Origin of the sequence: Natrinema pallidum DSM 3751, assembly GCF_000337615.1 — an archaeon.
GTDB lineage: Archaea > Halobacteriota > Halobacteria > Halobacteriales > Natrialbaceae > Natrinema > Natrinema pallidum.
The window spans coordinates 1-110,718 of the sequence record NZ_AOII01000072.1; the positions used below are offsets into that span (position 1 = coordinate 1).

109 protein-coding genes and 2 pseudogenes are annotated in these 110,718 nt (G+C 65.0%); 52 read left to right on the forward strand and 59 right to left on the reverse strand.

Annotated features, from left to right (window positions below; translation table 11 throughout):
* Nucleotides 1-346: 346 nt before the first annotated feature.
* Nucleotides 347-553: a dodecin family protein gene (locus C487_RS11475; protein WP_006185923.1), complete on the reverse strand. Its 207-nt coding sequence runs from the start codon at nt 551-553 to the stop codon at nt 347-349.
* 81 nt (nt 554-634) lie between these two features.
* A complete protein-coding gene (locus C487_RS11480) occupies nt 635-2,065 on the reverse strand; it encodes an MATE family efflux transporter (RefSeq protein WP_006185924.1) in 1,431 nt (476 codons plus the stop codon).
* 109 nt (nt 2,066-2,174) lie between these two features.
* Between C487_RS11480 and C487_RS11485 the strand changes: the two genes are divergently transcribed.
* Complete coding sequence (locus C487_RS11485; RefSeq protein ID WP_006185925.1) at nt 2,175-2,756, forward strand: hypothetical protein; 582 nt, start codon at nt 2,175-2,177, stop codon at nt 2,754-2,756.
* On the opposite strand, the gene C487_RS11490 is transcribed toward C487_RS11485, so the two are convergent.
* The gene (locus C487_RS11490) at nt 2,745-3,830 is read right to left on the reverse strand and encodes a geranylgeranyl reductase family protein (protein ID WP_006185926.1); all 1,086 of its coding nucleotides are present in this window, start codon (nt 3,828-3,830) and stop codon (nt 2,745-2,747) included. The genes C487_RS11485 and C487_RS11490 overlap by 12 nt on opposite strands.
* 113 nt (nt 3,831-3,943) lie before the next feature.
* Here C487_RS11490 and C487_RS21540 point away from each other — a divergent pair, with 113 nt between their 5' ends.
* A complete protein-coding gene (locus C487_RS21540; protein ID WP_241431083.1) occupies nt 3,944-4,036 on the forward strand; it encodes a fumarylacetoacetate hydrolase family protein in 93 nt (30 codons plus the stop codon).
* A gap of 18 nt (nt 4,037-4,054) precedes the next feature.
* On the opposite strand, the gene C487_RS11495 is transcribed toward C487_RS21540, so the two are convergent.
* From C487_RS11495 to C487_RS11520, 6 genes are all read right to left on the reverse strand, one after another.
* Complete coding sequence (locus C487_RS11495; protein WP_006185927.1) at nt 4,055-4,411, reverse strand: hypothetical protein; 357 nt, start codon at nt 4,409-4,411, stop codon at nt 4,055-4,057.
* 82 nt (nt 4,412-4,493) lie between these two features.
* Nucleotides 4,494-5,081, reverse strand: coding sequence for a GTP-dependent dephospho-CoA kinase family protein (locus C487_RS11500; protein WP_006185928.1), 588 nt, complete (start codon nt 5,079-5,081; stop codon nt 4,494-4,496).
* Nucleotides 5,082-5,086: 5 nt separating this feature from the next.
* Nucleotides 5,087-5,284, reverse strand: coding sequence for a transcription elongation factor subunit Spt4 (spt4, locus tag C487_RS11505; protein WP_006185929.1), 198 nt, complete (start codon nt 5,282-5,284; stop codon nt 5,087-5,089).
* Between the two features lie 2 nt (nt 5,285-5,286).
* A complete protein-coding gene (locus C487_RS11510; RefSeq protein ID WP_006185930.1) occupies nt 5,287-5,856 on the reverse strand; it encodes a DNA-directed RNA polymerase in 570 nt (189 codons plus the stop codon).
* A complete protein-coding gene (locus C487_RS11515; protein ID WP_006185932.1) occupies nt 5,857-6,249 on the reverse strand; it encodes a PIN domain-containing protein in 393 nt (130 codons plus the stop codon).
* Between the two features lie 4 nt (nt 6,250-6,253).
* A complete protein-coding gene (locus tag C487_RS11520; protein WP_006185933.1) occupies nt 6,254-7,486 on the reverse strand; it encodes a translation initiation factor IF-2 subunit gamma in 1,233 nt (410 codons plus the stop codon).
* 272 nt (nt 7,487-7,758) lie between these two features.
* On the opposite strand from C487_RS11520, the gene C487_RS11525 reads away from it, so the two are divergent.
* The gene (locus tag C487_RS11525) at nt 7,759-8,757 is read left to right on the forward strand and encodes a DUF5787 family protein (RefSeq protein ID WP_049908108.1); all 999 of its coding nucleotides are present in this window, start codon (nt 7,759-7,761) and stop codon (nt 8,755-8,757) included.
* Nucleotides 8,758-8,791: 34 nt separating this feature from the next.
* Here C487_RS11525 and C487_RS11530 read toward each other — a convergent pair whose 3' ends face one another.
* The 5 genes from C487_RS11530 to C487_RS11550 form a co-directional block, all read right to left on the reverse strand.
* Complete coding sequence (locus C487_RS11530; protein ID WP_006185936.1) at nt 8,792-9,616, reverse strand: MBL fold metallo-hydrolase; 825 nt, start codon at nt 9,614-9,616, stop codon at nt 8,792-8,794.
* A 36-nt stretch (nt 9,617-9,652) separates the two neighbouring features.
* Nucleotides 9,653-9,979, reverse strand: coding sequence for a hypothetical protein (locus C487_RS11535; protein WP_006185937.1), 327 nt, complete (start codon nt 9,977-9,979; stop codon nt 9,653-9,655).
* Nucleotides 9,980-10,035: 56 nt separating this feature from the next.
* Nucleotides 10,036-10,431, reverse strand: coding sequence for a DUF2237 family protein (locus tag C487_RS11540; RefSeq protein WP_006185939.1), 396 nt, complete (start codon nt 10,429-10,431; stop codon nt 10,036-10,038).
* Nucleotides 10,432-10,599: 168 nt separating this feature from the next.
* The gene (locus C487_RS11545; RefSeq protein ID WP_006185940.1) at nt 10,600-10,932 is read right to left on the reverse strand and encodes a DUF4234 domain-containing protein; all 333 of its coding nucleotides are present in this window, start codon (nt 10,930-10,932) and stop codon (nt 10,600-10,602) included.
* A 475-nt stretch (nt 10,933-11,407) separates the two neighbouring features.
* Entirely contained in the window at nt 11,408-12,874 is a 1,467-nt protein-coding gene (locus C487_RS11550; protein ID WP_006185941.1) for an ATP-binding protein, read from the reverse strand.
* 147 nt (nt 12,875-13,021) lie between these two features.
* On the opposite strand from C487_RS11550, the gene C487_RS11555 reads away from it, so the two are divergent.
* A complete protein-coding gene (locus C487_RS11555) occupies nt 13,022-13,393 on the forward strand; it encodes a universal stress protein (protein ID WP_006185942.1) in 372 nt (123 codons plus the stop codon).
* 2 nt (nt 13,394-13,395) lie between these two features.
* Complete coding sequence (locus C487_RS11560; RefSeq protein ID WP_006185943.1) at nt 13,396-13,992, forward strand: GNAT family N-acetyltransferase; 597 nt, start codon at nt 13,396-13,398, stop codon at nt 13,990-13,992.
* Between the two features lie 439 nt (nt 13,993-14,431).
* Here the strand turns inward: C487_RS11560 and C487_RS19600 are convergent, their stop codons facing one another.
* A complete protein-coding gene (locus tag C487_RS19600; protein WP_006185945.1) occupies nt 14,432-14,662 on the reverse strand; it encodes a winged helix-turn-helix transcriptional regulator in 231 nt (76 codons plus the stop codon).
* Nucleotides 14,663-14,998: 336 nt separating this feature from the next.
* On the opposite strand from C487_RS19600, the gene C487_RS11570 reads away from it, so the two are divergent.
* Nucleotides 14,999-15,376 carry a hypothetical protein gene (locus C487_RS11570; protein WP_006185946.1) on the forward strand — a complete coding sequence of 126 codons (378 nt, stop codon included), beginning with the start codon at nt 14,999-15,001 and terminating at the stop codon, nt 15,374-15,376.
* A gap of 188 nt (nt 15,377-15,564) precedes the next feature.
* Here C487_RS11570 and C487_RS11575 read toward each other — a convergent pair whose 3' ends face one another.
* Nucleotides 15,565-16,023: a universal stress protein gene (locus tag C487_RS11575; protein ID WP_006185947.1), complete on the reverse strand. Its 459-nt coding sequence runs from the start codon at nt 16,021-16,023 to the stop codon at nt 15,565-15,567.
* A gap of 116 nt (nt 16,024-16,139) precedes the next feature.
* Between C487_RS11575 and C487_RS11580 the strand changes: the two genes are divergently transcribed.
* Both C487_RS11580 and C487_RS11585 read left to right on the forward strand, forming a co-directional pair.
* On the forward strand, nt 16,140-16,607 hold the full coding sequence (locus tag C487_RS11580) for a universal stress protein (RefSeq protein WP_006185948.1): 468 nt from the start codon (nt 16,140-16,142) through the stop codon (nt 16,605-16,607).
* A gap of 167 nt (nt 16,608-16,774) precedes the next feature.
* Nucleotides 16,775-17,965: a DHH family phosphoesterase gene (locus C487_RS11585; protein ID WP_049908110.1), complete on the forward strand. Its 1,191-nt coding sequence runs from the start codon at nt 16,775-16,777 to the stop codon at nt 17,963-17,965.
* Nucleotides 17,966-17,998: 33 nt separating this feature from the next.
* On the opposite strand, the gene C487_RS11590 is transcribed toward C487_RS11585, so the two are convergent.
* Nucleotides 17,999-18,436 carry a DUF5807 family protein gene (locus C487_RS11590; RefSeq protein ID WP_006185950.1) on the reverse strand — a complete coding sequence of 146 codons (438 nt, stop codon included), beginning with the start codon at nt 18,434-18,436 and terminating at the stop codon, nt 17,999-18,001.
* 298 nt (nt 18,437-18,734) lie between these two features.
* Here C487_RS11590 and C487_RS11595 point away from each other — a divergent pair, with 298 nt between their 5' ends.
* The gene (locus C487_RS11595) at nt 18,735-19,235 is read left to right on the forward strand and encodes a PadR family transcriptional regulator (protein WP_006185951.1); all 501 of its coding nucleotides are present in this window, start codon (nt 18,735-18,737) and stop codon (nt 19,233-19,235) included.
* Nucleotides 19,236-19,241: 6 nt separating this feature from the next.
* Here the strand turns inward: C487_RS11595 and C487_RS11600 are convergent, their stop codons facing one another.
* Entirely contained in the window at nt 19,242-19,679 is a 438-nt protein-coding gene (locus C487_RS11600; RefSeq protein WP_006185952.1) for a DUF7112 family protein, read from the reverse strand.
* Between the two features lie 27 nt (nt 19,680-19,706).
* On the reverse strand, nt 19,707-20,105 hold the full coding sequence (locus C487_RS11605; RefSeq protein WP_006185953.1) for a 30S ribosomal protein S6e: 399 nt from the start codon (nt 20,103-20,105) through the stop codon (nt 19,707-19,709).
* 335 nt (nt 20,106-20,440) lie between these two features.
* On the opposite strand from C487_RS11605, the gene C487_RS11610 reads away from it, so the two are divergent.
* From C487_RS11610 to C487_RS11625, 4 genes are all read left to right on the forward strand, one after another.
* Nucleotides 20,441-20,719, forward strand: coding sequence for a hypothetical protein (locus tag C487_RS11610; protein WP_006185954.1), 279 nt, complete (start codon nt 20,441-20,443; stop codon nt 20,717-20,719).
* A 53-nt stretch (nt 20,720-20,772) separates the two neighbouring features.
* On the forward strand, nt 20,773-21,117 hold the full coding sequence (locus tag C487_RS11615) for a hypothetical protein (protein ID WP_006185955.1): 345 nt from the start codon (nt 20,773-20,775) through the stop codon (nt 21,115-21,117).
* Nucleotides 21,118-21,192: 75 nt separating this feature from the next.
* On the forward strand, nt 21,193-21,609 hold the full coding sequence (locus C487_RS11620; protein ID WP_049908111.1) for a hypothetical protein: 417 nt from the start codon (nt 21,193-21,195) through the stop codon (nt 21,607-21,609).
* A gap of 173 nt (nt 21,610-21,782) precedes the next feature.
* Entirely contained in the window at nt 21,783-23,015 is a 1,233-nt protein-coding gene (locus C487_RS11625; RefSeq protein WP_006185958.1) for an MBL fold metallo-hydrolase, read from the forward strand.
* A gap of 221 nt (nt 23,016-23,236) precedes the next feature.
* On the opposite strand, the gene C487_RS11630 is transcribed toward C487_RS11625, so the two are convergent.
* The 4 genes from C487_RS11630 to C487_RS11645 form a co-directional block, all read right to left on the reverse strand.
* The gene (locus C487_RS11630; protein ID WP_006185959.1) at nt 23,237-24,529 is read right to left on the reverse strand and encodes a DUF5305 domain-containing protein; all 1,293 of its coding nucleotides are present in this window, start codon (nt 24,527-24,529) and stop codon (nt 23,237-23,239) included.
* 23 nt (nt 24,530-24,552) lie between these two features.
* Nucleotides 24,553-25,713, reverse strand: coding sequence for a signal peptidase I (locus tag C487_RS11635; protein ID WP_152422504.1), 1,161 nt, complete (start codon nt 25,711-25,713; stop codon nt 24,553-24,555).
* Nucleotides 25,714-25,953: 240 nt separating this feature from the next.
* Nucleotides 25,954-26,499: a DUF1102 domain-containing protein gene (locus tag C487_RS11640; protein ID WP_006185962.1), complete on the reverse strand. Its 546-nt coding sequence runs from the start codon at nt 26,497-26,499 to the stop codon at nt 25,954-25,956.
* 14 nt (nt 26,500-26,513) lie between these two features.
* On the reverse strand, nt 26,514-27,041 hold the full coding sequence (locus tag C487_RS11645; protein ID WP_006185963.1) for a hypothetical protein: 528 nt from the start codon (nt 27,039-27,041) through the stop codon (nt 26,514-26,516).
* A gap of 519 nt (nt 27,042-27,560) precedes the next feature.
* On the opposite strand from C487_RS11645, the gene C487_RS11650 reads away from it, so the two are divergent.
* On the forward strand, nt 27,561-28,229 hold the full coding sequence (locus C487_RS11650; protein WP_006185964.1) for a DUF7344 domain-containing protein: 669 nt from the start codon (nt 27,561-27,563) through the stop codon (nt 28,227-28,229).
* A gap of 88 nt (nt 28,230-28,317) precedes the next feature.
* The gene (locus C487_RS11655; protein WP_006185965.1) at nt 28,318-28,893 is read left to right on the forward strand and encodes a hypothetical protein; all 576 of its coding nucleotides are present in this window, start codon (nt 28,318-28,320) and stop codon (nt 28,891-28,893) included.
* Between the two features lie 115 nt (nt 28,894-29,008).
* On the opposite strand, the gene C487_RS11660 is transcribed toward C487_RS11655, so the two are convergent.
* Together C487_RS11660 and C487_RS11665 are read right to left on the reverse strand one after the other, a co-directional pair.
* Entirely contained in the window at nt 29,009-29,932 is a 924-nt protein-coding gene (locus tag C487_RS11660; protein ID WP_006185966.1) for a TIGR03571 family LLM class oxidoreductase, read from the reverse strand.
* A gap of 171 nt (nt 29,933-30,103) precedes the next feature.
* Complete coding sequence (locus tag C487_RS11665) at nt 30,104-32,077, reverse strand: aconitate hydratase (protein ID WP_006185967.1); 1,974 nt, start codon at nt 32,075-32,077, stop codon at nt 30,104-30,106.
* A gap of 286 nt (nt 32,078-32,363) precedes the next feature.
* Between C487_RS11665 and C487_RS11670 the strand changes: the two genes are divergently transcribed.
* From C487_RS11670 to C487_RS11700, 7 genes are all read left to right on the forward strand, one after another.
* Entirely contained in the window at nt 32,364-32,846 is a 483-nt protein-coding gene (locus C487_RS11670) for a deoxyuridine 5'-triphosphate nucleotidohydrolase (protein ID WP_006185968.1), read from the forward strand.
* 79 nt (nt 32,847-32,925) lie between these two features.
* Complete coding sequence (locus C487_RS11675; protein ID WP_049908101.1) at nt 32,926-33,480, forward strand: hypothetical protein; 555 nt, start codon at nt 32,926-32,928, stop codon at nt 33,478-33,480.
* Nucleotides 33,481-33,604: 124 nt separating this feature from the next.
* Nucleotides 33,605-34,069, forward strand: coding sequence for a hypothetical protein (locus C487_RS11680; protein WP_006185970.1), 465 nt, complete (start codon nt 33,605-33,607; stop codon nt 34,067-34,069).
* A 95-nt stretch (nt 34,070-34,164) separates the two neighbouring features.
* Entirely contained in the window at nt 34,165-34,602 is a 438-nt protein-coding gene (locus tag C487_RS11685) for a hypothetical protein (RefSeq protein WP_006185971.1), read from the forward strand.
* A gap of 102 nt (nt 34,603-34,704) precedes the next feature.
* The gene (gnd, locus tag C487_RS11690; RefSeq protein WP_006185972.1) at nt 34,705-35,604 is read left to right on the forward strand and encodes a phosphogluconate dehydrogenase (NAD(+)-dependent, decarboxylating); all 900 of its coding nucleotides are present in this window, start codon (nt 34,705-34,707) and stop codon (nt 35,602-35,604) included.
* A 168-nt stretch (nt 35,605-35,772) separates the two neighbouring features.
* Nucleotides 35,773-36,078: a HalOD1 output domain-containing protein gene (locus tag C487_RS11695; protein ID WP_006185973.1), complete on the forward strand. Its 306-nt coding sequence runs from the start codon at nt 35,773-35,775 to the stop codon at nt 36,076-36,078.
* A 591-nt stretch (nt 36,079-36,669) separates the two neighbouring features.
* The gene (locus C487_RS11700) at nt 36,670-37,896 is read left to right on the forward strand and encodes an orc1/cdc6 family replication initiation protein (RefSeq protein WP_006185974.1); all 1,227 of its coding nucleotides are present in this window, start codon (nt 36,670-36,672) and stop codon (nt 37,894-37,896) included.
* Nucleotides 37,897-38,499: 603 nt separating this feature from the next.
* Here the strand turns inward: C487_RS11700 and C487_RS11705 are convergent.
* Nucleotides 38,500-38,865 (reverse strand): 4a-hydroxytetrahydrobiopterin dehydratase, encoded by a 366-nt coding sequence (locus tag C487_RS11705; RefSeq protein ID WP_006185975.1) that lies wholly within the window; start codon nt 38,863-38,865, stop codon nt 38,500-38,502.
* A gap of 83 nt (nt 38,866-38,948) precedes the next feature.
* Between C487_RS11705 and C487_RS11710 the strand changes: the two genes are divergently transcribed.
* Nucleotides 38,949-40,430: an HNH endonuclease gene (locus C487_RS11710; protein WP_006185976.1), complete on the forward strand. Its 1,482-nt coding sequence runs from the start codon at nt 38,949-38,951 to the stop codon at nt 40,428-40,430.
* A 74-nt stretch (nt 40,431-40,504) separates the two neighbouring features.
* Here C487_RS11710 and C487_RS11715 read toward each other — a convergent pair whose 3' ends face one another.
* Nucleotides 40,505-40,948: a hypothetical protein gene (locus C487_RS11715; RefSeq protein WP_006185977.1), complete on the reverse strand. Its 444-nt coding sequence runs from the start codon at nt 40,946-40,948 to the stop codon at nt 40,505-40,507.
* Nucleotides 40,949-41,209: 261 nt separating this feature from the next.
* Between C487_RS11715 and C487_RS11720 the strand changes: the two genes are divergently transcribed.
* Nucleotides 41,210-41,467, forward strand: a complete 258-nt coding sequence (locus tag C487_RS11720; protein ID WP_006185978.1) for a hypothetical protein — start codon at nt 41,210-41,212, stop codon at nt 41,465-41,467.
* Nucleotides 41,468-41,741: 274 nt separating this feature from the next.
* Here C487_RS11720 and C487_RS11725 read toward each other — a convergent pair whose 3' ends face one another.
* Together C487_RS11725 and C487_RS11730 are read right to left on the reverse strand one after the other, a co-directional pair.
* Complete coding sequence (locus C487_RS11725; RefSeq protein ID WP_006185979.1) at nt 41,742-42,251, reverse strand: SHOCT domain-containing protein; 510 nt, start codon at nt 42,249-42,251, stop codon at nt 41,742-41,744.
* Nucleotides 42,252-42,508: 257 nt separating this feature from the next.
* Nucleotides 42,509-43,768 carry a hypothetical protein gene (locus C487_RS11730; protein WP_006185980.1) on the reverse strand — a complete coding sequence of 420 codons (1,260 nt, stop codon included), beginning with the start codon at nt 43,766-43,768 and terminating at the stop codon, nt 42,509-42,511.
* Between the two features lie 122 nt (nt 43,769-43,890).
* On the opposite strand from C487_RS11730, the gene C487_RS11735 reads away from it, so the two are divergent.
* A complete protein-coding gene (locus tag C487_RS11735) occupies nt 43,891-44,190 on the forward strand; it encodes a hypothetical protein (protein ID WP_006185981.1) in 300 nt (99 codons plus the stop codon).
* On the forward strand, nt 44,114-44,647 hold the full coding sequence (locus C487_RS11740) for a TIGR03668 family PPOX class F420-dependent oxidoreductase (protein WP_083864594.1): 534 nt from the start codon (nt 44,114-44,116) through the stop codon (nt 44,645-44,647). The genes C487_RS11735 and C487_RS11740 overlap by 77 nt, the downstream gene beginning before the upstream one ends.
* A 16-nt stretch (nt 44,648-44,663) precedes the next feature.
* Here C487_RS11740 and C487_RS11745 read toward each other — a convergent pair whose 3' ends face one another.
* From C487_RS11745 to C487_RS11760, 5 genes and pseudogenes are all read right to left on the reverse strand, one after another.
* Entirely contained in the window at nt 44,664-47,201 is a 2,538-nt protein-coding gene (locus C487_RS11745) for a heavy metal translocating P-type ATPase (protein ID WP_006185983.1), read from the reverse strand.
* 144 nt (nt 47,202-47,345) lie between these two features.
* Entirely contained in the window at nt 47,346-48,572 is a 1,227-nt protein-coding gene (locus tag C487_RS11750; RefSeq protein ID WP_049908113.1) for a beta propeller repeat protein, read from the reverse strand.
* 283 nt (nt 48,573-48,855) lie between these two features.
* A pseudogene (locus C487_RS19610) lies at nt 48,856-48,960 on the reverse strand (arsenate reductase/protein-tyrosine-phosphatase family protein); the annotation flags it as partial.
* A gap of 17 nt (nt 48,961-48,977) precedes the next feature.
* Nucleotides 48,978-50,141 (reverse strand): ACR3 family arsenite efflux transporter, encoded by a 1,164-nt coding sequence (arsB, locus tag C487_RS11755; RefSeq protein ID WP_049908102.1) that lies wholly within the window; start codon nt 50,139-50,141, stop codon nt 48,978-48,980.
* Nucleotides 50,134-50,532, reverse strand: a complete 399-nt coding sequence (locus tag C487_RS11760; protein WP_006185986.1) for an ArsR/SmtB family transcription factor — start codon at nt 50,530-50,532, stop codon at nt 50,134-50,136. The genes arsB and C487_RS11760 overlap by 8 nt, the downstream gene beginning before the upstream one ends.
* Nucleotides 50,533-50,672: 140 nt before the next feature.
* On the opposite strand from C487_RS11760, the gene C487_RS19615 reads away from it, so the two are divergent.
* Nucleotides 50,673-51,092 carry a RidA family protein gene (locus C487_RS19615; RefSeq protein ID WP_083864596.1) on the forward strand — a complete coding sequence of 140 codons (420 nt, stop codon included), beginning with the start codon at nt 50,673-50,675 and terminating at the stop codon, nt 51,090-51,092.
* Between the two features lie 215 nt (nt 51,093-51,307).
* Here the strand turns inward: C487_RS19615 and C487_RS11765 are convergent, their stop codons facing one another.
* Nucleotides 51,308-51,604, reverse strand: a complete 297-nt coding sequence (locus tag C487_RS11765) for an Hsp20/alpha crystallin family protein (protein WP_006185988.1) — start codon at nt 51,602-51,604, stop codon at nt 51,308-51,310.
* Nucleotides 51,605-51,855: 251 nt separating this feature from the next.
* On the opposite strand from C487_RS11765, the gene C487_RS11770 reads away from it, so the two are divergent.
* Nucleotides 51,856-52,596, forward strand: coding sequence for a hypothetical protein (locus C487_RS11770; protein ID WP_006185989.1), 741 nt, complete (start codon nt 51,856-51,858; stop codon nt 52,594-52,596).
* Between the two features lie 96 nt (nt 52,597-52,692).
* On the opposite strand, the gene C487_RS11775 is transcribed toward C487_RS11770, so the two are convergent.
* A complete protein-coding gene (locus C487_RS11775; protein WP_006185990.1) occupies nt 52,693-54,282 on the reverse strand; it encodes a sulfatase in 1,590 nt (529 codons plus the stop codon).
* A gap of 260 nt (nt 54,283-54,542) precedes the next feature.
* Nucleotides 54,543-55,448 (reverse strand): phosphatase PAP2 family protein, encoded by a 906-nt coding sequence (locus C487_RS11780; protein ID WP_006185991.1) that lies wholly within the window; start codon nt 55,446-55,448, stop codon nt 54,543-54,545.
* A 185-nt stretch (nt 55,449-55,633) separates the two neighbouring features.
* On the opposite strand from C487_RS11780, the gene C487_RS11785 reads away from it, so the two are divergent.
* The 4 genes from C487_RS11785 (at nt 55,634) to trpB (ending at nt 59,960) form a co-directional block, all read left to right on the forward strand.
* On the forward strand, nt 55,634-57,319 hold the full coding sequence (locus tag C487_RS11785; protein ID WP_006185992.1) for an NADH-quinone oxidoreductase subunit D: 1,686 nt from the start codon (nt 55,634-55,636) through the stop codon (nt 57,317-57,319).
* A 179-nt stretch (nt 57,320-57,498) separates the two neighbouring features.
* Entirely contained in the window at nt 57,499-57,642 is a 144-nt protein-coding gene (locus C487_RS21030) for a hypothetical protein (protein WP_006185993.1), read from the forward strand.
* Between the two features lie 3 nt (nt 57,643-57,645).
* Nucleotides 57,646-58,629 carry a YeiH family protein gene (locus C487_RS11790; RefSeq protein WP_006185994.1) on the forward strand — a complete coding sequence of 328 codons (984 nt, stop codon included), beginning with the start codon at nt 57,646-57,648 and terminating at the stop codon, nt 58,627-58,629.
* Between the two features lie 179 nt (nt 58,630-58,808).
* Nucleotides 58,809-59,960 (forward strand): tryptophan synthase subunit beta, encoded by a 1,152-nt coding sequence (trpB, locus tag C487_RS11795; protein ID WP_006185995.1) that lies wholly within the window; start codon nt 58,809-58,811, stop codon nt 59,958-59,960.
* Between the two features lie 51 nt (nt 59,961-60,011).
* Here trpB and C487_RS11800 read toward each other — a convergent pair whose 3' ends face one another.
* Together C487_RS11800 and C487_RS11805 are read right to left on the reverse strand one after the other, a co-directional pair.
* Nucleotides 60,012-60,422 (reverse strand): HIT family protein, encoded by a 411-nt coding sequence (locus C487_RS11800; protein ID WP_006185996.1) that lies wholly within the window; start codon nt 60,420-60,422, stop codon nt 60,012-60,014.
* A gap of 240 nt (nt 60,423-60,662) precedes the next feature.
* Nucleotides 60,663-61,724, reverse strand: coding sequence for a glycosyltransferase family 4 protein (locus C487_RS11805; RefSeq protein WP_049908114.1), 1,062 nt, complete (start codon nt 61,722-61,724; stop codon nt 60,663-60,665).
* A gap of 157 nt (nt 61,725-61,881) precedes the next feature.
* Here C487_RS11805 and C487_RS11810 point away from each other — a divergent pair, with 157 nt between their 5' ends.
* The 3 genes from C487_RS11810 to C487_RS11820 all read left to right on the forward strand — a co-directional run bounded on the left by C487_RS11810 (nt 61,882) and on the right by C487_RS11820 (nt 65,596).
* On the forward strand, nt 61,882-63,693 hold the full coding sequence (locus C487_RS11810) for a S9 family peptidase (RefSeq protein ID WP_006185998.1): 1,812 nt from the start codon (nt 61,882-61,884) through the stop codon (nt 63,691-63,693).
* Between the two features lie 98 nt (nt 63,694-63,791).
* Nucleotides 63,792-64,763, forward strand: a complete 972-nt coding sequence (locus C487_RS11815; RefSeq protein ID WP_006185999.1) for an ABC transporter ATP-binding protein — start codon at nt 63,792-63,794, stop codon at nt 64,761-64,763.
* A complete protein-coding gene (locus C487_RS11820) occupies nt 64,760-65,596 on the forward strand; it encodes an ABC transporter permease (protein ID WP_006186000.1) in 837 nt (278 codons plus the stop codon). The genes C487_RS11815 and C487_RS11820 overlap by 4 nt, the downstream gene beginning before the upstream one ends.
* A gap of 15 nt (nt 65,597-65,611) precedes the next feature.
* Here the strand turns inward: C487_RS11820 and C487_RS11825 are convergent, their stop codons facing one another.
* Nucleotides 65,612-66,673: an NAD(P)-dependent glycerol-1-phosphate dehydrogenase gene (locus C487_RS11825; protein ID WP_006186001.1), complete on the reverse strand. Its 1,062-nt coding sequence runs from the start codon at nt 66,671-66,673 to the stop codon at nt 65,612-65,614.
* Nucleotides 66,674-66,848: 175 nt separating this feature from the next.
* Between C487_RS11825 and C487_RS11830 the strand changes: the two genes are divergently transcribed.
* Nucleotides 66,849-67,925, forward strand: a complete 1,077-nt coding sequence (locus C487_RS11830) for a M48 family metalloprotease (protein WP_049908103.1) — start codon at nt 66,849-66,851, stop codon at nt 67,923-67,925.
* A gap of 7 nt (nt 67,926-67,932) precedes the next feature.
* On the opposite strand, the gene C487_RS11835 is transcribed toward C487_RS11830, so the two are convergent.
* Nucleotides 67,933-68,922, reverse strand: a complete 990-nt coding sequence (locus C487_RS11835) for an NAD-dependent epimerase/dehydratase family protein (protein WP_006186003.1) — start codon at nt 68,920-68,922, stop codon at nt 67,933-67,935.
* Nucleotides 68,923-69,084: 162 nt separating this feature from the next.
* On the opposite strand from C487_RS11835, the gene C487_RS11840 reads away from it, so the two are divergent.
* The 4 genes from C487_RS11840 (at nt 69,085) to C487_RS11855 (ending at nt 72,494) form a co-directional block, all read left to right on the forward strand.
* A complete protein-coding gene (locus tag C487_RS11840) occupies nt 69,085-70,089 on the forward strand; it encodes an RAD55 family ATPase (RefSeq protein WP_006186004.1) in 1,005 nt (334 codons plus the stop codon).
* Nucleotides 70,090-70,353: 264 nt separating this feature from the next.
* Nucleotides 70,354-71,331, forward strand: coding sequence for a hypothetical protein (locus C487_RS21545; RefSeq protein WP_006186005.1), 978 nt, complete (start codon nt 70,354-70,356; stop codon nt 71,329-71,331).
* A 79-nt stretch (nt 71,332-71,410) separates the two neighbouring features.
* Nucleotides 71,411-71,821, forward strand: a complete 411-nt coding sequence (locus C487_RS11850) for a GIY-YIG nuclease family protein (RefSeq protein ID WP_006186006.1) — start codon at nt 71,411-71,413, stop codon at nt 71,819-71,821.
* Between the two features lie 118 nt (nt 71,822-71,939).
* Complete coding sequence (locus C487_RS11855) at nt 71,940-72,494, forward strand: peroxidase-related enzyme (protein ID WP_049908116.1); 555 nt, start codon at nt 71,940-71,942, stop codon at nt 72,492-72,494.
* A gap of 518 nt (nt 72,495-73,012) precedes the next feature.
* Here C487_RS11855 and gltB read toward each other — a convergent pair.
* From gltB to C487_RS11880, 5 genes are all read right to left on the reverse strand, one after another.
* Nucleotides 73,013-77,623 carry a glutamate synthase large subunit gene (gene gltB, locus C487_RS11860; RefSeq protein ID WP_193787931.1) on the reverse strand — a complete coding sequence of 1,537 codons (4,611 nt, stop codon included), beginning with the start codon at nt 77,621-77,623 and terminating at the stop codon, nt 73,013-73,015.
* A 492-nt stretch (nt 77,624-78,115) separates the two neighbouring features.
* Nucleotides 78,116-79,597 carry a proline--tRNA ligase gene (gene proS / locus C487_RS11865; RefSeq protein WP_006186009.1) on the reverse strand — a complete coding sequence of 494 codons (1,482 nt, stop codon included), beginning with the start codon at nt 79,595-79,597 and terminating at the stop codon, nt 78,116-78,118.
* Nucleotides 79,598-79,987: 390 nt separating this feature from the next.
* Nucleotides 79,988-80,509: a type IV pilin gene (locus C487_RS11870; protein ID WP_049908104.1), complete on the reverse strand. Its 522-nt coding sequence runs from the start codon at nt 80,507-80,509 to the stop codon at nt 79,988-79,990.
* A 17-nt stretch (nt 80,510-80,526) separates the two neighbouring features.
* On the reverse strand, nt 80,527-80,979 hold the full coding sequence (locus C487_RS11875) for a type IV pilin (protein ID WP_049908105.1): 453 nt from the start codon (nt 80,977-80,979) through the stop codon (nt 80,527-80,529).
* Between the two features lie 550 nt (nt 80,980-81,529).
* Entirely contained in the window at nt 81,530-82,687 is a 1,158-nt protein-coding gene (locus tag C487_RS11880) for a zinc metalloprotease (RefSeq protein ID WP_006186012.1), read from the reverse strand.
* Between the two features lie 164 nt (nt 82,688-82,851).
* On the opposite strand from C487_RS11880, the gene C487_RS11885 reads away from it, so the two are divergent.
* The 3 genes from C487_RS11885 to C487_RS11895 all read left to right on the forward strand — a co-directional run bounded on the left by C487_RS11885 (nt 82,852) and on the right by C487_RS11895 (nt 89,002).
* Nucleotides 82,852-87,324, forward strand: a complete 4,473-nt coding sequence (locus tag C487_RS11885) for an ATP-dependent helicase (RefSeq protein WP_049908118.1) — start codon at nt 82,852-82,854, stop codon at nt 87,322-87,324.
* 269 nt (nt 87,325-87,593) lie between these two features.
* Nucleotides 87,594-88,448 (forward strand): alpha/beta fold hydrolase, encoded by an 855-nt coding sequence (locus C487_RS11890; RefSeq protein WP_006186014.1) that lies wholly within the window; start codon nt 87,594-87,596, stop codon nt 88,446-88,448.
* A gap of 29 nt (nt 88,449-88,477) precedes the next feature.
* Nucleotides 88,478-89,002 carry an Lrp/AsnC family transcriptional regulator gene (locus C487_RS11895; RefSeq protein ID WP_006186015.1) on the forward strand — a complete coding sequence of 175 codons (525 nt, stop codon included), beginning with the start codon at nt 88,478-88,480 and terminating at the stop codon, nt 89,000-89,002.
* Between the two features lie 88 nt (nt 89,003-89,090).
* On the opposite strand, the gene C487_RS11900 is transcribed toward C487_RS11895, so the two are convergent.
* The 4 genes from C487_RS11900 to C487_RS11915 form a co-directional block, all read right to left on the reverse strand.
* Entirely contained in the window at nt 89,091-89,546 is a 456-nt protein-coding gene (locus C487_RS11900) for a PaaI family thioesterase (RefSeq protein ID WP_006186016.1), read from the reverse strand.
* A gap of 3 nt (nt 89,547-89,549) precedes the next feature.
* Nucleotides 89,550-91,502, reverse strand: a complete 1,953-nt coding sequence (locus C487_RS11905; protein WP_006186018.1) for a 3-hydroxyacyl-CoA dehydrogenase/enoyl-CoA hydratase family protein — start codon at nt 91,500-91,502, stop codon at nt 89,550-89,552.
* Between the two features lie 152 nt (nt 91,503-91,654).
* The gene (locus C487_RS11910) at nt 91,655-91,948 is read right to left on the reverse strand and encodes a HalOD1 output domain-containing protein (protein ID WP_049908106.1); all 294 of its coding nucleotides are present in this window, start codon (nt 91,946-91,948) and stop codon (nt 91,655-91,657) included.
* Nucleotides 91,902-92,081 carry a hypothetical protein gene (locus tag C487_RS11915; protein ID WP_006186020.1) on the reverse strand — a complete coding sequence of 60 codons (180 nt, stop codon included), beginning with the start codon at nt 92,079-92,081 and terminating at the stop codon, nt 91,902-91,904. The genes C487_RS11910 and C487_RS11915 overlap by 47 nt, the downstream gene beginning before the upstream one ends.
* Nucleotides 92,082-93,449: 1,368 nt before the next feature.
* Here C487_RS11915 and C487_RS11920 point away from each other — a divergent pair.
* Nucleotides 93,450-94,441: pseudogene (locus tag C487_RS11920) on the forward strand (transposase).
* Between the two features lie 174 nt (nt 94,442-94,615).
* Here C487_RS11920 and C487_RS11925 read toward each other — a convergent pair.
* From C487_RS11925 to C487_RS11935, 3 genes are all read right to left on the reverse strand, one after another.
* On the reverse strand, nt 94,616-95,677 hold the full coding sequence (locus C487_RS11925) for a phosphotransferase family protein (protein WP_006186022.1): 1,062 nt from the start codon (nt 95,675-95,677) through the stop codon (nt 94,616-94,618).
* A 193-nt stretch (nt 95,678-95,870) separates the two neighbouring features.
* Nucleotides 95,871-96,599: an HAD family hydrolase gene (locus tag C487_RS11930; RefSeq protein ID WP_006186023.1), complete on the reverse strand. Its 729-nt coding sequence runs from the start codon at nt 96,597-96,599 to the stop codon at nt 95,871-95,873.
* Complete coding sequence (locus tag C487_RS11935; RefSeq protein WP_006186024.1) at nt 96,596-96,799, reverse strand: hypothetical protein; 204 nt, start codon at nt 96,797-96,799, stop codon at nt 96,596-96,598. The genes C487_RS11930 and C487_RS11935 overlap by 4 nt, the downstream gene beginning before the upstream one ends.
* Nucleotides 96,800-96,975: 176 nt before the next feature.
* Here C487_RS11935 and C487_RS11940 point away from each other — a divergent pair, with 176 nt between their 5' ends.
* On the forward strand, nt 96,976-97,752 hold the full coding sequence (locus tag C487_RS11940; protein ID WP_006186025.1) for an SDR family NAD(P)-dependent oxidoreductase: 777 nt from the start codon (nt 96,976-96,978) through the stop codon (nt 97,750-97,752).
* Between the two features lie 107 nt (nt 97,753-97,859).
* Here the strand turns inward: C487_RS11940 and C487_RS11945 are convergent, their stop codons facing one another.
* Complete coding sequence (locus C487_RS11945) at nt 97,860-99,017, reverse strand: MFS transporter (protein ID WP_049908107.1); 1,158 nt, start codon at nt 99,015-99,017, stop codon at nt 97,860-97,862.
* A 172-nt stretch (nt 99,018-99,189) separates the two neighbouring features.
* Between C487_RS11945 and C487_RS11950 the strand changes: the two genes are divergently transcribed.
* The gene (locus tag C487_RS11950; RefSeq protein WP_006186027.1) at nt 99,190-100,191 is read left to right on the forward strand and encodes a TIGR04024 family LLM class F420-dependent oxidoreductase; all 1,002 of its coding nucleotides are present in this window, start codon (nt 99,190-99,192) and stop codon (nt 100,189-100,191) included.
* Nucleotides 100,192-100,238: 47 nt separating this feature from the next.
* On the opposite strand, the gene C487_RS11955 is transcribed toward C487_RS11950, so the two are convergent.
* Entirely contained in the window at nt 100,239-101,033 is a 795-nt protein-coding gene (locus C487_RS11955) for an alpha/beta fold hydrolase (RefSeq protein ID WP_006186028.1), read from the reverse strand.
* Nucleotides 101,034-101,163: 130 nt separating this feature from the next.
* Between C487_RS11955 and C487_RS11960 the strand changes: the two genes are divergently transcribed.
* Nucleotides 101,164-101,850, forward strand: coding sequence for a helix-turn-helix domain-containing protein (locus C487_RS11960; protein WP_006186029.1), 687 nt, complete (start codon nt 101,164-101,166; stop codon nt 101,848-101,850).
* Nucleotides 101,851-102,045: 195 nt separating this feature from the next.
* Nucleotides 102,046-103,092 carry an AIR synthase family protein gene (locus C487_RS11965; RefSeq protein ID WP_006186030.1) on the forward strand — a complete coding sequence of 349 codons (1,047 nt, stop codon included), beginning with the start codon at nt 102,046-102,048 and terminating at the stop codon, nt 103,090-103,092.
* Between the two features lie 78 nt (nt 103,093-103,170).
* Here the strand turns inward: C487_RS11965 and C487_RS11970 are convergent, their stop codons facing one another.
* Both C487_RS11970 and C487_RS11980 read right to left on the reverse strand, forming a co-directional pair.
* Nucleotides 103,171-104,013 carry a phosphatase PAP2 family protein gene (locus C487_RS11970; protein WP_006186031.1) on the reverse strand — a complete coding sequence of 281 codons (843 nt, stop codon included), beginning with the start codon at nt 104,011-104,013 and terminating at the stop codon, nt 103,171-103,173.
* A 331-nt stretch (nt 104,014-104,344) separates the two neighbouring features.
* Nucleotides 104,345-107,080 (reverse strand): AAA domain-containing protein, encoded by a 2,736-nt coding sequence (locus tag C487_RS11980; RefSeq protein ID WP_006186033.1) that lies wholly within the window; start codon nt 107,078-107,080, stop codon nt 104,345-104,347.
* Nucleotides 107,081-107,288: 208 nt separating this feature from the next.
* Here C487_RS11980 and C487_RS11985 point away from each other — a divergent pair, with 208 nt between their 5' ends.
* The gene (locus C487_RS11985) at nt 107,289-107,861 is read left to right on the forward strand and encodes an SPW repeat domain-containing protein (RefSeq protein WP_006186034.1); all 573 of its coding nucleotides are present in this window, start codon (nt 107,289-107,291) and stop codon (nt 107,859-107,861) included.
* Here the strand turns inward: C487_RS11985 and C487_RS11990 are convergent.
* A complete protein-coding gene (locus C487_RS11990; RefSeq protein ID WP_006186035.1) occupies nt 107,858-108,112 on the reverse strand; it encodes a hypothetical protein in 255 nt (84 codons plus the stop codon). The two genes, C487_RS11985 and C487_RS11990, sit on opposite strands and share 4 nt — an antisense overlap.
* Before the next feature lie 146 nt (nt 108,113-108,258).
* Here C487_RS11990 and C487_RS11995 point away from each other — a divergent pair, with 146 nt between their 5' ends.
* The 3 genes from C487_RS11995 to C487_RS12005 all read left to right on the forward strand — a co-directional run bounded on the left by C487_RS11995 (nt 108,259) and on the right by C487_RS12005 (nt 109,522).
* Nucleotides 108,259-108,810 (forward strand): hypothetical protein, encoded by a 552-nt coding sequence (locus C487_RS11995; protein ID WP_006186036.1) that lies wholly within the window; start codon nt 108,259-108,261, stop codon nt 108,808-108,810.
* A 92-nt stretch (nt 108,811-108,902) separates the two neighbouring features.
* On the forward strand, nt 108,903-109,304 hold the full coding sequence (locus tag C487_RS12000) for a nuclear transport factor 2 family protein (RefSeq protein ID WP_006186037.1): 402 nt from the start codon (nt 108,903-108,905) through the stop codon (nt 109,302-109,304).
* Nucleotides 109,301-109,522 carry a hypothetical protein gene (locus tag C487_RS12005; protein WP_006186038.1) on the forward strand — a complete coding sequence of 74 codons (222 nt, stop codon included), beginning with the start codon at nt 109,301-109,303 and terminating at the stop codon, nt 109,520-109,522. The genes C487_RS12000 and C487_RS12005 overlap by 4 nt, the downstream gene beginning before the upstream one ends.
* Nucleotides 109,523-109,613: 91 nt before the next feature.
* Here C487_RS12005 and C487_RS12010 read toward each other — a convergent pair whose 3' ends face one another.
* Complete coding sequence (locus tag C487_RS12010; protein WP_006186039.1) at nt 109,614-110,570, reverse strand: zinc-dependent metalloprotease; 957 nt, start codon at nt 110,568-110,570, stop codon at nt 109,614-109,616.
* Nucleotides 110,571-110,718 lie beyond the last annotated feature (148 nt).

The following is a 110,718-nucleotide window of genomic DNA, read 5'->3' on the forward strand; positions in this document are numbered from 1 at the left end:
GCTCAGAGATGTGTATAAGAGACAGGAGGAGATCAGCCCTCACAGCGACGCGGGAGTCACGGTCGAGGTTCAGTACGTCGTTACCCAACAGCGAGGGGGTAACGGCGACCAGCAGGTGGCGGTTCGATCCACGGACGGCCCATGAGGGGGCGTATCAGTGTAGCGCCGCTTCGAGGCCGGCACCGATCGCGATGCCCCTTCCGAGAGGTGTCTCATCGGCGTCGTCTCCCCCCAGTGCAGTCGTCGGATCGTCCGCCCGTTCGACCATGGGTCGCCGAGAACGCCGAGCACTAACGCGGGTTCCGGTTCGGGGACCGGCAGGACGGAATCGGTCCGTCTCGAGAGGCTACCGCTGGAGTCCGAACGAGACGTGAATCGTCGTCGTGTACTCCTGAATCCGGCCGCCCTGTACGTCGGCCGTCTGGGACTCGATTTCGATCCCGCTGCTCCCCTCGAGCGTCTCGTCCGCGTCGTCGAGCGCGGATTGTGCGGCGTCTTCCCACGATTCGGTCGAAGTACCGACCAGTTTGATGACTTTGGCTGTTTCGCTCATGGTGCGCGGGAACGGATGCCGCCGGCGAACATCGTCCTTGGCCGGAGGCATGCCGGCACGGGGTGTCCCACCCAGGGGACGTTAGCCGGGTCCGGAAGACGGCCGGTACCGGCGGCTCACCGCCTTCCAGCGACCGCTCCGGAACAGCCAGTAGTTGATCCCGCCCGGGACGGCGGTCTCGAGGAACAGTGCCAGATAGAGTCCGCCGATGCCAAGCGGCGTGACGAGTCCGAGCGCGGCCGCCGGGAGCGCGAAGGCGTAGCGACCGAGCAGGGAGGCGACGAACGGCCAGCGAGTGTCGCCGGCTCCCAGTAGCGCCCCCGCGGCGGCCCCGTCGATGCCGTAGCCGATCGAACTGAGCGCGCCGACGGCGACGAAGACGGCAGCCTGTGCGACCGCCGCGGGATCGGTGACGAACAGCCCCGCGATCGGCCGCGCGAAGAGCACGACCAGGACGGTCACCGCGGTGTAGATCACCGCCGAGAGCCGAATGATTCCCGCGCCGTACGCTCCCGCCTCGGTTTCCTCGCCGGCACCGAGGTGTTGCCCGACGAGCGAACTCGAGGCGAGCGACAGCCCCCAGTTGACGCTGTTGATCAGGGCCCGAACCCGACGGCCGACCTCGAGGGCCGTGACGACGACCGGGCCGAACGAGGCGGCGATCCAGAGCAGCGGGAAAACGATCGCGCCCTGTGCGAGCCGGCGGCCGATCTCCGGCAGCGAAATCTCGATCAGTTGGCGGAGCAGCGGCGGCTCGAACCAGGGGCCGCCGCGAGCGATCGGGACGGGGCTTGGCTCCATCCCGAGCCGGCCGTACGACCGGCCGACCATCCCCCATGCGAGGACGAGCGTCACGAACCCGCTCGCGAGTGTCGTCCCGATCGCTGCGCCCGCAGCACCGAGTCCGAACCCGAAGATGAGCGCACCGCTGAGGACGATATTGAGGAGCGCGCCGCCGGCACGGGCGACCATTTCGGTGAACGTGTCGCCGACGCCGGTATACGTTCGACTGGCGATGAGGTTGAGGAGTTCGAAGACCACGGCCGGCGCGACGTAGACGAGGTAGGCGCTCCCGTGACGGAGCGCGGCCGGCCCCGCACCGAGCAGGCCGATCAGCGTGTCGGGGACGGCGAGAAAGATCCCCACGATGGGAAGCGCGAAGCCGATCGCGAGCAGGACGCTCTGATTGACCGCCAGCGACGCGCGGGCGGTTTCCTCACCGCCGTAGTTCTGCGAGACGAGCGTCACGGTGCCCCCAGCGAGGCCGAGCCCCAGCAGCGTCACGATCTGCCAGTAGCCGAGCGCGAACGCCAACCCCGCGGACCCCGCCGTCCCGACGGCGATGCCGACCATGGCGAGGTCGGCCGTCTGCTTGGACATGATCGCGAAGCCGGTGACGATCCGGGGCCACGCCAACTCCATCGTCGGGCGAAACCGCTCGGCGTCGATGATCCCGCAGCGCTCGAGCGTGCGTGCGACGAACTCGACCGCGGTCCTGCGCCGCCCAGTCATCCCTCGCCCGTTGCGGCAGGGGCCCCTTCGGTCTGTCGTTCGCCGAACCGACTCACGAATATGGAATAGCGTCTACACTTAACCTGCTTCGATGTGAGGTGCCAGACGTATGCGTCCGCCCTTCACCTCCGGCCGTGCCGTAGCGATGACGCCGCCGTCGATCGCGAGCTACGAGTCATCGGTGCCGGTGGCACTGCACGATTTCGACGACATCGAAACCGTCATCGATGCGGTCGCCGGCTCCCCGTGGTTCGTCCAGTCGACCATCGCCGGGTTGCTCACGCTCGGTATCGGTGGTCTCCTGATCGCGACCGCACCGGCCGGAACGCGACGGCGGACGGACCGGGCGCTCGAGGACCCCCTCACCGCGTTTCTATACGGGTGTCCGATCTTGAGCGGCGTCATCGGCCTGTCGCTGCTGATCGCGATGACGGTAACCGAACGGACGCTCGTCGTTTTCGCGGTCGTCGCGTCGCTCCTCGTGGCAGTGGTCGTCAGCGTGCCCGGCTATCTGGCGATCGGCCGCCTCGTCGCCGACGACTGGCTGCCGGCGCTGGGCGTCGCAGTCGCCGTTTCCGCGGCCGTCGGTGCCGTTCCCACCCTCGGACCCCTGGCCGGGTTTCTGATCAGTAGCTTCGGGATCGGCACGGTCGTCATGGGCCTGGGACACGGCCGCGGCTCAGCGACGTGAAAGCATCGTCTTGAGGTGCTCGAGCGAGACGAGCGACGTCGGTCGATCCATGTGGACGCCGATTTCGCCCGACAACGCCCCCAGCCCGAGCCGCTGGACGGGTTCGGGCAGCGAGTACGCCCGCCGAATCCAGCGGCCGAGTTGCTGTTCGCGCTCGAGATCGGCGCGCCAGGCGCGCTCGTAGGCTGCGAGCGTGGCCGGTCGATCGGGGTCGATCTCGCGGACCGCGTGATCGGCGCTGGTCATGCCGTAGAGGATGCCGCCGCCGGTGAAGGGCTTGGTCTGGGCAGCCGCGTCGCCGATGAGAAAGACCCGACGGGTCGTCACGCGGTCGGGCGGGCCGATCGGGATGGCTCCCGAGCACCGGTGGGCGACGTCGATCTCGTAACCGTCGATCAGGTCCTCGAAATGCTTGGTGACCTGTACGCCCGGCGGGGCCGCCAGCCCGTACTCGACGCCGGCCTCGCCGCGGGGGATTCGCCACGCGAAGAAAGTCGGCGGCGTGAGGTGGACGTCGACGAAGTCCTGGTGGTCGTCCTCCTCGGAGAACGCGAGCACCCCGTGAAGCAACTCCTCGGGCTGGGGAAGGTCGAGTTCGTCCCGGACCCTCGAGCGCGGGCCGTCACAGCCCGCGAGCATCTTCGCCTCGAACTCGTGGGTCCCGTCGGGTCCGCTGGCGACGACCGTGACGCGGTCGCGGTGTTCGGTGACCGAAGTGACCGTGTGTGCCTCGCGAACGTCCGCGCCCGCCTCGCGGGCCATCGTCGCGAGATGACGGTCCAACCCCACGCGGTCGATGACGTTCGACGCGACGTCCGTCTTGTAGAACGGGTAGGCGTCGCTAGTGGGGCCGCCGACGTGGAACCGCGCGCCGTAGATCTCGTTTTGAAACAGGTCCTTGCGAGCGTCTTCGCCCGTGAACTCCCAGATATCCGTACTCACGTGGCCCGAACAGGCCAGCGGCTCGCCGACCCGTCCCTTCTCGAGGGCGAGGACATCGTAGCCCTCCGCGGCGGCTCGACGGGCGAAGCGCGCGCCCGGCGGGCCGACGCCGACGACGAGGAAATCGTACATGCTCGGCACGTTCACGGCGGACGGTAAATAGGTTCTCGAGATACGACCGGTATCACCATGGATGCCGCGTGTCGAGGGCCGCATAAACGAACCGGTACCGCCGGCGGGGCTGCGTGTTGGAGTTCGGGCAGCGGTTCAAGGACGGGGACGCAGTCGCATTCGAGATCGCGGGGATCGGCACGCTCGAGCACACTGTCGTGGAGTAAGCGGTCACCATCGACCGATTACGGTGATCGACGCCCGTCACGCCGATCGCACGCGGCGCTGGCGGTGAGGAGGAAGCCGATCACGCCGAGATAGCCGACGAAGGGGACAACGCCGAGTCCGTCGGTGTCGAAGACCGTCGCGCCGAAGAGACTCGCCCCGACGAGGCCGATCGCGTACCCGATCCTGTCCGGCGTCCGCTCGAACGTGAGCCCCTCGAGCGAGAGCAGGTCGGGCGTCCGGACGGCGAAATACGACCAGCCGGTGTATAGCGCGCTCACGCCGAGACACACGCCCCACGTGGCGTCGGCGAGGAGCGATGCAGCCGTTCCAACGCCGATGCCGATACCGACCGCGATCGGGAGGGCACGATCCATGAGCAAACCGTCACCGCTGTCCCGGATAAGAGCGACGGCCCCGAGCGGCTAGCCCGGCCGCGGTCGACTCGCGGCCGACGCGCTACGCCCCGTCGTCCGCATCCTCGAGGAGCGCCCAGAATCGGTCGGTGTCGCCCTCGAAGCGCTCGAGCAGGTCGCGCATCTCGGCGCGGTGGTCGTCGGCAACTTTCACGTGGACCATCCCCTCGTCGGGCTGGCCGTAGACGACGCTCGCGCCCTCGGGCGCGGCGACGATCGCCGGCAGCGCGACGAGGTCCTCCTCGCCGTCGACCAGAATCGTGGTGGGGTCGTCGGTCGAGAGCGCACGCCGGAGTGCCCGGACGACCGGCGCGCCGAGTTCGGCCGGCGGGTTCCGGGTCTCGATACTCGCGCCCTCGGTGACCGCATCGTGGATCTCCTCGTCGACCGCGCTGCGTTTCGTTCGGCCGTCGACGAGCGCGACGGCGGGACGGTGGCCCGCCTGCAGGAGGTGGTAGGTGACGACATCGCCGACGGCGATGACCGGACCGTCGACGGCCTCGAGGAGCCGTTCGGCGTCGGTCTCGATCGGGCCCATCGGCTCCTTGAGTTCGTGACGGAGGTCGTCCGGCAAAACCAGTAGCTGTTCGTCGGCGGCGAGCGTCGGCGCTTCGTCGTCGTCGCGGGTCACGCGAGTCAGCGAACCTTCAGAGCGTACGCGCCCGGTTCGGTGATCTGCATCTCCGTCGCGATCTGACTCTCTTCGGGGTGGGCGATGATGACGTAGCCCGCCCAGTCTTCGGTCAGCGACGAGGAGTTACAGGCGTCACAGGTCTCGTTATCCGGTTCGTTGACCCGGTGACACTCGCGACAGACGAGACGGTCGGATGCCATGGTTATTCACCTGCGGCCGCTTCGCGTTTTTCGCGTTCGTCCTCGAGCCAGCCGTGCTTGCCGAGCCCGGGCTGTTTCGCGGTGAGCCCGATCTTCGAGTCGCGGGGATTGCGCTCGTCGATGCTCTTGGTGACGATGCGGGCCCGGACGGCGTCCTCGACGCCGAGCGAGCGGGCGGATTCGTTCGAGGCGAGTTGCTGGTTCTCGCCGTCGAAGGCGAGATACTCGTCGCTGATCTGCGAGACGTGCAGCAATCCGTCGACGGGACCGATCCCGACGAAGGCACCGAACTCGACGACTTCGACGACGGTGCCGTCGACGACCTCCTGCATCTGCGGATCGAAGGTGACGGCGTCGAACTCGGCCTCGTAATAGACGCCCGGACGGTTCGGCAACACCGTTCCTTCACCGATATCGTGGACCTCGGTGACGGAGACGATGCTGCCGACCTCTTCGTCCATCCGCCCCTCGAGTTTGTCCTGGAGCAGTCGTTTGACTCGATCCGGCGAAACGTCGCCGAGCTCTTCCGGCGGTACTTCCACTGTGTCCTTCAGTCTAACCCGTTTGTACATCTATGGTTGAGTGATCGCTAACTTGTTTCTCCCGCGTAATGCAATTACCGGTCTGCTCGCTTCGAGCACGCGGTCGCGCAGCGGGCGGTCGTTCGTGACGACGTAGTCGACGGTCCCCTTGCAGGCGAGTTCGACCAGCGCGTCGTCGGCGTACGATGCCTCCGTGTCGACGACGAGACAGCGTTCGGTCGCCAGGTCGTAACCAACGGTCGCGGCCGTCCCCTCCTGGCCGCCCTTTTCGGAGAGCCGCCGAAGTTCCTCGAGGACTGCCTGTGGGATGGTCGGCTCGTAGCTCTCCAAGAGCCGCTCGAGTTCCTCGAACAGCCGCACGTCGAGTTCGACGGGCATCATGAGCGCGCTCGTGTCAATGGCGACCCGCGTCGGCGTGCCCATCGCGTCAATCCGTGAGCGTTCCCAGGCCGATCAGCCGCCAGCGCGCGCCGATACGGCGGTTGATCGCGATTTTCGTACCCGGATCGGCCGCGACGGGCCGCTTGAGTGCGACCTCGCATTCGCCCTCGCGAGCGCTGGTAACCGAGCCGACGGTCGTCGCCGTCCCGACGGTCATCATCAGCGGCTCGCCCGTGCTGATCTCGTCGACCGTCTCGCCGCTCTCCGCCCCGACGACCCGCTCGAGGAGGTCGACGTCCATGGTGAACTCGTTCCACGTCGGCGGGAGCGAGCCCGGCGGACCGGCCATCCGGCCGGCCAGCGCGTCGCCTTTGGTCAGCGAGGGGTCGAGCCCGGTCCCGACGCCGAGCAGCCCGCCCGGCGTGACGGTGTCGACGGCTTCGCCGCCGGCCTGCAGCGATCGAATGGTCGTCTCGATCGGGACGTACTCGGTCTTGCCGCCTTCCTCGACTTCGCGGCCGGGTCGAATCTCGATATCGTCGCCGACCTCGAGTTCGCCTTGCACGAGGCTGCCGCCGAGAACACCGCCGGCGAGGTCCGTCGCGGTCGTCCCGGGTTTGTTGATGTCGAAACTGCGGGCGACGTGCATCCGGGGGTCTGCGTCGGGGTCCCGATCCGGCGTGGGAATCTCCTCTTCGATGGCCTGCATGAGCAGGTCGAGGTTGACCTCCTGGCCCGCGGAGACGGGGACGATCGGGGCGTCTTCCGCGACGGTCCCTTCCACGAACTCCTTGATCTGCTCGTAGTTGTTCCGCGCGGTCTCGCTGTCGACGAGATCCACCTTGTTCTGTGCGATGACGATGTTGTCGATCCCGATGATGTCGAGCGCCATCAGGTGCTCTTCGGTCTGGGGCTGTGGGACGGGTTCGTTGGCGCTGACCACCAACACGGCACCGTCCATCAGCGACGCGCCCGACAGCATCGTCGCCATCAGGGTTTCGTGCCCCGGGGCGTCGACGAACGAAACGGTCCGGAGCGGCTCGCTCGGCGTGCCGTCCGCACACTCCTCTTCGACGGTGTAACACTCGGGTTCGTCCAGTCCCTCGCAGTGACGGAACGTGGCGTCGGCGTAGCCGAGCCTGATCGAGATCCCGCGTTTCATCTCTTCGCTGTGTTGGTCCGTCCACGAGCCGCTGAGCGCTTGCACCAGCGTCGTCTTGCCGTGGTCGACGTGACCGACGAGCCCGATGTTCACCTCCGGTTGTCGATTTCCTACCATAAGACGATGAGTAATCTTGGGTATTGATTCCGCTGTGCGACTGATAAAGGTTGCGAGCTATCGCTTGGCTCGGACGAAACGGTATGCTGACAGTTCCCATCCGACCGAACGCCTCTCACGGGACGGGTCCGGCGGTCGTCCGTAGCGCAGTCGGCCACCAGTGCAGGGGCGGCCGACGATTCGACTCCCTCGAGTGGGGACGCGAATGCGGGCGCAGCGTCGCGGCCCGCCGAACCCGACGACTTATTTCGGTTCCCACACTCCCTGTGACCGTGTCGGAGTTCGCCTTCGAACTCGAGTTGTGCGCCCGCCTCGAGGAGCGACGCGACGGACTCGTCGCTCGCCAGCTCGGCGGCGGCGTCGCCGAACCCGGTGGGCGAATCCTCGATATCGTCCGTGTCGAACCCGGACCCGAATTCGAAGACCGCGTCGCGATCACGAGCGAGACGATCCCGGACGCCGCCATCGAGTCGGCCGTCGGCACCGGGCAGGCGCGCTACTGGAAGGACGCCTTCGACTGTCATCCCGAGCGCGCTCGCAGCGCCACGGAGCGGGCGCTCGAGATCGGCTTCTTCGAACGCGACCACAGCGCCAGCGCGGCCAGCAGCCGCGAGTACGTCCGCCAGGTTGCCCGCTACCCCGAGTGGTACGACCGCATCGTCGGGATCGAGAACAAGCCCGATCTCGGCCGCCCGGGAGATCTCGAGGCCCAACTGCGGACGGACGTGAGCCTCGCGCTGGTCGACGAAGTCGTGCTCGCGACCGAGAGCTACGTGACGCGCGCCCATCTGCACCGGCTCCCCGAGGCGGTCGGCGTCTGGCGGCTCCACCGCGACGGGGCGGACGCGGGTCGCTCGCTCGAGATCGAGGTGCTCCGCGAGCCGACGCCGTTGGCGGTCGACGAGCCCGGGATCGAGCCCCTCGAGTCCCACCCCGGTCGGACGGAGATCGCGCCCGTCTCGCCCGCCGCGAAGGCGCGGGCCCGCCGACGGATCGCCGAACGGGCCTATGGAAAGGGCTGGCGAACGTACGACTTCCCCGAGTGTGCGGCCTGCCGCCCGGACGACGCGAGCGGTGCGACGCTACCGTACTGCGAGTGGAACGGTCGCGTGATCGACGCCGGATCGGAGTGTGGGAGCGCGTGTCCGGGCTACGAGGCGGCGTCGGCGACCGCCGTCGATCTCGAGGCCGAGCGCGATCGGCGAACGTCGTGGGAGGCCGAGCCGAGCGGAAAGCGTCGACGGCAGTCGGGGCTGGATCGGTTCGGCTGACGCTCGCGGCCGCGGCGTCGACGGCAGGTCGCGGTCACAGGACGTACTGTTCGCCGTCGATCGCCAGCGGCTCCTCGAACGCCTCTGCGGCGGGATAGAAGTGAGCTAGATGGACCAGCCGCGTCCGCGTGGCGTCCAGTTCCGCGGCCAGTGCGAGGGCTCCCTCTCGTGTCATGTGTTTCGTGCCGAACGTCCGGGCGACGCCGGTGGCGTCCTCGTGGCGGCCGCCGAGGGGGTGATGGTCGCAGAGGCTCGCCGGGACGATCGCGTCGGCCAGCAGGAGATCCGGATCGGCCAACACTGCGCGGGACTCCTCGGGAACCGCGTAGCTCGTATCGCCAGTAATCGACAGTTTCGCGCCCGTCTCCGGGTCTTCGACGGCGAGTCCGTAACAGATCAGCGGCGGATGCTCGACCGGCACCAGCGTCACGTCGAGCCCGCAGATCCGTTCGGTCTCGAGGGGCGTCGTCGGTACGACAGTAACGCGATCGAGGTAGTGATAGTCGGCGCGAACCGTCTCAGCGACGCTCGCGCCCGTCTCGGGGTCGGTCTCGTCGGCCGCATAGACCGACAGGTCGTCCAATACGCGAAAGACGTTGCCCAACCCGTCGAGGTGGTCGAAGTGGATGTGGGTAATGACGGCGGCATCGGGCAGCGGGACCTCGTCGCGGAGGAACTGATACCGGAAGTCGGGGCTGAAGTCGATAAGCAGCGACTCGTCGGTCCGCTCGTTCTCGACGTGGACGGAGAATCGCGTGCGCTCAACGCCGCGCTCTCGAGCGGCGGTACAGGTGTCACAGTCGCAGCCGACGGTCGGCGTCCCCGTCGTGTCGCCGGTTCCGAGCAGGGTTACCCGCATCGTCACTGCGGCCCTCCGGCCCGCTCGCGTGTGCGATTACACATACGATCGCCCTTCCGCGAACGCCCGCCGGAGCAGCGGATGGTCCTCCCGTTCGTCGACTCGTTCGGCGGGGAGGACGTACGGCGAGAAGACGACGCCGTACTCGGCCCCGACGGTCTTGGCCAGTTGCTCGAGTTGCCGTTCGCGCTCCTCGTCGGCCGCCTCGAGGACGATCAACACCTCGGCCTCGGCGTGGACATCGCGATCGCCCTGGATGGCGTCGCCGAACACGACGAGTTCACGGATCGACTTGCCGTAGTCGGCCCGTGCCCGGGCCGCGAACGCGTCCGCGGCGTCCCCCTGTGGTGGGTCATCGCTCATAGAGGGTGATTGACAGCCGTCGCATAAAGGGTATTCCCCGCGAGACGGGGGAATCCCTACACCGTCCCGTGATCGGCGTCATCGCCGGGGTCGTACTCGTGGTCGCGAAGGAGGTCCGGATCGACGTCGCGCAGGACCGCCTCGTGGGTCGCCTCGAGCACGACCGGTGGCGCGCAGTCGGCTTCCTCGGCCTCGATCCAGCGGCCGAGACAGAGACACCATTGATCGCCGGGTTCGAGTCCCGGAAACTCGAACTCCGGTTTCGGCGTGGTAAGGTCGTTTCCTTGCGCCCGACTGAATCGGAGAAATTCCTCGGTCATCACGGCACAGAGTTCGTGTCGGCCCCGATCGGACTCGACCCGGCGACAGCACCCGTCCCGCAGGAATCCCGTCATCGGATCGGTACAGCAGGGCTCGAGTTCGGTCCCGTATACGTTCCGGTCGTCGGGCATGTGACTCGCAACGGCAGGCGGGTGGAAAAGCGTGGCGTCGAGCGGCCGTCGGGCAGCCGCGCCGCCCTCGAGTCCGAATCCGTCGCGGCGGCGAAAACCGTTCGTGCGACCGTCTCCGGTTCGGAACTCGGGGACGGCAGCGACCCCGTTATCTCGGTGTACGCAGCGTTATTGCTGTGCAACAGCGTTGATCCCGGTCTGGACCCAGTACCAGGAGATGATCGGGAAGAAGATGAAAAGCAGGAAAATCGGCATCGCTCCCTGGTCCGTGACACTCTCTGCTGCGTTGGAAATCTGCCAGAAGACGATAATGTTTACGAACGGAATGATCGCCAGAATCGGGGACAGATCTTGGTTCGTTCCCTGATCGAGCGCCTTTGCAGTCTTGTACGTCCAGTAGATCGGGTACAGTCCAAGTGTGATGATTGTGAGGACAACCTGTTTGACAAGCGATCCGGTTGTGAATGCTGATTTGTCTGTAATTTTTGATGTTTCAGACATATACGAGATATTTTTACTCCGTACATATATGTCTTCTTGAGTATCGCGGCTTTGGGCCCATATAGAAATGAATGTTATATTAAATTTACCATAGAATATCGGCAAACGTGATGCTAATAGCGGATGATAATATACTCACAGGTTTCTGGGACAGGCAAAAAAGCACTCCACTACATTATTCTCCATTACTGACTAAATCCGCTGAATCTCTGGTACATCATTTAAAAATCCCAGTAGAAATATCTACCATACTATGGTAAACACTGAAACGATTCACACACTGATCGCGAAGCCGTCATCTGACCAGGTGTGCGATAACGGTCAGTAGTGACTATATTCTCCGCTGTAATACCACCCCGACAACACGGATTCGCTACTATCGCCACCGGGGACTATCCAATCCGTCGGAGACGACTCGTATACGATGCCGGTGCGAAAACAAGGATAGAAGTCTAATCCAGTTTCGAGTCAGGCGTCAGTGATCGTGGTCGTGATCGTGTGAGTGGCCACCGTCGGCCCCGTGGTCTGACGACGATCGTCTCGCATCGCTTGGCTCACCCCCGTCGCTAGCCTTGTCGATGTCGCCGCCGGCGACGAGCGCGTCGTGGTCCCCCTCCATCATGTCCATGTTCTTCAGCGTGTCCCGTTCCTCGAACTCCTCGACGGCGTTCAAGAGATCCTCCTGGGTCAGCGTCGTTCGGTCCTCGGTCAGCGCCTCGAGCACCGCTTCCCGGAGCACCATCCGGAGGTCGCTGCCGGTCAGCCCTTCCGTGACCTCGGCGATGAGATGCGGATCGAACTCGTCGATGTCCATCGTTCGCGTGATGAGGCCGAGAATGTCGGCCCGCATGCCCGAATCGGGTTTGGGGAAGTTGATGATCTCGTCGAACCGTCGCCAGGCGGCGTCGTCTAACTGGTCGGGATGGTTGGTCGCGCCGATGAGCAAGACATCGTCATCGATGAGCGAGATGTTGTCGATGCTCTTGAGAAGGGTGTTGACCGCGCGCTTGAGCGCGGCGTGTTCGTCGCTGCGGCGGGTCTTGGCGACGAAGTCGAACTCGTCGATAAAGAGGATACAGGGCGACAGTCGTTTCGCGACTTCGAACGTCTTGTCGACGTTTTTCGCCGTTTCGCCCAAATACTGGCTCGTGATCATCGAGAGTTTGACCTCGACGAACGGCAGGTCCATGTCCTGTGCCAGCGCCTGCGCGGTGGACGTCTTCCCGGTTCCTGGCGGCCCGACGAACAGCAGTTTCCCGATCTCTCGCAGCCCGATATCGGCGAGATAATCCCGGTGTTCGATCGCTTTCGAAATCTTGTCGAGTTCGTTCTGCTGATCCTCGGTGAGCACGAGGTCGTCGAGGGACATGTCGACCTCTTCGGGCGCGCGAACTTCCACGAGGTCCAACATCTCCTCGTCGTCCTCCTCGTCGAAGTACTCGTTGAGGAGGCCGTCGATCCAGACGCGATCGGCCTGAATCGGTCGGTTCCGCTCGCGTGCCGCCTCGTGAGTTACGTCGAACTCGTAGTCGTCGTGGGACGCGAAGTGTTTCGCCAGCGTCGGGTTCTCGAGCAATCGGTCCGCGTCGACGCGCTCGGCGAACCATTCCTCGGCCATCCCCTGCTGGGCGAGGGTGATCGTCCCGGAGAACTCGTCGCGTTCGGTGAACATCAGTTCGGAGACCGCCTCCCACGGGCGGTCGACGCCGGTCGCCTCGCGGGCGGTAGTGGTCGTGACCGATAGCGGACGGTCGATGCCGGCGGGTTTTCGAGTGCCCCCGTTGCCGCCCTCGGTGTCGCTCCCGTCATCGTCGGCGACACCACCGGTCCAGTAGACCTGCCGGAACGACGGCGGGAGGTCGTTCTCGTCTAGCGTCCGGTCGTCCGAATACACGCTCGTCGTGAGCAGGAACTCCACGACATCGAGCGCTGCATCACTCATTCGGTGCATGTAGTCACTACACGTTCTTAACAGCGTCGTCCCGTGCAACGTATGTGAGTGAGTTTCACTCCCGGCGGTCGCGCTGGTAGCGTGTCGGCCCCGGACATCGGCACAACCGTTTTCGTGTACGGGCGCACAGTCACCCGTATGAACGTGTTGCTGGGTCTCGGCGGCAGCGACGAGTCAGTGAAGACGCTCCGGCGAACCCTCGATCGAACGCGCGAGGTCGGTGACGAGTTGACGATCGTCGTCGTCGAGAAACCCGAGTCGAAACGCTCACAGGAGGAGATGTACCGACAGGCGGTCGACGCCCTCGAGGAGGCCGGCATCACCGATGTCGAAGTGGAGAAACTCGACGGCGATCCCGGAAGCGCGCTGGTCAACTACGCCGAGCAGGGGGACTACGACCAGCTGGTCATCGGCGGCGGAACCCTGAGCCCGATGGGGAAGATTCAGCTCGGGCCGATCACCGAATTCGTCCTGCTGAACGCCCCGACGACGGTCAAACTGGTGCGATAACGATGGCCGGTACGCGTCAGTATCCCGACGAACCGTCCGGCCCCTTCCCCTCGCCCCCGACGACGGTCGAGGATCGAGACGGACGGTCGATCGAGGTTCGGACAGCCGAGTCGTTCACCGGTGAGACGCTCGACGACGTCGTCGGGATGTACACCGCGTTCGATCCGACCGACCGCGCACAGGGGATCCCGCCGACCGGCGAGGAACGGATCCGGACCTGGCTCGAGACGATCGGTGACGACAGCGTCAACGTCGTCGCGCGCCACGACGGGGACGCGATCGCCCACGCGATGCTCGTTCCCGATACCGACGATCCGGCCGCGGTCGAACACGCATCCGACATCGAGTGGGAACTCGCGATCTTCGTCCTGCAGGCCTACCAGCGGGCCGGGATCGGGACGGTCCTGCTGAAGAACCTCCTGGGCCACGCGATCGATGTCGGCATCGAGCGAGTGTGGCTGACGGTCGAACGCTGGAACAACCCGGCGATCGCGCTCTACGAGCGGGTCGGGTTCGAGTCGACCGGCACCGAGAGCTTCGAACAGGAGATGGCGATCCGCCTCGAGAGCGACGATAACGGCGTGACCGACGGCGGTTGACCGCGTCGGACTCCCATACCAATTGTGTAAATACAGTTTATTTATTTAACGTAATGAGAGAAACAATATGCGATAATATGGCGGCGAACTCAGTAAATATTCTGATGTGGTTGGCACTCGGTGCTGAATAGAGAGGATATGTTCAGCAATGGATTCTACTTTGAGGGGTAGTACGGGTGCAGACGAAGCCTCCCAACGGATTCCGGGAGACCGGCATCCTTCTGGAAGTGCCGAACAACTGCCCCTTGATCCCGAGGTACCACCATTCGTTCAGTATCATCACCATCTCAGGACCCGACGAGTTGTAGATGGTAGAACCAGATATTTGCCCAAGATTCGTCGCGCGTTCGAGTTTGTTAGCGGCCTCTTCGCCCTGATCGTCGTCAGGTACGTTGGTCACCCCATTCGCCGTCATCGTCGAAAGGCGACCCATCGTCCGTCATTCCTCAGCAGACCAGACTAGAGAATTCCCGACTTTCTTCTTTGAGACACGTCCGTTATCCAGAAGACGTCGAAGCCGATAGTCCGCACTCTGGCGCGCAATCCCGAGTTCGTCGGCAACTTCTTTTGTGCCCGCGGGCTCGTGTTTTCGAACCGCATTAAATACTTCCTCATCGGTGTGTTCGGGCTCAAATCGCCCGTCTTCGTTTCTTTCCCGGTCTTCATCCATTAGTCTCTAGGTCGCAAGGTTCTCCCATCAACCTTCTGCTCAAAGGCAGATGGCACAACACTTAATGCGGTATGCTACATAGCAGAAGGTGCGAAGAAAGTCCGGCCTCTCGGGGCGTGACCGTCATAGGAAACGCCTGGGTGTTGGAGCCATCCAGGCCGGGCTTCTGAGGCCAGAAACCCATGAAGATATCCGCCCTCGCCGGACTTCAACCCTCCGGCACGACGGTCGAATCGACTACTGAAGATAACTGTGACGAGTGCGCGAAGTTTGAGGACGGCTTCGCGTGCGCTGATCGCTCATCTTCGGCCGCAAGGACTTCTCGGGTGACTTCTGATGAGCGGTGAGGACGTCGATCCCGAGAAGGCTGAATCCCTCGCTTGTGACTGCCTGGTGGAATATTTCCGGCACCCCGCGGAGTCCACCCGGAGCGATGTCGCCCGACTCGCCGAACTGACTTCGTCCATCAAGGTCGCCCTGGAGCGCGGCGAGACACCCGAAAAGCACAACATCGAAGAGGCTCGCTTCTACATCCGGCAGGTCGAAAAGCGGCTTGACGAAGTGACCGCGCTGTTCGGCTGGAACCCGTGGGATACGGGCGCGACATGGAGCGAACTCACCGACGAACAGCAGGCCGAAATCGAAGAACGTGACCGCCAGCGACTCGGTGACGACATCGACCCGGAGACGGGCATCAAGGAGGAGTGCGAATGATGTACGACAACGTCCGCGTGACGGCCCGTATCGTCCGCACCGACGACGGCAGAACTACACGAGTATCGCGTCGGTGGCGTTTCGTACCTCTCGGCTGAGGGGCCGCGAGACGCGCTGAACACCCACGACATCCACGGCCAGGTGGTCGCCTACGAATAACGAAATCGTATTTGCAACAACTGAGACGGTTAGACCGAGAGGACGGGTTGGCTCGCGTAGGAGAGGACGTACTCGGCGGCTTTCTCGAGGACCTCCGCTTCGGTTTCGGTAACCGGTTCCCGGGGGAGGACGATGAAGTCGGCGTCGATGTCGTCGGCGGTGTCGAGCACGACGTTGCCCGGATGACGCGTCTTCCGCGTTTGCGAGAAGCCCTCGTCGACGGAGGTCGCAAGCGGTACGTCCGCGTCAGCGGCGATGTCGCCGATATCATCGAAAAACCCCTGCGTGTTCTCCGCGACGGCGGTCTCGTCGACCGTACCGGCGTCCAGTCCCCGGACGACGCCGCGTCCGAGGACGAACAGCGCGTGGACGGAGGCGTCGTAGCGGTCGGCGACGGCGACGGCGTATTCGACGGCGGTGGCTGACTCGTCGCTCCCGTCGACCGGTGCGAGAACGGTGTCGACGGTAAACGGCTCGCTGGCGTCCATACGCGGCAGTGGGTGGCCGGTCACAAAAAAGCCACCCCACCACTCCGGCGACGGGTCGGCTGCCACGGCCCGATCGAACGGGGGTCTTTAAGCAACCGTGAGCGTAACCGCTACATATGTTCGATACGGTCGTGGTCGCCACCGACGGCTCCGACAGCGTGAAACGGGCCGTCGACATCGCGCTCGATCTCGCCGACCGGTTCGATGCCGAGGTCCACGCGCTCTCGGTGATCGACGCCAGCGAGGTCGACGCCTCACCCCAGCAGCTCCGGGACGAACTCCGCACCGCGCTCGAGACGACCGCCGACGCCGCGCTCACGACCGTCGAGGAGCGGGCGGATAGGGACGTGACGACGGCTGTCCGCGAGGGACGGCCCGCCGCCGAGATCTGCGACTACGCCCGCGAGGTCGACGCCGACGTGGTCGCGACCGGCACCCGCGGTCGTCACGGCGAGAACCGTCTCCTGCTCGGCAGCGTCGCCGAACGGATCGTTCGCACCTCGCCGGTCCCCGTACTAACGGTGCGGCAACTCGCGCCCGCGGGCGAAGACGACGGGGACGACGGGAACGCGACCGTCGCCTGACCGCCCGTCCCATACGACCGCGCTCGCCGACCGGCGGTGACGATCGACGAGCGCGTCGGAGACGCGTGTCCGGGCTCGGGCGGCGTCGCACGACGACTCGGCGCAGCGACCGAGCGACGAGCCGCGAGACCGGCGATTACTTCCCGGGCGGTCTCCCAGTACGCAGCATGTACGACGAACTCATTCGGAGTGGCGATCTGTCGCTCTCGCGGAAGTCCGTCCTGCCGGGGACCGGTTTCTTCCTGCCCGATGCGCTCGAGGACGACCTCACGGAGCAACGAACCGAGGCCGCACTCGAGGGGGCCGACGCTGCGGTCATCGCCGATCCGGACGCCGACGGGCTGGCCTGTGTCGCGCTCATTCGAGAGGCCTACGACGACGTGCGGAACGTCCCGGAACCGGACGAGATCGAGGGCGACGCGACGGACGCGGCCGGCGAACCGCTCGAGGAGCCCGAGCCGACGCCCCACGGCGTCGCGTTGCTCCCTGCCAGTCCCCACGACGTGGAGGACGCGCTGGCTCGCGTTGCCGAGTACGGCGACAACGGGATCGATATCTTCGTGTGCGATCTCGCGCCCGATCGGTACGAGTACGTCGAGGAGGAACTCGCGGCCGCGCTCGAGATCGCCGACCGTCTCGCGTGGTACGACCACCATCAGTGGGGCGACGACGTCGCACGGGCGGTCCGGGAGGCCGGAGTCGACCTCGTGATCGGCGATTCCGACGAGGAGTGTAGCGCCGACGTGGTCGCTCGCTCGCTCGAGTACGGGTTCGGGCCGATGTACGAAGAACTGGCCGCCGTGACCAGGGACCACGACCTCTGGCTACGCGAGGACCCGCGCAGCGACGACCTCGCGGATTACGCGTACTGGACCGATCCCGGGGAGTACGTCGAGGTCGTCCGCGAGTACGGCGTCGACCTCCCCGAATGGGTCGAGGAGTACATCGCCGAGCGCCGCGTCGAGAAGGAGGCACTCATCGATCAAGCCGTTGGCCGGGCCGAACTCCGCGAGATCGGCGGCTACACGGTCGGGATCACTTACGGTCGCTGTTCGCAAAACGAGGTCGCGGAGGCGATGCGTGAACGCGGTGCCGACGCCTCGATCATCGTCAAGCCCGCCGGTTCAGCCTCGATTCGCGGAACCGACGAGTTCGAACGCTGCCACGAGGTCGCGGGCAAGGTCAACGGCGGCGGCCACCCCAAGGCCGCGGGCTGCAAGCCCGACATCTACGACGACATGCTCGACTACGCGAACCACTGGACGACGCGGGGTGCCGTGACGAAACGCGTCATCCTCGACGCCTTCCGTGACGTCGTTACGGAAGCGGCCGCGGAAGCCGACGACAGCGCGACCTGACCGCTGTACGGAGGCTCCCGACTCGACTCGGGACTACTTGTCGGTCTCGTCGGTCACGTTCCACCGATCCGAAAACGCCGTTCCGCACGTACACTGGGCGTAGGCGTGGACGACGGCACCGTCGGCGTAGATGCCGCCGACCTCCTCGTTTTGATCCTCGGCGAACGCGAAAACGAACTGAACCGCGTGCTCCTCGTCGTCCGCCGCGTCCGGACACCGACCGCCCGCCAGATCGGCCGTGATCTCCCCCTCGTTGCTCATTGCGGACTTGGCGAACTCCATCGCACCGGTTCCCGTCGCCGCCTGAAAGGCGCTCCGGCCGCGCTCGCCGTCGACCACGATCACGATCCCGTCGTCAACGCGATCGCCGAACCGTTCGAGTCGATCGTCCGAGACGTAAGAGTCCGCCAGAAACAGCGCAACGTCCTCGAGGCGGTCGCCCGCCAGAAACTCCTCGCGTGGGTTACTCATGGCCACGGATTGATGCTCGACGTGGAAAAAGGGCGGTATTCGCGTCGCTCCGTTCGGGACCGACACCGGACCAACGGTCACCCGTCCGGGTACAGTCGTGTTAGCAGTTAACATTTGTCGTTTTCAACACGATATCTTAATTTATGAGGTCGGATGACCGTTCGTTTCCCTGCCGCTTAATACGTCACAGTGACACGGGCTCAGTAGTCGTATCTCCATCCCGCGCTCGCTCCCCCGTTGGTCGACCACAGCCGGCGGCCGAGGACGACCATCTCACGACCTCCACCAGTGATCGTCAATGTATGAAAACAGCCGCACCGTCGAATCCGTGCTCGACGAACTCACGAGGAGCATACTCACGGACAGTCAGTCGAACCCGTCCGATCCCGCCCTCGAGTCGACTGAGGACGCACCGAAAGACATCGAACGGCAACTCGACGAACTCATAGAGCAAGTCCACGGAGCGTTCCCGGCCGACGATGTCCAGTTCGACGAGGCCATCGTCAGGGACAATCTGGAGGAACTCCTCCTGGTGCTCATCGCGCTTCACGGGGAGACCCACGGCAAGGAACTCATCTCGGCGTTGACCTCCCTCTTCGAGACACAACTCAGTCCGGGGACCGTCTATCCGACCCTCCACGAGTTAGAGGAAGCGGACGTACTGTCGATGCACGCCAAGGTTCGAACCAAGGAGTACTCGATCGCCGACGAGGCGTACGTGCGTTCGACCGTCGAACGGACGATGGTCCGACACCTCGCCTTCGGGCTCTTGCTGTCCGCCGTCCTCCCGCGACTGTAACTCGGGCTACTCGTCTTCGAGGCTGTCCGCGATCTCGCTCAGGCTCTCGGTTGGCGGCTCGCGTGCGTCGTAGTAGGTCGTCTCGCCGGGCGAGCGGAGACCATAAAGGAACTCGGGTTCGACGACGTCGATCAGGACCGAGCCGCCCGCCGGAACGTCGTGGTCGGCGGTCCACTCGGTGAGTCGGTCGGTCCCGCCGCTGGGGTCTCGAGCCAGGTCCGGCGTGTCGTAGACGCCCGGGATCGACAGGTCGTCGCCGGTCAACGCCCGTTCGACTCGCGCGAACAGTTCCTTGCCGTCGAGGACGACTCGGACGACCTCGTCGGTCGGGAACGCCTCGCGGTCGTCGGCTGGCACCTCGAGTTTGACGCCCGTCGCCGTCTCCGTACACGTCGACCGGACAGTCGGGACCGAGGGATGGTCGCTCGCAACTCTGTCAGTCATTGCAAACGAATGAATGCGGGTGGCGACTTACTCGTCGTCGCCGTCGTCGCCGAGCAGTTCGTCGACGTCGGTACTGCCGCGGTCGACGATCGAGGCGTTGATCTGGGCGACGGCGTCGGACACTTCGCGGCCGCGGACGGTGATCCGGCGTCGCTCGCCGTCACGGGACGGTTTGTAGCCCGTCTGCTCGTCTTTCATCATGACTTCCTTCAGGTTCGGTCCCGCAACCTCGTCGGTGAGCGGGCGGCCGGCCTCGTCGGAGCCGCCGGTGATCTCGAGCGTGTAGCCGTCGAGCCCGACCGCGCTCCCGTCGACTTCCTCGCCGATGGACTTCCCGATAAAGCGGTTCGCGTCCTGTTCCTCGGCCTCGAGCTGGTGGGCCAACCCGGACTCCGGGTCGCCGACAACGACAGTGAAACTTGCCATGCCCGACGGAAGACGGCCGTCGCTCAAAAGATCATCGATCGTCACCCAACTTTTGCGCTGCGGGCCGGCTTCGCCGACCCTCGGCAAAACTTGGATGAAAAGCACTCCTCCCTCCGTTTCGTTCACTGCGTTCACTCCACATCGGTCGTCGGCCCGCTCGCTCCCTGCGGTCGCTCGCGGTCGGATCGAGTGAGCGCCTGCCCTCCCCCGGGTCGGACGGCTCTCGCAACGCTCGAGCCGTCCTCCCGGCCACCGAACTGGACCGCGATCCCTCTACGCCCGTCTCCGCAAGTCCCGCTCGAACAGTCAAGTAGCTGCAACGCCTACCTCGAGCCGTGTTCATCGACTCCGAGCGACTCGAGGGTCGCCTGCGTGAGGAGTTCGGCGGGACGACGGACCAATCGCGGGTCGTCGTCCGGCAAGCCGTCGATCTCGCGGACTCGGGCGCGTACGAATCGGACGTCGGGACCGCCCTGACCAACGAGATCGTCCTCGAGGAGCTGGCCGACGCTCCCGAAGGGACCCCGCCGGAACGGTGGAACTGGTGGATCGGCTCGCTCGAACTTGCATACGGCGGCTACAACCGGTTCGATATTCAGCGCTATCGGGGATAGCGACCCGCAGCGAAGGGCAACACCGATTGTCCTCCGGACCGTAGAGAGCCCCGATGAGCGAACTGTCGCGACCGGTCTGGCCGGCATACCCGCTGTCGGTCCTCGTCGCGGGACTCGGTCACTGTTATCTCGGCCGATGGAAGCGCGGCGGGATCTGGTTCCTCTGTTACGGCCTCGCGCTCGTGTTCCTGAGCGCGCGAACCGTCTCGGGTGCGCTCAGCCTCGAGGAGCCGTTCGTGGTAACCGCACTGCAGTTCGACGCCGTGAGCTACACGGACGTGGCCATCCCACTGACGATCCTCCTGGTCTGTCTGCTCGACGTCTATCTCATCGGGCTTGTCGAACGGACCACGCTCCCGCCGGCCGGCGCGGACGACCGTCGCTCGAACAGTCCCTGACGTTCCCACGTCGGCGACGCCGGGTTCGAGTGGCGGCCCCGCGTGGTTTTTGTGCTCGTCGACCGAACGACGAGTATGGGACGTCTCAGTTCCGTCCTGCTCAAAGGGCTCGGCGCACTCGTCCTCGTGATCGTCGTGCTGAGCGTCGTCGGCACGATCGTCGGCATCGCCCTCTCGGTGATCGCGGCCGTCCTCTCGCTGGTCCTGACGCTGGCCGTCCTGTCGGTGCTCGCGCTGGCGGCCGTTGGACTGCTCTCGCTGTTCGGTTCGGACTCGAGCGCCGGGAACAGCTCGGACACCCCGACCGAAAACCGCCCCGATCCCGAAGAACGCGTTCGCTCCCGGTACGTCGACGGCAACCTCGACGACGAGGCGTTCGAACGGGAACTCGAGCGAGTCCTCGACACCGAGGACCGATCGACCCGACCGGATGTCGACGGGTCGCGGACCCGTGGCCCGGCGAGCGAGCGGGATCGACTTCGAGATCGGTGACGGGCCGGGATGGCTCGACCGCCCCGCAAGGAGATCGAACGCGAGTTCGGCGAGAGTCTTCGGCCGACGATCTGGGTTGGGTTCGAATATCGCCCTCGGTTGTGTGGGCACCCTCTACGGATAACGGCGGGTCGATCGACGAAGAAAAGCAGTTGGCGAGCATACGTCCGGTAATGGACATTCAGTTTCTCGGCGGCGCACGTGAGATCGGCCGAAGCGCCATTCTCGTGGACGATTCTCTCCTACTCGATTTCGGGATGGTGACGGACACACCGCCGCAGTTTCCGGTACAAACACCGACCCCGGATGCAGTCGTTGTTTCGCACGGACATCTCGATCACGTCGGGACGATCCCGTCCCTGCTTTCCGGTGACGCACGGCCGTCGATTCATTGGACCCCCCCGACGTACGAGCTGACGCTGACGCTCGCGCGGGACACACTCAAACTACACGGGGGATCATACAACTGCCCGTTCACCGAGACCGATCTCAAGCGCGTTACACAGGTGTCGAAAACACACGCGTATCGGGACTCCTTCGAAGCGGCTGGCTATGACGTGACGTTCTACAACGCAGGACACATTCCGGGAAGCGCTCACGTGCTCGTTGACGATGGGGAGACACGGCTGCTCTACACGGGCGATTTCCACACTGACGATCAACGTTTGGTTTCGGGGACGACTGCACGACCCGATGCCGACATCGTCATTTGCGAGAGCACATACTCCGACGTGGAGCATGCGGACCGATCCGTGGTGGAGGAGCGATTCGCCGAGAGCGTCGAGACGACGCTCTGGGAAGGGGGGACAGTCGTCGTCCCCGCGTTCGCGATCGGCCGGACACAGGAGATGATGCTCATCTGTGACGCGTACGACATCCCGTGTTACGTCGACGGGATGGGGCAACGGGTGACCGAGATGCTTCAGCAGTATCCCGAGTTCGTTCGCGACGCAGATGCGTTTCAACGAGCGAAATCCCACGCGCGGTTCGTCACCGGACGTAACGGTCAGCGAAAGCGGATTACTGAACAGAAGGCAGCGATCATCACCACCAGCGGAATGCTGTCCGGGGGCCCTGCGATGACCTATATTCCCGAAATTCGGGCGAATCCGACGAACAAGATCGCGATGACCGGCTACCAGGTCGAGGGGACGCCCGGCCGGGATCTGCTCGAGACCGGCAGCGCCGACATCGACGGCCGAACGCTGCCGATCAGCGCGCAGGTCGAGCAGTACGACTTCTCCGCACACGCGGACCGCGACGGGCTCCGGACGTTCCTCGCGGGCTACGAGGACGCACGAATCCTCGTCAATCACGGTGACCGCTGCGAGGCGTTCGCCGCTGCGCTTCGCGAGGATGGCCTCGACGCCGCCGCGCCGGCACTCGGCGACCGCCTCGAGTGGTGACGAGCGGACCGGACGGTCGCCCGGCCCAGTCCAGCACGTTCACCGTCGGCCGTTGTCATCCACGTTGGCGTCGTGATTTCGATCGCCGATTCGGACATCAGCGATCAGTCGACGCGGGCAGAGCGACGGTGGCCGACGGGCTCGATCACGTGACCGCGTCCACCAGACACGACGGGTCCGCGACCGTACTCGAGACGGTGCGGAGCGAGGCCGACTGTCGCTCAGTCCTCCTCGCCGGGTTCGCCCGCTGTCGGCGCATCCGCGCCGGTCGGTCGCGTGTGATTCCGGCGCTCGCTCGGAGCCGGGCCCCCGTCACCGGCCGCGTCCGCTTCGGACCCGGTCTCGGAACTCGAGTCCGGCCGGTCACTGATGTCGTCGTCGACCGCAATCGACGGCGGTCGCGGCGGTTCGAAGACGGCCACGAAGTCGTCACGGCGAACGGCGTATACCGACCGGTCCGGGTCGAAGACGATCGCGGTGTCGACGTCGATACCGTACGCGGCCAGCGCCGCCAGGGTGTCCACGTGCGCCTGAGGCCCCTCGAGCGCCGCGTCGGGAAGCAGTAGGACCGTGATGACCTCGTCGAACTGCTCGCGGTCGTCGCGGTACGCGAGCCACTCGCGGTCGGCCGCCGTCGGTTCCCCGAACCGACGCGAGGCGACCACGAGCGCACCGAGGCCGCCGAGCCCGGCCGCGACGAGCAACGGTCCGCCGAGGGATCGCATGGGGCCAGCAGCGGGGGACGCGGAGACGGCTTCGTACTCCTCGTAGGACTCGTCGTACGCGTCGCTCGCTCCGTCCTCGACTCGATAGGTCCCGTCCGCGACGGCGATCGGGACCGTATAGTCCTCCGCGACCGACCGCTCCGCGCCGTCGATCGTCCCGTCGATCCCTCGCTCGAGGACGAGGAGGAGTTCCGTTTCCCCGGGACTCGCCCCGAGGTCGGATTCGATCCGGTCGATCCGTGCCGTGACGGCGGAGACGTTGACGTCGAACGCCGCGGTGACGGGCTCGCCCGGTTGGACCGCCGTTTCGTTCGTCGCCGCGAGCGGTTCGCGCTCGCGCCAGTACACGGTCCCGTTGTCGGGGTCGACCGACTGATACACCAACTCGACCGTCAGGGAGACGCTCACGTCCGCGGCGCTGTCGGCCGCATAGCCCCCCACGAACGTTCCGTTGACCGTCGGACTGACCGCCGAGTAGTACAGCGGTTCGTTCTCGAGTCGCGCCCCCGCCGGATAGACCGCGGTCGGTTCGGTGACGGAAGCGCCATGCGAGATGTTCCCCGTGGCGGTCCAGGTCGTCTCGACCTGACGGGCCGTTTCCGCCTCCCCAGTCGGGGCCGCGTAGGCGCCGTAACTCACCCACGCACCCGCTGCGAGTAGGCAAACCAGGACAACGACGGCCCCCGTTCGATACGTCGCTAGCAGGACGCGGAGTCGCACCCGATGCTCCGCGTCCGCCCTCGTTCGTTCCTCCGTCGCGCCGTCAGTTTCGGTCGATCGGAACCACATAGGTCGTGCTCTGATACGCGGTCTCAGTACAACCGCCGGACAAGCGATTGCGCCCCTGTACACCGACTGCGGATCGCCGCCCGTTTCGAGCGGGCGTCGCCCGGACCGACGAGCCGTCGACTCAGCAGATAACTCCCGCCTCCGAGCAGCGACACGATCGTCGCGAACGGGAGCCACGGGTGGCACTCGTAGAGTGCGTCGATGACCGGCGCTGGAAGGACGCACAGATAGCGATACTCGGTGACGTACGTCGGGTAGTGGCCCGTTTCGTCCGGGGCCGTGATCGAAACCGCAACCGTCCTCTCTCCGCGTGGCCCGACCGTCGCCCGTTCGGGCTCGAGGCGGACGTTCTCGTCGCCGGACTCGACGTAGGACCGCGTCGGAACGAGCCCGCCGTTGGAAATCGAATAGGGGACCTCGTCGGTCGTCCCTCGCTCGATCACCAGCGGGCGGTCCGACTCGAACTCCGCGCTGATGACGTCGTAGGACTGAGTTCCGGCCGGGACGATCATCGCCGCGGCGGCGGCGAGAACGATCAGAAGCGCGAACCCCACCGCGAGCAACCAGGGATCGGTCCAGCCGTCTCCGGTCCCGCGCCCGTCGTCGGTCCCCCTCGACTCGAGGGAGGGAGAGCGCCGCTCGCGAACCGTTTCGACGGCGTAGAGGACGACCGAGAGTCCGAGGATCGGCAGCGCGAGTGCCGACGCGTCGCCGGATTCGCTGACGCCGAGTCGGGTCCCGATGCGCTCGATCGTCTCACCTGCCGTCATCACGGTCGTCCCCAGCAGCGGCACCGTCACGACCTCGCCGTTCACTCGCCAGCCTTCGGCGACGATCTGGGCGTCCCGGACGTGGGGCTCGCCGCTGTCCTGATCAGTAAACGGGTTCGCGTCCCCGCGCGTGACGTAGCCCTGCGGGGTCTCCTCGACGACCCGATGAGTCGTGAGACCGCCGCCCTGGATTTTCGTCGCCTCGAAGACGATGACGTCGCCCGGCTCGGGATCGTCGGTCAGTTCGCTGGGGAGCGCCACGAACCCATCGCCGGTATCGATCGTCGGCTCCATGCTCCCCGTTTCGACGAATCCCAGCAGGACCGGCTGCCCGAGTAGCTGCCCGACGACGAGAGCACCGAGGGTAACCAGTACAACGACCTGGCCCCCTCGTATCACCCCTCGCCGAATCATGTCTCATCTAGTGCAGCAATATTATACTATTTATACATTTGTGATAGGTATCATACCGAGTGGATAGAAGCGTGTCCCTCACAGTTCGAGGCCACCGCCGATCGGGTCCGAACTCGGCCTGTCGCCCCTTCCACCGATGACTCGAGGTGGGGATACCCGTGGTCGCATCCGTGGGAGTGGACCAATCGTCGAAGCTGGGCCCCATTTTTTATCGAGTCAGAAAGAAATGTGGACGGCCTGTTAGGTTGCCCTGGCCCTCACTGTCGCGTCCGCATCGAAGTTCTCAACGGCCGACTCTCCGGTCTCGATTCTGAGGCCGATCACTTGCGCGGTGCCCGTTTCGAGGGTGATGGGATCGTCGTGAAGTGGGCTATCGACGTCGGTCCCGGGGTAGAACTGGACGGTCAGTCCACTCGCAGTCGGGTCGAAGTCGCCGTCCGCCAACTCACCGATCGACACCTCGATCTCCTGGGTGCCCTGGTTCTCGATCCGGAACAGTTCGTCGAACTCGTAGACCGAATTCGGCCCGACGCCGTCGCCGTTGTCCGCCGTTCCAGTCGCATCGTTGATGTCGATCGAAAGTTCATTGTTGGCGCCGCTGTCCTGGTTGACGAACGTCGCATTCGCCGCCTGCGTCGGGCTGAGTGCGAGGTACGCCTGATCCTCGTCGGCGACGGTGACCCCGACCGATCGATCGGCTTCGGCGCTCGTGAACGCACCCGTCCCGAGCGCGACGCCGCTGGTAGCGACCGCGCCGAGTCCGGCCAACAGCCGTCTCCGATTCATACTCGGCGACCTCGTCAGGCCTCCGCTCCGATCGTCAGCGTCCCCGAGAGGTTCGACGTCCCGGAGTTGATGGCGAAGTCCACGTTGACCGACTTGCCGACCCCGAGTTCGTAGGTGTCGTCACCATCGCCGTCGTCCTCCGCGAGCGCGACGGTGAGACCGTCCGAGCCCGGTGCCGAGATACTCCCCGGTAACTGCGTACTCAGGTCACCCGACCCGCTCAGACTGACCTCGACGGGTTGAGTCCCCTGATTCGTGATCGTAAACACGTCCTCGGCGACGGTGTCCGCGTTCGGGTTCACGCCGTTGCCGCCGTTGCCGGAGTCGGTGAAGTCGACGGCGTACTCGTCGCCGGTCGTGTCGAAGTACATATCGTTCGCCTCCCCCGAGTTGTCCAGTCCGAGGTACGCGTTGGCGTCCTCGGTGACCTGCACGTCGACCTGTCGGTCGGCCTCGACGCTCGAGAATGCGCCGGTACCGATAACCGCGGCTGTTCCCGATGCCAGTGCTCCCATTCCGATGACGAATTTGCGTCGTTGCATTGGTGAATGCTCCGTTGTCGTGTGTCGCTCGCGTGTGACCGCTCGTCGCCTCTGCTGCGACTCGTCGCGTCTGATCCCCGCCGCGGGGATCACGGATCAGGGATGGCTGACAAGGGATATTGTAATACGTTCGTGTCCGACCTCTCAACTCCTCCTTCGGCGTATTCAACCGTTCCCCGACCGGCTCGGAACGAGCGGCTATGCTCGATTGACCCGCCCGAAGCGGGATTCAAGATCGGATGCCCTACGGCCCGGTGTCCGTTGGTTCGGAGGTAACGGGTCACTGACCGACCGATCAGTGCGGTATCGGGATCGTTGACTCCCGTTTCCGGTCGTCCCTGTAGCGTCGGGAGACGGTCTATCGACGGTTGACACGTCGGTCTGCCAGGATTTCGTCTCACGATACCGGTCGCCACAGGAGAAAGGAGTCGATGAACACGGGATTTTCGAACCGGCCACGGGCAATTACTTATTTATGTCCCAACATTTTTATCGGGGAATGTAGTACACCGATCCGAAATGGGGGCAACTCAGATCGAACCGTCCGGGGACGCTGACGCATCGAAACCGGACCCGGACCCCGAATCGGACGAAATGGGGACGAACGCCTCGGCGGCGGCCGACTCGCTCACCGAGGACGAACTCTTTACGATCCTCTCGAACCGACGACGGCGGTACATCCTCCACGAGTTGATGCGGGCGGACGAACGGCTCGACATCGGTACCCTCTCGCAGGAGATCGCCGCCTGTGAGGACGATATCGAACTCACGGCGGTCTCGAGCAGCGACCGCAAACGGGTGTACACGGCGCTTCGCCAGTCGCATCTCCCGAAGATGGACGAGGCCGGCGTCGTCGATTTCGACCGCGACCGGGGAACGGTCGAACCGACCCCAGCCCTCGAGGACGTCGAAATTTACATGGACATCGTCCGTGGGCGCGAGATTCCCTGGAGCGACTACTATCTCGGATTGGTGGTGCTTTCCGGCCTCGTATTTGCGGTCGTGTCGTTCGGACCCGGCCCGTTCGCGTCGCTCTCGCCGTCGGCGTGGGGGCTGTTCGTCGTCGTCTCCTTCGGCGTCTCCGCGGTCGCCCACCGCTACTATGCGCGCCGAACCCGACTCGGAATCGGCGACGACCCGTCGGCCGTGGCCCTCGAGTACCGGGACGAAACGGACCTGGACGGCTGATGGCGCGTCGACCGGTCGGCGCGGCCTCGAGACCGCACGTGCCATCGGCAGTGCCCCCGCCAGCGAACCCACTGGATACGAACGGCCCATGAAACGAACTCGGCGTGCCGCGCTGGCCCTGATCGCCGGTTCGAGTAGCGTCCTCGCCGTCGAGACGTTCGGGTTCTCGAGCGCGGACGCCGATCGCGACGTTCGCGTCGCCCCCGTCGGCGACGCACACGCCTACCTCGGATTGACCGAGGACGGGGACGAGGACGACGGCGTGCTGTTCGGCGGGGGTCCGCGCCACCCGCCCGTCCGGTTCGATCTCAGCAATCAGTGTCCGGCGTCGCTCACGGTCGCACTGACCGTCGACCCGTTCCGCCTTCAGTCGGTCGACGGGGAATCGATCGACGGCACCCGGTTCGTCATCGACGGCGGGACCGGGGGATTGGGACCGGGCGAGCGGGTCGACGCCGTGACGATCGGGGTCCCGCCGGACTCGGTCGACGGCGGGGGGACGATCACCGGACTGGTCGCGATCGATGCGCGGGGGGACGACATCCGCATCGAAGCCGAGCGCGAGCTTACGGTCACGGTCCCCGATACGCGGTCGGGACAGCAACGCTCGGTCACGACCGGGCAGTCGGGGGCAGTGCCGGCTTCGAACGCGAGCGAGTCCTGACGAACGCGGTCCGTCGGCGAGCTTCGGCGGCGAAAACCGGGCCTAACGGAGCGGCCGTGAAACGCATCGGGGGGTGGGTTCCGGACCTCGCTCGAAGTACTGCCACCGAACGCGACTACAGTTCGCCGATGATCTCGTCGGCGAACGTCGACAGCGCCGCCTCCCGGTCGTCGTTTTGGAGGCCGATAATCGCGTGGTCGAGCCCGGCGTCCGCGAGTCGGGCGAAGTACGCCCGGAACCACTCGACGCCGGCGTGAAAGCCGAGGTGGAGCGGCTCCGGCTCGGCCGTCGGATCGTCGGCCAACTCGACCCGGACGGCGATAGCGAACGGCTTCTCGCCGGCGACCTCGCGCCAGTCCACGAGGTAGTCCTCGAGCGTCCGTTCGGGCAGGTGATAGAACAGCCAGCCGTCGCCGTGCTCGGCGATCCACTCCCGGGACTGCCGGGCGTGGCCGGTCGGGAGCAGCGGCAACGTCTCCGTCGTCGGCTTCGGAACCACGTCGAGATCGCCCTCGAGCCGTCCCCATCGCCCCTCGAGTTCGGGAAAGTCCTCGCGCCAGACGGCGCGAATCGTCTCGACGGACTCGCGGAACAGGTGGCCACGCTCCTCGCGATCGACGTCGAAGGCGGGGTACTCGGGGTCGCGGTCGCCGGAGGCGACGCCGAGGACGAGCCGACCGTCCGAGAGGCGGTCGACCGTCGCCGCGGACTTCGCGACGTGGAGGGGATGGCGGAGCGTGAGCACGACGCTCGAGGTCCCCAGCGCGATGTCGTCGGTGTGGGCGGCGACGTGCGAGAGCCACGACCACGTCTCGAACGTCTGGCCGGCATCACCGAACGCCGGCCAGTAGGTCGGGACATCGCGAGCCCAGAGCCCGTCGAACCCGACCGACTCGGCGTGCTTCGCGAGGTGCAGTTCGTCGTCGATGGTCGGCGACGAACGGGTCGCTCCCGTGAGCGGAAAGCCGGCACCGAAGGTCAGCCCGTCGCGATCGAACAGGCGTCGATAGCCAGCGTTTTCGTGTCCACCGGCAGGCATTCGCCTGTGCTATCGGCCGGAACGGTATGACGATGGCGTTGCCCGGCCGTCGTTGCCGGTACCGCGGCGCTCGAGATCGTGCGGACGGGAGCGCCGTCGCGCGGGCTCTCGAGGAGCGTCGTCACTCCGCGGCGATGAGAAAAAGGGAGAATCGAGAGCGTCGCCGGGTCCTCAGTCGTCGGCGGGCGTCGCGCCGCTGCCGCCTTCGGCCTGGTCTTTCGTCCAGGACAGCTTGCCGCCGGCAGCGAGGATTGCGCGCTCGCGCTCGGAGGCGTCGAGCGTCGCCGTGTACTCGTCCTCGCCGTTGATGCGGACGGTGAACTCCTCCTGGCCGCTGGTGACGGCGTCGTAGACGTCGTCGACGATCTCCACGTCGTCGCCCTGATCGATGTTCTCGTAGGTGTCCTCGTCGATCGTCAGCGGGACGATCCCGAAGTTGAAGAGGTTCGCACGGTGGATGCGTGCGAAGCTCTGTGCGAGGACGCCCTCGATACCGAGGTACATCGGACACAGCGCGGCGTGTTCTCGCGAGGAGCCCTGGCCGTAGTTCTCGCCGGCAACGAGGAAGCCGCCGTCGGCCTCGAGTGCGCGGTCGGCGAAGGTCTCGTCGACCCGGGAGAGGGTGAACTCGGAGAGCTTGGGGACGTTCGACCGGTACATCAGGATGTCCTGGGTCGCGGGGATGATGTGGTCGGTCGTGATGTTGTCCTCCATCTTCAGGAGCGCTTCACCCTGAATGTCCGTACCGAGCTGGTCTTTCAGCGGCACGTCGCCGATGTTCGGGCCCTTGATGAGTTCGTCGTCGACGGCCTCGTCGGGACTGATGAGGTCCGTCTTGGAGCCGTCGTACTCGTCGGGGAGTTCGACGCCGGGTGCCTCGAGATCGTCGAGGTCGTCGGCGAGGTCTCGCGGATCGACGATTTCGCCCTTGAGCGCGGCCGCGGCCGCGACCTCCGGCGAGCAGAGGTAGACGTTGTCGTCTTCGATCCCCGAGCGGCCCTCGAAGTTGCGGTTGAAGGTCCGCAGCGAGACCGAATCCGAAGAGGGGACGTGGCCGATGCCGATACAGGCACCGCACGTCGCCTCGGAGAAGTTGACGCCGGCGGCCATCATCTCCGAAACCCAGCCCTCGCGGGCGAGCATCTCGGAGGCCTGCTTGGAGCCGGGCGCGACGATCGTGTCGGTCTCCATCGAGGTCTCGCGACCCTCGAGCATCTTGGCGACGGGGAGGATGTCCTCGTAGCCGCCGTTCGTACAGGAGCCGACGATGACCTGCTCGACGTCCTCGCCAGCGGCCTCGCTGACGGGCACGACTTTGTCCGGCATCGAGGGCTGTGCGATCAGCGGCTCGAGGTCGGAGAGGTCGACGACGATCTCGTCGTCGTACTCGGCGTCGTCGTCGGGCTGAAGTTCGACGTACTCGTCGCCGCGGCCGACGCGCTGGAGGTAATCCTCGGTCTGCTCGTCGGTCGGGAAGATCGACGTGGTCGCACCGAGTTCGGTGCCCATGTTGGTGATGGTCATCCGCTCGGGTGCGGTCAGGGTCTCGACGCCCGGACCGGTGTACTCGAGGATCTTGCCGACGCCGCCCTTGACCGAGAGGCGACGGAGGAGCTCGAGGATGACGTCCTTCGCGGTGGCCCACTCGGGGAGCTCGCCCTCGAGACGGACGTTGACGACTTCGGGCATCTCGATGTAGTACGGTGCGCCGCCCATGGCGACGGTAACGTCGATCCCGCCGGCACCGATGGCGAGTTCGCCGAGGCCGCCGGGCGTGGGCGTGTGGCTGTCCGAACCCAGCAGCGTCTTGCCGGGGGCCGCGAAGTTCTCGCGGTGGACGTTGTGACAGATACCGTTACCGGGTCGGGAGAAGTGAGCGCCGTATTTGCCGGCCGCAGAACGCAGGAAGCGGTGGTCGTCGGTATTCTTAAAGTCGAACTGATAGGTCTGGTGGTCGCAGTACTGCGCCGCGATCTCGGTCTGGACCTCGTCCAGCCCCATCGCTTCGAACTGGAGCCAAACCATGGTCCCGGTCGTGTCCTGGGTAAGTACCTGGTCGATCTCGATCCCGATCTCCTCGCCGGTCTCGAGTTCGCCCTCGACGAGGTGGTCGTCGAGAATCTTCTCGGTGAGAGTCTGTCCCATAGCACTCTGAACTCGGCCGTCCGTCCTGATAAATCCAGCGTGTTTCTGTGAGCAACGACCGGCGTGTGGGGGGGTTGAAACGGGGGGTTTCGAGTAAGTATTGCCGGCCGAGCGAACGGGCGTCGAGAAGGTTCTAATAGCCCGCCATATGACCCCAAAAAACGGCCGCGCGCTCGGCTCGAACAGTCGTGCCCATATCTGTCGTGGTGGGTGGTACCGAACCGGAGGGTCGATTCGAACGGATACGTTTTTCTCGTCGCCGCGGCGTTGGGTTGACAGACAACGTATGTTCCGTTCCGGTGCCTTCGTCGCCGACCACGTCTCGCCGACGACCGACGCGCAGATCCAGCCCAACGGGGTGGATCTGACCGCCGACGTCGTCTTCGAGCAGTTGGAGCCGGGCCGTCTCGGCCGGGACGGCAAACAGATCGGCGACCGCGTCGCTCGCCCGCTCGAGGAACTCGAGGAGGCCGACCCCGACACCTACTACCTGCCGACAGGGGCCTACATCGTCCGCTACGGCGAACGGATCGCGATCCCCGAGGGGCATATCGGCTTCGTCTACCCGCGCTCGTCGCTCATGCGCAACTCCTGTATGCTCAATACGGCGGTGTGGGACGCGGGCTACGAGGGGCGCGGTGAGGGACTGTTACAGGTCCACCACGATATCGAACTCGAGCGCGGTGCCCGAATCGCCCAACTGGTCTTCGCCGAGGCCGACCACGAGGGCGTCTACGATGGGAGCTACCAGGGCGAAAACGTCGAGTGAAATCGCGCCTGCGCGTTCGAATCCCTGCCGGTTCGCGTACCGTTTTGCCGTTCGCTCGCGTTCCCTCGAGTGACACACGATGATGGCGACCACCCACGTGTTCGCGGGACTCGCGGTCGTCGCGCCGATCGCGTACGTCGTACCCGAGTTCGCAGTCGCGCTCGCGGTGGGTGCGATCCTCGGCGGCCTCGCTCCCGATTTCGATCTCGTTTTCGTCCACCGGCGGACCTTCCACTTTCCCGTCGCAGGACTCGGGGTCGCCGTCCCGGCGGTCGGCGTCGCGGTCGTCGCTCCCTCGGCGCTCACGCTCGCAGTGGCCGCCTTCATCGTCGCGGCTTGGCTCCACGCCGCGAGCGATTCGATCGGCGGCGGCCCCGAACTCGACCCGTGGAACGAACGCACTGAGCGGGCGGTCTACGATCACGTCCGCGGACGATGGCTCCGCCCACGACGGTGGATTCGCTACGACGGCGCACCCGAGGACGCCGCCCTCGGACTCGCGCTCGCGGGGCCGGCGCTGCTCGTCTTCGACGGCCGACTCCCCGCCGTGATCGTCGCCGGGATCGGCGTCTCGCTGCTCTACGCGAGCTGTCGGCGTCGGCTGGTCGCGTGGACACCCGACTGGCTCAAGTGAGTGACGCAGGGTGCGCGCTCCGACGGCCGGCGACCGCATCCCGCGCTCGGACGTGACAGCGTTTCCAACTGTCCCTCGGCCGGAAGTCGGAACGCTGATACGCCCGCTGACCAACCGGCCCCGTATGGTCGACGTGCTCGCCGCCAGAACGGCACACCTGGTCTTTGCCGCCCTCTGGGCTGGCAGTGTCTGTTTCGTCGCCGCCGTCATCGTTCCGCTCGCACGCGACGGCGCGTTCAACAGGACTCAGCCGCTCGAGGTCATCTCGGGGAAACTGACGAATATTTCGCGGGTGAGTTCGCTCGTTCTCCTTCTCACCGGGGGCCATCTGGCGGGGAACGGCTACAATATCGAGGGACTCGTCGGCACGACCAACGGCCGACTGGTGCTCACGATGGTCGCGCTCTGGCTGCTCCTGACGGCGCTCGTCGAGATCGGCGTGAAACGGTTCGAAACCGGCCTCACCGGAAAGAAAATCCGTGAACCGGCCCGGGACGCGCTCCCGGTGTTCCGCGCGGCGGCCGTCGCCGCGATCGCCTTGCTGATCGTCGCGGGCTTGCTCTCGGCCAACGTCGCTCGCCTGCTCTGATCGCCGCTCCCGGCGTTTTCTTCCCATCATCCGACACGTCAACGCAGGACATTCTTGCGAAAGATACTTAGCCGGTTGCTGTAACGTACTCGCTAATGATCAGGGGTAAAGACATCGCCCTGTCGGTCCTCGCGGTGGGGACGGCTGCCGTGGCCGGCTACGTCCTGCACTCGGAGCGGTCGGCGAGCCACACGTCGCGATCGAAGGCGGACCTCGGTGCGCGAGTCATCGGGCCCGACGACATCCCGGACGACGCGACGATCGTCGACGCGTCCGCACAACGACTCGGCGAGATTCCCGGCGCGCGGCGGGCGCTCGACCGGGCGATCCGCAACAGTGCACGCGAGGAATGGGAACACATCACCCTCGAGCGCGACGGTGCCTGGTCCGTCGTCGATCGAGTCCGCCAGACGCTGCCCTACTACGACGCCGACGGCGACGGCGAGTACAACGGCGTTTACGTCCGGTACAACGATCGAATCCTCGTTCTCGATGCGATCGGCTGGGCTCGACTCGAGGAACCGATCGCGTAGGCGTTTCGCCGACGGCTGCGCTCGCTCCGTTTCACGACGGTCGCGGCCGTCGACCGCCGCGGAACCGCAATCACTACCACACCGGGCGGCCGACGCCTATCCATGCAACTGGGCCTGATCGGACTCGGACGGATGGGACGGATCGTCGTCGACCGCACGCTCGCAGCCGGCCACGACGTGGTCGCTTTCGATCTGGACGACGCGGCCGTCGAACGGGCTGCCGACGCCGGTGCCGAGCCCGCCGACTCGATCGACGACTTCGTCGATCGGCTGGGCGCGACCAAGCGCATCTGGCTGATGGTCCCCGCCGGGGACGCGATCGACGTCACGCTCGAGGAACTCGAGCCCCACCTCGACGGCGACGATATCGTCGTCGACGGTGGCAACTCCTACTTCGAGGACTCCGTCCGCCGCGCCGAATCCTGTCCCGCGGCGTATCTCGATTGCGGCACGTCCGGCGGTCCTGCGGGGGCCGAACTGGGGTTCTCACTGATGGTCGGCGGCCCACAGTGGGCCTACGACGAACTCGAGCCGGTCTTCGACGCGGTCGCGACCGGACCCGACGGGCACGAGCGAATGGGAGCCGCCGGCTCGGGCCACTACGTCAAGATGATTCACAACGGCGTCGAGTACGCCCTGATGCAGACCTACGGCGAGGGGTTCGAGTTGCTTCACGAGGGTCGGTACGACCTCGACCTCGAGGCCGTGGCCTCGGTCTGGAACAACGGTGCGGTGATCCGCTCGTGGCTGCTCGAACTCTGTGAAGAGGCCTTCCGCGAGGAAGGAACCGACCTCGGCACCGTGGCCGACCGCATCGAGGGCGGGTCGACCGGCACGTGGACCGTCCAGGAGGCCCTCGAGCAGGAGGTCCCCCTGCCGCTGATTTACACGGCGCTGTCCGAACGGTTCGGCTCGCGGGCCGACGACGGCCGGTTCTCGCGACGGCTGGCGAACCGGCTCCGCTACGGCTTCGGCCGCCACGAGGTCCCGCGCCGCGAGTAGGGACCGCTACGAGCGCGTCTCGGAACACGGATATACGACCTCGGACTACTGGATTACAGTCGTCCTCGCCCGACCGGTGTTCCGGCGTATCGGATCATTCTTTTCTCCATGTATAAATGGTTGAAACATTGGGACATCTTCTTTACTCTTGGTCCCCGACCAGGAGTTATGAATTCGCTCGAACCCGCAGCAGACCTCGACACAACCGACGATCGACTGAGTATGGCCGTCATCGATCTCGTCGCCCGGACCAGCGACACCGATCCGGTCGAGTTGGAACCGCTGTACGACGCGATCGATCCCGATCTCCTCGATTCGCTTCCGGCCGAGGCCGGCTTTACCAGTCTCGAGTTCGCATATCACGGCTATACCGTAACGGTCTCTGCCACGGGCGAGAGCGTCGGGATAACACTCGAGGACGCGGAGGGTTCAGCCGACGAGTCGACGGGGAATCGCATCGATCCGTCTCCGTAAGCCGCCTGAGACCCCAGCGGATGGCGGGCGGACCTGGTCGTCTCCGACGACCCGTGGTTTCGATTGTGGGGTCGTGTTTCGATCATGGAGTCGGGTTTCGATCGTGATTACGTGAGCATCGATGGGGCCGTCTGGTTCGTCGCGGCGCGTCGATCACTGGTCCCGATCGACCGATGCAGACGCTACGAGTCGTGGCCGACGGGACGGAACGTAACAGACACACACCACTGTTACAAGTGAAGTGCCGTTGGGCAGGGTGGGACGAGGAGTTCCGCGATAACTGACCCGTTGTCGGTCGTCGTCCAATGCCTCGAACCGGTTTCGCACTCGAGAAGAGCCGTCTCACGGCATGTCGGTCCGTGTATTTGGAAACCGAGCCGCAGATGCTGAAACCAACCGCAGTTCCGAGAACGTATTCGCAGTTCCGTCTCTCCGCAGTCCGTGGAAAGTATCACTGATTTAGATGAAAGTGCGGACTGTTCTCTAGTCCTCCCCCCTACACTAGTCTTCACGTGAAACAGTGGTGTGTCTGAGTTCACTTGCATCATATGAAAAGGTGGTTTTAAATATTGTATCTCGCTTGGTACGGACATGCCTCGGTTCGAGCGGAAGCAGAACATCTTCCAGAACAAGGACGCCCTCGGGGAATCGTATCAGCCCGAGCGGATCGAAGAGCGGGACGAGGAAATCGAGGCGTACATGGACGCGCTCCAACCGATCATCGACGGCTGGGAGCCGAACAACATCTTTCTCTACGGGAATACGGGCGTCGGAAAGACCGCCGTCACCGAGTATCTCTTGGACGTCCTCCAGGAAGACGCGACCGAGTACGACGACGTCGACCTCTCGGTGTTGGGCGTCAACTGCAAGACGCTCAACTCGTCGTATCAGGTCGCGGTCGAACTCGTCAACACCCTTCGGCCCGCCGGTGCCGAGATCAGCACGACCGGCTACCCCCAACAGACCGTTTTCAAGAAGCTCTACGGCGAACTGGAAGCGCTCGGCGGAACGGTGGTTATCGTCCTCGACGAGATCGATTCGATCGGCGACCGCGACGAACTGCTGTACGAACTCCCGCGAGCCCGCTCGAACGGCTACCTCGAGTCGACGAAGGTCGGCCTCATCGGCATCAGCAACGACTTCAAGTTCCGCGAACAGCTCGATCCGCGCGTTCAGGACACGCTCTGCGAGCGCGAACTGCAGTTTCCCCCCTACGAAGCGTCCGAACTGACCAACATCCTCGAGTCTCGAGCCGAGGTCGCGATCACAGAGGGCGGCTGCGACGCCGGCGTCCTGAACCTCTGTGCCGCGCTCGCCGCTCGCGACAGCGGGAGCGCCCGCCAGGCACTGGACTTGCTCCGCCTGGCCGGCGAAGTGGCGGAGAACAACGACGACGCCGGAATTCGGGAGGAGCACGTCGAACGAGCGCGGTCGAAACTCGAGCAGGAGCGAGTCGAGGAGGGTATGCGGGAACTGACCACGCACGGTCGCCTCGCCCTGTTGGCGGTCGTCTCGAAGGCCGCCAAGGAGTCGACGCCCTGCCGAACGCGGGAACTCTATCAGGAGTACGAGGCGCTCTGTGAGTCGTCGGGAACCGACTCGTTGGCCCAGCGGTCGGTCCACAACCATCTCTCCGATCTCCGGATGCTCGGCATCCTCTCGGCGAAGGAAAACCGAAGCGGTTCCCGGGGGAACTACTACAGCTACGAACTCGACGTCCCCTTCTCGAGCGCCGTCGACGCGATGGCCGACGTGCTCTATCTCGACGCCGAGATCGAGACGATCCGCGACATCGCGCGGATGAACAGCGTCGCCTGAGTCGGGTTCCGTAGCGGTGGCTCCGGAGACCGACGGACGTGGGACCGTCCGCCCACACCACCGTTGCAAGTGAACGGCGACCGACACGACGCCGACCGCCGCTCCGTGCTGTCGATGTCCGGTTTCACTTGTATCGGTGGTGTGTCACGGTGACCCATTTCAGACGACTGCGTTCGATCGACACCCGATCGCGTCGTTGTCGACCTGTTTCACGCGAAACGGTGGTGTCTCGAGTGACCGCTTCGCAGGGATTAGGTCACCGCGCCATGACGGCGCGTCCGTTCACGTGCAGGAGTGGTGTCCGTTGATCCTGACTCCGAGCGCCCCTCCCACCTGTCCCCGCTCGTTCAGATGTAACCGTGGTGTGTCTCCGTCTGAGTCGGCTCCGTCCGACCGTTTCCCCGTATGTACCGCTCTCATCCCCCTCCGGTTCGACTCTATCGCGTTCACATCACCGCTCCTGCACCCGGAATCCGCGAGCCAGTCGTCTCGGTTTTCAGTTGCAGCGGTGGTGTGTCGGCGGTCGAAGCGACTCCAAGGTGTCCGACCTCGACCGACCGGCAGTCGGAGTGCGCGGATCGGAGCGGTGTCTCGGCGTCGGCGCTACGCGTCCTCGTCCGGTTCGTAGTCGTCGTAGATGCGGTCCATCCGAGCGGCCATCACGAAATCGGTCTTGCGGAGGCCGTCGATCTTGTGCGTCCACATTTCGATCGTCACCTCGCCCCACTCGAGTTCGATATCCGGATGATGCCACTCCGCCTCCGCCAACTCGCCCACCTCGTAGGTGAACTCGAGGGCGTCGCGGAAGTCCGCAAACGCGTAGGTACCCTCGAGATGGTGGTCATCGATCACCGTCCAGACGTCGTCGCGGATCTCCGCACGGTAGTCGGCGTATTCGTCGGGCTCGAGGGGGTCGTCCTCGGTCGTGCAGGCCTCACACTCCTGATCGGCGAGCGCTGGCTCGGACATGCGACGAGCTACCACGGGGACCGACGTGAAGATTCGCATGGGACTGCTCTCTTGAGGTGGGGCCGTCGTGCCGCCCGTTTTATATGACGACCGCGCAACGACAGCAGTATCGGATGCCATCGACGGAAGAAAACAAACGACACATCGCAGTTCGGTTTTTCGGTGGTGCGGGGAACTATACGAGCGTCCTCGAGCGCCTCTGTAAGTACGTCCTCGCCGATTCTCCGACCGAAGCGGCGGTTCTCGAGTGGCTCAAATCGAACACGCGAGCGACCAGTGACGACGGCATTCGGCGTCGCCTGACCTTTCTCGAGGGGATCGGACTTCTCGAACACGATGGCGATAGCGTTCGACTCACCCAGCAAGGGATGGCGTGGCTTTCGGAGACGGAGCCGGCAGTACTCTACGAGTTGCTCTCGAGCAACGTCCACGGATTCGACACGATACTCGAGGCGCTCCTCGACGGGCCGAAGACGGACGCCGAACTGGGCGACGCGATCGGGTCCGAGCATCCGACATTCGATTGGAACGATACGTCCGGACCCGCCCAACACAGGGGCTGGCTGCAGAGTCTGGGCTACGTCGAGCGCTCCGACGGTGCGAATTGGCTAACCGACAGCGGTCGAGAACTGGCGCGGCGTCGGTCCTCCGTGTATCCGAACCTCGAGCGGGGCGAACGCTATGCGCAGACCGACCTCGAGAACGCGTTCGACACGAGTTTCGGCTCGTACATCAAGGGAATTAGTCCGCGGACGGACGACGAGGGAGACCTGGCGTACATCATCGTCAAAGCCCGCGAGGACGGCCCCTACGGCGACGAACTCGATGGCGAGCGGTTCATCTACATTGGGGAAGGCGTCCCGGAGAAGGGGGACCAGCAGTTGACCGGTGCCAATGGAGCGCTCCTCGAGCAGGCCGACCGATCGACCGTCCCGGTGTACTTCTTCTACCAGCCGGCCGACAGCGATGACCTCCGGTACGAGGGACTGGTCGACGTCGTTGACGCCGAGTACGTCTCACGGGACGGGCGGATGATCTATCAGTTCACGATGGAACGACTCGGGCTCGAGCCAGCCGAATTCGAGGCGCTCTCGGAGTCGGTATCCGAGGGGCTCGCGGACGACGAGGACGACGAACTGCCGCTCACCGACGACGAGGAAGAGTTCACCGCGGTCCAGCGACGGGTTCGCTCGAGCGTGTTCCCGAAGGAAGTCACGGCCGCCTACGACGGCCAATGTGCGATCTGCGGCAAATCGCGTGAATCGCCGAGCGGGAGGATCGACATCGAGGCGGCCCATATCTATCCGAAGCAGGCGAACGGCCGGGACAACGTGCAAAACGGCCTCGCGCTCTGTCGGCTCCACCACTGGGCGTTCGACACCGGCTGGCTCGCGGTATCCGACGACTATCGGATTCTCGTCGCCGACCGCCCCGATCTCGAGGGCTACCGGGAGTTTGCGGCGCTCGAGGGGGATTCGCTGACGCTGCCAGCGGACGAGGACCGCCGTCCGCATGCGACGTTCCTCGCCGCACATCGGGAACGGCATGGGTTCGAATCGCCGTAACTGTCCAATGCAGAACAGCTGCACAGACGGACGGAGACGAATATTGACACGCGGACCCATCCGCGGTGGCGAAGTCATTCGTCGACACAGTCATCCCTACGCACCCCGCGCTGGCGCTCGAGTTCGCGCTCGTGGGCCTCCGCGGCGGGTCCGCGATAGGCCGTCGTAAACGAGCGCGACCGATCGGTCGGCGACGGATCGCGGTCGGGAGCGTCACCTGGTCGGTAGGGGATCATCGCCTCGGGACCGACCAGCAACAGCGCGACCTGGCAGGCCTCCGATCTGATCCCGCGGACGTGCCGCGCGGCTTTGCGACGCGCCTCGCGGTCGGTGTGCTCGAGGGCCGCGTCCTCGTCCTGGATGGCCGCGAGCAGCGTGCGCGTGAGGTAATCGATCGACGCGAGACAATCGCGGATGGATTCGGGTTGGTGCCCACCATCGGCGCGGACTCGAGCGTTCGTCGGCGATGCATCTACTCGGTCGGGGCCTTCAAGGCCCCGCGAAGTGTGGTCGGACATGGCTTCCGGAGCGCTGATACGGGAGCTACTGCGGATCGGTGCCGTGAACACCGGTCCGTTTCTCGAAGCATCCCACCTGACCGAGCGGGGGATTCCGTAGCTTCCGTCCGGATCGCATTTCGCGTCCGATTGACTTAGTACCTTTGCATATACAAACTCAAAACTTCACAAATACGAATTTGAAGATGCTGAAATACGCAGATACGAGTGGTTTCGGTCGCATGGGCGGGTTCTATTGGCAAGTAGCACACGGACTCCGGTATGCGAGAACGCGCCGACTGGATGGTTCCGACCGACGATGCGATTCTGGAGTACGTCCGGGATGCAGGCGAAGTCCCACCGGCAGTTATTGGACGCAATATCGATTCCCATCCGAACTATACCGGTCAGCGCTGCCGCAACCTTGCCGATAACGGGCTACTCGACCGCAAAAGTGACGGTTACTATTCGCTCACGGAGCTAGGTGCCCGCTATCTCGATGAAGACATCGATACAGGCGAGTTAGATACTGACCACTGATGTCTACTCGGAGATTGGTTACGCGACTCGAGCACGGCTACTACGAGACCGACGACCCCGGTGTGCAGTCTCTCGAGGGTGACCTCGACGGAGCCGACCTCGAAGCGGACGACGACTAATTGCTGCGTAGACCGCGGACACTGGGATGCGCGACCGCGTGAATCGACAGGACCGCTGACGACGCGATTCCGACTCGAACACGGCGTTCGGGTCGCCGTTGTCCTGACTGCGCTACGGCACCGGCCGCCCGAAGCCGATCCGCGACAGCAGCCGCTTACCGGGGACGGTCCTCGATGTCGCTGATCGACTGCGACTCGGACTGTGATCGGCCATCCGACGACTCGTCCATCAATTCGGCCACTTGCCGTTCGAATTCGGAGTCACTGATTTCGCCCGCAACGTACTGCTCTCTGAGCTGTTGTTTCCGATCGTCGGCCGTCGGTTCGACTTTCTCGGCGGCATCGAACTGTCGGAGCAGCGGGTACCGCTGTTCGAGCCGTGTGACGATCGAGACGAGTCGATCGTCACGCGGGAGCGACGCACTCCGGAAGACGGAGACGACGGTTGCGGCGAGAAATCCCACCGCGATCACGCCGAGGACGAAGACGACCAGAATCCACTCGGCGGCTGCGCCGAGCATCGTCAACACGATCAGCACCTCGTTGGCAGGGACACCGCCGGAAAGTGCCGCCAGCCCGTCCAGTATGCCGATCAATCCGGCCCCGGCTGCCAGAATGCCGGTGACGACGAACCCGGCGAAATATACCCAGTGTCGAGCGCCCATATCTCACTGCAAAGCGCGGAGCGGGATTAAATCCACAGGATCGCGGACACAGTTTAGTTCGAATCCGGTGCATCCGTCCTGTGCGTGCGTGTTCGACCGGACGGTCCGATGCGCCGCTCGCTCATCGTGCCGACGTACACGAGCGGCAGAGCCGCGGGTCCGTTGCTCGCCGCGTTCACGGTTCACGGCCGGCACGCGACGGGGCATCGTCACCTCCGCCCGAAATACCGACGCGCCGGGGGCCACGACGAACCACCTCAGACAGGGTTCCGAAGCGCCCAGACGTCCGCGCGGGGCTCGAGCCGGCTCGGTTCCGCCCCACGCTGCGTAAGGATGCCCGCGTGGTACAGCATCGCCTTCAGTTGGAACACCGTCGGCGAGTGGTAGACGGAACCGTCCTCGAGTGCCGCGGGTCGAAGCTCACCGTCTTCGGTAAGCACGCGGCTCCGGACGCCGTCGGTCCCGCGGATGAACAACTCGACGGTGAACGACGGATGCAATCCGTGGAGGTAGTCCACGACAGCCACGAGCGACGGCTCCGCGAACTCGTCCTCGTGCATGCACTGGAGTTCGTGGACGAGCAACGCCGTCGCCTCGTAGTCGAACAGCACGCGGCGGGCCAACTGGCCCCACGCCGGCGCGAGATCGGCGAACCGCTTTCCGGAGCGGTACCAGTTCTCGAACTCCGCGAGGGCCGCCTCGACGGACCCGTAGCGCCCCATCGCGAATCGGACGACTTCCTCGCCGAGCGAGGTCAGTTCGACACCCGCGCTGCCCTCGACATCGACACCCTCCTCGATCAACCCGAGGAACGCGGCCCCCTGCCGGGCGCTATCGACGGCACTTACGACCTTGTACTCCGACAGCAGCGTCTCGGTGTCACCGGCCGCGTAGTGTGCCAACGGATAGCCCAGATAGTTCTTCGGATGGTTCAGGCCGAACGACGCGTCCGCGACCCCCTGTGCGCTCGCCTGAAACCGCAGCGCCGTCGCCTCGGTCGTCGTCCGATTGCCGACGACGCGGGGCACCTCGAGCGGGTCCACGCTCCCGGCGGCATCGACGCCGAGCACGCCGACGTTCAACTCCCGCGCGAGCGTCCGATCGGTCTCGGAGATGGCGGCCGCCGGCGCGGCGAGATACGCCGCGTTCGCCTCGTGAAGTCGATCGTAGGCCTGGAGGATACCACGCTGCGTATCGACGCCGCCGCTGGTCTCCCCTTTCGCCTCGATGGCGATCAGCGGCGGCTCGTCGCCCAGCCGCTCGACGGCGAGGAGATCGGACTCGAGGTCGCGGACCCCGACGAGGTCGGGATACCCGCTTCCGATCCGAACGTGGTTAAACGGTGCCAGACGGTCGCGGACGGCCGGGTCGACGGGCTGTCCGGGGAGCCACTCCGCCATGGCGAACTGGGTGTCGGCCACCGCGTAGGCGGTCGACTCGTCCTCGTCGGGAAAGAGCCGCCGCTTCGTGTGGGCCAGCACCTGCGGTTCCGACAGCGACCGGGCCGCGCTACTCATGGCTCAGCATTGGCCACCGGTCCCAATAATGTTCTGGCGAGCGAATCGATCGCGCCCAGCTCGTGGCGTGCACCTGTCACTGCCGAACCGGTCGGCCGGGGACCGTCGCGGGCCATGCGTTTGTGTCTCGAGCCCGTACAGACGAGGATGACCGAGGCGACATTCGTCTACGCGACGGCTGCGGCTTCTGTACGTGGTGGCCGGCGGACGTCGACGAGCGAACGGCCCTCCGCATCGTCGGCTTCAGCGACTGTACCGACGTCGCCGAGCCGGTGAGGGATGCCGTCGAGTTCCTCCGTCAGTTCGAGGACGACGAACGCATCCGCGAGCGCTCCTCCCAGTGGGTTGCCGACAACCGCGGCCGTTTGGGAACGTCTCTCTCGAAGACGCCGCCGGCGCGCCAGCAGTCCGACGACGGCTGACCGAGCGACGGTCGACGCCCAGGGGCGACCGCACGCGGTCCCGATCTGTTTCGCGGTGCTCGAGCCCGCGGCTCGAGCGGTTCGGCCGGAGCCGGCGAACGCGAGTGGGACCGGGAACGGTACACCGGACGACGGAACCGGCGGTATCAGACTCGTCTCGGCGATCGACGAGAAGCCGAAATCGACCGCCGACCTCCAGCGCGTGCGGAACGTTCGGGCGAACCCGCGCGTGACGGTGCTCGTCGACCGCTACCGCGAGGACTGGTCGCGTCTCGCCTGGCTTCAGGGTCGCGGCTGGGCGCGGATTCTCGAGTCCGACGCATCGAGCTACGCCGACGCCGTGAGCGCGCTCGAGGCGAAGTACGACCAGTACGGACGCCACGAACTCGGCGACCGTCCGATCGTCTCGATCGCGATCGGGCGGACCGTCTCGTGGGGAACGCTCGCGGACGGATAAGCGCGTGCGAATGCGGTCAGTCGTCGACGAGCGATCGCTCCGCGTTCCCGACGATGAGAAGGGTCCCTGCGACGACGGCGACGGTCGTCACCAGCGGGTTTACGACGCCGAGGGCGGCCGCGGGGACGGCGATCGCGTTGTAGACGAACGCGAGCCCGAGGTTCTGCCTGAGCCGGGCGCGTGCGGCCCTCGCCAGGGCGAACGCACGTTCGACCGACGCGAGGTCGTCGTCGACGATCGCGATGTCGGCGGCATCGGCGGCGAGCGCCGTCCCGCTGCCAAGCGAGATGCCCAGATCGGCCGCGGCGAGCGCGGGTGCGTCGTTCGTCCCGTCGCCGACCATCGCCACGCGGTCCTCGACCTGCATCCGCTCGACCGCCGCCGTCTTGCCGTCCGGCGAGACGCCCGCGAAGACGTGATCGACGCCCGGGTGCCGGTCGAAGACGTCGGCCGCCGTCCCGTCGTCACCGGTCAGGACCACGATGTCGACCCCGTCTTCGTCCAGGGCCGCGACCGTCTCGTCCCACGCCTCGCGGGGTTCGTCGCCGACGATCACGACGCCCTCGGCGGCCCCGTCTCGGCCGACGACGACCGGGAGCCGGCCGGTCTCGCGCGCCCGTTCGATCGTCGCCTCGAGATCGGACGCGAGCGTCCACCCGCGGTCCCGAAAGAGGTCGGGATGGCCGACCAGTACCGGCCGGCCGTCGACGATGCCCTCGACGCCGGTCGCGTGGGTGTGAAACTCCCGGACCGGTAACTCGCCGGGGACGGCCGATCCGCCGTCGGTACGGGCCGTTCCGTCGGCGTCGACCGCATCACCGTCGCCGCCGAACGCCGCGGCGATCGCCGCCGCGGCCGGGTGGGCCGCTCGCTGCTCGAGGGCGGCGGCGGCCGCGAGCAGGTCGTCGGGAGCGTCGGCTTCGCGAACGGTCATCTCCCCGGTCGTGAGCGTCCCGGTCTTGTCGAAGACGACGATGTCGACCGCGCGCAGGCGCTCGAAGACGGTCTCGTCGAAGACCACGATCCCGCGCTCGAGGGCCGCCTCCAGGCTCGCGGCGACGGAGTACGGCGTCGCGAAGCCGAGCGCCCACGGGCTGGCGACCATGAGCGTCATGAGGGCGGCCAGGGCGGCGGTCAGCCCGCTCGCCCCGGTGAGGAACACGCCCGCGCCGACGACGATCGCGGCGGCGATGACGATCGGGACGAGGGTCGCGGCGAACTCGTCGGCCCGGTGTGTGACCCCGTGGTCCGCGCTCTGGACGTTCCAGACGACCCGCGTGAGCCGCTCGATGCTGCTGGTCGTTCGCTCGCCGACGTCGACCACCGCCGCATCGGTGGTGACGACCGACCCCCCGACCACGTCGTCGCCCGCCGTTTTCGAGACCGGGAGGGACTCGCCCGTCACGACGGCCTCGTCGACCGCACAGTCGCCCTCGGACAGCGTCCCGTCGACGGGGATGCGCTCGCCCTCCCGGACGAGCACGCGGTCGCCGGACTCGAGGTCGGCGACGGGGAGTTCCGTCGTCGAGCCGTCATCGGCGTACAGCCGAGCGGTGTCGACCTGCGAGACGGTGAGGTCGGTCAACCGGTCCGTCGCGCGGCGCTTGACCGTCGCCTCGTAGTAGGTCGCGCCCATCACGACCGAGGCGACGATGATCGTCAGATCGAAGTAGAGATTGGTCTGCCCGAGAGCGGAGACGAGGACGCTGAAGACGTACGCGCTGAGTACCGTCAGGGCCGCGAGCAGGTCCGTCGTGGGCCGTCGGAGTTTCAGACTGACGTACGCGCCCCGCAGGAGCGGGCCGCCGGTCAGGTAGACGATCGCGCCGGTCATGAACAGAAACAGGGGCAGATACAGCGGCCCGCTGAAGCCGGTGAACGCACCCTCGAAGTGCTCGATCGCCCCCCAGTCGGTAAACGACGTCAGAAACATCGGGTAGAGGACGGCCACGAACGGCAACAGGAGGAACGAGCCGAAGACGACGCCGACGACGTACCGCATCTCGAGCATGTCCTCCGAGCGGCGCTTGCGAAGCCCGGACATCTCCCGGGAGCGGCGGGTGCCGCCGGTCTCGTCGTCGGCAGTCGCGTCCTCCCGGAGATACGCCGTGTAGCCGAGCGTACTCAACGCGTCCGCGAGCGCGTCGGTCGCGATCCGTTCGGGATCGTGATCGACGCGGATCGTCTCCGTGACGTAACTCGCCTCGGCCTCGCAAACGCCGTCGCGACCCTCGGCGACGGCCTCGAGGAAGGCCTCGCAGGTCGCGGAGTGCATGCCGTCGATCCGGAAGAACGTGCGGACGGTCCCGGCCGGTCGTTCGTCGCCCGTTGCGGTCGGCTGCGGGTCGGTCTGCGGGTCCGTGGACTGCGAGGGGTCGCCGTCGTCCACGGCGGAGCCGCCGCCGTCGTCGCTCGTCCCGAACTCGGCGGCCACGTCTCGGCAGCCGGCCGAGCAGAACTCGTCCGGGGCCGACTCGGCGTCGGGCTCCGAGTGCGGTGTCCCGCACAGCCGACAGCGGTCGTCCCAGTCGCCGCCCGTGCGTCGATCGCTCACAGTGGTAGCTGTGGGTTCGACGGCCATAACAGTGACCGATCGTACCGCCCGCCGAGGTGGCCGGCTCGCCGCCGAGTCGCGTCCTCCGCCGACGTTTTGGCGTCCAGGCCGTTCGCGAGCGGGGATGTCGCCCCGTCGCGGCGCTCAGCGTCGTTCGACGACGGTCCCCTTCTCGCCGACCGCGACCGCTCGCTCGCCGGTGGTCGCCGTCGAAACGGCGATGAGTGCGTCCGGTGCCTGCGTCCCGACCCGGTCCCAGCCGGCCGCACGCGTTCGTTCGTAGAGCACGCCGTCCGCGTCGCAGGCGATCGTCTCCCCCTCGCGGCGGGCGATCCCGCAGATCGCCTCGTCACCGACCCGGTCCGGCGTCCACGTCGAGCCCCCGTAGCGGTGGACGACCCCGTCGTCGTCGCTCACCAGACAGTCGCCCCGTCCCAGCGTCGCGAGGGCCTCGAGCGTGCCGTCGGCCCCGTCGAGACCGACGCGATCGAACGAGTGGCCGCCGTCGGTCGTCTCGAAGACGCTGTCGTTCGTGTCACAACAGTAGCCGACCGACGCATCCGCGAGCGCGATCGCGCTCAGACTCGCGCCGCTGCCCGGCGTGATCGGGTCGTCCCACGCGCACTTGCCGTCACGATACCGTCCGCGGAGGACGGTCCCGGAGCCGGTGATCAACAGAACCGTCTCGTCCCCGCTCGTCCCGCCGACGGCGACCCCCACCCAGTTGTCAGTGCTGTCGGCGGGTGCCGTGTAGTCCGTGTGACGCCCCGTCTCGGCCTCGAGCCGGCCCAGCGAGCCGCTGTCGCCTGCGACCCAGACCGCCTCGCCCCCGTCGGTGGCGTCGACGCCGGTGAGTTCGTCGCCCGCGGCGGCCGGCCCGTCCTCGAGAACGATCGACCACGCACCGGTGTCGGCACCGTCGACCGGCGCTCCCGCGAGGACCAGCCCGTTTTCGCCCACTGCGTAGACCGCTCCGGCGTCGGTCACGCAGACGTCCCGGAGCGTCGCGTCGGTCGGCACATCGACGAGGTGCCAGTCAGCGTCGCGGTCGTCCTCGCCCGCGGCGGCCGGACCGTCCCCGGCCCCGGTCCGCTCGAGGGGCGGGCCACCGCCACCCGCGATAGCCGCATCGCCTTCCCCCTCGGCAGCCGTATCGCCGTCGGTTCGACCCGCCGACGGCCGCCACAGGTAGAGCGCGATCGGGGGCACGATGTAGGTGGCCAGCGCGAGGGCGATGAACCCGCGATGGAAGACTGCCAACGTCCCGAACGCCGTCAGACCCGCCGTCGCGACCGCGTGGACCCATGTCTTCGTGTAGTCGCGAAAGAACGAGACGAAACCGCCGCGCGGGCGCGTATCCTGGGTCGCCATTGGGCGTGGCTGCTCGAGTGAGCGTACCGGACTGGCGCGCAAAAACGTACTGCCGGCACGTCCGGTTCGGGACGGGCGCTCGATCGTCTCCGCGTCCGGGTCCCGATCGACGCGGGCCGCGTCGATCTCGAGGTCGTCCGCGAAGTCGTCTACGGAATCGGCTGGCTGGGTGCCACCAGTCCTGGTTTCGATAGAATCGGCTATCGTAGCGACTGACAGTCGATGCACACCTGATCGCACGAGGGCGTTGCGATCAGTGTGTAAACCGTTTCAGTTGCTACTATAACTCTCGGATATCACGCTCGCGCTCAGCGAAGGCAGATGCCATCTGCGAGCGCCCAGCGTTCTGTATACAGACGAACGCGATACATGTCGTGTTCTTACTCATAGTGTGGTTGCTGTTGATTAGTCGTCTTCTGATACGGCTGTCTCGGTTGGATCGACTATCTGTCCCGTCTCAAAGCCGTCCCAATCGAACGTACGTTGGAAGTACAGCGCCACATGGACGAGTGCGAGCAAGACGGGTACTTCGATAAGCGGGCCGACGACGGTCGCGAAGGCGACACTAGATCCGACTCCAAAGACGGCGACTGAAACGGCAATCGCCAACTCAAAATTATTCGATGCCGCGGTGAATCCGATTGCGGTCGTCGTTGAGTAGTCCGCTCCAATGCCGCGACCCATCCCGAAGCTTACGAGGAACATCACAACGAAGTAAATCGTCAGTGGGACGGCAATCAACAGAACGTCTGCTGGGGCCCCGACAATGTTCTCGCCTTGCGTGGCGAACATTACAATGATGGTGAACAGCAATGCGATCAGCGTCAGTGGATCAATTTTGGGAACAAATTCGTCGTCATACCACTCCTCGCCCTTCGTTCGCGTTCCGACATACCGAGTAAGGAACCCACCTGCAAAGGGGATACCAAGGAAAATAACGATTGCTTCGAACACTTGCATCGGCGTGATATCGAAGGTCGTAATCCCGGTGACAAGCGTCTCCATACCCAATAGCGGCGGGAGGAAGAGGGCAAAGAACCAGACGTACACCCCATAGGTGAGGATCTGAAAGAGACTATTGAACGCGACTAAGCCGGTAACATACTCAGTCGATCCTTCAGCAAGTTCGTTCCAGACCAGCACCATCGCGATACACCGGGCCATTCCGATGAATATGAGTCCAAGGAAATACTCGGGACGAGCCGGTAGACCGGGTACAAGCCCGCTGAAGAAGATGGTTGCAAGCCCGAACATTAGCGTCGGGCCAATCAGCCAGTTCTGAATGAGGCTCAACCCGAGAACCCGCCAGTTACTGAATACAGTCGGAAGCCGCGAGTAGTCCGCCTTCGCCAACGGTGGGTACATCATTAAGATAAGACCGAGTTCGACGAGGTGGAGGTCCTGAATTGGTCGGGTCACTGACGGAGCGGCATAGCCGATGCCGACACCAATCGCCATCGCACCGAAGATCCAGACAGTGAGATACTTATCCAGAAAGTCCATTGACCGTGGATCGCCACAGCTCTCGCAGCCGCAGTTCGGGCCGTGTTCGTGGGTAGTGTTACTCATCGTTCACGCTCCCTCCGAGGACTGTTACGAGGGCGACAGCACGCTTGGTCGCTCGGTACTTCTTCCAGCGTCCGTCGTTCCGACTCGAGACAAGCCCCGCTTCGACGAGTGCTGAGAGCGCATGGCTGAGACCACTCTCGGTCACATCGACGACCGCGTTCAATTCGCAGACGCAGAGTTCCGTTTCTGCGGCGACGAGAACGCGAACGAGCGTATATCGCGTCTCGTTGGCCAGCGCTGAAAGAACGTCGAGTTCGGCGTTGACCTGTTCCGGCCCAATCGCTGCTTCGAGCGTGCTGAGTTCGTTGAGCCGTTCTTCGAGATCCTCGTTGCGACACTCTCCGAGTTCGTCTTCGAGATATCGTTGTAGTCGGTCCGTTGCTTGCGCCATCACCAGTCGATTGATGAGATACTAAATTAATACTTCCGGTAGAAATCTGCTGTATCGAGTATGTGGTCTACGTACGGGAAGTATCCACACTATTAGAATAGACCCCAATATTTTTGATTGAGCACTCTCTAAACTCTCCTATGGAAAACAAGCAAAGAGCTGAGTCCCGTCCTGTTCGTATCAGTGAAACCAGTCGGAAGCAACGGAACGGATCGGAGTTCGTTGGTGCGTTCGGGAAGAAAACCGGGAGTTCTGATCTTCTTTTTACTGAGGGCCTACTTCCAGAACAGGATGGCACAGTCGCTCGTAACGAACCACCGTCGCGGCAGTTAGAAATTTGTCTCGAAAAACTCGAGGCGGAACTGAACCGATATGGCAAAGGCTTGGATAACGTTCTCCAATTAACACTATATCTTACAGATATGGATGCGTATGAGGAGATCAATGAGACTTACGAGCAATTTTTCGACACGACGTGTCCTGCGCGGACAACAGTAGGTGTTTGCGAACTGCTCGGTGGTGCGGTGGTGACTGTTGATGGTGTTATCGCCATTGAATGAAGTATTACGTTCGCACACCTACCTAACAGCTGTGTCACCGGATACGATGTCTAACGAATCGGGTTTCAACAGAGCCAGTTGCTACTATACTCGTCGCTCATCGTCGTACCCGCGATTCGACACCTCGCGGGATCAATCTCGGGCAAGCGAATACCGGCTACCGGAGTCGAGCGGTCGGATCGGCCCGCTCGAGGCCGTGTGGTCCGGACTACCGATCACTCCGTGCGGGGCCGCGTGACCAGCGAGACGGTGAGAATACCGTTGTTGTAGCTCGCCTCGCGATCCTCGCCGAATGCGAGGTCCGACGTGAGCGGTGTGACGGTCCGCTCGAGGACGTGGTCCCCCCGGTCGACGGTGAGTCGGAGGCGACGGGAGTCGGCTTCGATCGTCACGTCGTCGATTCCTGCGGGGGCGATGTCGACGACGGCTCGGAACCGGTCGGCCGCGTCCTCGTAGACGAACTGCGTCGGGAAGGGAAACGACGCCGCGTCGGGTGCCGAACTGGCGGACATGAGACGGCGTTCCGCCGACGGACGGAAGGGTCCCAGGGTGAACAGGTGTACGTTTGATATCCCTGTCGAGCACGGGACGGACGGCAGCCGCCCGGCGGTCCGACCGCGCAGTGGGGACGATCGGGACCGGCCACCGGTCCCCAAGTCACTGTCGCGATCGAGCGGGAGACGCGAACGGGCGTCGTATACTGGTTTTATACCTCACATATCGGAACAGCAGTCATATTGTCCTCCAATGGGAATCAGTACTCGTGACTACTAAACTCAATCTCAGCGATGCACTCAGCTACGGGCTCGATCGGATCACGACCCGTGGCGGAGCGATCCTCGTCGTCGTCTACGCACTCTTCCAACTCGCCATGCAGGTGAGCGTGCAATCGCTCTTTTCGCGGGTGCTCGCGGACGTGTTCCCCGACGAGAAGTCCTCACAGCTCTATCCACTCGCCGTCGACCTGCCGATCGCCGTCAGTGCCGGGGTAACCGCCCTCCTCGTGCTCGTCGGGGCCGTTATCGGAGTCGTGACGATACGGGCGCTATACGCGGGAATCAACGACGTTCCGACGGCGGACCATACCCGTCGACTCGCCCGAACCGCCGGCGTGACGGTCATCGTCTCCGTCGTCACCTTCGTTGCAGTGCTGGTCGGGACGGCCTTTCTCATCTTCCCCGGCATCTTCCTCGCGGTCAGTCTGGTATTCGCCACCGTCGTCGTTATCATCGAGGACGCTGGCGTCATCGAATCGCTCGAGCGGAGTTGGGAACTCTCGTCCGGACATCGGTTTCGCCTCCTCGTTCTCGGGGTGATTATCGGTGCCGGCGGCGGGCTGGTTAGGCTCGCGTTCGGCATCGTCGGCGTGTTCGCTCCCGTCGTCGGCGAGCTAGCGACGACGGTCACGTCCGGCGTTCTCTCCCTGTTCGGTGCCGCGGTTCTCGTCGGTGCGTACCGACAACTCGCCGGGGATCGAGAACCGCGCAGTCCGTCCGAGTGGTGACGGCGGTCCGACCGACGCGGTGATGAGTGTGATTCGACCGGCGGCGATTACGACGGGGGAGCGAGCCACTGTCCCCGCGTCGTCCCGCGGCACTCCTCAGAGGTAGCCGAGGTCCGCCAGCCGCTCTTTGGTCCCGTCGCGCATCTCGACCTCGCCCGCGCCGCTCGCCTCGGCGAGCGGGTCGAACCGGTCCTCGAGTCGCCGCCGCAACGTCCGGACCCGTTCGGGTTCTGCGTCGCTGATATCGGTGTGTTCGAGCGGATCGGTTCGCACGTGGTGGAGCCGCTCGGAGCCGTCGTCGCCGCGGACGTACTTGTACTCGCTCGTGCGGATCGCCCGCAGCCGGCGGTCGAACTCCCGAACGGCTGCCGGAACCTCGCCGAACCGGGCTTCGAGGCGCTCGATCGAGGGCTGCGGCGCGACGTACTCGGCGAAGACGGCGTCGCGGTTCCGGACATCGGACGCGGGGTGGAGCGACCGACTCGACCACTGCTCGCGGAGCTCGGGATCGTCGATTCCGGCCGTCTCGAGCAGCGTCGCCGGGAGGTCGAGCAGTTGGGCGAGGTCGGACCGTCGCCCGCCGCCGGTGAACGGACCCCCGTGACAGACCAGCGGGACGGTCAGCAACGTGTCGTAGAGGTTGTACTGGTGGCCGAAGAAGCCGTGTTCGCCGATGTGCTCGCCGTGGTCGCCACAGACGACGAACAGGGTGTCCGGCCACTCGCCCGCGTCCTTGAGAGCGGTTCGGAGCCGACCGAGTTGGGCGTCGACGTAGGCGAGTTCGGCGCGGTAGAGTCCCCGGAGCAGGGCGAACTCGTGATCGGAGATGTCGTAGTCGTCACAGTCGTAGGCGCGGGGGTCCTGCCTGATCGCGGTCGCCTCCTCGTAGCTGGCTCCCACGGGGAGGAACCGTTCGGCGTACTCCCGCGGCGGGTCGTACTCGACGTGGGGTTCGATGAAGTTGCAGAACAGAAAGAACGGACGGCCATCGTCGCGGTCGCCGAGCCAGTCGGCGATCCAGTCGACCGCGCGGGCGGAGCCATCGTCGCCGGCTGGCTGGAACAGTTCGCTGTAGAGGATGTTGGCGGCGTTGACGACGGGGTTGCCGTCGAAGAGACGTGCGCGGGTCGCGAGGAGTTTCTCACGGATGTCCTCGCCGCGGACGACCGCGCCCATGTCGGCGTCGGACTGAATGTACTGCCAGCCCTTGCGGAGGTCCGCGAAGCCGCGATCGAAGCCGAACTCCGCGGTGATCCAGGTATTGTTCGAGACGCCGATCGTCTCGAACCCCGCGTCGGCGAAGGCCTCGGGAACGGTTCGCAACTCGTCGTCGAGATAGGTGTGGCCGCCGTGCGTGCCGTGTTCGGACGGATAGGTTCCGGTAAAAAGCGACGCATGAGAGGGAAGCGTCCAGGGCGCGGTCGCGAACGCGTTTTCGAACGCGGTTCCCTCCTCGGCGAGTCGTGTCAGTGTCGGCGTCGGGTGCGTGCCAACGGAATCGTCGCTCGAGGCGGGTCGGTCGTCCGGTGCCGAGCGGAGCCCGACGGAACCGGTCGGGGCCGCGTTTCGCTCGGCTGGCACCGACTGCGTCCCGACGCTTTTCGCCCGCGCCGTATCGAGGACGACGAGAACGACGTTCCGCACAGCACGATGTGACTCGTCGTCACGTCCGTTGGAGTCCGACATGGATACGCTACTTCCACGGCAGGCAGGGAAGGTCACCAGCCCGGAGTATGCAGGGCGTCGATGGCTGTTACCGGCTGATTTCCCGACGGATACGCCGAGCACGGGACGATCCGAGATCGGTCCGGGAACCGCGGCGGCCCGACCCTACGGGTCGAGTCGTCACCGTCGACCGCCCCTTCGTCCGGCTGGGGTCCACGAGCGGACGCTGCTGGACCCGGACGCGGACCCGATTCCCCACGGAGCGGCACTCGAGAGCGCGTTCAGAGATCGCTGCCGCGCTCCGAGTAGAGCACGGGAAGTGTGACGAACGCGGCGACGGCGAGCCCGAGGACGCCGCTCCCGGCGAGCGACGAGATGGGCCAGTAGTAGCCCGAGATCGCGAGCAGGGACACGACACCGGCGGCGACGGCCGCGGCTCTCGCGGTGAGGGCGCGGCTCCCGTGAATCGGGCCACGACCCGCGTCGACCTCTCGAGCGAGGGCGGCGAACTGCCAGCCGGCGAACGCGCCGACCGACGCGCCGACGAGCAGGACGGCGTCGGAAGCGGCTCCGCTCGTGACGAACGCGACGGCGGCGAGGGCGACGGCCAGTCCGAACCCGAGCGTGCCCCGCCGAGCCGGGTACCGATCCAGAAGCCGCCAGACGAGGAGGAGAAAGACCAGTCCGATGCCGACGCCGGCGACGACGTCGACGAGGTAATGGACTCCGAGGCCGACCCGGGAGAAACAGACCACCGTCACGATTCCGGCGGCTCCGACGTATCGCTGGCGGCGCGTGCCGACGGAGCCGTACTCGGCCAGGCTCAGGTAGACGATCGTCGTCAGCAGGGCGTGGCCGCTCGGAAACCCGTACCCGGTCGCCGTCGCGGTGGCCTCGTACAGCGGGTGGACCGCTTCCGGGAGCGCCTCGATGTCCACGAGCGTCCGCTCCGGCCGCGGCAGCGCGAAGACGTGTTTCAGCGCCGTGATGAGCGACAGGCCGGCCAGCAGTAATCCGAAGACGGCGGCGATCCGGTCTCGGTTGTCGGTCTCCAGCCAGTAGCTGGTCCCGACGAGCGCCCCCAGGAACCACACGTCGCCGAGTTGGGTCACCACCCCGAGTACGACGACGGCCCACTCGGGGGCCACCTCGCGGAACGCGTCGAACCAGCCGATCCCTCGAGTCATACTTACGCTACGGACGACGACGCATATAAGCGATTCCGCTCGGCCGGACGGCCGACGCCGCGAGCGGCCCCCGATCGATGTCGTTCACTCGCCGCGGACCGTCACGCGAACGCGGGAAAACCCTCATTTCCGTGTCACTTGTAGGTTTCCGAGACGCGCCATCGCTCGGCGTACGAGGGACCCTCATGAGTGAGATATCGGAGCCCCAGCGCGGGCGTATCGATCCGGAGTACGACCACCGGCGCGTGGACGGCGTCGACGAGGGGCGACTCGAGACGCTGCTCTCCGAGTACGCGATCGGTCGGGACGATCACGAGAACGCGCCCGCGTTCGTGATCCGACCGGACGACGTGCAGGCGGTGATTCGCCTGTTGCGCGACGAAGCCGGGTTCGACCACCTCTCGTGTATCACGTCCCAACAGTACGAGGATCGCTACGAGTCGATCATCCACATGACCAAATACGATCGGCGGACCCACGAGGTGACGCTGATCGTTCCGTTACCGCCGGCCGAGCCGGTCTGTGAATCCGCCGAACCGGTCTTCCGGACCGCCGACTGGCACGAGCGGGAGGCCTACGACCTCGTCGGCATCGAGTACGCCGGCCACCCGGACCTCCGTCGAATTCTCCTCCCTGAATCGTGGCAGGGACACCCGCTCGCACTCGAGTACGACCAGGACAAACCGCAGGTCGTCAGCTACAGCGAACACGCGAACCCGCTCGCGGCGGACCACCGCGTCACCGAGTCGGACACGATGTTGCTCAATATCGGGCCACATCACCCGGCAACCCACGGCGTGCTCCACCTCGAGACGGTACTGGACGGCGAGTCGGTCGTCGAGGTCGACCCCGATATCGGCTACCTCCACCGGTGTGAGGAACAGATGTGCCAGAACGGCACCTATCGTCACCAGATCATTCCGTACTCGAACCGCTGGGACTACACGGCGAACCTGCCCAACGAGTGGGCGGTCGCCCGGGCGATCGAGGACATCGCCGACATCGAGGTTCCCGAGTACGCGCAGGTCCTGCGGACGATGGCGACCGAGTTCGGCCGACTGCTCGGCCACTTCCTCGCGGTTTCGACGTTCGCCCTCGACGTCTACGGCGACTTCACGGCCATCTTCCAGTACGGCATGCGCGATCGCGAAGTCGTCCAGGACATCTTGGAGGACCTGACCGGCCAGCGGATGATGTTCTACTTCTTCCGGCTGGGTGGCGTCTGCTGGGACCTGCCCGACCCCCGCGCGGCGTTCATCGAGAAGTGCCGGGACTTTCTCGACGAACTCCCCGCAAAGGTCGACGAATACCACGATCTGCTGACCGGCAACGAGATATTCCAGATTCGAAGCATCGATACCGGTGTCCTCGAGCCAGCAGTCGCCAAAGAGTACGGCTGTACGGGCCCCGTCGCTCGTGGTTCCGGGATCGACTACGATATCCGACGGGACAACCCCTACGGCTACTACGACGATCTGGAATGGGATGTCGTCACCGAGGACGGCTGTGACAACTACGCGCGTGTCCTGGTCCGCCTCCGCGAGGTCGAGGAGTCGGCGAAGATCATCGAGCAGTGTCTCGACTTGCTCGAGGACTGGCCCGAGGACGAGCGGACGGTCCAGAGTAACGTCCCGCGGACGCTCAAGCCGGACGCCGGAACCGAGACCTATCGCGCCGTCGAGAGCGCGAAGGGCGAACTCGGGATCTACATCCGTGCGGACGGCTCGAACTCGCCGGCGCGGTTCAAGATCCGCAGCCCGTGTTTTCACAATCTCTCAGCGCTGCCGGAGATGGCCGAGGGCGAGTACGTCGCGGACCTGATCGCGTCGCTCGGGAGTCTCGACATCGTGCTGGGAAGCGTCGACCGGTGATCGGTCGGACGCACGCGGCTCCCGTCTCGGCCGATCGACACCGAACGCCGAGTCCTCGAGCGGCGTCGCAAGGAACCGACCGGTCACGACACCCGTCCGCCGCAAGTAGCAGCAATATAGTCCGCTATCTCCGACGAGAGGGAGAACTATTAACTGTCGCGGTATCAGGAGTCGAACGTATGTCGATGTCGATCGATCGGTGGCGGTGGAGTACCGTCATCAGAGATCGCTGGACAGCGCTCGAGCGCGACTGGCAGAGCGTCGTCGTCGGTGCAACGATCGTCGGACTCGTCAGCGTTCTCGGCCTGCCGATCCCCTGGTGACGAATGGGCGTCCGCCGACTCCTTCCGGGGATCGTCGCGCTCTGTCTCGGTGCCGTCCTGGCCCGGTGGGTCGCCCGCGTCGTCGGCGTCAACCACCTGCTCGTCGCCATCGCGCTGGGCGTCGTCGTCTCGAACGCCGTCGGCCTCCCGGACGACTGTGACCCCGGCGTCGCGACGCACAAGCTGTGGCTCGGGTCCGGGATCGTCCTCATGGGTGCGTCGATATCGACCGCGACGGTTCTCGAGGTCGGGGGACCGGTCTTTCTCGTCGTGCTCGCCGTTACCGGGATCACGCTCGTCGTCGTGGAACTCCTCGCGCGAAACGTCTTCGGCCTGACCGAACGGCTGGGGACGCTGCTCGCGGCCGGGGCGAGCATCTGTGGCGTCTCGGCGGTCGTCGCGGTCGCCGGTGCCGTCCGGGCGACGGAAGACCAGGTCGCCTACGCGGCGGCGACGGTCCTGCTGTTCGACGCGATTACGATCGTCGTCTACCCGATCGTCGGCGACCTGCTCGACCTATCCGGCGCGGTCTTCGGAACGTGGGCCGGCGTCAGTATGTTCTCGACCGGGCCGGTCGTCGCGGTCGGCTTCGCCTACTCCGACGCCGCCGGTCAGTGGGCGACGATGACCAAACTCTCGCGAAACGCCCTGATCGGGGTCGTCGTTCTCGGGTACGCGAGCTACTACGCACAACGTGGAGACGACGGCGCAGCCTCCATCCGGACCCTCTGGGCCGAGTTCCCGAAGTTCGTGCTCGGCTTTCTCGCCCTCGCCGCGCTCTCGAGTCTCGGCGTCTTTTCGTCGGCCCAGCAGGCCTCGATCGAACACGCGTACAACTGGTTGTTCCTGCTTGCGTTCGTCGGCCTCGGGACCGAAATCCGCCTCGCCGACATCAAGAGCACCGGGCTACTGCCCGCGGTCGTCGTATTGCTGGCGTTGCTCGTCGGGAGCCTCCTCTCGTTGACCGTCCTCTCCGTGCTGTTCTGAATTCGTCGCGAGGGGTGCCGATCCGGTCCCGTGGCTCCCGATCCGTTCGGAGACCGTGTCATCGGTGTCGGTAATACTTTCGGCCGCACCACGGGGGCCGCCGCGCCGCCGCTGGCTGCGAGGCTGAGCCCTCGAGCGCACGGAACTTACTTGACGATGAGCGCGCAACCAACCGTCATATGTCCAACGGAACGTTCGAGGGCTACGGCGGGCGACACGTGCCGGAACCGCTTCGGGAACCGCTCGAGCGACTCGCGACGGTCTACGACGATATCGCGGACACCGAGGCGTTCCAGTCCGAATTACGGGACGTGCTCGAGGAGTTCGCCGGGCGGCCGACGCCGCTGTACTACGCCCGAAACTTGAGCGAGCGCTACGGGGCCGAGATCTACCTCAAGCGGGAAGACCTGCTCCACGGCGGGGCCCACAAGATCAACAACGCGCTCGGTCAGGCGCTGCTGGCCAAGCGGGCGGGTCGCGACCGCCTCATCGCCGAAACCGGGGCCGGCCAGCACGGCACCGCGACCGCGATGGTCGGTGCCCTGCTGGGCCTCGAGACGGAGATCTACATGGGGAAGAAAGACGTCGAGCGCCAGGAAATGAACGTCTTCCGCATGCGGCTCATGGGAGCCGAGGTCAACGAGGTTACCCGCGGCGACGAGGGCCTGGCCGATGCCGTCGACGCCGCGCTCGAGGACTTCGCCGAGAACGTCGAGGACACGCACTACCTGGTGGGCAGCGTCGTCGGCCCCGACCCGTTCCCGCGGATGGTTCGGGACTTCCAGAGCGTCATCGGTCGGGAGGCCCGCGAGCAAATACAGGAGCGGACCGGCGACCTGCCCGACGCCGCGGTCGCTTGCGTCGGCGGCGGGTCGAACGCGATCGGGCTCTTTCACGCGTTTCGGGACGATCCCGTCGCTTTCTACGGTGCCGAAGGCGGCGGCGACGGTGCGACCTCGAGCAAGCACGCGGCCCCGCTCGCGAAGGGGACTGACGACGTCATTCACGGCATGAAGACCCGCGTCATCGACGACGACGTCGAGGTCCACTCCGTCTCCGCGGGGCTCGACTACCCCGGCGTCGGCCCCGAACACGCCATGTTCCGGGCCGTCGGTCGCTGCGACTACACCGGCGTCACGGACGACGAAGCGCTCGCGGCGTTCCGGGAACTGAGCGAGACCGAGGGGATCATTCCCGCACTCGAGTCCAGCCACGGGATCGCTCGCGCGATCGAACTGGCGGAGGCCGGCGAGCACGAAACCATCCTCGTTAACCTCTCGGGGCGCGGTGACAAGGACATGGAGACGGCAGCGGCGAAGTTCGAACTCTGAGCGCCGACTCGAGACGCCACGGGCGGTCCACCGCTTGCGGAGCGCAGGCGGTCAGAGGTGCCCTCGGACGCGATTCCGCAGTTGTGTTGCCTCGTCGGCCTCGAGTCGGGTCCGCGGGAGCGATAGGGACACGTCGTCGTCCGCGAAGCGGGGCACGAGGTGGACGTGCGCGTGCTCGACGGTGCCGACGAGCGGCCCGCTGGTGTGAAAGACGCTGAACCCGCGCGGCTCGAGCGCCGTCTCCAGCGCGTTCGAGACGGTGCGGACCGTCTCGAAGACGGCCGTCGCGGTCGATTCGTCTATCGTCAGGACGTCCGACTCGTGGGTCCGCGGAACGACGAGGCTGTGTCCCGTCGTGGCCGGATTCTCGTCCAAAAACGCGACGGTGTGCTCGGTTTCGGACAGAACGTACGCCGATCGCTCGCCCGCGACGATCCGACAGAACTCACAGTCGTCGTGCATACCCGAATACGATCATGAACGAACATATAGGTATCTCCGGTCGATGCGGTGAGCCCGCTACCACTCTTCCGGCGCGGTCGCGGCTCGATGTCCCGTTCGACCGACTGCACGAACGGGACTGCAAGGGAGACGAGAACGACGGCCGAAAATACTCGTGTCACGGCCCGTCTCTGTCGGAAAGAAGACCGTGAAGTCGGACAGCAGCGCGGCTGAATGACGAACTCGTCTCCCCACCACCTGCTACAGTACGCCGTGCTCGTCGCGGAGCGCTCGGTACCGCTCGAGGTACCGGTCTGCCACCGCCGACCGGTCGTAGTCGGCGAACGCCTCGTCGTACGTGCGATGCTCGAGATCGCCCGCGGCGAGGATGGCCTCTGCGAGTTCGACCTCGCTGGTCGTTCGGAATCCTCGGTCCCTCCCTTCGACGAGTTCGTGTGCGCTGGAGTTGGCGTGGTACTCCACGATGCCGACACAGCCGGCGGCCAGCGCCCACAGCATCTCCGTCGGGAAGACACAGTGGTCGGCCGTCTGCGCGAAGACGTGAGCCCCGCGGTAGGCCGCGATCCGATCCTCGAGATCGAGGTCGCCGACGAAGGTCACCCGGTCTTCGATCCGGAGGTCGGCCGTCAGTTGTTCGTACGCCGCTCGCTCGGGTCCGTCGCCGACGACCGTCGCTTGCCACTCGCGATCACGGAGTTCGGCCAGCCCCAACAGCAGGCTCTCGAGGTTGGCACCCGCATCGAGTCGCCGGGCGTAGATTACGTCGACTTCCGCGCCCGGTTCGACATCCCGAATCCGGTCGCAGTCGATCGGGTTCGGGATCGTCTCGATGCAGTCGCCGTCGGCCCCGAGTTCCCGGACCCACGTCCCGACGAGTTCCGACGGCGTGACGATCCGGTCGGGCCGCCCCGCGGCGAGCCGCGTCCACCGCGTGTCGTCGATGCCGCCGTCGCCGTACCACTCGAGGACGAGCGGTGCACGGGCCATCGTCGCACCCAGTGTAGCGGCGACGACCTGGCTCGGCGGCTGGGGGCCGACGTGGATCACGTCCGGGCGCGTGGCCGCGAGGACGAACGGCAACCGCAGGAGGAACGAACTCCGGGCGTCCGTCCCGGTCGCGACTGCGTGGTACGTTATCCCGTCGTGTTCGTATGTCGACTCCTCGCCGGCCCAGAACCCGGCACAGTACCAGTGGACGTCGTGGCCGCGCTCCGCGAGGAGGTCACAGACGGTCCGAAACCGCTGGTTCGTCTCAGTATCGCGGTGGTGAACCGTTTCGAACGAGACGAACGCGATTCGCATCTGCTCACAGCATCCCAGTGAAAGGATAAAAATCACCCTGTTTCCGTCGAAAGCGGGCCTGACAGTCACCGAGTTGCCGGTCGGTACGTCACGTTCGTCGCGGGCGGAACCGGTCCCGACCGAAACGACTACCCCCTCGAGTCCGTACGGCTCTGGCATGCACAGCTACGACATCGAGCGCTACCTCAACATTCGGAGCGCCTACGGTGCCTCGTTCGGTCCCGACGGCGAACGGCTCTCTTTCCTGCTGGACACGACCGGCACGCCGCAGCTCTGGACGCTCGAGGAACCCCGCGGCTGGCCCGAACAGCGGACCTTCTACGACGAGCGGGTGACCTTCGCCTCGTGGTCGCCCGAGCGCCCGGAGCTGCTCTTCGGGATGGATGAGGGCGGCAACGAGCGCGCACAACTGTTCCGGCTCGATGCCGAAACCGGCGCGATCGAGAACGTGACGGCGATGCCGGAGGCCAAACACCGCTGGGGCGGCTGGAGCCACGACGGCGACCGGTTCGCGTTCACCTCGAACCGCCGGGACGAGTCCGTCTTCGACGTCTACGTCCAGAACCGCGACGAGACCGGGAGCGATGCCGAACTCGTCTACGAGGGCGACGGCTGGCTCTCGCTGTCGGGCTGGAGTCCCGACGACTCCCGGCTGCTGGTCTCACAGGCCTACTCCAACTTCGATCAGGATCTGTCCGTGCTCGACCTCGAGACGGGTGATCTCGAGCACCTCACGCCCCACGATGGCGACGTACGCTACCAAAGCGCGAACTGGGCCCCGGACGGCGAGGGGATCTATCTCGTCACCGACGAGGGCGAGGCGGAGACGCTCTATCTCGCCTATCTCGACCTCGAGACGGGTGATCTCGAGCCCGTCGTCGACGGCGAGTGGAACGTCGACGGCATCGCGCTGGACGACGACACCGGCCGGTTCGTCTACTCGGAAAACGTCGAGGGATACACCGAGCTGACCGTCGGGGAGTTCGACGGGGCCGATCCGACCGCGTTCGAGACGTTCCCCGAACCCGACCTGCCGGGCGGCGTCTCCGGCGGCGTGAGTTTCGGTCCCGATGCCGAGCGGGTCGCGCTGTCGACGACCGGCGACGCGGTGCATACGAACGTCTTCGTCGTCGACATCGAAACCGGCGCGACCGAACGGTGGACCGACGCGCCGACGGCGGGCGTGCCGCCCGAATCGTTCGCCGAATCGAACCTGGTCCACGTCGAGAGCTTCGACGATCTTTCGGTGCCCGGCTTCTTTACCCTCCCCGACGGTCACGAAGCCGGAGCCACGCCCGTGATCGTCGACATCCACGGCGGCCCCGAGAGTCAACGCCGGCCCTCGTTCTCGAGCGTCAAGCAGTACTTCCTCGATCGGGGCTACGCCTACTTCGAGCCGAACGTCCGCGGCTCGTCGGGCTACGGGGCCGAGTACGCGAGCCTCGACGATGTCGAGAAACGGATGGATTCGGTTGCGGACATCCGAGCCTGCGTCGAGTGGCTACAGGACCACCCCGCGATCGATCCGGACCGAATCGTCGCGAAAGGCGGCTCCTACGGCGGGTTCATGGTGCTTGCCGCGCTGACCGAGTATCCGGACCTCTGGGCGGCCGGAATCGACATCGTCGGCATCGCCAACTTCGTCACCTTCCTCGAAAACACGGGCGATTGGCGGCGCGAACTCCGGGAAGCCGAGTACGGGTCGCTCGCCGAGGACCGCGAGTTCCTCGAGGAGGTCTCGCCGATCAACCACATCGAAAACATCGACGCGCCGCTGTTCGTTCTCCACGGTGAGAACGACCCCCGCGTCCCGGTCGGCGAGGCCGAACAGATCGCCGAACAGGCCGCCGAGCAGGGCGTTCCCGTCCGGAAACTGCTCTTCGAGGACGAGGGCCACGGCTTCTCGAAACTCGAGAACCGCATCGAGGCCTATTCGGCGATCGCCGAGTTCCTCGACGAACACGTCTGAGCGGCCCGGGCCGCCGTCGACCGGCTTTCAGTCGATAAGTATTTCCATGCTTTAATTTTAGAAGGGCTTATATTTACCGCGGCAGGGCTACCTCACGTATGCCCGCTATCGAAACGACTGCCCTGACCAAACGATACGGCGAGGACGTCATCGCCGTCGACGACCTTGACCTGACCGTCGAAGAGGGAGAGGTGTTCGGGTTCCTCGGTCCCAACGGGGCCGGAAAGTCGACGACGATCAACCTGTTGCTCGATTTCGTCCGCCCGACCGAGGGGGCCGCGACGGTGCTCGGTTACGACGTCCAGCGAGAGCCGAAAACGATCCGCTCGCGCATCGGCGTCCTCCCCGAAGGCGCGACGTTGTACGACCGGCTGACCGGTCGCGAACACCTCGAATGGGTCATCGACAACAAAGGCAGCGACGACGATCCGGACGAACTCCTCGACCGAGTCGGTCTCGAACCCGAGGCCGCGGCGCGATCGGCCGGCGGCTACTCGAAGGGGATGGCCCAGCGACTCGGGTTCGCGATGGCGCTGGTCGGGGATCCCGACCTCCTGATCCTCGACGAACCGTCCTCCGGGCTCGATCCCAAGGGGATGCAGGAACTGCGCGAAATCATCACCGCCGAAGCCGACCGCGGCACGACCGTGTTCTTTTCGAGCCACATCCTCGGGGAGGTCGAGGCGGTCTGCGACCGCGTCGGGATCATGAACGACGGCCGACTCGTCGCGACCGGGACCCTCGACGCGCTGCGGGAGAACCTCGACTTCGACGCCTCGATCTCGCTGGACGTCGAGCGCGTCCCCGACGCACTCGTGACCGACCTCGAGACCCACGAGGGCGTCCACTCGGTGACCGTCGACGGATCGACGATCACGGCGTCCTGTGCCAGGACGCCCGTAAAGTACGAGGTCGTAACCCAGGTCGGTGCGGCGACGACCGTCCTCGACATCGTTTCCGAGGACACCTCCCTCGAACGGCTGTTCAACACCTACACGGACGGCGAGCAGTCGGGCGAGGGTGACGTCGACGCCGGTCTCGCCGAGGTCGAGACGGAGGTGTCGGCATGAGCGTCCTCTCCGTGGCGAAGAAGGACTTCCTCGACGTCCGACGGTCGAAGAGCGTCTGGATCGTCAGTGGACTGTACACGCTGCTCGTGGTGTCTCTCTTCTACACCGGACGGAGCGGAACGGTGGAACCGAACGTCGTCTCTCAGTTGTCGGCCCTCGCCAGCGTCGGACTGCCGTTTATTCCGATCATTGCGCTCATGATGGTGTACCTCGCGATCGCCGGCGAACGGGAGTCGGGGAGTATCAGATACCTGCTCTCGCTTCCGAACACGCGACGGGACATCGTCCTCGGGAAGTACCTCTCCCGCGGGGCCATCGGTGCCAGTGTGATTCTCGTTGCGTTCGGCGTGGGCGCGGTGACGGCGGTTCTCTGGTACCCGTCACTCGAACCGACGGTCTTCGCCGGCGTCGCTGGCCTGACCGTCCTCCTCACGCTAGCGTACGTCTCGGTCGCGATCAGTATCTCCGCTGCGACGGGGTCGCGGTCGCGGGCGATGGCCGGTTCGATCGGGTTCTACATCGTCAGTAATCTCATGATGCTCGTACCTGCCTTTTCGATCGTCGCCGCGATCAAGTACGTGCTGAACGATCAGTTCGGGATGGGGCTCTCCGATCACCTGTTCGAGTTTATCCGCATGCTCAGTCCGACGATCGCATTCAGAAAAGCCTTCCCGCTCGTCGTGCCGAGCGACATCGAGACGTTCATGGTGAACGTGGACCCCTCGGCCCCGGCCTACCTCGCGCCCGAAGTCGCCCTCGCCATCCTCGTCGCCTGGCTCGTCGTGCCGGCCGCGCTCGGTCTGTGGCAGTTCAACCGGGCCGATCTGGGTTGATAGGTCCGGTCACTCTCAGCCGATTACGCCCGTTTTCGTCGCCACGTCTCGAGCGGCCCGTTCGTTCATCCCGTTGCCCAGGATCGTGTATCGGTCGCGGATCTCGTGACAGGTCGTTAGCGCCTCGATCATGGTCTCGTCGTCGAGACCCAGTTCCGCCGCAGTCGTCGGCGCGTCGATGCTCGCCAGCGCGTTGCGGATGTCCCGCCAGATACCCCGGTCGCCGCCGTGGAGATAGGCAGTCATGATCGAGCCGACGCCGACCTGATGGCCGTGCAGGGCCGCGCCGGGCGCTAAGCGATCGAGCTGGTGCGAGAAGAGGTGTTCGGCCCCGCTGGCCGGTCGGGAGGAGCCGGCGATGCTCATCGCGACCCCCGAGGACATGAGCGCCTTGGTGACGACCCAGGCCGACTCCTCGAGCCCGGGTCGGATGAGGTCGGCGTTGTCGACCAGGATTTCGGCGGTCATCTCCGAGAGTGCGGCGGCGTACTCGGAGTACTCGACGTCCTGGAGTCGCTGGGCGAGCCGCCAGTCCATCACGGCGGTGTAGTTCGAAATGATGTCGGCGCAGCCGGCGGTCGTCAGGTCCCACGGTGCGTCGGCGAGAAGCCCGGTGTCGGCGACGACCGCCAGCGGCGGTTCCGCGGCGACGCTGTGTCGGGAGTCCCCGTCCGGTACCGAGCCGCGATTGCTGACGATGCCGTCGTGGCTCGCCGCAGTCGGAACGGAGAGAAAGCCCATCTCGAGGTGGTGGCTGGCCAGTTTCGCGATGTCGATGGCTTTCCCACCGCCGATGCCGACCAGATAGGAGACTTCCTCGGCCTCGGCGACCTCGATCACCCGTTCGACGGCGTCGAAGGTCGCCTTCTCGATCGTGACGATCGCGGGGTCGATCCCGGCGGCTTCGAAGTCGGTCGCGATGGGATCGGCGGCGACCTCGCGAGGCGTCGGACTGGTGACGAACAACGGCCGTCCCTGTAAGTGGAGATCGTCGACCACGTCGACGACCTCGCTGCGAACGTCGTGGCCGACGACGACGTTTCGCGGGAGGCGGATCCACGTCGATTTGTCGAACATACCGGACCTGACACACCCCCGGGACATGTGCTTTTCCTCGTGGCCGCGCTGATCGACGCGACCCCGCTCGATCGGTCCCGACGTGAGCGACGCGAGCGAGAGCCGACCGCGTCGCCGATCCGTTCGCCACGGCGAATGCGATAGGCTATAATATTTCCAACAGTATCGGCCCAATATGCGTGTGGCAGTCGCGTTCTGGGTCGGCCTGCTCGTCGTCGGCCACGTCGCGGGTCGACTGTACGGTTCGTACACGATTCGGCGCGGCGGTGACGACGATCACCGATCGCGCGGGACGTACCGATTGCTGTCCTTCGTCGGCCTCACGGCCGTTGTCGGCCTCACGCTGTCCGGTCTCGTCGACGCAACCGAGACGACTCTCTCGTCGCTGCATCCGGCGCTGGCCGGTGGACTGGCGGCTCCCCTCGCCTGGGTCCCGACGGGGATCGGATCGATCGTCGCGGTCCTCGTCACGTACCTCGGCGTCTTTCCGTACGCCCGCGAACGGCGCGGCCTCGAGATTTCGGCTGCAACCGCGGTCGCTCGTCTCGCGAAATACCTCGTCGCGATCGCGGTGCTCTGTCTCGGTCTGATAGCCCCCCTGATCGTCCTCCTCAGGCTGTCGACTCCGAGCCCGCTCCTGATTCCGATCCTGTTCGCCGGCCTCCTCTTCTGGGTCTTCGTCTGGACACAGTACAGCGTGCAACTCTCACAGGAGATCAGCGAGCCGACGGCCGACCAGCGACGACGGCTCGAGGCCGCCGCCGACCGGGTCGACACGACGATCCCTCTCGCGGGCGTCATTCCCGGCGAGGAGACCGAAACGGCCGGCCTCTACCTCGGGGGCTCGTTCCGGAACCGGCGGTTGTACGCCACCGACTACACGTTCGACGCCCTCGATGACGACGAACTGACGGCACTGTGTGCACGGGCAACCGCGGCCGACGAACTCCGACTCCTCGAGCGCCGAGCACTCGTCGTGTCCCTCCTGCCCGGACTGTTCCTGACCCTGACCATCTGGCGATCGATGCTCGTCGCACTCCCCGTGCTCGCCATCGCCTGGCCGCTCCTGTCCTGGTACCTCCAGCGCTGTGCGTTCGCTGCCGATCGTCGCGCCGCTCAGTCGGTCGGTGCCGACGATCTCGCCAGCGCGTACGAGGCCACCGCGGATCTGGCCGACGAGCGCGGACGACTCCACGAACGGCTCGCATCGAGGCCGTCGACGGCGCGACGGCTCGAGCGACTCCGTCACTGACCCCGGTTCAGAGGGTCTCGAGAACCCGCAACACGCGCTCCTCGGCCTCTCGGTCCGGTCCGTTCCCGTCCCCGTCCCGGTCGCTTTCGAGGTGGTCGTCGACCGACCGAGCCATCGCCTCCTCGAGCGGCGTCGACTCCCAGCCCAGCGCGGCGAGTTTCGCCGTCGAGAGGACGTGCGGGTACGCTCGGTAGAGCGGGTAGTCCTCGAGGTCGATGTCGCCAGCAGCGAGTTCTCGCGGTCCGGCGTGGACGATCTCGACCTCGGTAGCCAGCGTCTCGCCGATCAACGCGACCATCTCCTCGAGCGTGACGAGTCGTCGGTCGCCGACGTTGTAGGCCTCGCCGGCCGTGCCGCGCTCGGCGACGATCCGGAGCGCGCTGGCGACGTCTTCGACGTACACGCGGTGCCAGACGTTCGTCCCGTCGCCGGGGACCACGACCCGATCGAAGCGGTTCACGCGATCGATCCACCAGTCCAACCGCTCGGTGTAGTCGTGGGGACCGTAGACGATCGGCGGTCGGACGGCCATGGCTCGAACGCCGTCGTCGGCCGCCGCGAAGACCGCCCGATCGCCCTCGGCCTTCCGATTCCCGTAGCTCTCGGCCGAGTCGTCGGTCGCCTGCTCGGCCGTACAGGAGTGCAGGGGCGTCTCGCCCTCCCGCTTGGGGATCTCCTCGCGGCCGTAGGCCGCGCCACTCGAGACGGAGACGTACGCCTCGCAGTCCTCGAAGAGTCGCGTCGCGACGCGGACGTCCTTGGGGTGATAGGCCACACAGTCGAAGACAGCGTCGGGATCGACGGTCGTCGCCGCGGCCTCGAGCGCCGTGTCGTTCGTCCGATCGCCCTCGACGTGGTCGACCCGGTCGTCGTCCGCGAACGGGTTCTCTCGGGTCCCGCGGTTGAAGATCGTGACGTCGTACTCGTGGTCGAGGAGATCGGCAACGAGATGGCGGCCGATGAAGCGAGTGCCGCCGATAACGAGTGCACTGTCCATACGGGACCGACGGGGCTGCCGGAGCAAAACCCTGGCGACAGGCTGTGACGAGAGCTGCCGCCGGCACGGAACGGGCGTGGAACGAACTCCACGCCCGATCCGACTCGGCCCACCCGTTCAGGGGAGGGTTCTTTGATCCCCTCCGTTGTAGGGCGGCCCGGTATGTCAGGACAGCTCTGGACGGATCGCGCTCGGGAGCACCCGCTCGAGTGCGACCACTGTCACTACCCGATCCCGGGCGATCCCGAGGAGAGCGACGACGGGCAGTACTGCTCGACCGCCTGCCGCGAGGCCGCCGACGACGAGTCGACGCTGCCCGATCCCGAAGCGTACAAGCGGTTCGTAACCGGCGTCGAACCGCTCGATTCGCTCGTTCCGAACGGCGTTCCCGCCGACTCCTTTCTCCTCCTCTCGGGGGACGAGGGGACCCGCCGCGCCGAGTTGGGGACCGAGCTCGTCTGGCGCGCGCTCGAGCGGGGCGAACCCGCCGTGGTCGTCTCGTTTGCCAACCCGCCGACGGCGACGCTCGAGCGGTTCTACGAGAACGGCTGGAACGTCCTCCCGGCGCTGGAAACCGGCCGCCTGCGGGTTATCGACTGCTTCACCCACCGGCTCGACGACCGCGACGCGTTCCGCGAGCACCGGACCGACTGGGCGACGTTCATCGGCGAGGCGGCCGGCGATGCGATCGTGGCGGTTCGCGATCCGAGCGATCGTCGCGAGGTGGCGAACACCCTCCACCGCGCGCTCGACGACCTCGAGATGACCGAGACGGGGCTGGTCACGATCGACTCGCTGGATGAACTCGAGTCGTTACTGCAAGAGCAGTTGGTTCACGACTTCGTCAAAGACGTTCGGGCGACGGTCTGCAAGGCGCGGTTCGTCCCGATCGTCGCCGCCGCGACGACGGCGGGGCAAAACGGCTATCCCGAGGAAGAGTACGTTTTCGACGGGATCGTCGATCTGCGGCTGACGGACCACCTCGTGGCCGACACACGGCTCAAACAGCTCGCCGTTCGCAAACTGATCGGCGGCGAGGTGCTCCCGCAGTGGGTGACCTACGAACACGAACCCGCCCGCGGGCTGTTCGCGTTCGGCCCGAACACGGAGCCACAACAGGTTTACGACCTCGGAAACGCCTCGCCACGAGCGAACAGCCCCCGATAATCTCGACGGCGGTACTCGAGCGACGTGCGACTCGACACGCGACGCGGTTCCGGAATCGCGTCCAGTCGCCCGCCCCCCAGGACCCGCCTCCGCAATTATACCCGCCGACGACCGCTATCGGCGTGCACGCGAACTCACGCTCGGGTTTTATCCGCCCGTTCGGGATAGGTCCGACCGCAGCACGACCACCAGCGGCCAGCGCGTCGACCGCACCGCATCGGGAATCGACGGCCGACTGGAGTCGACGATCCACACAGCCACACGATGAACGACCGATACGACAGCGATCGACGGACGGAGGAACGGACCGAGCGATCGAACGAGGCCGGGACGCGAACCCGGGGTCGGGGACGAGAGCACGACAGCGAGACCGAACGGACTCGACAGGGCGACGACCGCGGCTGGCTTCACGGGTTGTTCAGCCGCGGCGAGAGCGACGATCGCGGGTCACGGGGCCCCGAGCAACGCGGTGAGCGCAGTCAGCGCCACAAGCAACGCACCGAGCAGCAGCGCGAACGACGGACACGGACCGGGCAACAGCGCAGCGGGGTCGAAACGAACGCGATGGACCGAGCGACCCGCGCGTACGGCGGCGAAGCCCGACAGGAGGGGCGGCAAGGCGAACAGCGCGGCCAGCGCGACCGACAGGGTGAGAGGCAGGAACACAGGGGCGGTCGGCAGCAGGGCGGCATGCAGCGAGCCGAACGCGGCGCGGAGCGATCGCAACGCGGCCAGCAGGGGATGCAGCGCGGTGGGGACCGCGAGCAGCACGGACGACAGCCCGGAACGCAAGGCCAACGAGGGACGCGATCGCAGCGGGGCAGCGAGCAACACGGCAGTCAGTACCAGCAGGGACAGCCCGAGATCGGTCGCCACCAGCGGAGCGAAGGCCAGCAGACTGGTCCCCAACGGGAACAAGAAAGCGGACAGCGTGGCCAGCGACCTGGACACGAGTATCAGGACCGACAACAGTTCAGCCGCCAGGAAGATCGGCGAGAGACCCAGGGCTCCTCGAGCGGCCGCATGAACCGAGGACAGCAGTCCGGCGGCGGCCTCGAGTACCGCCAGCGGGGTCGCCGCTCCGAACAGGGTGACTGGACCGAACCCCGCGAGTCGGAGCGGGACTCGAGCGATGACCGAAACCGGCCGTTACAGGAGGACGATATGACTACCCGCCGCCACGTCCACGAGCGCGATCCGACGGCCGACGAGGAGCCTCGAGACGAGGACCGGTCGCGGTAACGGCCTCGAGCGCCGGCCCGTCCGCGAACCGCGCATCGAAACCGTCCCGTTTTTGCCGCGTCTCCCCCGATCGTGGCGTATGAGCGGCACGTACGTCCTCGTGATCGACGTTTCGCGATCGACGACGATCGACGTCGGCGCACTGGGGGATCGCGAGTTCGCCGCCGGCGCGTACGCCTACGTCGGCAGCGCGTTCGGCCCCGGCGGCTTCAGTCGCGTCGACCGCCACCGCGAACTCGCCGCCGGCGACCGCGAGACGCGCCACTGGCACGTCGACTACCTGCTCGGACATCCCGCGACGTGCCTCGAGCGCGCGATCACGTTCCCGGACGCCGATCGGGAGTGTGAACTGGCGCGGTCGCTGCCGGGCGAGTTCGTCTCCGGGTTCGGGGCGTCCGACTGCGACTGTCCAGCACACTTGCTCGCCACACCGGGCGGCGACGCCGTGCTCGAGGCGGCGATCGACGCGGGTGGCGTCGTCGACGCGTAGCTCGCGGGCCGTTCACCGCCGACTTATTACCGATGGCCGCGAACCGGGAGTCGTGAGCAATCCCGACTCCGACGCCGAGTCTCAATCCGAACCGACCCCAGAACTCAGCGACGACGCGATGGCCCGATTCCCCGTCCCGGCGTTCGACGACCTCCCGGCTGACCTCCAGGAGCGAATCGTCGAAGAGACCGACCGCGCCGGCTTCACGCCGAACGTGTTCTCGGCGTTCGCGTACAAACCCTCGCACTTCCGGGCCTTTTTTCAGTATCACGACGCCCTCGTCGAGGACACCGCCCTCGAGCGCGAGGAGATCGAGATGCTCATCGTCGCCGTCTCCGGCGTCAACCACTGTTACTACTGTAACGTGGCCCACGGGGCGCTCGTTCGGATCTACGCCGAGGACCCGACGCTGGCCGACCAACTGATCGCGAACTACCGGACCGCGGATATCGGCGACGCCCACCGAACGATGCTCGACGTCGCGGTGAAACTCACCGAGCGGCCGGCCGATGTCGAACCAGCCGATCTCGAGGCGCTCCGGGACGCCGGGTTCAGCGAGGAGGCCATCTGGGACATCGGAGCCGTCACCGCCTATTACAACATGAGCAACCGAATGGCCATGTTCGCCGAGATGCGACCGAACGACGAGTTTCACACGCTTGGGCGGGAGTGAGCGACCGCCACAGCGTTCGACCGCATGACTGAAGACCATAATTAGACAGGGCTAAAGATTAAGTTTGTGGGTACAAAAGCAAGTGGTAGTGGAGGTGATGACACCACGAAAGCGACACAGGAATGCACTGCCGATTACACCTACCGGGGGCGATCGTGCCAAGTGATAGTCGCCCGGTAGACAGCGGACGCCGACTCGCGGTTACGGTCTCCCAGTCTTCACACGTGATCAGTCATCGTAACTCCCAGTCGGTGGGTGAACTCCTGCCACCCAGCACTGTTCCGCTGTTTTCGCGATGGGGCGTGCCGTGACCTCCACGCCGAGTAGTGATCGAACCGCTTCGACCGACGATACACGTGCCCTGCGGCCTGTAGCGAACGATCACGGACTGGATTTGATACGTCTAATATACCGCTCGAGAAGGCACCCGGCCCGGTCGCGATCACATCGTCGACCCGTCGACCGCGTTCGCTGCGGGGCCGACGGTCCGCTCTCCGCTCGAGGAACAGGTCGAGGGGTCAGTCGTCGCCCGCCGCGAACCCGGCGGATTCGGTCTCGGCGGCGACCTCCGGCGCGCCGGGCAGTTCGTTGCGAACGTCGTCGCTGCCCTGCTCGGTGATCGCCTCGTAGTAGGCCTCGGGCATGACCTTCACGAAGGCCTCGAGCGCGCGCTCCCAGTTGTCCAGCAGGTGTTGGCCGCGTTCGGAGCCGGTGTAAGCGACGTGGTTCTCGACGAGGCGGCGCAGCATCCGCTCGTCTTTCTCCTCGAGGGCGTCGTGCAGCGAGACCATTCCGGTGTTGGCCTTCGCTTCGAACTCGTCGTCGGGGTCGTAGACGTAGGCGACGCCGCCGGACATGCCGGCCGCGAAGTTCGTACCCGTCTCGCCCAGCACGGCGACGACGCCGCCAGTCATGTACTCGCAGCCGTGGTCGCCGACGCCTTCGACGACGGCCGTGGCACCGGAATTGCGCACCGCGAAGCGCTCGCCGGCGACGCCGTTGACGTACAGTTGGCCGTCGGTCGCGCCGTAGAGCGCGACGTTACCGATCGAGACGTTCTCGGTCGGGTCGTAGGCCACGGTCTCGGGCGTCCGGATGGTAAGCTTCCCGCCCGACAGCCCCTTGCCGACGTAGTCGTTGGCGCTGCCGTCGAGATGCATCGAGACGCCGCTGGCGAGAAACGCACCGAAGCTCTGCCCGGCAGTTCCCTCCGCATCGATCGTGATCGTATCCTCGGGCAGTCCGGGTTCGCCGTAGCGGCTGGTGACGCGGTTCGAGAGCATCGCGCCGACGGTGCGGTCGACGTTCGTCACGTCCGTCTCGAGGCTGACCGGCTCCCCGTCCTCGATGGCGTCGGCCGCGGCCTCGATGAGGTCGCGATCGAGTTGCTCCTCGAGTTCGTGGTCCTGCTCGCGGAGCTTCCGACGGACATCGCTGCCGGGGTCCGCGAGGACGTCCGAGAGGTCGACGTTGCGGGCCTTCGGGTGGTCGACATCGTCGCGCTGCTCCAGGGCATCGACTCGGCCGATCATCTCGTCGACGGTCTCGAAGCCGAGTGCGGCCATGATCTCGCGCAACTCCTGTGCGATGAACGTCATGTAATTGATGACGTGTTCGGGCTCGCCGGGGAACCGCTTGCGAAGGTCCTCGCGCTGGGTGGCGACGCCGACCGGGCAGGTGTTCTTGTGACACTGCCGGGCCATCACGCAGCCGCCGGTGACGAGCGAGGCGGTCCCGAAGACGTATTCCTCGGCACCCAGCAGGGCGGCGATGGCGACATCACGCCCGGTCTTCATCCCGCCGTCGGCGGAGACGCGGATGCGGTCGCGGAGCCCGGTCGCGCAGAGCATCTGGTTCGCCTCGGCGAGGCCGAGTTCCCAGGGAAGGCCGGCGCTCTTGATCGAGGTCCGCGGCGAGGCACCCGTCCCGCCGTCGTGACCCGAGATGTGGACCACGTCGGCGTTTGCCTTCGCGACGCCGGCGGCGACGGTGCCGATACCGGCCTCGGAGACGAGTTTGACGTTGATATCCGCCGCCTCGTTTGCGGCCTTCAGATCGAAGATCAGCTGTTTCAGGTCCTCGATCGAGTAGATGTCGTGCAGCGGCGGCGGCGAGATCAGTCCGACGCCCGGCGTGGACTTGCGCACGTGGGCGATCATCTCGTTGACCTTCGAGCCGGGGAGGTGGCCGCCTTCGCCGGGCTTCGAGCCCTGTGCCATCTTGATCTGGAGTTCGTCGGCGTTCGAGAGGTACGTCGACGTCACCCCGAAGCGGCCGCTTGCAACCTGCTTGACGTTACACTCACGTTCAGTGTTGAATCGCTCCGGCGGCTCGCCGCCCTCGCCGGAGTTCGACTTGCCGCCGAGCCGGTTCATCGCGATCGAGTTGTTCTCGTGAGCCTCCGGCGAGAGCGAACCCAGCGACATCGCGGCGGTCGAGAACCGCTGGACGATGTCCGTGATCGGCTCGACTTCCTCGATCGGGATCTGGTCGCGGTCGGAGTCGAACTCGAGCAGGCCGCGCAGGGTCTGGAGGGTCTGCTGTTGGTCGTTGATCTTTGCGGCGAACTCCTGATAGCGCTCGTAGTCGTTCGAGCGGACGGCCTGCTGGAGCGCGCCGACGGTGTCGGGGTTCCACTGGTGGTGAATCCCGTCCGAGCGGTGCTCGAACTCGCCGTGGCGGTCGAGGTCGGCGTCATCGCCGTCCCCGCCGAAGGCCGTCGCGTGGCGCTCGCGGAGGTCCGCCTCGATTTCGGCGAGACCGATCCCCTCGGTGCGGTTCTCGGTGCCGGCGAAGTAGTCCGCAACGAGGTCCGAATCGAGACCGACGGCCTCGAAGATCTGGGCACCCTGGTAGCTCTCGACCGTCGAGATCCCCATCTTGGCCATGATCTTCAGGAGTCCGTCCTCGACGGCACCGACGTAGGCATCGATCGCGACCTCGGTATCGGCCCCGTCGGGGCCGGCGGTGATGTCCTCGATCGTCTGGTAGGCGAGGTACGGGTTGACCGCACCCGCGCCGTAGCCGACGAGCGTCGCGAAGTGGTGGACGGTGCGCGGATCGGCGGACTCGACGACGAGTCCGACGTGGTTACGCAGGCCGTTGCGCACGAGGTGGTGGTGGACGCCGCCGGTCGCCAGCAGGCTCGGAATCGCGATCCGGTCCGCGTCGACGTTGCGGTCCGAGAGGACGATCACGTCGTGGTCGCCGTCCTCGATCGCCGCGACGACATCCTCGCGGACGCGTTCGATCGCCGCCTCGAGGTCGTCGCCGGGCTCGTCGCTCCGCGGCTCGTAGGTAATATCGATCGTCGCGGCCGTGATACCGTTGGCCTCGCAGTCGCGGATCGACTCGAGTTCGGCGTCGGTCAGGATCGGCGAGTCGAGGACGAGCTGACGGGCGTGTGCGGGCGACTCGTCGAGGAGGTTGCGCTGGAAGCCCAGCCGCGACTCCATCGAGGTGACGAGTTCCTCGCGGATGTAGTCCAGCGGCGGGTTCGTGACCTGTGCGAACAGCTGTTTGAAGTAGGAGAACAGCGGTCGGTTGAACTCGGTGAGGACGGACAGCGGCGTGTCGTCACCCATCGAGCCGACGGGGTCTTTCCCCTTCTGGGTCATCGGCTCGATCAGGTTCTCGAGTTCGTCGTGCGTGTAGCCGAATGCGGCCTGATAGTCTCGCAGTCCCGAGATATCCGTCTGCGGCGAGCGGTCGTTCGTGGTCCGAATATCGTCCAGACGCACCTGCTCCTGGGCGACCCACTCGCCGTAGCGGTCGTCGGTGAGGTCGTCAAAGACCTCCTCGTCGGGAATGACCCGACCCTCCTCGGGGTCGGCGAGGAAGAGCTGGCCGGGCTTGAGACGGCCACGCTCTTCGATCTCCGCGGGATCGGTCTCGAGCGCGCCGGCCTCGCTGGCCATGATCAGGCGGTTGTCGGTCGTCACGTCGTACCGGCAGGGACGCAGGCCGTTGCGGTCCAGCACTGCGCCGACGCGTTCGCCGTCGGTCGCCGCGACGAGTGCGGGGCCGTCCCACGGCTCGACCAGCGAGGCGTGGAAGTCGTACCAGTCTTTCCGGTCGTCGTCCATCGTGTCGTCGCCGTCGCAAGCTTCGTCGGAAGGTTGCTGCCCGTGGCGCTTCGCGCCACGACCGCGCCAGGCCTCGGGGACGAGCATCCGGAGCGCGTGCTCTAAGTCCCGGCCGTCCTGCATCAGCAGTTCGAGCGCGTTGTCGACGCTCGCGGTGTCGGACTGGTCGGGGTCGTCGATGATCGGCTTGACCGCCTCGAGATCGGGGAGCACGTCGCTCTCGATGTCGGTCTCGCGGGCGCGCATCCAGTTGATGTTGCCCTGAATGGTGTTGAACTCGCCGTTGTGGATGATGTTCCGGTAGGGATGGGCGAGATGCCAGGCCCCGAGCGTGTTCGTCGAGAACCGCTCGTGGACCATCACGAACGTCGATGCCATCCGCTCGTCGGTGAGATCGGGGTAGTAGGCGGGGAGTTGAACGCCTTTCAGCAGCCCCTTGTAGACGACCGTCTTCGCGCCCAGCGAGACGACGTAGAAGCGCTCTTTGTTCTCGATATCGGCGTCCTCAACGGCGTTTTCCAGCGCGCGTCGGGCGACGTAGAGCCGACGGTCGAAGTCGTCCTCGGAGAGATCGTCCGTCGGCGCGACGGCGACTTGCCGGACGTCGGGTTCGGAGTCGACCGCCGTTTGCCCGAGGTCGTCGTTGTTCGTGGGGACGTCCCGCCACTCGAGGACGTCGAGGTCGTAGGTAGCGAACGTCTCCTCGACCAGCGAGACGAGTGCCTCGCGCGCCGCGGTAGCCTGCGGAAAAAAGAGCGAGCCGACGGCATAGGTCTCCGGGAGGGACGCATCGAGAACGTGATCGAAGAACGAGTCGGGCGTCTGGAGCATAATACCGGCCCCGTCGCCGGTGTTCTTCTCCGCACCGGTCGTCCCGCGGTGCTCGAGGTTTTCGAGTAGTTCGAGTCCGTCGGCGACGACGTCGTGTCCCCCGTCCCCATCGAGGTCCATAACGACGCCGACGCCGCAGTTCGACCGTGCGTCCTCGGGGTCGGCAAGCCCCGCCGAACGCTCGGTGGATGATGCTATATGTGGCTGTGACATGCACACACGTAGCGGGAACGACTATAAGAGGCTAATCCATTATGACTAAGCGTATTATTAACACATATGGTCTGATATAAGGTATTACCAGTATCCTTAATCACTACCAGGATACCCTCGCCGGTCGGTCTACCGTCCGTCTCGGAGAAGCGTCGCGTGGTCCGCACGGCCGTCGAACTCCCGCCCGGGAAGCGGGTCTTCCCGGTAGCGGGGAATGTCAGAGGCACGTAGTGTTCACCCACCAGAGTGAACACCACATACGCTTACTCAGCCTCCCCGGGTAAGGTACCACGGGTTAAAGGATTAGGTATGAGTGAAACAGTCACTCATGATTTACCGCCGGACGGGCATCGAGTTCGGCTCGCGCCCGAACGATAGTCGGAACTGAAACGATTGACACACTGATCGTAACGCTGACGTGCGCTCAGGTGTGCACTGACTGTCAGTTACTACTATCGCGGCGTCGAAACAGAACCGCCGAAGCCGAACCGGTCAGTACGACTTCGCGAAGTACGCGATTTCGTCCGCGGGGTCGCCACAGACGCCACACTCGTCGTGGTCGGGTTCGGGCACTTCGCCGGCCGTCGAGCCGCCCTCGTCCTCGAGCGGTTGCATGACGATTTCGGCGGCGATCTTCTCCTTGATGACCTCCTCACAGGCCTCGTCACCACACCACGGCGTCTTCACGTAGCCGCCGTGTTTGCCGATCGTTCCGAGGATCTCTTCGGGGCTGTGTGCCTCGCGGACGTTCGCTTCCAAGTTCTCCTCGGCGGACTCGTAGAGTTTGTCGAAGATTTCGTCCAGGTGCTCGTCGACGGCGTCGACGATCCCGTCGCGGTCCGCGACCGATTCAGCGTTGTCCGGCCGGTGGACCAGCGTGACCTCCGCGTCGTCGACCTCGTGGGGGCCGATCTCGAGTCGGAGCGGGACGCCGTTGAGTTCGTGTTCGTTGAACTTGAAGCCGGGATTGCGCTCGTCGCGGTCGTCGAGTTCGACGCGGAAGCCGGCGGCCTCGAGGTCGTCGGCGATCCCCTCGGAGTACTCGAGGACGTCCTCCTTGGTGTCTTCCTGCCAGATCGGGACGATGACGACCTGCGTGGGCGCGACCGTGGGCGGGAGCACGAGTCCCTGATCGTCGGAGTGGGTCATGATGAGCGCCCCGATTGCACGCCAGGAGAGGCCCCAAGAGGTGGTGTAGGCTGTCTGCTCTTTCTCGTCCTCGTCGGCGAAGGTGATGTCGAACGCCTCGGCGAAGCTCTGGCCGAGGTTGTGGCTGGTCGCTCCCTGCACGGACTTGCCGTCGGGCATCAGCGCCTCGACGGTCGTCGTGGTGTCCGCGCCGGGGAACTTGTCGTGTTCGGGCTTCTTGCCGCGGAGCACCGGCACCGCCAGCACGTCCTCGTAGACGCGTTCGTACTGCCCCAGTCGGGTCCAGACCTCTTCCCACGCGCCCTCGTTGCTCGCGTGGGCGGTGTGTCCCTCCTGCCACATGAACTCCTTCGTCCGGAAGAAGGGCTTGGTCTCCGTGGCTTCCCAGCGGACGACCGAACACCACTGGTTGAGCCGCATCGGGAGATCGCGATGGCTGCGGGTCCAATCGGCCATAAAGGGCGCGATGATCGACTCACTGGTCGGCCGGACGGCCAGTCGCTCCTCGAGTTCGTCGTGGCCGCCGTGGGTCACCCACGCGACCTCCGGATCGAACCCCTCGACGATGTCTTTCTCCCGCTCGAGGAAGCTCTCGGGGATGAACATCGGGAAGTAGACGTTGTCGACGCCGGTGTCCGTGAACCAGCCGTCGAGCGACTCCTGAATGGCCTCCCAGAGGGCGTAGCCACGCGGCTTCGTGACGATGAAGCCGCCCATCGGTGCGTAGTCGGCGAGGTTGGCCTTCTGGACGACTTCGGCGTACCACTCGCCGGGCTTGTGCGATTTCGACTCGGTGATGCCGAGTTCCTGGCTCTCGTCGCTCATATCTACAACGATAGCCACAGCGGTCTTAAACGATGCGAAGGTGAACCGTATTTTCACGAAACTATCAATCAGAATGGGATTAAATACAATATTTTAATAAATTTATAGTTAACTATATGAGAATTTAAGTAAAATACAATGCAATATTTTCCTAATTAGTGAATATACGATTAATAGCTAGCAAAACAAGTATGTGTTTACCCCCAGAAATCGCAGGAGGACAGTAGGTTCAAAATCGGGGAATTCAATTAGAAATCCGTAAAATTCGACCGCCGTCNACTGAGAGATATATAAATCAAATAGAGGGTGCTGTTTTCAGCCGTCTCAGTGGCTCAGCCAGGAACTCTATGGGGGTAAACACATGCAAAATGTGAAAACCGAACTACAGCATTAGCTGTAGTCGAAGTTGAAATCTTCGCTGCCGACCTGCGTTTCTGTACCGTCTTCTTCAATGACAGCGACTGCAGTCACCGTTCCAGAAATTGCATTATCATTTTTAGCCGCAGTGAGGTGAACATCAGCACCGTTGTCGACATCACCGATTGTAACTGTATCTCCGACACCCATTCTGGTCATATTGCCCTTGTATATATCGTTGGCTGTTTGGGTACCAGCATAGGCATTAGTGTCATCGATTTCACTAGGGCCGATGTCACCGCTTAGATTTACGTGATCTGCGTTTCCGAGAGAAGTGACTTCGACCTTTATTTCTTGTTGCTCTTCGTCGACTTCGAGACCAACACCGGCTTGAGCCTCTTGGCCAACACTTCCACCAAGGTCAAGCACGAATGCCGCGATCACGGCCGCGAGAATGACGGTAATCGCAACCATCAAGATCACACCAATAACTGGTGAGACTGCACGTTGTTCGTCATTGCCAACGAGCTTCCGCCTGAAGTTTGATAGATCCATTGTTTAGTATTAATTAATTAATTGAAGTTCCATTCTTCACTTCCAACGGAGGTTTCGGTATCCGACTCGTTGATTACGGCGACTGCAGAGATCGTTCCCGAGTTTTCCAAATGAACTGGGCTACCGCCAGAAGTACTGGCGTTGAACGTCCTAGTATCTCCGACTTTGAGATACTCAGCATCGCTAGAGTCCCAGTTGGATCCCGTGTCACTCGTGGAAAGATTGACGTGATCCGCATTCCCAAGTGACGTGACCTCTACTTGCACTTCCTCAGCAGAATTGTCGACCTCCAACGATACACCAGCCTGTGCTTCCTGCCCAACACTCCCACCGAGGTCAAGCACGAAGGCGGCGATAACGGCCGCGAGAATGACCGTGATTGCCACCATCAGAATCACGCCGATAACGGGTGATACTGCTCGTTCGTTTTCGCTGCCAACCAGTTTGTTGCGGTATGATTTCAAATCCATATTTCTTACCCATCGGCTGTGAACGGTGAGAAAGCTTATCTTCCGTCTCGGCAAAGCGAGACGTGCGGACCAAGGGGATTTGGAACCAACCTCGCGTCCCCGCTTTCTCGAGTCGTCACCGATGCTAATAGCACCGAGGCGGCCAGATGTATATATAGGTAAGGGATAGTGAAGGTCCGTAAACGATGAAAGGCTTTCAGAACTGAGAATCAGGGGAGACTATCGAAGTTCCAGTGTGCCCTTGAAGCGACGCTGTCGTGCTATTCCGAGAATACTACAGGAATTAGCAGATATCTGTCACTTCGAGAAGGGCGTTAGGCTGTCACATGGCGAGCGGTGTCGCTCGAGCACGCGGTCCCGACCGTATGCGGTTGGAGGAAGGGGCGGCACGCGAAGACTCGAGTTCGCGTCTCGTGGCGCGCACGGTCGTGTCGACGAGTCGGGGGTGCTCGAGGGAACGGCGGCGACCAGGGAGGCCGGCAGTTCGCCTGCGGCCGAGCCACGCGGGTCGGCAGTCGCCAGCGGACGGGTGTCGTGGGTCGAGTACGGCTCACTCGTCGTCGGAAACGAACGATGTCGCGGGCGTGAACATGTGGTCGTCGATGTATGCCCAGTCGTCGAATTCGTTGAAGAAGCCGCCCGCGGAGAACCCGTAGTAATCGCGCGGCGAATTGTAGTTCATGACGCTCGTGTAGCTGGCGAAACTGTACTGGTCGGTGTCGATACCCTCGAAGTCCCCGTTCGAGAGGCCGAGCGAGTGGCCCAGTTCGTGCATCACGGTCGACCCCGTCTCCCCGGGGCCCGGCTGCGCTTCGACCATCATCGTTCCCAGCCCGGCTTTGCCGATGACGGTCCCGCGGCTCCGGTCTTCGGCGATGTCCTCGACGATGATCAGATAGTGATACCCCATCCCCTCCCGATCGAAGTAGCGCGACCGATACCGGCTCAGATCGCCGGTGTCGGTCGACGGCTCTCGCGGGACCGTCTCGTTGAACTGCATGTGCAGGTCGCCCCCGGTCGATCCGTCGGGATTGTCCAGCGGAGCCGCGTCGAATGCGGCGGCGATCCGGTCGGCCTCGCTTCGCTCGAGGGCGACGCCGTCCATGGTGTCGATTTCGACGTAAATATCGGTGCTGAGCGGATCGGCGTCGGGATACAGGTTCCGCCGGTTGAGCTCCGCCTCGTCCGCGAGTCCGTCGCCGTCGGTGTCGGACTCCGTCGGCTCGGTGCCGTGTTCGTGGACTTCCGCGCCGTCGGTGAGGCCGTCACCGTCCGTATCCGGTGTTTGCGGATCGGTTCCGTGCGCCTCGAGTTCGTCGGCATCGTCGAGCCCGTCACCGTCCGTGTCCGTCGTGGTGGGATCGGTGCCGTGATCGCGAACTTCCGCGCCGTCGGTGAGGCCGTCGCCGTCCGTATCCGCCTCGAGCGGGTCCGTTCCGCGTTCGCGAACTTCCGACCCGTCGGGGAGGCCGTCTCCATCCGTATCCCTGCGAGTTGGGTCGGTTCCGTAGCGCTTCTCCGCCCCGTCGTCGAGCCCGTCCCCGTCGGTATCGCCGTCGAAGACCGCAGTGCCGTCGCGAAGTTCGTCCAGCGGCGAGACATCGTCCCCGTCGGGATCGACGATCGTCGTTCCACCGACGAGCCCCACCGTGAGGAGCGCGATGAGCAAAACGACGACGGCAATACTGAGGGACCGCGCCGATAGCATTTCTTGAATGTCAACAACGATGGGATAACTGTATTGTGGTCGGAACCGGGACGCGACTCGAGGCGGGCATCCACCGACCGATCGCCACTCGACCGGTGACTTCGCCGTTCACTTTCACCCCGCTGTCCAAACCCTCTTACACGCCGGCCACCGAGACGCCGGTAATGGACGGGAGCGAGCCCCTCGCGTTGCCGGTCGACGACGATGATCTCCCTTTCGACCCGGCCGACGTAGCCATCGAGGACGGCGACGTGTTCGAGTTGCTCGAGCCCGCGGTACAGGAGTGGTGGCTCGAGGAGTTCGGCGAGTTCGTCCCCGAAAACGAGGGCTTCTTTACGCCGCCACAGCAGGGAGCCATCCCGAAGATTCACGACGGGACGAACACGCTGGTCTGTGCGCCGACCGGGAGCGGAAAGTGCGTGAAGCCGGATACGCCGATGGTCATCCAAGATGATGGGGATGCAACAGTCGTTCGGGCGGAAGACCTTCTCGAACGCCGACATAGAAAAGTTACAGATGTTGACGAGGACGGCGAACTGTACACGAGTTCGATCGAAGCGTACTCGCTCGACGAAGACGAACTCTCGCTCCGTGAGTCGATGGTGTACTCGGAATCCTACGACGGACCGATGCACCGGATTCAAACGTCGTACGGAAGAGAGGTCGAGGTTACACCGGATCATCCGCTTCTCGTTGAGACGTCATCCGGTCCCGAGTGGCGACCGGCAAGTGAGATCGAGGACGGTGACCGGATCGGAATTCCAACGCACATCGATCTTCCCGAGCGTGACATCGAGCTCAACGTGGGTGCAGCGCTCGATCGGCTTCGATCGGAATTCCCGCTGGTTGCGACCGAGGCGGAGTCAGACCGGATCGTCGCTCGTCTCGAGGAAGAAGTCCCCATTTCGGCGTTCGACGAGTACGAACGGCGACTCGCACTCGCACTCGCGGACCTCACCTACGCAGACGTAGCGGATCGACTGTCCATCGGCCTCGCATCCGTCTCAAAGCTCGTCAACGGTACGAGCGAGTACTGCTCCGAGGAATTTCTTGAGTTACTTCGAGAAGCGTATACGCGGCTTCCTCCCGGCGAGGTACTCGTCAAAACGGACAACGGTCGCGTTTCCCGATTTCGCTATCCAACCACGCTCGACTCTGATCTCGCAGAACTGGCTGCGTTCGTTCTCGGAGAGGGACTCATCGGAGAGTACGAACGGAACCGATTTGTGATGATTACGCGGAAAAATCGGACCGAGATTCTCGAACGCGCAATGGAGACGATGTGGGATCAGTTCGGTATCGAATTCGAACAAAAGTCGGAAATCGACTACGTTATTTCCGACGCGGCGTTTTCCGTGTTCTTTGCAGAACTACTGGATATCGAACCCGGCCCGGGCCGTGACGTGTCGCTTCCGAACTGGGTCTTGAATGCGTCACAACCGATCAAACAGTCGTTTCTGTCGACGTTTCTGTCGTTAGAGGCGGAGGTTCGATCCAACGAGGTTCGTCTCGTACAGGCCAACGAGTTGAAAATAGAGCAGTTGACATACCTCTTGCTCTCGTTCGGAATTCTCCCGGCCCGCGGTCGCCAGGAGAAGTACGCGACGAATACGGACGAACAAACGCAGCGAACGTATCATTCGCTCACAATCCGCGGAATCGAGAACCTGTCGACGCTCCTGTCAGCGTGTTCGATCGTCCATCCGAACGTCGACCAGTTGGAAGCACACACCACCGGACAGCGTTCCGGAAACCACATCGGACGGCACGTCTTCGACTATCGGGACATTCGTGCGCTGTCGAAGTACTTCGAGAACGATCGGGAATTCAATGCCGAGCTCGGCAACATCTACGAGGTGGCCAGACGAAGCGGATATCTTACGGAACAAACACTGGACGCGCTGTCTACGAAACTTCAGTCGCTGCCGTCTGACGAAACGACACAAGAACTCGCCGCGAAGATCGACAGTATTCGCAGCCGAAACATCGCTTGGGTAACCGTAGAATCGAACGAGACATCCCCCTACAACGGTACGATCGTCGATCTCAGTGTTCCGGACACGCACAACTTCGTCGGTGGGCGCGGTGGATTGTATCTTCATAATACACTCGCATCCTTCACATCGATCATTAACGAGCTCTACAAGCGTGATCGCGACACCGAAGACGGCCTCGAGAACTCGGTCTACTGCCTCTACGTCTCGCCGCTGAAGTCCCTCGCGAACGACATTCACCGCAATCTCGAGGTCCCTCTCGACGGAATCGAAAATATCGTCGACGAACGAGACGGCGGCGCGGAATCGACAGGTGAGATCCGGCACGCGATCCGCCACGGCGACACGTCCTCGAGCGACCGCCAGCGGATGCTCGAGGAGACGCCCCACATCCTCAACACGACTCCCGAGACGCTGGCGATCCTGCTGAACTCGCCGAAGTTCCGCGAGAAACTCCGGACCGTCGAGTACGTCATCGTCGACGAGATCCACTCGCTGGCCGCGGGCAAACGAGGCACCCACCTCGCGGTCAGCCTCGAGCGACTCGAGGCGATGTCCGAGGGGGATCTGACGCGGATCGGCTGCTCGGCGACGATCGAGCCCCTTTCGCGGGTGGCGGAGTTCCTCGTCGGCCGCGAGGAGCCGGGTGGCGATCCACGCGACTACGAGATCGTCGACGCTCGCTTCGCCCGCGAGTTCGACATGCGACTCGAGTGTCCGACCGACGACCTGATCAACACGCCCCGCGAGGTCGTCCAGGAGCGGTTCTATCGGATGCTCCACGAGCACGTTCAGGACCACACGAACACGCTGGTGTTTACGAACACGCGTTCCGGGGCCGAACGGGTGCTTCACAACCTTCGCGAGCGGTTCGACGCCTACGACGAGGCCAACTCCGGCTGTCATCACGGCAGCCTCTCGAAGGACGTCCGACAGGGGATCGAAGCCCGATTGAAAGACGGCGAACTCGACGTGGTCACCACCTCGACGAGCCTCGAGTTGGGCATCGATATGCCCCACGTCGATCTCGTCGTCCAGGTCGGCTCGCCGAAGTCCGTCGCCGCCCTGCTCCAGCGGATCGGCCGCGCGGGCCATCGGGTCGGCCAGACCGTTATCGGGCGCGTGATCGCTCTCGATCGGGACGAACTCCTCGAGTGTGCGGTCATGCTCAAGAAAGCCACCGAGGGGTTCGTCGACTCGGTGTCAATCCCCGAGAACGCCCAGGACGTAGCGGCCCAGCACGTCTACGGGATGGCGATCGCCGAGATTCGCCCCGAGGCCGAACTGACCGCCATCCTCCGTCGGGCCGACCCCTATCGAAACTACGGCGAGGACGAGTACGAGTCGCTGATGCGATATCTCACCGCCGAGTACGCCGGGCTCGAGGAGCGAAACGTCTACGCGAAGGTCTGGCGCGACGAGAACGACCCGCCCGACGGCCAACATCACCACGAGGAATTCCCCGTCGGCGAACCGCTGGTCGGGAAACGGGGCCGACTCGCGCGGGTCATCTATATGACAAATATCGGGACGATCCCGGACTCGTTCACGTGTGACGTGTACACGCGTGCGAGCGACGAGTGGGTCGGCCAGTTGGACGAGCAGTACCTCGACACGCTGGAGACAGGCGACGTCTTCGTGCTCGGCGGGAGCAACTTTGAGTACCGCTACCGGCGGGGCTCGAAAGTCTACGTCGATCGCACGAGCGCCCGCCCGACCGTCCCCTCGTGGTACTCCGAGCGACTGCCGCTCTCGTCCGATCTCGGTCGCGAGATCCTCGCGTTTCAGGACGCCCTCCTCGAGCGCTACGAGGCCGGCGGGCCGCCGCGGGTCCGCGCGTGGCTCCGGGAGTTCCCCCTCGACGACGACAGCGTACGGGCCATCGCCCGCCTGTTCGACCACCAGTGTCGATACGCCGGCACGGAGAGCGTGAGCACGCCCGACCGCCTCGCCGTCGAGGTCGTCCGGGACCAAGCGGAGTACGACCGTCACTACTACGTCCACTCGGCGTACGGTCGCCGGGTCAACGACGGCCTGTCGCGGCTGTTGGCCTACCGCTGTGCACAGGAGGCGACCGCGAACGTCCGTGTAGCCGTCGCGGACAACGGCTTCGTCCTCTCGATGCCGCTCAACCGGAAAGTCGACATCGACGGGATCATCGCCGATCTCGAGGCCGAGCAGGTCCGGACGGACCTGCGGGCGTCGCTCTCGGAGACGGACCTGCTCCAGCGGTACTTCCGGATCAACGCGACGCGCTCGCTGATGATCCTCAAACGCTACAAGGGCTACGAGAAGTCCGCGAGCGAACAGCAGGTCTCGAGCGAGATGCTGCTCGGCTTCGCGGACGAACTCGAGGAGTTCGCGGTGATCGAGGAGACCTACCGCGAAATTCTCGAGGACAAACTGAACGTCCGCGAGATCGAGGACATCGTCGGGGCGATCGACGCCGGCGACCTCACCGTTTCGCGGCGGCAACTCGACTCGCCGACGCCGCGGGCGTTCGGTCTCGCCACGCTGTCGGCCAGCGATGTCGTCCTCGCCGAAGACGAGAGCGCCGCCCTCCAGTCGTTCCACGAGCGCGTCTTGGAGGAGATCGGCGACGAATCGCTGGCGGGATTGACGGGGGGCACGGACGACGAATAACCGCACGGGATCAGGGCCACCCGGCCGAGTCACTCCCGCCGGCATCCATCGGTCGGGCTGCTCGCGTTCCCTGTCCCGTTCTGTCGGGCGAGATGGTTAACATCGGTAACATTCCCCAAAACAGACTTCATGTTGGAAACTGAACTAGCGGTGTGACACCAATGGTGAGACGGGACTGCTCCCCACGAACCGGCCGTCGACGCGCGCATCGGCAGTGGACCGACGTGGCTCGTCGTTCGACGGGTGGCGCGGCGAACGGAGGGCGCTGAATGGTCGATCACGAAACCTGGTCCGAACAGCAGTCGTCGACGACGGTTTCGGTGGACGGCCACGACCTCGCGGTCGCCTACCACGAAGACGGCTCCGACGAAAGCACGGGGCCGCCGGTCGTCTTCCTCCACGGTATCCCGACCTGGTCGTTCCTCTGGCGCGATATCGTGCCGGCAGTCGCCGACGACCGCCGGACGATCGCGCCCGACATGGTCGGCTACGGTCACTCCGCGATGAGCGACGATTTCGACCGCTCGATCCGCGCTCAAGAGACGGCCCTCGAAGCCCTCCTCGATGACCTCGGTATCGAGGAGGTCGCGCTCGTCGCCCACGACATCGGCGGCGGCGTCGCGCTGCGCTTCGCTGCACACAACCCCGACCAGGTCGCCCAACTCGTCCTCTCGAACGCCGTCTGTTACGACTCCTGGCCGGTCGAGTTCGTCTCGACGCTGGGCCTCCCCTCGACCGCCGACCTCGAGCGCGCGGCACTCGAGGAGCGACTCGATGCGGCGTTCGTCGACGGGACCTACGGCGAAGCCGACCCCGCGTTCGTCGACGGTATGAAAGCGCCGTGGCTGACCGACGCGGGACACGTCTCGCTCGTCCGCAACGCCGTCTCGACGAACACGAACCACACGACCGAGATCGATTACGGCGCGATTACGGCCGAAACGCTGCTGTTGTGGGGCGAAGACGATGTAATGCAGCCCTACGACTACGCCGAGCGACTGGCCACGGACATCACGGATGCCACGCTCGAACCGCTGTCGGACGCCTATCACTGGGTGCCGGCGGATCGACCGGCTGCCTACGCCGACCACCTTCGTGCGTTCCTTGCTGGAGCGCAAGCGTAACATCATACCGCCACGACTGTCACGATAGCATGAGCGACGAATCACCTGACTGGGAGTTCAAAGACCGCGACATCGCGATCCTCAGCGAACTCTCGAACGATCCACAGTTGTCTTCACGGGAACTCACCCAGGTCCTCGAGTCGGAGTACGGGATCGACGTCTCCCACGTCACCGTCAGCGAGTCGATTCGGCGGATGCGCGACGAGGGCGTCTTCCGCGAGGCGATCATCCCCAACGAGGAGTACTACATCTTCGCGCTGTTCGAATTCAAGTTCAACCCCGAACACTTCGCCGACAACTGGCGCGAGGCGATGGAGCACATCAAGACGGACAAACACACCCTGTTTTTCTTCCTCTCGGACGGGGAGTACCAGTGGAAGACGGTGATGATGTTCCGCGACCGCCAGGAGATCTCCCGGTGGATTCACGACTGTTATCGTGACTACGGGGAGGTCATCTCGAACATTCGAAACTCGGCGGTCCACAACGTCCTCAAGTTTCAGACCGATCCGCGAATCTTCGGGGAACTCGGCGAGGAGCGTAACGACCGGTGACCGCTCCCCGCCGGTGACCGGTCGCCGATCGGCCGCCGCTCACGCGAGGGCGCGGCCACCCTCGAGAGCACTGACTCGAACCGACCGATCAGTCGTCGTCGATTCCGTCGCGGAACAGTCGGTAGGTGGTCCGACCGACGGCAGCCTCGCCGTCGGCCCCCTCGACGGTCACGTCGGTGACGCCGGTCGACCCGCCGGCCCGGAGCACGTCCGCGACGGCGCGCAGGTCGCCGGTCGCCGGCCGCAGGTATGAGACGTTGAGGTCCGTCGTCGTGAGATCAGCCTCGCCGGGGTCGTCGAACGTGCTCCGCAGGGCGAACGCGCTCGCGGTGTCGATCAGCGTCGCGACGATACCGCCGTGGACCGGATCGTGTCCGTCGGTTCCGACCGGGTTCTCGAAGTCCTCGTCCGGTTCGATCGCCAGGACCGCGCGGCCGCTCTCGAGGTCGAACACCTCGAGATTCAGCCACGACAGGTAGCCGTGACGGCGGACGAACGACTCCCATTCGGGCCAGCCTGATTCCGCGGCCGGTCCGTCGGACATGCGTTACTTGCCCTCGAATTCGGGCTCGCGGTCCTCGGCGAACGCGGTGGTCCCCTCCAGTACGTCGTCGGTGCTCGAGAGGAGGCCGAAGCCTTGACTCTCCATGGCGAGTGCGGCGTCGAGGCTGGCGTCCTGGCCCTCGTTCATGACTTTCTTGGCGACTTTGAGGCCGATCGGCGGACCCGAACGCAGGTCATCGAGGAACTCCGCGACGGTGTCGTCGAAGTCCTCGCGCTCGACCGAGCGGTTGATCAGTCCCCAGTCCGCGGCGCAGTCGGCGTCGATGTGGTTGCCGCGGAAGACCAGTTCCTTCGCGCGGGTTTCGCCGAGGATGCGGGTGAGTCGCTGGGTGCCGCCGCCACCGGGGATCAGGCCGAGGCCGATCTCGGGCGCGCCGAACGACGACCGATCGGTCGCGATCCGCAGGTCGCAGGCCAACGCGAGTTCGAGGCCGCCGCCGAGACAGAACCCGTCGATCTTCGCGAGAACGGGCCGCGGGAAGTCGTTGACCGTCTCGAAGCCGGGCGAGACATCCATCAGGTCCGTCGGGTTCGCATCGGCGAACCCGGAGATGTCCGCGCCGGCGCTGAACGCGCGATCGCCGCTCCCTTCGATCGTCGCGACCCGAACCTCGTCGGTGTCGACCGAGGAGAACAGGTCGTCGATCTCGGAGAGCAAGTCCTCGGACAACGCGTTCATCCGGGACGGCCGGTCGAGTTCGACCTGCAGGACGCCGTTCTCGAGGTCGTAGTTCAGGTCGTGGTAGGGACCGAGGCTGTCGTCGTCGTAGTCGTAGAAGCCCTCGCCGGCGTCCTCGCCGGTCTTGCCCTCCGCGACGAGTTCCTTGAGATAGGGATGGGGCTCGAAGCGGTCTTCGCCCGTCTCCTCGAAGAGCGTCTCGAGTTTCTCGAGCACGCTGTCGAGCCCGATCTTGTCGCCGCGTCGGCAGATTCCCTCGGGGAAGCCCAGCCCGAGCTGGACGCCGGTGTCGACTTCTTCGGGGGTCGCGACGTCCTCGCCGACGAGGAAGGCCGCGCGGTTGATCATGCGGGCCTCGACGCGGAGCCAGTCGAAGTCGCCCGCGTCCTCGGGTTCGTAGTCGGCCCCGTCACCGTCCTCGTAGTCGTAGAACCCTGTTCCGGTTTTCTGGCCGAGATCGCCAGCGTCGACCTTCTCCTCCGTGATCGGCGGGATCGGATCGCCGCCCTCCTTGCGGACGTGGTAGCCGACGTCGATCCCGGTGAGGTCGCCGAGTTCGAACGGTCCCATCGGATACCCTCGCTCGTGGACCATCGTCGCGTCGGCCTCGCGGATCGTCGCTTCGCCGTTCGAGACCATGAACGCGGGTTCGCCGCCGAAGGGGCCGACGATGGTGTTGACGACGAAGCCCCGGACGTCCTTGCGGACGTAGATCGGCGTCTTACCGATCGACTCGACCCAGTCGTGGCCGGCCTCGGCGGCCTCGTCGCTGGTGTCCTCGCCGTAGATGACCTCGACCAGGTCCATCTTGACCGGCGGGTTGAAGAAGTGCAGGCCGAGGACGCGCTCCGAGGAGTCGACTGCTTCTGCGATGTCCGAGATCGGCAGACTCGAGGTGTTCGTCGCCAGTAGCGTGTCGCCGCTGGTGTACTCCTCGAGATCGGTGAAGATGTCGTGTTTCAGGTCGAGGTCCTCGGGTGCGGCCTCGATGACGAGGTCGGCGTCGGCGACGGCCGCTTCGAGGTCCGTCGTCGTCTCGATTCGCGAGAGGACCTCGTCGGCCGATTCGTCGATCAGTTCCTTTTCCTCGAGTTTCTGCAGGCTCCACTCGATGGACTCGTAGCCGTCCTCGACGAACTCGTCTTTGATGTCGCGCATCGTGACGTCGTAGCCGGCCAGCGCCGTTACTTCGGTGATCCCGTGTCCCATGTTCCCCGCGCCGAGAACGGCAACGCGGTCAATGCGTTCAAGTGACATGGTCGTGTGCTCTATCGGGACGGTCTTAATACCACCGAACCGGATTAGCAATGTTAAGCCCGTTTTCGAGCGTTGTACAGCGCGTACGTCGATCCGAGTTTGAGCCGAACGTCGGTAACGGTCGGTCGCTCGAGCGGCCGGATCGGTGTCAGTTACCGATCCGGGTCGCTCACCGTCACCTCGTCGGAGTCGGGACCGATCACGACGCGGGAGCCCGCGTACTCGAACCGGACAGTGACGTCCGCGTCCGACTCGAGGACGGNGTCGGGACCGATCACGACGCGGGAGCCCGCGTACTCGAACCGGACAGTGACGTCCGCGTCCGACTCGAGGACGGCGGCCAGCGCCTCGGGATCGATCGCGTCGTATAGCGGTGGCAACGCCGCTCGGTCACAGCCCTTACGGGCCGCGATACGATCGAGAGCCGTTGTGAGTGCTGAATGCATCGTGATTCTCGGGGAGTTCGACGACGGTCAGTGCGAACGCTGCCTCGCAGTCCGGACACGTTGCCGGGGCGGCAGTCGTCGTTGTGTGGACATCGGTACCGCAGTCGCAGTGGATCGTGACGTTCGAAACCATGTGTAGCTCCNGACGACGGTCAGTGCGAACGCTGCCTCGCAGTCCGGACACGTTGCCGGGGCGGCAGTCGTCGTTGTGTGGACATCGGTACCGCAGTCGCAGTGGATCGTGACGTTCGAAACCATGTGTAGCTCCGTGTACAGGCCCCGACGGAGCGGAACACAATCCAGCGAGAGACGCAGCGACGGCTACGACTGGGTCGGCGGTACGTCGGCAGGTCTTTATTTCGCCAACGCCAATGGTGGATTGCTCCCGCTACGCGGGGGCNACACAATCCAGCGAGAGACGCAGCGACGGCTACGACTGGGTCGGCGGTACGTCGGCAGGTCTTTATTTCGCCAACGCCAATGGTGGATTGCTCCCGCTACGCGGGGGCGAGTGGGTGAGCCGGAGTGGGGCTCCAACCTAGCACTCCGGCTCATGCGCACTTTCGTGCGCGTCTGTGTGTTACGCAATCTATCCTAAAGAACGTTAGGATACTGATCGGTTGGGCGGTTTGGATACGACCGACCAGCGATGCCCCAACGGGGGCAGGACAAGTGTGCAGTCAGTGTCAGCGGCGTATCAATAAGGCGCGGGTGGACTTGCGACTATCAGCGCATGTGTGGTCATAGATCTCATTAACGCATTTTCTGCAGATACTAACTGCTCGTTCAGATACGCATATGTTTTTGAAGAAACAGATGGATTCGGTAATACTGAGAATTGGTATATTGTTGCGCCTTGTGAATAATGGGTAAATAACACTCTTAAAATATATTTTACGAGTCAGCGATGATTGGGAAGAACTACATTGATATAGCTTCTAGATATAACTATGGCTGAAGCAAATAGTGATACGGCTCTACTTAGAATCGCCATTCTTGTTATAGGGATTGGTGCATTTTTGATCGGAAGTTGGACGATGATTGTTGGTGATATAGTAGCGTCTATCTCTCTATTCATTCTCAGCATCATTTGCTTATTAAGATTGGTTTCGTCGCATGTGTTTACCCCCATAGAGTTCCTGGCTGAGCCACTGAGACGGCTGAAAACAGCACCCTCTATTTGATTTATATATCTCTCAGTNACGGCGGTCGAATTTTACGGATTTCTAATTGAATTCCCCGATTTTGAACCTACTGTCCTCCTGCGATTTCTGGGGGTAAACACATACGTTTCGTCTAATGCTCGAAATTGGATGGACAACCATCAATATTTTTTCTTAATATTATTGATTTTGTTGCTTATAGTTATGTTCGTTGGTGTTTTCCCCTGGGAAACGTAGTGTATCTACTTCGCTCTTCTGCAGGAGATTGTTGACGCCGCTTAGCTGTCACTGTAGAATCGAAGAGAGCAAGGACACCGCGTCAGCGGTGTCCGTTAGGCATGATTCCGCTAGATGTGTTTGGGTCGGAATCGGTCGCAGCGGACCTGTTGGAGCAGGTTCGCTGGCGTAACGGTGTTACTTGCCCTCGCTGCCGTTCTGACCGAACGGTCAAGAACGGCAGCTATAGTCACTTTCAGCGCTATCTCTGTAAGAATTGCGACCGCACATTCAACGACAAGACCAGCACGATTTTCGCCCATTCGAAGGTTGCACTCAGAAAGTGGTTGTTCTCGATTTACGCGTTTCTCCGGTTTAACACGAGTCTTCGCCAACTTCAGCTAGAAATCGACGTTCAGTACAAAACGATCTACCAGCGCGTCGAGCGCTTCACGAAGGCGCTCGACGCGCCTTCACTTGACCTCGTCGGTCCCGTCGAAATCGACGAAGTGTACGTTTCTGCAGGGCTGAAAGGCCGCGAGCGCGACCGACCGTCGCGCTCACGTGGCCTGTCCACGCGTGGACGAGGATCGTACGATCAGGACAAACCGCCGGTGTTCACGATCGTCGATCGCGGCACCGACAATCGGTACGTGATCCCCGCGAAATCCGCCGACGAATCGACGGTTCGGCTCCTTCTCGCAATAGTAGTTCACAGAAGTTTTGGGTACTCCACGTGCCAGAGATAAGGTAGAGATCCGTTCTTCGACTGAGTCCTCATCCCAGTTCACCCAGAAGTTTCGTTGATCACTACCGCGAGAAGGAGCCACTGACTATCTACACGGACGGATTTCGTGCCTACGACCCAATCAACGAGGACGACGCATTCGACCGCGAATACGTCGTCCACGGCGACGGCGAATGCGCGGATGAAGACGTCCACGTCAATACCTGCGAGAGCCACGGATCGCTGCTGCGGCCGTGGCTCTCGCCTCATCGAGGCGTCTCAAAAGATAAACTCACACAGTATCTCCGAGCCTTCCAGCTTCGGCGAAAACTACTGCGGAAACCGGGGAGAGAAGCGCTCAAACACGCTATCAAAGCTACGCTGTGAGATCAACAAAGTGCTACACAAGAGCGAACCATATTAATAAGTAAACGTAGCTTCAGTAATGGGCACGTGATTCAATCGGATCGTTCGCTGCTAGGAGACTTACACTGACTAGTTAGGACCCTCATGCGGCACCGAAAACATCATAAAATCAACAGCATGTGGGATAGTATCGTGCTACAGCGGTTCGTCGCCCTCGATGATCCGTTTGGCCCGCGCGGCCAGCGCCGGCACGCGGTCTTCCATCTTCGGATACATCGGGTCGTCGCTGTTGCCCTCGAGATAGCGCCGGAAGAACATCTCGCCGAGCCCGGCGAGTTTGTAGACCGCGAGCGCGCGGTAGAACCGCTCGTGGGCGAACTCGTAGCCGGTTCGATCCTCCCAGCGGGCGACCAGTTCGCGGCGGGTCGGATACCCGTCCCGTTCCATAAAGCGGGTCACCAGTTCCGGAAGCTCCGGGGCGGGGTCTTTCGCGTCGCGCCAGTAGGAGAGCATCCAGCCCAGGTCCGCGCGCGGGTCGCCCAGCGTCGCCATCTCCCAGTCGAAGACGCCGACGAGTGCCGGCGGCGTGCCGGGCGCGAACATGACGTTATCGAGCTTGTAGTCGCCGTGAACCAGCGTGTGCGGGTGTGTCTCCGGAACGTTGTCGCGGAGCCACTCGCCGACCTCGCGGAGGGTCGGCACCTCGCGTTCGTCCTCGGTGACCTCGAACGCCCACGTAAGCTGTTTCCCCCAGCGATCGACCTGTCGCTGGGTATACCCCTCGGGGCGGCCGAATTCGCCGAGTCCGAGATCCTCGTACTCGAGGTCGTGAATCGTTGCCAGGGTGTCGACGAGTTCTTCGCCGATGCGCGCGCGGTGTGCCGGCGCGGCGAAGCGCTCGGGTTCGGCCTCGCGCAGGACGTCGCCCTCGAGATGCTCCATCACGTAGAAGTCGCTGCCGATGACGTCGTGGTCCTCGCAGGCGAGCACCGGGGTCGGGACCGGCACGTCGGTGTCGGCGATCGCGTTCGTCACGCGGTACTCGCGGAGCACGTCGTGTGCCGTGTCGGCCGTTTCGCCCGGCGGCGGCCGTCGAATGACGAGTTCCCGGTCACCCCAGGTGACGAACAGCGTCTCGTTCGAGTGGCCTTCCTGGTGGCGTTCGATCTCGTAGGCATCGACGCCGCCGAGATGGGCCGACAGATACGCGACCAGCGCGTCCTCGTCGACGAGGCGCTCGTAGTAGGGATCGCTCATGACGTTCGATGGGCTGCATCGCCCGTGGGGACGATCGATACGGTGGCTGCCGTTGCATCGCGATGCGCGCTCGACATGGGATACGGTAGCATAACCACGCTGCCTAACGAAAATAGTTACGCTGTCTTTCTTATTTTACAATGTTCATGGTGGCGGCGCGGGTTCCGAGCCGGCTCTACGGAGTATCGTCCGGTCAGTCCGATCGCTCCCGGTTCCCGTCGACGATCTCGAGCACGTCCTCGGGCGTTTCGATCCGATACGAGACTGCCGGCCCCGCCTCGGCCCCGAACGCGACGCCGTGTATTCCCATGTCGGCAGCCCCCTTGATATCGTGCTCGTAGCGGTCGCCGATCAGCAGGGATCGCTCGGGGGCGACGTCGGCCGTCTCGAGCGCCGTCTCGAACATGGCCGGATCGGGCTTCGTGCGCCCGACTGCCTCGGAGGTCGTGATCGAGTCGAAGTGATCGCGGACGCCGAAGCGCTCGAGCATCGCGCGACCCGCCGCGTCGTCAACGTCGCTGATAACACCGACGTGGAGGTCGCGCTCGGCGAGTCGCGCGATCGTCTCCGGAGCGCCCGGAACCGGCTCGATCGACGAGCGGACGATCTCGTCGAACCGCGGTTGCCACTCCGCGCGCGGGACTGTCGTCCCGACGATCGCCTCGACGGCCAGGTGATAGCCGTCGCGCGCGGACCGAAACTCGGTGCCGTCGCGCTCGCGGAAGTAGTCCCCGACGGTCGTCCGCCACGTATCGATCGCCTCCTCGACCGTCGCGTCGACCGCGTGACGATCGCACAGGTCCGCGACGAACTCGGCGTGGGCGCTCTGCACCGACTCTAACGCGAGAATGACGCCGCCGATATCCCAGAAGACGGCGGCCCAGTCGTCGGGCTCGTCGGCATCGCTCACCCGACCGCTCACCGGTCGGCCCTCCCTATCGTCGGCTTCGGACTCATGCCGCCCGCGACGGAGCCGGCCGTCCTCTCACCGACCGTCTCGTGGGAGCGCTTCTCGAGGCCGTCGTCGGAGACTGGGGAGGCGGGAGGACCGTCCGCGAGTCTCCCGCCGGTCGCGGCCGCCGGCTGTCGATCCGATCCGTCGTCGGTGGTGTCCTGATTCATGGCTCTGTTCGCGGTAATGGCCGTCACGCGGCCAGGGCCGTTTCCCCGGCGATGACTCCCACCCGCTTAACGGTACGATATCTATGCCCATCTTTATTAACAGTTGCTGTGAATGGTCATACGGAGCTAACAATGGTAAGGAAAACGGAACGCGTTGCGGTCATCGGTGATCGCAGATGAGTACCGACCAGTTCAGCGTCGACGGCGACGTCGCTATCGTTACGGGGTCCTCGAGCGGCATCGGGAAGTCGATCGCGGAACGGTTCGCTGCGGACGGCGTCGACGTGGTCGTCTGTTCGCGCGAGCAGGACAACGTCGATCCGGTCGCCGAGGGGATCAACGAGGGCGACAGCCCCGGCGAGGCGCTGGCGGTCGAATGCGACGTGACGGACCGTGACGCCGTCGAGGCGCTCGTCGAGGCCACCGTCGAGACGTTCGGCGGGCTCGACGTGCTGGTCAACAACGCCGGCGCGTCGTTCATGGCCGACTTCGACGACATCTCCCCGAACGGCTGGAAGACGATCATGGATATCAACGTCAACGGCACCTATCACTGCACGCACGCCGCCGCGGAGTATCTCAAAGACGGCGGCGGTTCCGTGATCAACCTCGCCAGCGTTGCCGGGCAACGGGGGTCGCCGCTGATGAGTCCCTACGGTGCGGCCAAGGCCGCCGTCATCAACCTGACGACGACGCTGTCCTACGAGTGGGCCGACGACGACGTGCGCGTCAACTGCATCGCGCCGGGCTTCGTCGCGACGCCGGGCGTCGAGAGTCAGATGGGCGTCTCCGCGGACACCATCGACCGCGAGGAAGTCGCCCGCCGCATCGGTACCGTCGAGGAGATCGCCGACGTGACGCAGTTCCTCGCCAGTCCAGCGTCCTCGTACGTGGTTGGCGAGACCATCACCGTCCAGGGCGTCCCGCAGATCGAGGAAGACCACGACGTGTAGTCTCCCTATTTTCACACCGCAACTCGCTTCGCGACGCGGTTACGCCGTTTCCTCGAGCGTTTGCCGGCCGCCGGTTCCCGTTCCGGGCCACCCATGGGAGTGACGGTTCAACTCGGGAGCCGGCCCCGCCGCTCGAGGACGACGAGGACCACGACCGACGCCCCGAGGAGGAGGGCCGCGCTGCTGAACACCGTGTCGTAGGTGTAGCCTCGCTCGAGAAAGAGGCCCACGGCGGACGAACCGAGCGCTTGGGTGAGCATCCAGGCGGAACTGAACACGGCGTATGCGCTGCCCCGCGTCGAATCCGGCAGCGTATCGAGGAGGTACGTATCCGTGGCCGGAAACAGCGCGTGCACGACGAACCCCACGATCGCGGTGATGACGACCAGCGCGACCAGGCTGTCGACCGCCGTCAATGCGAGGAGGCTCGCGGCGAACGCGCCGACGATGCCGAGCAGGTACGGGACTTTGGGGAACCTGTCGGCCAGGTCCCCGCCGAAGTAAAACGCGGGAACGCCGGCGGCGAACACGATCGTGAGCGCCATTCCAGCCGCGCGATCGGAGAGCCCCTTCGACTGCATGTACAGTTCGTAGAAGTTGAACAGGCCCTGCCAGACGAATACGGGTGCGCCGACGATCGCCAGCGCCGTCACGATGAGACGCCACTCCGAGAGCGCGCCGGCGACGAAGTCGCGATCGGCACGTCCCGCAGTCGGCATCTCGGTATTGCTCGCGATGAGCCACGTGGCGACCGTTACCACTGCCGCACCGACGGCGATCGCCCACAGCGAGAGCCGCCAGTCGACGAGGAGCGTCAGCGCGACGAACGGCGCGGCGATCACCGCGGCGATCTGGCTGGCAGCCCCGTGAATCCCCATGACGCGGCCGACCCGCGATGGGAACAGTTCGCTCAGCAGCGGATTCGCCGAGACGAAGTAGACGCCGGAGGCGATACCCATGAGGAAGGCCCCGCTCATGAGCCGCGGGACCGTCGTAGCGGTCGCAGCGATCGCCGAGGACGCCGCGAGGATCAGGCCAGACCCGATCACGATGTGATGTCTCGGGACTTTGGTGAGCAGCCACCCGGTCGGCAACCGAAGGGACGAACTCCCGACCCACGCGAGCGTCACGATGAGACCAGCAGTCGCCTCCCCGATCGCGAATTCGCCGATGAACACGTCCAGCAGCGGTGCGAAGATGACTCTGGCCAGATTGAGGAAAAAGACGAGGCCACAGAGGGAGGCGAAGAGTCGTGTCCGGGTCACAGTCACTCATTCCAACAGCGGGTCTCAAACGTTCCGGAACCGGCCGGTGCCAAAGCGGTGTGACATCCGTTCCGGACCGGCATGCGTCCCTCGGAGTCCCGTCGGTAAACGATCGGCCTCGGACTCCCGGTTCCCATACACCCAAAAGGCCCCGCTCCGTCTGTGTCCGACGATGACTGACAGAGAGGTCCACCTGCCGGTGGCCGCACAACCGACGATCGACTCGATCGTCGACTACGCACAGACCGCCGAGGACGGCGGCTACGACTGCGCCTGGCTCCCCGAGACATGGGGCCGCGACGGCGTCACCGTCCTGTCTGCGATGGCCGAGCGCACCGCGGAGATCGATATCGGCTCGAGCATTCTCAACACCTACTCGCGGTCGCCGGCCCTGTTGGGGCAGACGGCGGCGACGCTGCAGGAACTCTCCGAGGGCCGGTTTCGGCTGGGACTCGGTCCGAGCGGCCCCGTCGTGATCGAGAACTGGCACGGCGTGGAGTACGGCAATCCGCTCAGGCGCACCCGGGAAACGGTCGAGATCGTCCGGCAGGTGCTTTCCGGCGAGACCGTCGACTACGACGGCGAGAAGTTCGACCTCTCGGGCTTTCGCCTGCGCTGTGACCCGCCGGAGACGACGCCGCCGATCGAGGTGACCGGAATGGGGCCGAAGGCGGTCGAACTCGCGGGCCGCTTCGCCGACGGCTGGCACGGCATCATGCTCACCCCCGACGGGACGCGAGACCGACTCGAGGATATCGAACGCGGTGCCGAACTCGGCGACCGCGACCCCGACGACGTTCAGGTCACCACGGGCGTCACCTGCTGTGCGCTGGACGACCCCGCCGAAGCCCGTCGCCTTGCCCGCCAGCACATCGGCTTCTACATCGGCGGCATGGGCACGTTCTACCGCGACGCCCTCGAGCGACAGGGGTACGACGAGGCCGCCGAAATCCACGACGCCTGGCAGGACGGCGACCGCGAACACGCACTCGAACTGGTCGACGAAACCATCCTCGACGATCTCTGTGCGGCCGGCGATCCCGAAACCGCCCGCGAGAAACTCGAGGCTTACGAGGCCGTCGACGGCCTCGACGCCATCGCGGTCAGCTTCCCGCGCGGTGCGAGCGAAGCGCAGGTCCGGCGGACGATGAACGCGGTCGCGCCCGACGCCTGAGCGGAGTCCGAAACGGGGCGTTCGGCGCTCCGTTGGCTGCCGAATCGCTATCGTGTTCGCATGAACGCGTCGATTTCTGCGGAGAGTACGTCCGGTGCGTCGGCGGGACCGCTGTGGCTCACGCCGTCGAATTCGACGAGACGACTGTGCGGGAGCACGTCGTGGGTTGCACGGGCGCTCTCCCGGAGAAATCCGGGGCCGTCGGTGCCGGTCAATACGAGTACAGGGGCGGTAACGTCCAGGCTGTTCGGAAGGCGGTATTGCTCGACGGCGCGGTTCATCCGGACGACCTCTTCGGCGAGGTCCGTACACGCCGGCCAGACTGGCCACGCTGCGAGCCACGCGTCGAGGTCGTCGATCCCGTCGGGGTGGAGGACCTGTTCGATGTACCGCTTCACTGCCGCACGCCGTTTCCCCGCCTCGATGAGCGTCTGCATCCGGTCCGCGAGGTCGGCATCCGATCGGTAATCGTCGGGAAGGATCGCGGGTTCATACGCGACGACTGCCGTCACTGCTGCGTTCGTTGCAGTTTCGATCGCGGTGAGTGCGCCGTAGGAGTGACCCAAGAGGACCGGTTCCTCATCAAGCGCATCAACGAGTGCTCGGACGTATTCGACCTCCCGATTCAGCACGTCGTCGGCGCTGGTCTCGGCTCGATCGTCGAGACACGTTCCGAATCCCGGGCGTTGTGGGACGATCGCGGTGTATCCGTCCAGGTGTGGAATAACGGGCTGCCAGTATTCTTTGGGAGCCATGCCGCCGTGAAGGAGAATCAGTGGCGGGCCATCACCGTGGCGCTCGTACGTTACCTCGATTCCAGCGTCCGTCTGTATCGTCTGCATGCATCACCGCATTCGAGGGGGCTCAGGCTAACCGATTCTCTCAGTGATGGGGCATTTTAAATGGGGGTGGGCGGAAGGAGAGCGGATCATCTTTCGATACGTCCATTTGCACAGGGGAAAACGACGCAGTATGGGGCTCGTCGCGGAGTTCGATATCCACTGTCCTGCGCTTCCGCTCGTCGGGGTTGCGAGAGCAGCGCCTGAAGCGACGATCGTTCTCGCGCTTCAATTCAACCACGGTGACCGGCCACTGTTTATCACCACTGTGACGGACGGTTCACGGACGGCAGTCGAGGCGGCCTTGACTGACGCCGACGATGTCGACGAATGGACGGTGATCGGAACGGCTGACTCCACGCGACGATATCAGGCGGTCCCCGCGCTCAGTTTAGCGGACCAACTCGGTGACCACATCGACGACCTTGCCGGACTCAAGGCGCTTGCCACCACTGAAGCCACTATCGAACGGATCGAAGTGACCCCCGACGGGTGGCGTCAGTCCGGGTGGTTTGCTACTCGAGCGGCGTTCGACGAATTCTCGTCGTTCTGGCAACAGAACGCCGGGTTTCGATTGTCCCGTCTCACTCACGACGGTGCATCCGAACCGCCCGGCGATGGCCTCTCCGATCGCCAACGTGAGGCACTCAGAACGGCCTACGAGATGGGGTATTTCGACGTTCCTCGGCGGACGTCTCTGAAAGCGATCGGGACGGAGTTGGACATCTCTGCGTCCGCGGTCTCGGAGCGACTTCGCCGCGCGCAAACGTCCCTCATCGAGGAAACGGTCGCAACGACGTGGCCGCCCCTTCCCGACTAGCGGACTCCTGACGGCCCCTCTGTCTCGGCAGTCGCTTTCCCGCGGAGCGTACGGGGGTCCCGTTCCGGTCGCTGCTCTCTCGGTGCGCACCGGCGTCCGTGATCGAACCGGTTCGCATGCCAGCCTTTCGGACGGCTCTCCTCAAGCGGCGAGTGCTCCGACAGCTACAAACCGTGCATCGTCCCAGTTCGTGGTATGCCCGGGAAGGTGAGTCCGGACGATCTGCTGACCCACGTCTTCGAGCGGACGGGGGCAGCCGAGAGCGATGAGACGGTTGTGCAGGGCCCCGCGGACGGCGAGGACGCCGCCGCGATCGACTGGCCCGACGGCAAGGGCACGCTCGTAGTCAGCTCCGATCCGATCTCGCTGGCCGCCGAGGGGGTCGGCGAACTCGGCGTCTACGTCGCCACCAACGACGTGGCCGTCTCCGGGGCGGACCCGCGCTGGCTGACGGCCGTCGTCTTGCTCCCGAGCGCCGACAACGACGCGGCCGAGGCCGATGACACCGCCGCCAGCACCGACTCCGGTCGCTCCCCGCTCGAGGAGATCTCCCACGATCTCGATGCGGCCGCCCGCGAGGTCGGCGCGTCGATCGTCGGCGGCCACTCGGAGTACGTCGATCAACTCGAGCGGCCGCTGCTCTCGCTGACGGCGATGGGGGCAACCGATCGGTTCGTTCCGACCGGCGGCGCAGCGCCCGGCGATGCCGTGCTCCTCACCAAAGCGGCGGGGATCGAAGGGACAGCCATCCTCGCGGCCGACTTCGGCGACGAACTCGATGTCGACCCCGAAGTCCGCGAGCGCGCCGCGGCGTTCCTCGACCAAATCAGCGTCGTCCCGGAGGCCCGGATCGTCCGCGAGTACGCGACTGCGATGCACGACCCCACCGAAGGCGGCGTCGCGGCCGGCCTGCTCGAGGTCGCCCGCGCCTCGAACGTTCGGCTCGCGGTGGACCGCGACGCCGTCCCGATCCGCGAGGCGACCGCAACGCTGTGCGAGGCGGCCGGTGTCGATCCGCTCCGGATCTTCGGCTCCGGCGCGCTGCTCGCGACGGTCCCCCAAGACGCGGTCGACAACTGTCTCGCGGCGCTCGCGGATGCGGGACTCCAGGCCACGCCGATCGGAACCGTCCGGGCGCTCGAGGGCGGCGACCCCGACCTCCGTCTCGATGGGGAATCGATCACCGAGCCGATCGAAGACGATCTGTATCCGCTCTGGGAGCGAGCCGACAGCGAGGACTGACCGCTCCAGTCGGTCCGTCCCGCTCCATTCGCCACGTGGATTCTCGCGATGAGAGCCTCGGATCGGGCGAGCGGTGGCTCACGCCCGCCGGGACTCGAGGACGTCGACCTCGAGACGGCCGACGGCGGCCGGTGCGAGGAGTATGCCCCCGACGAGAACCGCATAGAGGGCGACGAGCGCGGGGTCGGAAGACGCGACGACGGCTTCGACCGCCGTGACGACGGCGACGAATCCGACGCCGACACCGACGAGCACGACGCCCTCGCGTCGGGACCGCAACACCGGCAGGGCCACGAGCCGTCGGGAGGCGACCAGCCCGCCGATCGAGCCGCCCAGTCCGAGCAGCGAGTCGGTCGTCCCCACGACGGCGGTGGCGGGAACGGCGAGGACGAGCGCGATCGCGAACCCGATCGTCGGGTCGCCGCGCGTGAGGCGATTCATCACCGCGACGAAGACGACGCCGAGCGCCGCGCCGACGATGACATCGCCGAGGTAGTGAACCCCGAGGACGACTCGAGACAGCGAGACGGCGACGATCACCGCTCCAGCAGCCGTGACTGCGCGCCAGTCGCCGAGTCGGTCGGACGCCGAGACGAGCCCCCCATAGACGACGGCCGCCGCGAACGCGTGGCCGCTCGGAAAGCCGTATCCGTCCCGCTCGCTCTCGAGCGCGACGAGCATGGCATCCGACGGCGGTCGCGGCAGCCCGAACAGCGTCTTGAGCGAGAGCACCAGCGCCAGTCCGGCGACTGCGTAACTGATCACGAGCGCGTTTCGCCGGCGCTCACCACACCAGAACAGCACCGCGAGCAGTAGCATGAGGACCGTCGTTCCGCCGAGTTCGGTGATCCACACGACGAACTCCGCGTACTCGGTTGGAACGGCGTTGCGAACGGTCGCGCTTGCCCCCTCGAGTCGCATGTCATCGGTCGGTACGTTCAGCGGAGAATAAATGCCGGCGGTATCGGTCGGTACGATACCGCATCGACCGAATGATGAACCCGCTATCGGCCGGCTGTGCGGGCTCGCTCCCGTGGACCGAGTGACGCCTCCTCCGTGTTCGAGAGGTATCGGTTCGACGGCACGGCGCTCGTCGGTCGGTTCCCCGTCGTCTCCCGGAGCGACTGGAGACGTACGTCGCCGCGTCCCTCCATGTGCTGGCCGAGACACCGGACGGGTGGGCCTCGCAGTGGGTCTCGGAACGCGTCCACAGTGTCGTGAGAAACGTCGCGGTCCGTCGCGGCCGGGCACATCACCGGCGCGCCCACTCGAGCATCCGTTCGTAGACCGGGTCGGACCCAAGCGCCGCCGCGTCGCCGACCAGCACCAGCGCGCGCTTGGGGCGGGTCAGTGCGACGTTGATCCGGCGGTAGTCCTCGAAGATCGGCCCCTCGAGCGAGCCGGTCGCGGTAAAGGAGACGATAATGACCTCCTGGCTCGAACCCTGGAAGCGGTCGACGGTATCGACGGCGACATCGTCGGGAACGTGTGCCGAGATCTCTGAGACCTGGGCGCGGAAGGGCGCGATGACGCCGATGTCGGCGCGGTCGAGGCCGGCGTCCTCGTAGGTCTCGATCAGGGCTGCGATCCGCGCGGCCTCCTCGCTGTCGGTGTACCGTCCCCGGTCGCCCTCGACGTCGACGAAGGAGACGGGGTCTCGAAGCGGTTCGGGGAGCGCGTCCCGGGAAACACCCGCGAGGTCGTCCAGGGTCCGCGCCGCGACCGTGGGTGTTGCGGGTCGAAGCTGACCGTCGTAGAACTCGGTCGAGGCGAAGGCCTGGATGCGCTGATTCATCCGATACTGGCGGTCCAGCATGACGCCCGCCTCGGGATAGCGCCCGACGAGCCGTTCGAACAGCGACTCGGTGAGGTCGTTTTCGGCGCGAACGACCGGCGGCAGCTGTTCGTGGTCGCCGACGAGGACGAACCGCTCGGCCAAGTTGATCGCCGCACAGGTTCCGGGTTCGGTGAGCTGTGCGGCCTCGTCGACCAGCGCGACATCGAACGCCTGCTCTTTCATCACCCGCGAGCCACAGGTCGACGTCGTCGCCGCCACCACCTGCGCGTTCCGCAGTTCGGCGGCGCGGTCCTCGGGATCGCCCGCTCGCTCGAGACGGTACGGCTCCATGTCATTGCGGATACCGCTCTCGGAGCCGACGCGGACGACCCGCTCTTCGTCGATCACGCCCGCCAGTTGGTCGAGCAGGGCCTCGAGCGCGTTGTCGACGGCGCGATTGGTGAAGGCCGACAGCAGGACGCGCTCGCCGCGCTCGACCATCGCACGAATGGCGCGGGCGATGGTGTAGGTCTTCCCGGTCCCCGGCGGCCCGTGGATCAGCGCACAGTCCCTCGCGCCGACGGCTTTCGTTACGGCCTCGTTCTGGCGCTCGTTGTTGTCGATGAAGGTCTCTTCGGGGTCCTCGAACGCGGGCTCGGCTCGGCCGAACAGGACGTCCTTGCGTCGCTCGTCGCCTTTCAGGAGCGCGTCGTGCATCGCGACGAGCAGCCGGTCGGTCGTCAGTTCGGAGGGATAGACATCTAGCCGCGTGACTTCGACCGGCTCGTCGGCCGTGATTACGACTTCATCGTCGAGTCGTTCGATGTGCGCCAGTTCGGACTCGCCTCGAACCGGATCGCCGTCGCTCGCGAGCACCAGGTCGCCCTCGCGGAGTTTCGAGTTCGCGCCGCCGGGTCGCCGCGCTCGCAGTTCCCACCGGCCACCCTCGAGCGGGCGCTTCTCGAGGAACTCGAGGTCGATCAGCGCGCGGTCGTCGTCGGCCCGCTCCTCGGCGCTTTGCTCCCAGAGCTTGGCGTACTCGCGGTGGACCTCCCGTCGCTCCTCCTCGATCGCCCGGTAGAAACGGTCGAAGTACTCGCGTTCCTCGTCGGGCAGCGATTGCCCGATCTGGCCGGCCTTGGATTCCTGCTCTAGCCGGCCGGAGACGACCATGCAGGTGTCCTGTTCGAAGCAGTACTCACACTTCGCGTCGGCCTCGTATCCCGTCGGGATATCGCCCGCCATCTCCATGGCTGCGATCTCGTTTCGGAGACGAACGACGTATTTCAGGAGGCCCTCGCCCATCGTGAACTCCTTTGCCGGATTGAGGTCCCCGGTTTCCTCGTTGCGATCCAACACCGAGTTCTTCGTATAGAGCAGCGTTCCGATATCGACGTCGCCGCCGTGTTCCTCGAGCAAGAGGGCGTAACAGGCGGCCTGCACCTTGTCCTTGAACCGCGGTTCCTTCTTGAGGTTCTTGCCGGTCTTGAGTTCGACCGGGGCCCCGCGGCGAACGGCGTCGGCCCGGCCGCGGATGCCGAACGTCTCGCTGATGAGCAACTGCTCCGAGCGCCACCCGTCTTCCGACTCGTCTAACCGGCCCTGCTGGAGCCACCCTTCGATCGCCGTCGCGTTCTCTCGGACGTCCTCGGCGACGGCGTCGGCCGTCTCGCCGAGCAATCCCAGTTGCAGTCCTCGTTCCTCGACGCGGGCCGCGATCGAGTCCTCGAGATCACGCCCTCGCAACAGGTCGCCGAAGACCTCGTGGACCAGCGTCCCTTTCACCACGGGGTAGTTCAGCGGCACTCCGGAGAGTTTGTTCAGGTAGTACAGCCGGGGGCACTCGACCCAGTTGCGGATCGACGTTACGCTCACGAGGAAGGAGGGTTCGACGACGACGTAGGAGTCCCCCGTCGTCGCGTACTGGGTCTCGCCGTCGTATTCCTCTTCTTTGGCGTTCGTCACGAGCACATCCATCCCGGGCTCGAGCAGGTCGGCCGATTCGGTCCATTTGTTCCAGAGCGTCACCGTCGTCGTCTCGCGGCCGTCCGCGAGCGTCGCCGTTCCACCGTCGCCTCGAGTGCGGGATGCGTCGCCGGGCGGCGCGTCGTCGCCCCGCCGAAGCGGGACTTCGGCGAGATCGCTCTCGCCGTAGTTCGTGGTCACCGACCGCACGTCGACCTCGCCCGCGACGGTTCCGCGTACGTGCACAGCTATCGTCACGAGCGAGCGATCAAAAACGCTATCGGTCGTCGCGGCCCGCGCGGTCGCCGCCGGTCCGGCCGCTCCGACCCGAGCAGACGAGCGACACACCGAGTCGGTAAACCGGGTTTACCGACGGTTTCGGTTCCCCTCGAGTCACCACAACGATTGGAACGGACGGGGTGCTTTTGAGACCGCGAGTCGTACGCTCGATGCCATGAGTGACCCGAACGGCGACGATCGTCGGACGAGCGACGAGTCCGCGGCCGATCTCAGGACTGGGCCGAACGATGGGCCGACGAACCGGCCGGAAGAGGCGACCGCCGACATCGATTCCGGGACCGGCGCGGGCGACGGGACGCGTGCCGGTGGCCGCGATCCGCGCGACGAACCGATGCAGGTCGCAACCGCGGAACGGCGGCGCAAAACGTCGGTTATCAGCCTGCTCGTCGCCGTCCTCGGCGCGTGGGTCGCGCTCTCCGTGTTCGTCTTTCGGACGGCTCCGGCACCGCTGTGGAACGACGTACTGGTCGGACTCGTCGTCTTCGTTGCCGCCGGCTACAACTACTACCGCGTGACCAACGACGTCCCGATAAGTACCGGGATCGCGTCGTTGATCGCCGTCCTCGGGGTCTGGCTGATCGTTTCGGCTGCCCTCCTCGGGATGGTCGGCGGACTGTTCTGGAGCACCCTCGCGACCGGGCTCGTGATCGCCGGACTGGCTGGCTACAACGCCTACGAGGCCCGCGAGGCCAGAGCCGTCGCGACCGAGACCGGACCGGGCGCTTAGATTCCTCCCGGACCGTACTCGGTCTCGAGCCGTCGGACGCGGTACTCGGCGGCGTGGTGGCCCATCGCGACGACGGCGAACCCGAGCATGACGACGGCGAACATGATCGAGACGGCCGGCGAGACGCCGTTGACGTAACTATTGCATAACTGGCCGAGCGCCAGCGTGACCGGTGCAAGCGTCAGCAGCGCGCTCTTGGCCGGAGTCGCGCGAAACAGTTCGACGAACGAGAGTGAGTGGCGGACGGACATAGGGAAAGCGTCGGTTACGTTTCCTGACGGGGGAGCAGTCGTATTCCTTTTGGTTCGAATCAGCCGTTTCCCCGACCAACAGAATCGCTGTGGCGTCTTTCGTCGCAATCGATACGTTCTTTCTGCCGGCGGCCGAACCGTCGGGCATGCGGATTCGCGAGTGGCAGGACGTACTCGAAGACGTCACTGAACGGAACGTCGATCCGGAGAACTGGCGCGCAGTCGCCGGTGACCGCGCCGGCGGCGTCGGCGAAGACATGTACCTCGCGCATCCCCGGGCCGGCGTCTTCTTCCTGAAAACGTACGCGAAGAACCCCTTCGAGGTACGGGGCGTCGGCACGCGAGTCGCCCGCAGTCTCGACGACGAGATCGGCGCGTTCATGCCCGAACGCGATTCCGGTGGACGCTTTGCGGTCCAGTCACCGCCCGACGACGAGGAGCAAGCCGAAACGGTCGGCAAGCGCCTCGAGACCGTCCTCGAGACGCACGCGGACGCACCGACCCGCCCGCAGGACCTCTTCGACGACGTGATGGCGGCCATGGAGAGCCCCGCGTTCGGCCCCATGGAGTACGATCAGTACGACCGACCCGACGAACTCGAGGACCTCTCCGAGCGGTTCGAGGAGGCCGACGACCTGCTGAACGCGGAACTCGAGGACCTGATCGAGACCGACGAGGTCGACCGCGGCTTCATGTGAACGGGCGGGTCCGCCGGCAATATCGCCCGTCTCGCCTCGCGCCTGCGTCTGCGTCCGATGACTCTTTGGGAGCGGGCTTCGAGGGTTGACCCATGCCACCGAGCGCGAGCGCCGAGGCCGTCGTCCGCGGCTACTCCGACGCACTCCGCGACGGCGACCCGGTTACGCCCGACTTTTCGGACGCCGATTCGATCGTCACGTTCGGCATCAGTGAGTCCCTGTTCGGCGGTGCCGACATCGCCGCGGCCCGCGAGAAACAGACCGAGACGGCCGAGAAGTGGGTCGTCGAAAGCCAGGGGCTCGTCGTCACCGACCGCGACGAGTGCGCGACGTTCGCCGATGGGGAGACGATGGCCTGGACGGCGACCGGCGACCGCCATCGGTTCGACAGCCGTTGGAGCGGAACGCTGATGGAACGGAACGGGGTCGACGACCCGCGCGCGAACGCCTGGCGGTTCGTCACGATGCACGTCAGTGCGCCCCGCGCGCTATGAGTCGAGATCGCGGTCCGGGACGCGACGCCGCGCGCTCGAGCGGTTCGACTGCGGGGGCCAGCCAACTCAAGGCCGTCTTCGTTCTGTTGGTCGGACTCTCCGGCGGCCTGGTCGCCCTCCAGGGCGACGCCGCCCTGCCGGTGGTCGGCGCGGCGATACTCGGCGGTCTCGTCGCCGGCGGGGCGTTGCTCTGGTATCTGCTCCGGATTACGACCTGACTGACTGCGGTGGGACGACCAGTGGTTCAGCGGACGAGCGACCGCCTTCGCGGGCAAAACAGACACCGGGTCAGGAACGAGCCGAGTTCGCTCAGCGGTCGACGCGCCGAATCCACGCCCCGGGCGCGTCGAGTTCGTCGTGACTGGGGAGGTTCTCGGGCCCCTCCCAGACCAGACTCGCCGTCTCGAGGTCCCGGACCGCGACGACGTGCTCGAAGAAGTTCTTCCCGCGTTCGTACTGACGTTCCTTGAGTCCGAGGCCGAGCAGGCGACGGAACAGTTTCTGGAGCGGCCCTCGGCCCTGCCGGCGCTCGTCGAGTTTCCGCCGGAGGTCCTCGTACTCGTCGTCGAAGGCGTGATCCATCAGGAGTTCGGCGTACCCCTCGACGACGGTCATCGCGGCGTCGAGGTCGCGGAAGGCGTCCCGGTCGAACGCCCCCTCCGAGAGCGTCGCGATGCCGTCTTGCATCCGGCTCTCGAGGTGGTCGGAGAGCCACGGCGCGGCCCCGAACTCGGCGGCGTGGGTGACCTCGTGGAAGGCGATCCAGCGGCGGAACCGGTCCGCATCCACGTCGAGCGTGGCGGCCGCGTTGAGGATGTTCGGGCGGACGAAGTACAACGCGTGGTCGTCGGTGGGGGCATCGGCCAGGAGGAGCGGATCGTACTGGCCGAGGACGTTCCGCCCGAGGAAGGAGAGCAGGACGGTCATCGTTCCCGTATTGATCGTCCGGGCGACGCCGGGGAACGTCCCGGTGTGGGTCTCGAGCGTTCCCATGACGCGCTCGAAGGTGGCGACGTTGGCGTCGATCCAGTGGTGGCGGTTCTGGATTTCGATGGTCTCGGGGACGTCGAAGTCGACGCCCGAGACCGTTCGTACGGCCGTCCGGGCGTCTCGAACATCGCGGGCGTAGGCCTCGCGCTCCCCGGACTCGAGGTCGAGCGAGCCGGGGTCCGTCGCAGCCTTGGCAGCATCGGCGGCCGACCGCCAGTCGATCGCATCGTCACCGGATGCCCCGGCGACCGCCCGGGCGCTACGATAGAGATTCACGGGTATCGGTATGGGGAGGACGCGCAAAAGCGTTCGGCTCGTCCCGCGATCGAACGGACCGCCGGCGGGCGGTTAGTTGACGATGACGTCGGGCTCTTCCTCGGCCTCGAGTTCCCGCTCCTGTCTCTTATACACATCTCTGATGGCG

Coding starts and splice junctions, on each gene's coding strand:
- C487_RS11475 (WP_006185923.1), bottom strand. CDS start 553: ATGAGCGAAACAGCCAAAGTCATCAAACTGGTCGGTACTTCGACCGAA.
- C487_RS11480 (WP_006185924.1), bottom strand. CDS start 2,065: ATGACTGGGCGGCGCAGGACCGCGGTCGAGTTCGTCGCACGCACGCTC.
- C487_RS11485 (WP_006185925.1), top strand. CDS start 2,175: ATGCGTCCGCCCTTCACCTCCGGCCGTGCCGTAGCGATGACGCCGCCG.
- C487_RS11490 (WP_006185926.1), bottom strand. CDS start 3,830: ATGTACGATTTCCTCGTCGTCGGCGTCGGCCCGCCGGGCGCGCGCTTC.
- C487_RS11495 (WP_006185927.1), bottom strand. CDS start 4,411: ATGGATCGTGCCCTCCCGATCGCGGTCGGTATCGGCATCGGCGTTGGA.
- spt4 (WP_006185929.1), bottom strand. CDS start 5,284: ATGGCATCCGACCGTCTCGTCTGTCGCGAGTGTCACCGGGTCAACGAA.
- C487_RS11510 (WP_006185930.1), bottom strand. CDS start 5,856: ATGTACAAACGGGTTAGACTGAAGGACACAGTGGAAGTACCGCCGGAA.
- C487_RS11515 (WP_006185932.1), bottom strand. CDS start 6,249: ATGGGCACGCCGACGCGGGTCGCCATTGACACGAGCGCGCTCATGATG.
- C487_RS11520 (WP_006185933.1), bottom strand. CDS start 7,486: ATGGTAGGAAATCGACAACCGGAGGTGAACATCGGGCTCGTCGGTCAC.
- C487_RS11530 (WP_006185936.1), bottom strand. CDS start 9,616: ATGCGGGTAACCCTGCTCGGAACCGGCGACACGACGGGGACGCCGACC.
- C487_RS11535 (WP_006185937.1), bottom strand. CDS start 9,979: ATGAGCGATGACCCACCACAGGGGGACGCCGCGGACGCGTTCGCGGCC.
- C487_RS11540 (WP_006185939.1), bottom strand. CDS start 10,431: ATGCCCGACGACCGGAACGTATACGGGACCGAACTCGAGCCCTGCTGT.
- C487_RS11545 (WP_006185940.1), bottom strand. CDS start 10,932: ATGTCTGAAACATCAAAAATTACAGACAAATCAGCATTCACAACCGGA.
- C487_RS11550 (WP_006185941.1), bottom strand. CDS start 12,874: ATGAGTGATGCAGCGCTCGATGTCGTGGAGTTCCTGCTCACGACGAGC.
- C487_RS11555 (WP_006185942.1), top strand. CDS start 13,022: ATGAACGTGTTGCTGGGTCTCGGCGGCAGCGACGAGTCAGTGAAGACG.
- C487_RS11560 (WP_006185943.1), top strand. CDS start 13,396: ATGGCCGGTACGCGTCAGTATCCCGACGAACCGTCCGGCCCCTTCCCC.
- C487_RS19600 (WP_006185945.1), bottom strand. CDS start 14,662: ATGGATGAAGACCGGGAAAGAAACGAAGACGGGCGATTTGAGCCCGAA.
- C487_RS11570 (WP_006185946.1), top strand. CDS start 14,999: ATGAGCGGTGAGGACGTCGATCCCGAGAAGGCTGAATCCCTCGCTTGT.
- C487_RS11575 (WP_006185947.1), bottom strand. CDS start 16,023: ATGGACGCCAGCGAGCCGTTTACCGTCGACACCGTTCTCGCACCGGTC.
- C487_RS11580 (WP_006185948.1), top strand. CDS start 16,140: ATGTTCGATACGGTCGTGGTCGCCACCGACGGCTCCGACAGCGTGAAA.
- C487_RS11585 (WP_049908110.1), top strand. CDS start 16,775: ATGTACGACGAACTCATTCGGAGTGGCGATCTGTCGCTCTCGCGGAAG.
- C487_RS11590 (WP_006185950.1), bottom strand. CDS start 18,436: ATGAGTAACCCACGCGAGGAGTTTCTGGCGGGCGACCGCCTCGAGGAC.
- C487_RS11595 (WP_006185951.1), top strand. CDS start 18,735: ATGTATGAAAACAGCCGCACCGTCGAATCCGTGCTCGACGAACTCACG.
- C487_RS11600 (WP_006185952.1), bottom strand. CDS start 19,679: ATGACTGACAGAGTTGCGAGCGACCATCCCTCGGTCCCGACTGTCCGG.
- C487_RS11605 (WP_006185953.1), bottom strand. CDS start 20,105: ATGGCAAGTTTCACTGTCGTTGTCGGCGACCCGGAGTCCGGGTTGGCC.
- C487_RS11615 (WP_006185955.1), top strand. CDS start 20,773: ATGAGCGAACTGTCGCGACCGGTCTGGCCGGCATACCCGCTGTCGGTC.
- C487_RS11620 (WP_049908111.1), top strand. CDS start 21,193: ATGGGACGTCTCAGTTCCGTCCTGCTCAAAGGGCTCGGCGCACTCGTC.
- C487_RS11625 (WP_006185958.1), top strand. CDS start 21,783: ATGGACATTCAGTTTCTCGGCGGCGCACGTGAGATCGGCCGAAGCGCC.
- C487_RS11630 (WP_006185959.1), bottom strand. CDS start 24,529: ATGTGGTTCCGATCGACCGAAACTGACGGCGCGACGGAGGAACGAACG.
- C487_RS11635 (WP_152422504.1), bottom strand. CDS start 25,713: ATGATTCGGCGAGGGGTGATACGAGGGGGCCAGGTCGTTGTACTGGTT.
- C487_RS11640 (WP_006185962.1), bottom strand. CDS start 26,499: ATGAATCGGAGACGGCTGTTGGCCGGACTCGGCGCGGTCGCTACCAGC.
- C487_RS11645 (WP_006185963.1), bottom strand. CDS start 27,041: ATGCAACGACGCAAATTCGTCATCGGAATGGGAGCACTGGCATCGGGA.
- C487_RS11650 (WP_006185964.1), top strand. CDS start 27,561: ATGGGGGCAACTCAGATCGAACCGTCCGGGGACGCTGACGCATCGAAA.
- C487_RS11655 (WP_006185965.1), top strand. CDS start 28,318: ATGAAACGAACTCGGCGTGCCGCGCTGGCCCTGATCGCCGGTTCGAGT.
- C487_RS11660 (WP_006185966.1), bottom strand. CDS start 29,932: ATGCCTGCCGGTGGACACGAAAACGCTGGCTATCGACGCCTGTTCGAT.
- C487_RS11665 (WP_006185967.1), bottom strand. CDS start 32,077: ATGGGACAGACTCTCACCGAGAAGATTCTCGACGACCACCTCGTCGAG.
- C487_RS11670 (WP_006185968.1), top strand. CDS start 32,364: ATGTTCCGTTCCGGTGCCTTCGTCGCCGACCACGTCTCGCCGACGACC.
- C487_RS11675 (WP_049908101.1), top strand. CDS start 32,926: ATGATGGCGACCACCCACGTGTTCGCGGGACTCGCGGTCGTCGCGCCG.
- C487_RS11680 (WP_006185970.1), top strand. CDS start 33,605: ATGGTCGACGTGCTCGCCGCCAGAACGGCACACCTGGTCTTTGCCGCC.
- C487_RS11685 (WP_006185971.1), top strand. CDS start 34,165: ATGATCAGGGGTAAAGACATCGCCCTGTCGGTCCTCGCGGTGGGGACG.
- gnd (WP_006185972.1), top strand. CDS start 34,705: ATGCAACTGGGCCTGATCGGACTCGGACGGATGGGACGGATCGTCGTC.
- C487_RS11695 (WP_006185973.1), top strand. CDS start 35,773: ATGAATTCGCTCGAACCCGCAGCAGACCTCGACACAACCGACGATCGA.
- C487_RS11700 (WP_006185974.1), top strand. CDS start 36,670: ATGCCTCGGTTCGAGCGGAAGCAGAACATCTTCCAGAACAAGGACGCC.
- C487_RS11705 (WP_006185975.1), bottom strand. CDS start 38,865: ATGTCCGAGCCAGCGCTCGCCGATCAGGAGTGTGAGGCCTGCACGACC.
- C487_RS11710 (WP_006185976.1), top strand. CDS start 38,949: ATGACGACCGCGCAACGACAGCAGTATCGGATGCCATCGACGGAAGAA.
- C487_RS11715 (WP_006185977.1), bottom strand. CDS start 40,948: ATGTCCGACCACACTTCGCGGGGCCTTGAAGGCCCCGACCGAGTAGAT.
- C487_RS11720 (WP_006185978.1), top strand. CDS start 41,210: ATGCGAGAACGCGCCGACTGGATGGTTCCGACCGACGATGCGATTCTG.
- C487_RS11725 (WP_006185979.1), bottom strand. CDS start 42,251: ATGGGCGCTCGACACTGGGTATATTTCGCCGGGTTCGTCGTCACCGGC.
- C487_RS11730 (WP_006185980.1), bottom strand. CDS start 43,768: ATGAGTAGCGCGGCCCGGTCGCTGTCGGAACCGCAGGTGCTGGCCCAC.
- C487_RS11750 (WP_049908113.1), bottom strand. CDS start 48,572: ATGGCGACCCAGGATACGCGCCCGCGCGGCGGTTTCGTCTCGTTCTTT.
- arsB (WP_049908102.1), bottom strand. CDS start 50,141: ATGAGTAACACTACCCACGAACACGGCCCGAACTGCGGCTGCGAGAGC.
- C487_RS11760 (WP_006185986.1), bottom strand. CDS start 50,532: ATGGCGCAAGCAACGGACCGACTACAACGATATCTCGAAGACGAACTC.
- C487_RS19615 (WP_083864596.1), top strand. CDS start 50,673: ATGGAAAACAAGCAAAGAGCTGAGTCCCGTCCTGTTCGTATCAGTGAA.
- C487_RS11765 (WP_006185988.1), bottom strand. CDS start 51,604: ATGTCCGCCAGTTCGGCACCCGACGCGGCGTCGTTTCCCTTCCCGACG.
- C487_RS11775 (WP_006185990.1), bottom strand. CDS start 54,282: ATGTCGGACTCCAACGGACGTGACGACGAGTCACATCGTGCTGTGCGG.
- C487_RS11780 (WP_006185991.1), bottom strand. CDS start 55,448: ATGACTCGAGGGATCGGCTGGTTCGACGCGTTCCGCGAGGTGGCCCCC.
- C487_RS11785 (WP_006185992.1), top strand. CDS start 55,634: ATGAGTGAGATATCGGAGCCCCAGCGCGGGCGTATCGATCCGGAGTAC.
- C487_RS21030 (WP_006185993.1), top strand. CDS start 57,499: ATGTCGATGTCGATCGATCGGTGGCGGTGGAGTACCGTCATCAGAGAT.
- C487_RS11790 (WP_006185994.1), top strand. CDS start 57,646: ATGGGCGTCCGCCGACTCCTTCCGGGGATCGTCGCGCTCTGTCTCGGT.
- trpB (WP_006185995.1), top strand. CDS start 58,809: ATGTCCAACGGAACGTTCGAGGGCTACGGCGGGCGACACGTGCCGGAA.
- C487_RS11800 (WP_006185996.1), bottom strand. CDS start 60,422: ATGCACGACGACTGTGAGTTCTGTCGGATCGTCGCGGGCGAGCGATCG.
- C487_RS11805 (WP_049908114.1), bottom strand. CDS start 61,724: ATGCGAATCGCGTTCGTCTCGTTCGAAACGGTTCACCACCGCGATACT.
- C487_RS11810 (WP_006185998.1), top strand. CDS start 61,882: ATGCACAGCTACGACATCGAGCGCTACCTCAACATTCGGAGCGCCTAC.
- C487_RS11815 (WP_006185999.1), top strand. CDS start 63,792: ATGCCCGCTATCGAAACGACTGCCCTGACCAAACGATACGGCGAGGAC.
- C487_RS11820 (WP_006186000.1), top strand. CDS start 64,760: ATGAGCGTCCTCTCCGTGGCGAAGAAGGACTTCCTCGACGTCCGACGG.
- C487_RS11825 (WP_006186001.1), bottom strand. CDS start 66,673: ATGTTCGACAAATCGACGTGGATCCGCCTCCCGCGAAACGTCGTCGTC.
- C487_RS11830 (WP_049908103.1), top strand. CDS start 66,849: ATGCGTGTGGCAGTCGCGTTCTGGGTCGGCCTGCTCGTCGTCGGCCAC.
- C487_RS11835 (WP_006186003.1), bottom strand. CDS start 68,922: ATGGACAGTGCACTCGTTATCGGCGGCACTCGCTTCATCGGCCGCCAT.
- C487_RS11840 (WP_006186004.1), top strand. CDS start 69,085: ATGTCAGGACAGCTCTGGACGGATCGCGCTCGGGAGCACCCGCTCGAG.
- C487_RS21545 (WP_006186005.1), top strand. CDS start 70,354: ATGAACGACCGATACGACAGCGATCGACGGACGGAGGAACGGACCGAG.
- C487_RS11850 (WP_006186006.1), top strand. CDS start 71,411: ATGAGCGGCACGTACGTCCTCGTGATCGACGTTTCGCGATCGACGACG.
- C487_RS11855 (WP_049908116.1), top strand. CDS start 71,940: ATGGCCCGATTCCCCGTCCCGGCGTTCGACGACCTCCCGGCTGACCTC.
- gltB (WP_193787931.1), bottom strand. CDS start 77,623: ATGTCACAGCCACATATAGCATCATCCACCGAGCGTTCGGCGGGGCTT.
- proS (WP_006186009.1), bottom strand. CDS start 79,597: ATGAGCGACGAGAGCCAGGAACTCGGCATCACCGAGTCGAAATCGCAC.
- C487_RS11870 (WP_049908104.1), bottom strand. CDS start 80,509: ATGGATCTATCAAACTTCAGGCGGAAGCTCGTTGGCAATGACGAACAA.
- C487_RS11875 (WP_049908105.1), bottom strand. CDS start 80,979: ATGGATTTGAAATCATACCGCAACAAACTGGTTGGCAGCGAAAACGAA.
- C487_RS11880 (WP_006186012.1), bottom strand. CDS start 82,687: ATGCTATCGGCGCGGTCCCTCAGTATTGCCGTCGTCGTTTTGCTCATC.
- C487_RS11885 (WP_049908118.1), top strand. CDS start 82,852: ATGGACGGGAGCGAGCCCCTCGCGTTGCCGGTCGACGACGATGATCTC.
- C487_RS11890 (WP_006186014.1), top strand. CDS start 87,594: ATGGTCGATCACGAAACCTGGTCCGAACAGCAGTCGTCGACGACGGTT.
- C487_RS11895 (WP_006186015.1), top strand. CDS start 88,478: ATGAGCGACGAATCACCTGACTGGGAGTTCAAAGACCGCGACATCGCG.
- C487_RS11900 (WP_006186016.1), bottom strand. CDS start 89,546: ATGTCCGACGGACCGGCCGCGGAATCAGGCTGGCCCGAATGGGAGTCG.
- C487_RS11905 (WP_006186018.1), bottom strand. CDS start 91,502: ATGTCACTTGAACGCATTGACCGCGTTGCCGTTCTCGGCGCGGGGAAC.
- C487_RS11915 (WP_006186020.1), bottom strand. CDS start 92,081: ATGGTTTCGAACGTCACGATCCACTGCGACTGCGGTACCGATGTCCAC.
- C487_RS11925 (WP_006186022.1), bottom strand. CDS start 95,677: ATGAGCGATCCCTACTACGAGCGCCTCGTCGACGAGGACGCGCTGGTC.
- C487_RS11935 (WP_006186024.1), bottom strand. CDS start 96,799: ATGAATCAGGACACCACCGACGACGGATCGGATCGACAGCCGGCGGCC.
- C487_RS11940 (WP_006186025.1), top strand. CDS start 96,976: ATGAGTACCGACCAGTTCAGCGTCGACGGCGACGTCGCTATCGTTACG.
- C487_RS11950 (WP_006186027.1), top strand. CDS start 99,190: ATGACTGACAGAGAGGTCCACCTGCCGGTGGCCGCACAACCGACGATC.
- C487_RS11955 (WP_006186028.1), bottom strand. CDS start 101,033: ATGCAGACGATACAGACGGACGCTGGAATCGAGGTAACGTACGAGCGC.
- C487_RS11960 (WP_006186029.1), top strand. CDS start 101,164: ATGGGGCTCGTCGCGGAGTTCGATATCCACTGTCCTGCGCTTCCGCTC.
- C487_RS11965 (WP_006186030.1), top strand. CDS start 102,046: ATGCCCGGGAAGGTGAGTCCGGACGATCTGCTGACCCACGTCTTCGAG.
- C487_RS11970 (WP_006186031.1), bottom strand. CDS start 104,013: ATGCGACTCGAGGGGGCAAGCGCGACCGTTCGCAACGCCGTTCCAACC.
- C487_RS11985 (WP_006186034.1), top strand. CDS start 107,289: ATGAGTGACCCGAACGGCGACGATCGTCGGACGAGCGACGAGTCCGCG.
- C487_RS11990 (WP_006186035.1), bottom strand. CDS start 108,112: ATGTCCGTCCGCCACTCACTCTCGTTCGTCGAACTGTTTCGCGCGACT.
- C487_RS11995 (WP_006186036.1), top strand. CDS start 108,259: ATGCGGATTCGCGAGTGGCAGGACGTACTCGAAGACGTCACTGAACGG.
- C487_RS12000 (WP_006186037.1), top strand. CDS start 108,903: ATGCCACCGAGCGCGAGCGCCGAGGCCGTCGTCCGCGGCTACTCCGAC.
- C487_RS12005 (WP_006186038.1), top strand. CDS start 109,301: ATGAGTCGAGATCGCGGTCCGGGACGCGACGCCGCGCGCTCGAGCGGT.